This is a genomic window from Treponema saccharophilum DSM 2985 (genome assembly GCF_000255555.1).
Classification (GTDB): Bacteria; Spirochaetota; Spirochaetia; order Treponematales; family Treponemataceae; genus Treponema_D; species Treponema_D saccharophilum.
In genome coordinates this window covers 57,672-138,893 of record NZ_AGRW01000043.1, presented here as the reverse complement: position 1 = coordinate 138,893, position 81,222 = coordinate 57,672, and the positions used below count along the sequence as shown (strand labels likewise).

Below are 81,222 nucleotides of genomic sequence, written 5' to 3'. Positions count from 1 at the left end.
AAAAGGCAATCGTCGCGGCTATAGCGACGGCATTGCACGAGAAAAACTAAACGTTTCACTTTTATTTTCAGGAGTTTTTAGAAAATGGCTAAGAAAATCGGTATTTCTGAACTTGTCCTTCGCGATGCTACACAGTCACTGCACGCGACACGTATGACTTTGGCTGACATGCTGCCAATCGCCCCCAAACTCGACAAAATCGGCTACTGGGCGGCCGAGGCCGTGGGGCGGCGCGACATACGATTCATGTATCCGCTTCCTCAACGAAGACCCGTGGGAGCGCCTCAGAAAGCTCCACGCGGCTATGCCCAACACGAAAATCATGATGCTCCTCCGCGGACAGAACCTCCTCGGATACCGCCACTACGCTGACGACGTCGTCGACAAGTTCGTCGAGACCGCGGCGAACAACGGCGTCGACGTGTTCCGCATCTTCGACGCATGCAACGACCCGAGAAACCTCGACCGCGCGACGAAGGCCGCTAAGAAGACCGGAAAGCACGTCCAGATGGCAATTTCATACGCTACGACTCCGTACCACACGAAGGAAGTCTACGCCGACCTCGCCAAGACATACGCCGATTTCGGCGCCGACTCAATCTGTATCAAGGATATGTCCGGCTTGCTCAAGCCGTATGAGGCATATGACCTCGTGAAGGCAATCAAGGCGAAGTGCGACCTTCCCGTTGAAATCCACTCTCACGCGACGACTGGCCTTTCTGTCGCGACGCTCCTCAAGGCTGCTGAGGCTGGTGCCGACGTTCTCGACACGGCGATTTCGGCCATGGCTATGGGTACTTCTCACTCTCCGACGGAGACTGTCGTCGAGATGCTCAAGGGAACTGAATTCGACACCGAGCTCGACATCGGCGCGCTCCTTGAGATTGCGGCGTACTTCCGCGACATCCGCAAGCACTATTCATCGCTCGAGTCTAAATTCCTCGGAGCCGATACGCGCATCCTCAAGTCTCAGGTTCCGGGCGGAATGCTCTCCAACCTCGAAAGCCAGCTCAAGCAGCAGGGCGCAAGCGACAAGATGGACGACGTTCTCAAAGAGCTCGTCAACGTCCACAAGGATGTCGGATACGTTCCGCTCGTAACGCCGACGTCCCAGATTGTCGGAACGCAGGCTGTCTTCAACGTTCTCTTCGGACGCTACAACAACATGACGGGCGAGTTCTGCGACCTCCTCACCGGAAAATACGGAAAGCTCCCCGCTGCTCCCAACGCCGACCTCGTCAAGAAGGCTTTGGAGAAGAACAAGATGACCGAGCCGCTCACCTGCCGCCCCGCGGACAAGATTGAGCCGGAATGGGACAAGATGGTCGAAGAGGCGAAGAAGAACGGCGGAAACGGCTCCGTCGAGGATGTCCTTACATACGCTATGTTCCCGAAGGTTGCGACGAAGTTCTTCGAGACTCGCGCCAACGGTCCTGTCGATGCTGAGAAGTCATTCGCGAAGAAGGAAGAGGCTCCCAAGGCTGCTGCTTCCGCAAACGGCTCTTACACTGTCACGGTCAACGGAACGGCATACAACGTCACGTCGAACGGCTCTTCAATCACGGTCAACGGAACGGCATACGACGTCGCGTTCGGCGCGCCCTCTGCTGCGGCTCCCGCTGCCGTTGCGACGACTGTCGGTGGAGAGGACGTGAAGGCTCCGGTCGCCGGAACGTTGCTCAAGCACTGCTTCTCTAACGGCGCTAAAGTTACCAAGGGACAGACAATCATCATCGTCGAGTCTATGAAGATGGAGCTTGAGATTAAGGCCGGTGCCGCCGGAAAAATCCACTTCATCGCTCCGACCGGAAGCCAGGTTTCTAACGGACAGAAAGTCGCCGAGGTTCAGTAATCGAATCGGGAGAATGAATAACGTTATGATTGATTTGCAGAAGAATTTCAAAAGGCAGGTTCTTGGTGTCTCTCTCGCTGTGATGGGCGTCGCGTTCGTTCTCAGCGTGGGCAGCCAGGTTCTCGCCCAGACGTCGGAGACCGCTCCGGCGCAGGCTCAGGAAAAAGAGGCTCCGGCCCAGGATGCTTCGAAGCACGGGCTTTCCCGCGTCATAAAGGGAACGGAGACATGGGGCGACGAGCACAACATCGACCCGGGACGCTTCCTCAGCGGCATCTGGAATTCCACGGGAATCTCTAAGATGACGAAGGAGAAGGGCTCGTCGGCAAAAACTGACGAGAACGACGTCAACTTCCTCAAGCAGCCGACGACTCAGGAAGAGTACAACAAGCTCGTCGAGGCGGCTGATTCAATGTCCGCTTCCGACAACAACAAGCCCAAGACAATCGTCAACAAGCTCCGCTTCGTCCTTCAGGGCGACCCGAACGCGAACGACGAAATCCTCCACGATGTAATCGAGGAGGCTGAGAACCACACGACAGATTGGGGAACGGCTCCCGGATGGCAGTCGTTCATCATGATGGCAATCGGATTCCTCATCGTCTATCTCGGTGCGGGACGCGGTTTCGAGCCGCTCCTCCTCATCCCGATTGGATTCGGAACGATTCTCGTCAACGCTGTCGGCGCCGGAATGGGCAACCTTCCCGACGGAATGCTCGCCATCATCTACAAAGCGGGTGTCGGAAACGAGTTCTTCCCGATGCTCATCTTCATGGGTATCGGCGCGATGACGGATTTCGGTCCCCTTATCGCGAACCCGAAGACGGCGCTTCTCGGCGGTGCGGCCCAGTTCGGCGTGTTCTTCACGCTCTTCGGTGTAGCCGTCATGAACATCTTCGGATTGAACTACAACATCATGCAGGCGTGCGCTATCGCAATCATCGGTGGCGCTGACGGCCCGACTTCAATCTACGTTTCCGGAAAGCTCGCTCCAGAGCTTATGGCAGTCATCGCCGTCGCCGCGTACTCTTACATGGCGCTTGTCCCGATGATTCAGCCGCCGATTATGAAGCTCCTCACGACGAAGAAGCAGCGCATGATTCACATGCCAAACCCGAGGCAGGTTCCCAAGGCTGAGCGCATCCTCTTCCCGATGATGCTTCTCCTCCTTACGATTCTCCTCCTCCCGCCGGCAGCTCCGCTCATCGGAATGCTCGCGTTCGGAAACTTCGTGAAGGAATCTGGTGCGGCACAGCGCCTTTCAAAGACGATGGAGAACGAGCTTATGAACATCGTTTCCATCCTTCTTTCTCTCGGAGTCGGCTCTCAGATGACCCCGGAGAAAATCATCAAGGGCGAGTCAATCGGTATCATCGTTCTCGGTCTCGTGGCGTTCGGCGTCGCGACTGCCGGCGGTATCTGCATGGCTCACATCATGAACCTCTTCATGCCGAAGGGAAAGAAAATCAATCCGCTTATCGGTTCTGCCGGCGTCTCGGCAGTACCGATGGCTGCCCGCGTTGCCCACAAGGTCGCGCAGAGCGAGGATCCTTCAAACTTCCTTCTGATGAACGCGATGGGACCGAACGTCTCCGGCGTCATCGGAACGGCTATCGCCGCGGGCGTGTTCATCGCGACCTACGGAAACCTGTAGCCATAGCCTTCGCATGGCGACGTGATAACGGCGCCGTGCGTTCGTCCGGCTGACAAAAAAGGGTGCGCGTCCTGAAAAATGGATGCGCACCCTTTTTTCTTGCTCCGTTTTTTTGGCGGCGTTTTCTAGCCCCAGTTCTCGATACGTATCGTCGAGGAATTCATTTCGGAGGCCTTGTCCACGACTACGTGGGACTTTATCTCCATCTCCATTGCCTCCACGTGCGAAATCAGCCCGACCATGCGCTGACCCTGGATTTGCGTCAGCGTCTCGAGCGCCTTGTCGAGCGATTCCGGGTCGAGCGTGCCGAAACCTTCGTCGATAAAAATCGAATCGAGCCTGATTCCGCCCGAATGGTTGCAGACAACGTCCGTCAGCGCGAGCGCGAGGCTTATCGATGCCTGGAACGTCTCTCCGCCCGAAAGAGTGGACGGCGGGCGCGTCTTTCCGAGCGAATAGTCCTCAATCGCAATGTCCAGCCCCTGCTTTCCCTTCGAGCCGCCCGTCTCAATCCTGAACATGTACCGACCGCCGGAAAGCCTGAAAAAGCGCTCGTTCGCGAATTCGACGACTTCGGAGAAATACATCGCGAGAATCCACGACGAGAACTGCGTCTTCTTCGGGTTTTTTCCGGCAAGGTCGTTCGAAAGGCGGATTGCCGCGCCCTCTTCCTTCTCGATGCGCGCGCGGCGCTCGACGGCGGCGGAAAGAATGCCGCGCTTGTCAATCATCCTTTCCATCTCCAGCGTCTTCTCCGCTTTTTCGTTGTCCGCCGCCGCTTTTTCGTTCCGCGCCTTTTCCCGGCTGTCCCTCAAGTCCGAAAGCAGCCGTGCCAGCGATTCCTCGTCGTCGTCGGAGCCGACCGACGCGATGATTGCGTTCTGCGCGCTCAGCTCCGATTCCCATCTGCTGATGCGGTTCTGCGCCGCTTCCTTCTCGCCGTCGCCGAGCAGCCATTTCCGGGCATCGTCGGCCGATTCGAATTCAGTCTCCGCGATTTTCTCGTCGAGCGCCGACGTCGCTTCCGCTGCATCCGCTTTTGCTTGGGCGAGCCGTTCCCCGCAGTTTTCGAGGAGCGCTTCGTCCGTTTTTACCGTTCCGCGCGCCGCCGAAATCATGTCGTCGAACGATTCCACCTGCGCGCGCGCCTCCGCGATGCTCGCCATAATGGATTCGAGGCGGAGCTTGAGCGATTCCTTGTCCGTTCCGTGCGAGCCGTCAATCGTTTTTTTCGTTTCCTGAAGGATTGTCGCGGCTTTTTCGGCTTTTATGCTCAGCTCGCTTTCCGTTTTCGCAATTCCCGACACTTTTTCGGCAAGCTCGGAAATCTTCGCGGCAGAATCGGCCGCGCGGGAATAACGGCTCTCGGCGTCGTCGAGAAGCGCGATGGCATTGCCGAACGCGGATTCCGCCTCCTTTTCAGAAGGAATTGTCCCGTCGGCATCGCGCTCAATCTGAGAAAGCGCCGCCTTTTCTGCGTCAAGCGTGCTCTTCACGGAAATCAGCTTTGCGTTTGCCGCCGCTGCTTTTTCTTCCGCCGTCGCGACGTTCGCTTTTTGCGCGGCGATTTTATCCTCGAGGCTCGTTCCGCCTTCCTTCGCCGGGAACGGATGCTCCTTCGAGCCGCAGACGGGGCAGGGGATGCCCGGCCGCAATGCCCGCGCGAGGACCGATGCCGCGTTGTTGCGCTCGAACGCCGCCTGCTGCGCCTCAAGGCTTTCGAGGATTTCCTTCGTCGCGGCGAGGTTCCTGTCGGCCTGCTCTTTTTCCGCCGCCGAGTCAGCCTCGGCTTCCGTCAGAATTCCTATCTGCCTGCGCCGTTTTTCCGCCTCTCGCGCCGTCTTGAGCGATGTCTCGGAGCGATGCTTCTCGCCCTCAAGGTCGCGCACTTTTTCGAGAAGCTTCTGGGGGACGCTTTCGGGGGAAATGCCGCCGATGCCGGACTCCTCCGCAATCGCAAGGAGCGCTTCCCGCTCCGTTTCTAGCGCGCGCCTGTCCGCCGCCGCCGCGTCCCTGAAACGCGCGAGCTCGTTTTCCGCTCGCGTTTTCTCTTCCTCCGCTTTCGCGAGCGATTCTAGCTTTTCGATTGTCGCGCCCGTCGATTCCGCATCCCGCTCGTAATCGCGGATTTTCCCGCGCTTCTCCTCGTTCTCCTCCTCGCGTGCCGACAAATCCTGCTCTGCCGCTTTCGCATCGCGGAGGTTTGCTTCCGCGCGCGACACGTCATTTTTCGCGTCAACGAGCGCTTTTTCCGCGCGCCCGGCATTCGTGATGAGCGGCGCGATTTTCGACGCGCGCTCCGCTTTTCCGAGCATCTCCCGCGTGCGCTCGATATCCGCCCGCTCCGCCTCGAGGCGCGTGACGGCTTGCTGTGCCGCCGCCGCTTTCCGCGTGTTCGAAAGGCGCTCGTCCGCGCGCGCGATTTTTTCCGTGGATTCCTGGATTTTCGCGTCGAGTTTCCGGCTTTTTTCGGAAAGCACGCCTATCTCGGAAGACAATTTTCCGATTTCCTCCGAAAGCACGGGGATGTTCGCCGCGCCGCCGAGGTCTGCTATGGTGTCCTCCGCCTTCGACAGCTGCTGCTGCGCCTCGTCCGCGCGATTCTTGATTTTCTGTGCGAGGTCGTCGAGCTCTTTCTGTGGGAACAGCGTCTTGAGCGCTTCAGTCCGTTCGTTCGAGTTCATCCTTAGAAAATTCGCGAATTCCCCTTGCGGAAGGATGACGATTTTGCTGAAGTCGCTGAATTTCAGCCTGATAATTTCTTTCTCAATCTTGTCGGAGATTTCCTTCTGGTCGCAGTACGCCTGCCATTTTCCGCCGTTGAGGAACTGGAGCGAGGATTCGGACGGCTTTTTTGAAACCGTCCCCGATTTCGACGTGTGGTCGGTGGGGAGCGTTCGCCTGATTCTGAATTTTTTCGCGCTTCCGTCATGCCCCGTCACGGAGAACGTGAATTCCACGAACGCCTGCTCGCCGGGCGCCGCGAACGATGAGCGCATCTGCTCCTGGGTGAGCTTCGAGCGCGAGCCGGAGTATTTTCCGTAAAGCGCGAACGTCATCGCGTCGAAAATCATCGTCTTTCCGCTTCCCGTCTTTCCCGTGACGAGGAACATCGCGCTCACGCTCGTGAAATCGACTGTCTCGTCCATGAACGGTCCGAAATTCACCATCCTCAGTTTTTCTGGCTTCATTTTTCCGCGCCTCCGTTTCTCATCTCTCCTATCGCTTCCGCAAAAAGCGCGATTTCTTCCTCAAGCTGCTCCGCGCTTACCGTATGGTCGTCCTCCGGGTGCATGTCGCGCACGAATTTCCTGAACAGCCCGACTTCCGAGTCGCCTTGCTTCATCGCAAGCTTGCGCCGCTCCTCGAAATCGGAGCCTCCGCCCGATGCGCTCCGCTCCCTCACGAACGAGAGTATCCGCGGGAACGTCTCCAAAAGCGCCCGCTTCGGGTTCTCGGAAAGCGTGCTGTCCGTGCATTTTATCTCGACGTAGCAGTCCCGGTACTGCGCCCATTTTTTGTGCGCGTCCTCTCCGATGAAGTCGCTGAACTTGCCCGAAAGGCGGATGAGGGGATGGAGCGTCCTGACCGGAATCCGCTCGACCGAATCCGGCTTTTCCGTGTCCGTTCCGATTTCGACGGAGAGGAAGCATTTGTCGGTGTTGTCGTCGAACGAATAGGCGAGGGGGGAGCCGGAATAGAATATGTTTCCGTTTTCGCCGAGCTGCTGGTATTTGTGGATGTGCCCGAGCGCCGTGTACGTGAAGCCGCTGAACAGCTCCCTGTCTATCGAAGACGCCGTTCCGACCGACAGGAAATGCTCCCCGTCGCTTTTCCCGTAGACGGTCGCGTGGGCGCACACTATTGCGGGCATTCCGGGGTGTTTTTCGGCGTGGCTTTTCCTTATAATCTCCGTCGCGCGCTCGAAAAGACGCTGCTGCGTCCTTGTCTCCTCGTCCGGGAAGCTCGTCTGCAGGAGGAACGGTATCTGGTAGACCGCGACGCCCGAGACCATTACGGCGTCGCCCGTTTTTGCGGCGTCCGTCGCTATGTGTATGTTCGATTTTTCGAGGAATGACGAGGCGAATCCGAGCCGGGCCGGGCCGTCGTGGTTTCCCGAGAGGATGAATACGTGCGCTTCCGGAAAATCACGGCTCATTCTGCCGAGAAAGTCGTCGAGCAGGGAGACAGCCTTCGCCGGGGGCACGTTCCTGTCGTATATGTCTCCCGGGATTATGAGCGCGTCGTACGGTTTTCCCTCCCGTTTCGCGTCCCCGAAAATCTCGTGAACCTGCTCCATGAACTGTTTCTGGTCCTCCTCAAGGGAAACGTCGTAGAGCGTTTTCCCGAGGTGCCAGTCGCCTGAATGTAAGAATCTCATGATAGTGAGATTATGATTTTTCTCCCGTGCCGTCAAACGTTTTGGCCGACTTCGCTGGTGAAAATGTCGTCGCCCGGAATCTCGAACGTGCGGTTTCCTTTTTCCGTCGGAATCGTCAGCCTGAACGCGCGGAGCTGCAAACTTTTTATCCCGATTTTTCTCGCGAGCTTGTTCTTCTTGAAGTCGCCGTGCTTGTCGTCGCCCGCGATGGGGGCGGATGACGAGGCGAGGTGAATTCGTATCTGGTGCATCCTTCCCGTCCCGAGCGTGAGCCGTATCTTCGTGAGGATAATCGTATCGGTCCGCTCGTTCCCGTCCTTGTCCTTCGACGCGATTTCGAATTCCTTCTCCGCGACGACGCTGAACGATGTTTCAGCGCTGAGTTTCCGCCCGTCCTTGATTACGTCCGCCCGTATCGTTCCCTTCCGCGCTGGTTTTCCGCCAACTACGGGAATCCCGAAGCACACCGCCTCGTATTCCTTCCGCGCCGCCTTTCCCGCTATCACCGACGTCCATTTCGCGGCGGCCTTCGCCGATTTCGCGACTATCATTAGGCCGCTCGTCTCCTTGTCGAGCCGGTGCACGAGGTGGATTCTGTACCCGAGCTGCTTCGAAAGCTCCTCGTCCATCGGATGCCTGATTCCTTCCCCGCCCTGGACGGAAACGCCCGCCGGCTTGTCTATGACGATTATCTCGTCGTTCTCGTATAGTATTGGAATGTCCTTCATTTATATCCCCCAACTTGTCGAAAAAAAATATGGTTGCCTGCGGGAAACAGTAGCAGACTTTTGATACAGCCTCTACTGCCCGCTCGCCTTTGTCATGCACCGGAGGTTTTTCATGAAAAAAATCACGGCAGCCGTCTGCGCGCTGCTTTTCCTTTTTCCCGCCATGTCCCATGCCGCCCTCGTGAGCTCGGGAAAATACGGGTACACGGTCGATTTGCCGGAAGGGTTCTCGATGGCGGACGGAACGGAGGACGAGTCCCTGTTCCTCTTCGCGTCGGACCGTTCCCCCGTGTCCGTTCTGCTCGTCGCGGGAGAATGCTCTTCCGGCGCGCCCGAATTCCTCGCGTCGACCCTTTCCAAGCTCGGTTCGTCCTCCGTCCCGGAAAAAGTCGCGTGGCGGAGAAGGGAATGCGCCTTCTGCGAATTCGGGATGAGCAACGGCGCTCTTTCGTCGCGGAATCTAGGCGTTGCCGTCTGCGCGCCGCTTTCGAAGGAGGGAACGTTCGCCTGCGTGATTTCGTTCTGCCCGGAGGAATCGTTCGGCGCGTACAGGGATTTGTGCCTTTCCGCGGCGGATTCCCTGTGCGTCGACGAGGGAAGCTTCCGCGTTCCCGGAATCGTCGCGGAGCATTTCGTCCCGCGCGGAAAATCCGTCCCCCTGAACATGCGCGTCTCCGGCACGGAAATCGCGACGTCCGTCTGCGAGAACGACTCCGCGGCGAACAGAAGCGTAATCGACAGGGAATTCTCCGCCTTCAAGCGCACGCTCGGAGACGGGGTTTGCGGGAACCTCGCGCTTGCGGCGTGGCAGCGCTTCTACCGTGCCGTTGCCCGGGACGCGCTCGGCAGGCTTTCCCGCGTGGCGTTCGATGTGCAGGCGGCGCTCGAGGATGCTGCCGCGGAAAAGGACGCGGAAAAACCGGACGCCGCCGTGGCTCAGATGCTTCTCAGCTGGGCGCAGGATTTGAGGTACGAGCGCCGTTCCGCCGACGTCGACAAGGCGGATTTCAGCGATGTCGTCTCCGTTCTGAGAGATTGCGGGAGTGATTGCGACAGCAGGAGCCTCCTCCTTGCCGTGTTGCTCAAGAACATGGGAATGGATTCGTGCTTCTTCGTCAGTTCCGCGTATTCGCACGCGCTCCTCGGAGTCGTGCTGGACGGAAAGCTCGGGCAGGCGATTGAGATTGACGGGAAGCGATACCTTCTCGGCGACACGACCGTCCGCGGGCTTACGTTCGGGCGGATTGACGCGACGCAGGCCGACAGGTCGAAATGGCTCGAGGTCGAATTCCCGTTCTGAAAAAGCCACGTCCCCTCGCAAAAAAATGGACCTGTTCCGAATATGTTTTTCCGAACAGGTCTGATGAAAAACCGCGGCGCTGATTTCCGCATCTTGGGAACCGTTCCCGAAAATGCGTCCGCGCCGTGCCTTTGTTACTCGTTCGTGAGAATCTCGTATGCTTCTGTCGCGTCCGTGCTCTCGAGAAGCTTGTCGCGGATTTCCTTCTGCTTGAGCTTCGAGCTGAAGAAGCTGAGCGTCTGGAGGTAGTACGAATGCTGGTTCGATGCCGCCGCAATCATGATGAGGAGGCGCACCGGCGTGTCGTCTATCGTCTGGAAGTCGAGCAGCTCGTTGCGGCAGATTCCGACGCTCATCACGAGGTCGGTTATGGACGCGAGCCGCACGTGCGGGATCGCGATGCCGCGCCCGATAGCCGTCGACATAAGTTCCTCGCGCTTTATTATCTCGCGGACAAGCTCCTGCTCGTCCTTTATTTGCGGCGCCGTCCCGAGGTTTCCCGCAAGCTCGACGAGCGCGTCGTGTTTCGTCGCGTGGTCGATGAACACGATTCTGTCGGGCGAAAGGATGTTCCGCACGAGAATGCGCTGCGGTGCCTCCGCCGCTTTCGGCGCGTTCGAGAGTTTCTCGTCGACCCATTTCTGGATTTCCGATTTCTTGAACCGCCAGACAGTTCCGATTTTTCCCGCGGGAATCTCGCCTTTCTGTGCCCAGTCGTAAACGGTGCGCTCGGAAACCCTGAGCGCGGTGGCAACTTCCTCTATTGTCATGATTGAGAATGCATCTTCTTCCATAGTCAAAATTATCCTCGTGTTGTTTTCATTATGTTGATATTTGTTGCAATATTTTGCAAAGTTTGCGTTTTGTTGTCAAGTTGTGCGGGTTTTTGAAGGTTTTTGCGCTTTATCCGTGATTGCTGACATCTATTTGTATTTTTCCGAAATTTCGGTTCGTTTTTCTTTGAAGGGCTTTTCAGCCCGCTCTTTCTGCCGTTGCACTTTCCCGTCATTTCGTTTGCGGATTTCCTCCCGCGCTTTTCGTGCCGGCTTTTTCTTCGCGTTTGCTTTATCAATGTGCGGGATTTCTTTATAATTCTGTTCCGCTATCTTTATGGGGGCCGCGCATCTTTTCCGTCCGCCGCGCCTCCAGAATAAATCCAATCGAGGAATTGTTTCGCATTATGAGAGAAGAAGAGATGAACCCCGGGCTCGACAGCGCAAAAAAGAAGAAGCGCTTTGCCGTCATACTTATCGTTGTTTTGTGCGTCGTTTACGTTCTCTGCGCCGTCCGCCCCCTTTCGCGGGAGATTCATTTCATTCCGGTCTGGACGATAGACGCGTACAAGAACACGAAGAACGACAAGCTGTCCGAGCGGCTTTCCGAGGCGGATGCCTCCGCGTTCGAGGGCGCGATTGCGTACAAGATGGGGCAGACTGCGGGCTACTTCACGAGAAGCGGGATAATCCTTTCATCCGTGACTTTCCCGTACAAGGCGGTCATCTCGCAGAGCTGCTATTCGCTTTACGACACACATTCGTCGCGCATCCCCGTATATTCGCCGGACGGGGCGAAAATCGCCGAGATTAAGCAGACGGGCTTCCCTTATTTTGACGGCGGCCGGACGTTCCAGTTCCTTCCGGGAGGCTCGTCGTTCTCGCGCCTTTCGGAAGACTGCTCCGTCGAATGGACGTACGAGGGGTTTGCCCCGATAACCGCGTTCTCCTCGTCCGACAACGGCGTGCTCGTCGGTTTCGCGGACGGGAACCTGATTCTTTTCGGCCCCGACGGAAAGAAGGAATTCGATTTCGCGCCGGGCGGAAGCGACATTCCCGTCATTCTCGGCGCGGGGCTTTCCGCTTCCGGAAAATACATCGCGTCGGTCTCGGGGCAGGGCGGGCAGCGGTTCGTCCTCGCGGAGAAGCGGAACGGGATGGCGTCTGCCGTCTGCCACAAGACGCTCGAGAAAGAGACGACGAAGCAGGTCATCGTCAAATTCAGCAGGAACGAGGATTACGTCTATTACAGCTACGCCGGCGGACTCGGAATCGTCGACTGCGGCACGCACAAGCATTCGACGATTCCCATCGAGGGGAACATCCTCTCGATTCAGGAGGATTCCGACGGGACGATTTTCGTTCTGAGCCGCCTCGGGAAGAATTTCACTGTCTCCGTCGTGGAGCCGTTCGACGTTTATTCCGGCTCGTTCTCGTTCGATGCGGAAACCGCGTTCATGTCGGTGCGCGACGGCTCGCTTTTCGTCGGGCACGACTCGAAGATTTCAAGGATTGACATAAGGCACAAATAGGATTCGCTATGAAAAGGATTTTGAAAATTGGCGCGTTTTCCGCGCTTGCCGCGCTCGGTTTTTCCGTCGTCGCGTTCGACTGGCCGCAGAACGCGATTCTCTCCGATTCGTTCTACTCGTATTTCGGGCAGCTGCGCGGCGGGAGGATGAGCCAGTCGCTCGTCTTTTCCGACACGGAGAACGTCAGCATTGCCGATGACGGGAACGTCGTTGTCCTTTTTACGGAGCACGGCGACAGCGATATTTTCGAAAGCACGCTCGGGAACGCCGCAGTCATCGCGCACGATGACGGGATGCTCACGGTTTATGCGAACCTCGACAGCGTGGAGCAGATTGCCGACGCCACCGAGGTCAAGGCGGGAACGTCGCTAGGCGTCACCTCGAATTCGGGATGGCAGGAGGGATTCGCCTGCCTTGAATTCCAGGTCGTCGATACCGTGAACAAAAGCTTCATAAACCCGCGCGTCCTCATGCCCCGGACGGGCGACGAGATTCCGCTCGAATTGAGGAACGTGACCGCCGTCAACAAGGCGGGAATATCGTACGGACTTGGTTCCGTCAAGACGCTCAACGCAGGCTCGTATATGATTTACAACGAGCGGCAGGATGTCGCCATCCCGTACAAATCGACGATTTACATAAACGGCGTCGTCGTGGAGTCGCTCCAGTACAGCGTCCTCTACGAGGTCGACGGGAAGCTCTGCGTCAAGGGGAAGAACCTCCACCCGCTTTCGACCGTCTATCCGAGCAGCGACAGGCAGTTTCTGGGCGAGATTTCCGTCCCGCGCGGGCACAACGAGATTCAGGTCGTGATTTCCGACATTCTTGGAAAGGAATACGTCTCGACGTACATAGTCGATGCCCGCTGATGTTGGGGAACGAAAAAAAACGCGCCTTTTTGGGGCGCGTTTTTTTGTCTTTCCGTGTTTTTGCGGCAGGCGTTCCCGCCGTCAGCTCTTGAAGCCGACGGTCGCCTTTCCGCTCTGGATTTTTTCCGTCCTGCAGTATTCGAGGACGGTCTCGAACGGGGGAACTTTTCCGGTGAGGATTTCGTCCATCGTTATTTTCCTGACGATGTTGGCGATTTCTCCGCCCGCGAACGAGAAGTCCATCGCGAGCTTCCTTGCCTGCTCGTCCGTGAGCCAGCCGAGGTTGCTCTTCCATATCTTCGACTTCACGTCCGCGTTCGGCTTCGCGAATTTTACCTTGAACAAAAACCGCCGCTCGAACGCCGCGTCGAGGTTTCCCTCAAGGTTCGTCGTCGCGATGAGGATGCCGGGAAGTCGCTCCATCTCCTCGAGAAGGATGTTCTGTATGGTGTTGTCCACGCGCCCGCCTCCGTTCGACTGGATTTCGACCCGCTTGCCGAAAATCGCGTCCGCCTCGTTGAACAGAAGGATGGGGAACAGCCCGCTCCCTTTTTCCGCGCTCTCGCACATCTTCCTGTAGTCGGAGAACAGCTTGGAGAATTTCTGCTCGGTCTCGCCGTACCACTGCGAGCGCATGTTGCCGATGTCGACGTGGAAGACGGCGCGCCCGGTCTTTCTCGCCATCTGGTAGACGGTCTCCGTCTTTCCCGTGCCCGGCTCGCCGTAGAATATCGCGCAGATTCCTTTCGGGAGCTTCCGTTCTGCAAGGCGCTGCTGGAGCGCGGAGAGGTTGTCCTTCATCAGCGAGTTCGTGAGCTTCCCGACTTCCGCCTCGTTCTCCGGCATGTAGAAAAGCTCCTTCTCCTGAATTTTCTCCGGCGACTTGAGCTGCTTGTCGCCGACTTTTTTCTGGTAGAACTTTCCCTCGTCGCCGAGAATCAGCTCGAACGCCTTGTCCGTCAGCGAGACGGTCGAGTCCATCATCGACGCCTTGTTCTCGAACTGCACGAGCTCCTTCGCGAAAAGGACGTGCGTCTCGTCCATGAACGAGCTGAGGAGCGCCTGCCTTCCAGCGCTTTCGTCCGTGTTCCTGTTGACGAGCACCATGAGGTCCACTTCCGTGTTGATGTGGTTTATCATCCCCGCGGCGACATCGTAGAGGAGCGTCCTGTCCTGTATGTCCGGGAGGAGCTTCTTCACGTTCGCGAGAGTCTTTACGTTCTTGTGCGCGCGCTCCTTGCTTTTGACGGAATCGTAGAGCGTCTGGATTTTCGCCCCGGAATCCGCACGCTTGTCGCCGAGCTTCTCCACCTGATGGATGAACGTCTGTATCGTGAGGTTCTCCTGCGTCTCCCTCGGCGGGACGGGCTTGTTCGCGACGACGGCATCGACGACGTACGCGGGAATCTTGTAGAACGGGCGCGAATACACGTCGTCCGGCGGGTCGCATTCCTCGATGTACCCGCGCTCGACGAGCAGCTCGAGCTCCCCGTGCGACTGCATCACGATGAGCGGGTTGCACTGGTAGAAGTCCGCGAGCGTGTAGTAGGAGACCGGCCTTCCCGTGTTGTCGAAGTACATCGTGAACAGCGACGCGAAAATGACCGCCTGAATCTCGTTCACGTCGAGGTACGCCTTGAGCTTCTCCACCGAGTCGCCGAACACTTTCGTGTCCGGCGGCATGAAGTTGCTTTTCCTCAGCGATATCACGATTGTCGATATGCTGCTGAGGATTCCGCTCGTCCGTCCCGTGAAGTCCCCCTTCCGCGGACGCCCGCGCCTGTGGAAGGGGCGCACCGCTTCCGGCTCTCCGCCGTCGCTGCCGCCGTCCTCGGCCCCGTTCTTTTCGTCTGCCTTGTCGAGCTTTTCCGCAAGCTCGTTTATCATATTTTCGATTTCGTTTTTTCTTTCTTCTTCCATTTCCATCTGGTTCTTTCTCCGTCTAGTCTGTCGTTGAAGTTATGATTATATCTTCTATTTTGATTCTGTGCATACCCGCGATTTTTGTGCGGCGGGAAAAGCGAATTTTTTTTGCGCGTGATGCGGATTTCTGTTGAATCTCGCCCTGATTAGGTATATAGTTCACGCATCGTGTTTCTATACATAGAAACAAAGCGGAGGAGATTTGCATATGGCAAGAGATGACTCAATTTATTTTTCGGTTCCCTGCGACAGGTACACGCCTTTCTCGCTTGCCAGGAAGATAGGCGCCAGCGCTATATTGGAGAGCGCGAGCTTTGCGCGGGGCAGGGAGCGCTACTCGATTATAATGACGGAACCTGCGTTCCATATCGTGCAGGATGATGACGGGGTCGCGTTCCTCATAGACGGGAGGCGGCTGCCGTACAAGGCGCGGAACACGACGGGCGAGACGATTGCCCCGGGAAGCCGCGTCCTCCATACGCCCGACATACTCGACGCGCTCCTTTACGTCGCCTCGCAGAACGACATGAGCGTCGTGAACAACGAGGACGGGACGCGCTCGCCGAACAGCATTCCCGTTCCCGCGTCCGGGCTCGGCTATCTTTCCTACGAATTCGCGGCGCGGTGCGACACGATAGACATGGCTCCCCAGACGGACGAGCTTCACGTTCCCGAAAGCGAATTCATAGCGGGGCACATCTACATAATCTTCGATCATTTCACGGAAAAGCTCCACGTCTTCGCGCTCAACTACAACGAGCACCAGATTGACCTCGACAAGGCGGTTGCCGACCTCAAGGCGCGACTCGGCGACATGGATTTCACGTACCTTTCCCGCCCGGAGGAGCGGAAGCCGGTGCGCGTCATCACGAACCTCGAGCAGAGCGAGCGCGAGTACAAGGAGAAGGTCGTCGAGATAAAGAAGCGCATAATCGCGGGCGACCTCCTTCAGGCTGTCCCGAGCCGCCGCCTCCAGTTCGAATGCGCGTCGTCGGCGCTCGAGATATACCGCCGCCTCCGCAGCGTGAACCCGAGCCCGTACCTCCTCTACATCGATTTCGGCGACAGGCAGCTCGTCGGCTCAAGCCCCGAAAGCCTCGTGCGCGTCCGGGACGGCGTCGCGTCTATCCGCCCGATTGCGGGGACAAGGAGGCGCGGCGCGAATTCTAAGGAGGACGAGGCGCTAAAGGCTGAGCTTGTCGGCAACGAGAAGGAGCGCGCGGAGCACCTGATGCTCGTCGATTTGGCGAGGAACGACCTCGGGCGCGTCTGCGAGAACGGAAGCGTCGATGTGACGCGGTTCATGGACGTCGAGTATTTCAGCCACGTCATGCATATCGTCTCCGACGTGCAGGGGAAAGTCCGCGAGGGCGTCAAGCCGATTCAGGTTCTCCGCTGCGCGTTCCCTGCGGGCACCGTTTCCGGCGCCCCGAAGATAAACGCCATACAGATTCTGTCGCGCCTTGAGAAGACAAAGCGCCGGTTCTATGCGGGCGCCGTCGGCTACATACAGTCGAACGGCGACCTCGATTTCTGCATAGCGATACGGTGCGCGCTCCGGCAGGGGAATGTCTGGAGCCTTCAGGCGGGCGGCGGCATCGTCTATGATTCCGACCCGGACAGGGAATGGGAGGAGACGAACGAGAAGCTCGGCGCGCTGCGCTCCGTCCTTGAGGGCGGTTTCGATGCGTGAGGAAAATCAGGAGGAGTGAGATGATTGCTTTCATAGACAACAAGGATTCTTTTTCGTTCAATATCGTGCAGTCGCTTGAGCGCGTTTCCGGCGACGAGGTGCGGGTTTTCCGCTCGGAGGAATGTTCCGTCGCGGATATCGAGAATGCGCGCCCGACCCACATCGTCGTCGGCCCCGGCCCCGGAACGCCCGAGCAGGCGGGAATCTCGATCGAAGCGATACGGTATTTTGCGGGCAAGCTTCCCGTCCTCGGGATTTGCCTCGGGCATCAGGCGATAGGAGCCGCGTTCGGGGCGAAGATTGTCGGCGCGAAGTACATCCGCCACGGAATCGTCGAGACCATGGCGACGGACGGCTGCGGGCTTTTCAGGATTGTCGGAAAAAGCGGGACGTTCACGCGCTACCATTCGCTCGTCATCGACGAGTCAACGCTTCCCGCCGAATTCGAGGTGACGGCGCGCGCGAAGGACGGCGACATAATGGGAATCAGGCACAAGACGATGGTCGTCGAGGGCGTCCAGTTCCATCCCGAGTCCATCGCTTCGGAGTCCGGCGACTCGATATTCAAGGCGTTCCTCAACTACCGGCGCGAGAACCTTCCGCACGCGAAGATTCTCAACCAGCTTATCGCGGGCGAGAGCCTCACGGAGGAGCAGGCTTCGTCGTTCATGGATATCCTGACGTCGGGCATGATGGACGAGCGCGTCATGTCTGCGATTCTCGTCGCGATGGCGGCCAAGGGGCCCGTCGTCAGCGAGATGGTCGGCTGCGCGCGCGCGCTTCTCAACAAGAAGAAGTGCCTCCCGATAGATTCCGCCGGGCTTGCGGAGATTGTCGGAACAGGCGGCGACGGGAAAGGCTCGTTCAACATCTCGTCTCTTTCCGCGATTTGCGCGGCGTCCTGCGGCCAGGTGATGGCGAAGCACGGCAACAGGGCTGTCTCGTCGAAAAGCGGCGCCGCCGATTTCTTCGAGAATCTCGGCATAAAGATAATGGCGACGCCGGAGCAGACCGCCTCCCTTATCAAGAAGACGGGATTCGGCTTCCTCATGGCTCCGGTCTACCATTCGGCAATGCGCTTCGCCGCTCCCGTCAGGAAGGTGCTCGGGATAAAGACGATAATGAACATTCTCGGGCCGCTCCTCAATCCGGCGGGCGCGGAAATCGAGGTTCTCGGCGTCTACTCGAAGGATTTGCTTGAGGATTATGCCCATGCCGCGAAAGCGCTCGGGGCAAAGCGCGTGATGGTCGTGACGAGCGAGGACGGGTACGACGAGATTTCCCCGTGCGCGCCGACGCACGTCTACCAGATTGACGAGAAGGGGCGCGAGAACCGCTATGTAATAAACCCCGCCGATTTCGGAATCGATTACGCTGACGAGGACGAGCTTTCCGGCGGAAGCGGCGCGGAAAACGCCGCGCTTGCCATGGACGTGCTGAACGGGCGCGGGCGCAGGACGATACGCGCCGCCGTCGCGCTCAACACGGCCGCGGTCCTGTATCTCGGCGGCAAGGCGAAGACGCTCAAGGAAGGCTTCGCGATGGCTGCGGGGGCAATCGACAGCGGGAAGACGCTCGGGAAATTGCGCGAGATTCTGGAAGTGTCGGCTTCATTCTGAAATCCGAAAGCGGCAAATCTTCTGGATTGAAGCAGATTTGCCAAAAAAAAGGAAACGGGGCTTCGCGTTTTTTTTTGCGGGCCCCGTTTCCTTTCCTGTCGCATCGGGTGCGGATTATGCGTCGAGCTGCGGAATGTGGACGAGCCATTTTCCGTTTATCTTCTTGAAGAAGTAGTATATCAAATCCTGGTCCTCCTGCACCTCAACCGCCTTGACGTATGAGTCCGACTCGTACCTGATTTCCGTAATCTGGCTTTTCTGCCGTGCAGGGACGAATATGTACTTGAAGTAGTCCTGGAGCGTCTTTAGCTGTATTCCCTTCACGGGCATCCTGTTCTGCGCCTTTTTGAGGTTCCCGCTTTTCGACCAGTACGTCTTCGATTCCTGGTCTATGTAGCGCGTCCATGCGGCGTAGTTCTTCTCCTTCATTATGACGGAAAGCTCGGAAATCATCGCCATTATCGCTTTTTTGTCAGCCTCGAACGTGTCCACCGATATGTTGAGGTTTCCGACGGAGCGGGAATATTCGTCGGTCGCCGTTTTTTTCGGTTGCGGGGCTGCTTCCGGCTTTTTCGTTTCCGCTTTCGGGGTCTCCTGTTTCGTCTGCGCCGGCTGGACGGTTTTCTCTGGCTCTTTTTTCTCGGCCTTTTTCGGCTCCGTCTTCTTTTTGGGCGGCCTGTACGTGTCGGGGTTCTGCACCTCTCCCGGCCCCGCCCATGACGACATTCCCTGCGCCGCGAACGCGCTGTTTGTCAGGAAAATGATTCCCAGAATAGCTATTATCTTCCTTTTCATCGCAATCCTCTTGTTAAAATTGATTTGATTATAACTGATTTTCCGCTAGAATGAATAACCAGCGTCCGCCTCGGGTTTCGGTTGCCGAACAGACGGCGCATCTATTCTACTAAATTGACAAAAAGGAAAAAAGTTATGCCAAAAGATATCCTTAAAGAGATAATCGACCGGAGGAAGGCTGACATCGGCAGGCTCGGGTTCTGCTTCGGGTGCCGTATTCCGGAAAAAAGGCAGCGCGCCGTCCATCCGTTCATAGCCGAGCGCGGCGCCATCCTCGAGGTGAAGCGGGCGTCGCCGAGCAAAGGCGACATCGCGCCGTCGCTCGATGCGGGGGAGACTGCGCGGAAGTACGCAGAGGCGGGCGCGCGTGCGATTTCATGCCTTACGGAGACGAACTACTTCAAGGGAACGCTCGTCGATTTGATGGACGTCTGCGCCGCTGTCGATTCGTTCGCCGGAAGCACCGGGAAGGAGCCGCCTGCCGTCCTTCGCAAGGATTTCCTTCTGTTTCCCGAGGAAATCGACGTCGCCTACAGGGCGGGCGCCGACGCCGTCCTCCTCATAGCCAGGATTCTGTCCGCGGAGGAGCTTCTTTCCATGGCGGAGCGGTGCGCGTCACTCGGGATTTCGGCGCTCGTCGAGGTCAGGACGGAGGATGATGTCGAGAAGATGTCGTTCGTCATGAATCGCGTGGGGAACGGGAACTTCATTTGCGGGGTGAATTCGCGCGACCTTCGCGATTTTTCCGTCGACACGCTGATTCCTGCCGCCATGCTCGGGAAAATACGGCGTGCCGTTCCCGGCGCGCGCGTCGCCTTCGAAAGCGGAATCCTCTCTCCCCAGGCGGCTGCGTTTGCGGCTCGGATGGATTTCAGCGCGATTCTGATGGGGGAGGCCGCCGCGAAGAATCCCGACAATGTGCGCTCGTTCACGGATGCGTTCGGCTCGGCGCGTGCGGGAATCGGCGGCGCGAACTGGGTTCCGCTCGCGGAGGAGGCGCTTTCGGGGAATCGGAAGCGCCCGTTCGTCAAGGTATGCGGAATCACGAGGGAGTCCGATGCCGTCCTCGCCTCGTCTTTAGGCGCCGATTTTCTCGGCTTCGTCATGTGGTCCGGCTCGAAGAGGAACGTCCGCGGCGATGATGTGAGGCGGATAAAAGATGCGCTCGTCTCGTCCGGCGCGCGCGTTCCCCGTCTCGTCGGCGTCGTCGTCGATGTGGGCGGCGGCGAATGTGCGGATGCCGTCTCGCTCGTCGAGTCGGGCGTCCTCGATTTCCTTCAGGTGCATACGCTCGCTTCCGCGCGCGCCTTCGTCTCCGACCCGCGCCTTTGCTCGCTCCCGCACTACTGCGCGGTCAACGTCGCCTCCGCCGATGACGTGCGCGACGCCTTGTCGCTCTTCGCCCTCGGGGAGCCGCGCGTCCTGATAGATGCCTCGTCGCGCGACGGAATCGGGGGAACGGGCGTCCGCGTTGACGGGAGCCTCGTGCGCGATTTCTCCTCGTCCCATAAGCTTTGGCTTGCGGGCGGGATTTCCCCGTCTAACGTCCGCTCTGTCGTCGCCGAGTTCTTGCCCGAGCTTGTTGACGTGTCGTCCTCGCTTGAGAGCGCGCCCGGAATAAAGGACGAAGGGAAGATGCGCGAATTCTTTTCGAATTTGGGGTGAGCTATGACTGAGGAAGAATTCCTTCGCAGCTACAATATCGGCGACTATGAGCGCCCGAGCGTCACCGTCGACGTCGCGGCGTTCGGCGTCAGCGGCGAGAAATGCGAGTCGTACCGGAAGGACGGGAACAAGACTGTTTCGCTCCTCCTTGTCCGTCGCGGCTGCCATCCGTTCAAAGGATGCTGGGCGCTGCCCGGAGGGTTCCTCCGCCCCGGAGAGACCGTCGAGGAATCCGCATTCCGCGAGATAAAGGAGGAGACCGGATTCGTCCCGAGGAGCCTGATGCCGATAGGCGTTTTCAGTTCGTCGGGAAGGGATCCCCGCGGCTGGATATTATCGAACGCGTTCGTCTCGATTGTCGGGGAGGAGGGCGTCCGGGCGTCCGGGGGCGATGACGCCGATGAGGCGCGGTGGTTCCGGTGCTCGCTTGACGATGAGGGCGGCGGTTTTTTTGGGCTTTTCCTTTCCTCCGGCGACATTTCGCTTCGCGCGCGCCTTGAGCGGACCGCCGTCCTTTTCGGGCGCTCGCAGTTCAGGATTGCTGACGGCGGCGGGCTTGCGTTCGACCACGCGCTCATAATAGCGACGGCTTTCTCGATTCTCCGGGGCGTCGCTGAGAATTTCGACGTGCTGTTCGATTTTCTTCCCGAGAAATTCACCCTGTCGAGCCTTCAGAAAGTGCAGGAATCGATTCTCGGGGTCAGCCTCCAGCCCGCGAATTTCCGTCGCAAGGTCGAGCGGTTCGTGGACGAGACGGACGAGTTCCAGGGCGGCGCGGGGCACCGTCCTGCGAAGCTGTTCGTCAGGAAGGCGCGCCGATGAGGGGGATTTCCGCTCTCGCGCTCGCGTTTCTCCTCGCGGCGGCGGCTTTTTCGGAGGAGCTTGTCGTCTACCGTCCGCAGAACAGCGCGGACATAAACGCCGTCCGCTGTTGGATACGCGTCGAGGACATGGACGGGAACGACGTGACGTACAAGAACGCGCGGGCGGCGTTCGCCTACATGGATCGTCCGGACGTGCTGAGCTGGTACCGGCGCTCGTTCTATCTTGAGGGCGGTATGGCGTGCCATCTGTACCTCGACCCGGGAACGTACCGGATTTCCGTCTACACGCCGAAAAGCCACGTCGAGTGCTTCCCGCTTCCTGAGCGGCTGCGGACTGACTGGGATTCCGATTCGTTCGTGTACGATTCCGGCATAATAGAGAATTCCGTCGACAAAGACGACGCGAACCTTCTCCGCGTCATTTTCGTCTCTCCCGTCGCCGACGAGAACTGGTTCTACAAGCCGCGGTGGCACGTCGATTACCGCGCGCCGTCATATCTCAGAAACCGCGACCCGCAGTTCACCAAGCCGTATCGGTAGCCGCGATTTTTCTCCCGCAGCAGCTTTTCTTTTCGCTTCCCGTGTTGAACAATTCCCCCCATGTCGTTAGAATGTCGATGTTTCTATATATAGAAACAGAAATAAACGGAATTCACGGAGAGGTTGTGATGGCATGTTCTGAAAACGGTTTTTTCGACAAGTTCGGAGGCAAGTACGTGGCGGAGGTGCTCCGCCGCCCGCTCGACGAGCTTGAGGTGGCGTTCGGGGAGGCTATGGCTGACGAGTCGTTCCTGGCCGAGCTTTCTGAGATTCAGCGCGACTACATCGGGCGCGAGACCCCGCTTCTTTTCGCAAAAACCGCGACGGAGATTCTCGGCGGCGCGCAGATATACATAAAGCTTGAGGGGCTTGCCAACACCGGCGCGCACAAGATAAACAACGCGATAGGTCAGTGCCTTCTGGCGAAGCGGATGGGGAAGAAGCGCATCATCGCGGAGACGGGCGCCGGTCAGCATGGCGTGGCGACGGCGGCGGCATGCGCGAAGCTGGGGCTTGACTGCACGGTCTACATGGGCGAGGTCGACGTGCGCAGGCAGCAGCCGAACGTCGCAGCGATGGAGCTGTACGGCGCGAAGGTCCATTCCGTCACGTCGGGGAGCAGGACGCTGAAGGATGCCGTCAACGAGGCTATGCGCGACTGGGCTGCAAATCCGGACACCACCCATTACGTCCTCGGAAGCGCGCTCGGGCCGGCTCCTTTTCCGGATATCGTCCGCACGTTTCAGGGCGTCATCGGGCGCGAGGTGAAGCGGCAGTCGGAGGAGCGGAACCTTGACGTCGCGGCTCTCATCGCGTGCGTCGGCGGCGGCTCGAATTCTATCGGATTCTTCTCTCCGTTCATCGACAGCGACTCCCCGCGGCTTATCGGCGTCGAGGCCGGCGGAGTCGGGCCGGGCGTCGGTGAGAATGCGAGCCGCATGACGGGAAATGCGGGGCGCGACGGAATCATGCAGGGATACAAGAGCCGCTTCCTGCTCGACGACGACGGGCAGGCGCTTCCCACTCGCTCCATTTCTGCCGGCCTCGATTACTGCGGTATCGGCCCGCAGCTGGCGGCGCTGGGAATGAGCGGCAGGATTGAATTCACGAGCGCCCTCGACAGCGAGGCTCTTGATGCCGTCAAATTTTTCGCGAAGAACGAGGGCGTGCTTTTCGCGCTCGAAAGCGCGCACGCCGGCGCGGAGGCAATCAGGCTCGCGCCGACCCTTCCCAAAAACAAGGCGATAATCGTGAACATGAGCGGGCGGGGCGACAAGGATGTTTTCATCACGTCGCCGGTTTTCCGCCCTGCCGAGTGGCTTTCGTTCCTTCACGCGGAGATTGACCGCCTCGAGGGCAATAAGGACATCCACGACGCGGAGCGCATGGGCTGACGGCGCTTCGTCTTGTGCGGGGCGCTTTTTAGGGTTCCCTTTGAGGAACGGTGCTCAGCCACATGAAAAAAGGAGAAAAAATTATGGAAAAAATACGTTTGATGGCGCATCTCGTCGCGGGATTTCCCACTGACGAGCTTTGCATGCAGGCGGCACGCGCGCTTGTCGCAGGCGGCGCGGACATTCTCGAGGTTCAGCTTCCGTTCAGCGATCCGAGCGCGGACGGCCCGGCAATCCAGGGCGCCTGCACGGAAGTCCTGTCGCGCGGTTACCGGACGGCAGACGGGCTTGCGCTCATATCGCGCATCCACGGGGAATTCCCCGGGATTCCGATTTACATAATGAGCTACGGCTCGCTCGTCTACACGCCGGGAGTGGAGGAGTTCTGCAGGAAGGCGGCTCTTTCGGGCGTCACCGGCATGATAATACCCGACCTCCCGTTCGATTTTGACGAGGGGCTGACCGAGGCGTGCCGGAAGAACGGCATGGTGAACATTCCCGTCGCGGCACCGAGCATGAGCGCCGCGCGCCTGTCGAAGATGGCGGGGGCGGGGTTCCCGTTCATCTACGCCGCGCTCAGGACGGGAATAACGGGAACCGACACGAAAGTGGACGAGGGGACGCTCGATTTCATACGGAAAGTCGGCGCTGGCGGGAGCCGCATATACGGCGGTTTCGGCATATCGAACGGAACCCAGTCGCAGGCGTTGTCCGGCCATGTCGATGCGGTCGTCGCAGGAAGCGTGTTCGTCCGCATAATCGGCGCCAACAGGAACGACGGAGGCGCCCTTTTCGCCGCAGTCAGGGAAAAGGCAGCCGAAATCACGCATCTTCCGTGATTCCGTGAGGATTTTCGTTCGGGGCTTTCCTGAGGGAGGGCCCCGTTTTTTTGGGGGATGATGGCTTTCAGAGCGTGTCGACGGACCACGAGCGCGCGGAAAGCGTCTCCGCGATTTTCGGCATCGCCGCGGATATTTTCTCGTCAATCGTGTACGGGAAATTCACGATGAACATACCGCTTCCGTAAAGGGAGGCAAGCCCGGTCATCTCGGCGGGGCTTCTCATCTCGAGCTGCACGTCGAGGATGTCCGGCTCTCCCTTCTGCGAGGCGGCGCGGATGCGCTCCTTCATCATCGATATTTCCATAATCCTGTGCGCGACGAGCGGATACCACAGCGCGATTATTCCGGCGGGCCATCTTTTCCTGATTTTCACAATTGTCTCGGCGCATTTCTCGAAGTCGCCCGCGTCCTCGTAGCTCGGGTCGATGACGCAGATTCCGCGCTTCGTCTTCGGCGGCGTGAGCGCTATTGCCGTCTCGTAGCCGTCGCGGAAATGGATTCTCGGCTTGTGCGGGAACCGTTCCGCCGCCGCACGGAGCTCCTCAATCGCGCGCGGGTGGAGCTCGGAGAGAATCAGCTCGTCGCAGTCCCTCATCAGCTCGCTTTCGAGCGCGGGCGAGCCGGGATACTCTCCGCTTTCCGCGTATTTCCGTGCCGTGTCGGCGTAGCTTTTTATCTCGGGAATTCCTGCGTCCGCGATTGCTCCCGCGACGAATTCGTTCGTTTTCCGGAGCCGCTCGTCGTCAATCCGGTAGATTCCGCTTCCAGCGTGCGTGTCGATTATCGTGAACGGCTTGTCCTTCTTCTTGAGCGCCTCAATCACGAGCGAGAGCGCCGCGTGCTTTATGATGTCCGCGTGGTTTCCTGCGTGGTATGCGTGGATGTAGCTCAGCATTCTATTCCCTCGGCTTCCTTTATCCATACTGCGCCCGACGCGTCGCTCGGCATCCTCCAGTCGCCCCTTGGCGAGAGATTCACAGAGCCGACCTTCGCACCGTCCGGCATGCAGCTCCGCTTGAACTGCTGGGCGAAAAACCGCCTGTAGAACGAGACGAGCCACTTCTTTATCTCTTTCCCGTCCCTGTCGCTGAATGCGGCTCTCGCGAGGAAGAATATCTTCCGGGGGCTGAACCCGAAGCGGAGGACGTTGTAGAGGAAGAAGTCGTGAAGCTCGTAAGGACCAACGACCTCCTCCGTCTTCTGCGCGATTTCCGTCCCGTTCGGGGGAAGAAGCTCGGGCGAGACGGGCGTGTCGAGTATGTCGAGGAGAATCTCGGCCGTGTCCGTGTCCCCGCGCGCTTTCGCGTCGTCGGCGAACCATCCGACAAGGTAGCGCACGAGCGTTTTGGGAATCGAGCCGTTCACGCCGTACATCGACATGTGGTCGCCGTTGTACGTCGCCCAGCCGAGCGCCTGCTCGGAAAGGTCGCCCGTTCCGATGACAAGACCGCCGGTCTCGTTCGCGATGTCCATCAGGACCTGCGTCCGCTCTCGCGCCTGGCAGTTCTCGTAAGTCACGTCGTGCACGTTTATGTCGTGCCCTATGTCCTTGAAGTGCTGCGTCACGGAATCGGCGATGCGGACTTCCCGCAGTTCCGTCCCCGTTTTCGACGCGAGCGCGCACGCGTTTTTGTACGTCCTGTTCGTCGTGCCGAAGCAAGGCATCGTGACGGAAATTATCCGCCTGCGCTCCGCCCCGCACAAATCGAACGCGCGCGCCGTCACGAGAAGCGCGAGCGTCGAGTCGAGGCCGCCTGAAAGCCCGATGACGGCTGTCTTCGCGTTCGTGTGCCTGAGCCGTTTCGCGAGACCCTGCGCCTGAAGCTCGATGACCGCCCGGCATCGTTCCGCGCGCTCCTTTTCGCCCGACGGGACGAACGGCGTCCGCTCGATTTTTCTTTGCAGGATGAGACTGGCTGAATCATACCCGCCGTTCGTGAAGTCGGCAGGTATCTCGCGGAAAATTTCCGAATGGTCGGCGCAGTCGGAGAACGTCGTCGTTCGCGTCCGCTCGTGGACAATCCGCTCGATGTCCGTGTCCGCGAAAATCGTCTTGCCCGAGAACAGCTCGCTTTCGGCAAGGAGCGTCCCGTTCTCCGCGATGAGCGAATGCCCGCTGAAAACGACGTCCGTCGTGCTTTCCCCGTTCCCCGCGTTCGCGTAGAGGTACGCCGTCACCGTCTTCGCGCTTTGAGCCGAGACGAGCGTGCGCCGGTACGATGCTTTTCCGATTATTTCGTTCGACGCGCTGAGGTTCACGATGACGGTCGCGCCGGAAAGGGCCGCTTTCGTGGAGGGGGAGAGCGGAACCCACAGGTCCTCGCACAGCTCGATGGCGACTTTCACGTTCCTGTCGCGCGTGCTTGTTATGAGAATGTCCGTCCCGAACGGGACTTCGGGGTTTTTCTCCGAGAGGTAGAGCGTCCGCGCCGGATTTTTGCCCGCGTCGAACGGCTTGAAATGCCTCCGCTCGTAGAATTCGGCGTAGTTCGGCATGAACGATTTCGGCACGATTGCGAGGATTCTCCCTTTGTGGAGCGCCGCCGCCGCATTGTAGAGCGCGCGCCCGTCCGAGACCGGAAGCCCCACGATGATAAGCGAGCCTGTTTCCGCGGTGCGCTCGGCGATTTCCTCAAGCGCGCGCGCCGCCGCCGCCTGGAGCGGCTGCTGCAGGAAAAGGTCTGAGCAGGTGTATCCCGTTATGCACAGTTCCGGGAACGCGATTACCTCCGCGCCTTCCGCCGCCGCTTCCTTTGCGTTCTGTATTATCGATTCAGCGTTGGCGCTGCAATCCGCTACCGTGACGTGCGGTGTCGCGCACGCCGTCCGTAAAAATCCGTGTACCATGATGCGATTATAGCCGCGGAAAATGATATTTTCAACATGATAATATCTGTCCCGCGATTTTTTTGGTGCGGATTGTCCCGCGTTTGTGCGGTATAATCAAATCCTGTTTTCAAGGAGGATAAGATGAAGAGAATTTTCGCGGCTTTTTCCGTGGCGGTGTCGCTCGCGCTTTTTTCGTGCGGGACGACGCGGAATATCGAATCTCCCGCCGCCACCGATGGGGGAAAGACGCTTTTTGAGGGGAGGAAGAAGGCGCTCGGTGACTGGCACCTCGTCAGCATGAGCGCGGGCGGCGTTCCCGTGGCTGTCCTTCCCGTGTCGATGTCCGTTTTTGGGGACGGGGACGCGCTGAAACTTTCCGGAAGCACCGGCGCGAACACGTTTGACGGGCGTCTCCGCCTAAACTCGCGCGGCGAGGTGTGCGAGAATCCGTCTTTCGAGGCTACGCAGAAGGAAACGTCGGCGGAGATAGAGGCATTCGAGGATGAATTTTTGAGGATAATATCTTTTGCGACGCGCGTTGAGACGGGCGACTCCTTCGTGATAGTCGACCAGCAGAGCGAGTCACGGCTTGTTTTCCGCCGCGGCTCACGGTAGGGTATACAAAGAAGCGTTCTGTCTGGAAAAGCGTTTGGTTTGGATATTGTCATGATGGACGAGATTTCGCGGAAACTGGATTGGTATGTAGGTTCCGAATCAAGTCCGTGATGACGCTGGAAATCAGGACAGGACAAAAAAACGGCGGCTTTATGCCGCCGTTTCCCTTTTGCGGGTTTGTGGCTTCCGCCGCGCGCCCGCTTGCCATTACAGGGATTTAGAACTGGTACTTCGCGCTCAGCTGGACGAACGCCTTCCTGTGGTGCTTGGTGTTCTCTGCCGTGAAGTTGTAGAACTGTCCGTTCGCGTTGTCTGCGTAGATGTACGCGCCGCGCGCCGTGAACGTGAGCCCGTCGACGACGTTGTACGAGACTTTCGGCTGCACACACCATTCCTTGCACTCGATTCCGTAGATTGTGGTGCATTCGGTGGTGAGCTTCTCGTTGAGCCACTTGTCGCTGATGTTGATGACGAGCTGGTTGTTCGTGTACTTTCCGTCGCTGTTGTAGTCCGTGTCGCCGATTGCGCCGAGCTTGTCAACCTCGTCGTTCTTGAGGATGAGCTTTCCCGTCTCCTGGATGTTGATGTTCACGTTGTGGATGGGGAGGTCCATGTCGAATCCGCCGACCCACGCGATCGAGTTGTTCTTGATGTACGGGTTCGTTCCGTCGAAGTCGCGGGTGAGGTTGTATGCGAATTCCCATCTCGTGTTGAACTTCCAGACGAGGAACGCCGCCTCAAGACCGAACACCTGAAGCTCGTCGTAGTCGATGAATTTGTCGTCGTCAGAAACGCCTGTTCCGTTTATGACATTCTCGATATAAGAATCCACTTTTCCGTAATCCACCGTCGGCTGCTTGTAGTGGCCGTAGTAGTAGCTCGCGCCCAAGTCGAACGAGCCGACCGTTCCCGTGACGCGGAGACCAGCCTGGCCGTAGCGGATGTTGTGCGTGTCCGCATAGAGTGCTGTCGGGTCAGACGAGATGCCTGATGCGTTCATGAGGGCTTTTGTCTGTGCTGTAATAGAGTCTGATTTCGTTTTTGCGACGTAATTATGTATTGCACTCTCAAGTGTCTCCGTTGGATTTAGCGTATCAAGCCCATACGGAACAAGTGTTGTCTTATACTTGCTAAAAAAAGCGCCTGCTTTTGTTGAATCTGTGAAATCAGTGGCTTTTGCCTCTGCCATAACAGACTGTGCATGCAATTCTGCTGTAACGAATGGGGTTAGGTAGTTGCTCATTGCCGTTTCTACCTTTTTCGTTACGGAACCCGTCAGCGCGGTCTGCGTGTACGGGACGAGCTGCCCGCTTGTGGCGAAGCGGTCTGCCGTCATCATCGGGGTGTAGACGCCCTCGACCTTGATGTTCGACACGAGGTCGCCGGCGTATGAGGGAACCCACGCGATTTTCACCATCGGCTCGGCGATGCGCCTGTCGATGTATTCGGGGAAGATGAAGTCCGTGTAGTCGTTCGCGTTGAAGTTGTCGAGAACGTGGAGCTTGTCGCCCTTTCCCCAGACGGTCTTCATCTTGCCCGCCTCAATCTGCCAGTTGCCGAAGTAGCCGCGCGCCGTGAATTCGTCGATGACGTCCTCGGGGTTGTCCTTTATCGAAGCCGAGTCGAGCTTGATTTTCCCGTTGAGGTCGGTGTTCTCGCCCGAGTAGTTCATCTCGAGCTTGAGGTATGCGTCCGCCTCGGTCGCGGAATTCGCGACGTCGTTCGCTTTGTCGTAGCCGTTCTCCGTGTCGAGCCACATGCGCCCGTCAACGCCGGCTTCTCCGTTCCACGTGAGGGTGGGGGTCGAGGATTCCTCCTCGAACGTTCCGAAATCTCCGCCCTCGAATCCGCCGAAGTCTTCCTGAGCGAAAGCCGCTCCCGCGAGCATCGCGGTGATGCAGGCAGTGCCCGCAACTTTCTTAGAAATTTTCATTTGAATCTCCTTTTCCTTATGTGTTTTTGCCTGTTCTGTTTATTTCGCTTTTCCTGTCGTGAGCCACTGCTGCGTGAAGTATGACGGCGGAATCTTCTCGTCGAATTTGTAGTCCTTCACGACAAGATGCGTCTTGCGCCCTGTCTGCTCGTTGACGACGTTCACGGATTTCCTGAGCCAGTAGATGCCCTTGACTCCGTTCGTCTTCTCGATTTTCTCGATGACCGTCGTCTTGAGGAGCTTTCCTGTCTTGTCGAACGTCTGGATTTTGACGGGGAGGTACGTCGCCTTGTCAATCCAGAGGTGCCTGTGGTGGTACTCTACGGTGCGCGACTTAGCCTTTACGGGCGTCTCCTCGATTTTCCATGTCGAGTACGTGACGGTGCCGAAGCCGCTGCTCGTTACCGTGACCGACTCGTCCTCGGCGAGCATCTTGTGCGTGTCGTCGTCGATTTTGCGCTGTCCCATGTCGTTGTACGTCAGCTCCGAGCCGACGAACGATTTTGAGCGGTCGCCCGCGCCGAGGCGCCTGACGGTCCTGAGCGACGGAAGGTAGACCCATTTGTCGTCCTCCTTGTTCGTCTTCTCCGCCTGAAGGATTCTCGTGTCCTTCACCGATGCGGGCGAGAGGAACACGAAAACCGCGTTCTTCAGGCCGTTGTCGCCGCCGCCGTACTCCTTGAGCTCGCGGTGCTCCACCTTTCCGTCCGCCTCGATTACGTCCATCAGGAGCGTCGCGTAGCTGTATTCCGGGACGTTCAAGTCGAGCATCTTGCGTGCGATTTCATGCGCGTCCTCCGCGAATGAAAATGCCGCCAACGATGCGAATGCTGCAATGCCTGCGATTGTTCTTGAGATTTTTTTCATCTTTGCATCTCCTCTTTTTTCATGGGGAATGGCACCTTCCGTTTTTTCCGGGAGCTGCCCCTTCGTGACACTTCGTTTTGGGTGGAAGAAAAAAAGGATGCTCCTTTTCCGCTTCCGCTTTCAGATAATAGCCGAAACGAACCTTTTTGGGTAATCCCTTATTTCGCCTTTCCCGTCATGAGCCAGTTCTGCGTGAAGTATCCGTCGGAAAGCGGCTTGTCCCATGTGAAATCGCCGACGTATACGCGCGCCGAGCGTCCGGTAAGCTCGTTAATCATTATCGCGGAGCGGCGGAGCGGGTACTCGATTCCCGTTACGCCCTTTACGATTTCGATTTTTTCTATGAGCTGCGTCTTTATGAGCTTTGTCTTGTCCTTTTTGTCGTAGAATTCCGTGCGGACGGGAAGGTACGTGTTTTTGTCGATGTAGGAAATTCTGTGCGAGTACTCGACTGTCTTCTTTGCCTGCGGCGTTGCCGGGGTGGAGTCGATTTTCCAGCAGCTGTACGTCGTTTTTCCCCACTTTCCGCCGAACTGGTTCCCGTCGATTGTTACGCTTTCGTTCTCGCTGAGGAGCACGTGCGTGTCGAGGTCGACGTTCCTTATCGACATGTCGTTGTACGTGAACTCGCAGCCGACGAACGACTTGTAGCGGTCTGACGTCGGGATGCGCCTCGTCGTCTTGAGGGAGGGAAGGTAAATCCACCTGTCGTCGTCCTTGTTCGTTTTCTCCATCTGGAGGACGCGCGTTCCCTTGTTCGTCGAGGATACCTTGAAGTCGAACACCGTGTTTATAAGCCCGTTCGTGCGGTTCCCGTACTGCTGCATAATCTGGTGGTCGACAGAGCCATTTTTTTCGATGGAGTCGAGGTGCATTTCCGATATCGTGAAGTCCGGCGCCTTGAGTGTCGTTGATTTTTTCATGATGTCGTACGCTTCGTCCGCGAATAATGGCATTCCGAGTGCGAGAGCGGCCGCCGCCGCCATGATTTTCGTGATTTTCATTGAAATCTCCTTGTTTTTCGTTAAGTTGTGCTGAAAATATGAATTCGCATATTATTTTAACAAAAAGAATGCTTTTTTCCAATATTTAAGCCTGTTTGAATGGGACTTAAAAATTGATTTAATAAATGACTATAATTGAATGTTATGTTAATATATTTTTCGAATAAAATCGCACATCAGGCAAAAATAAGGGGAGTAACAGTGAAAAATAGTAGACTTGCGAAGAAAAGAGACGCGTCTTCGGAAGGAAGGGCGGGCTGGCGTTATTCGATAGCGACACGAGTTATCGTCGAAATCACGCTGATGACCAGCATCATGCTTGTCCTTCTTGGTGTTTCCATATATAAGCGCGTCAAAAAAGTAAATGAGGTGCAGTTTACCGAGCGCCTTTCGAGCACGATGCACCTTATGGACCAGACGGTGTTCGCCTATCTCGACGGCCTTTCGAAGACGGTCAACCTTCTGGCGAACGCGGGCAGCGAGTCTGCCGATTCCGTGTACGAGCTTGCTGAGAAAGTTATCGCGAGCAACGAAAACCTTGTTTCCGCGGGCGTTGTCTACGACGACGGCGAGATTGTGTCGTATCCGGAAGGAATGATTACGGAGGAGGATGCGAGCAACTGGTTCGACACGGGGCTTGACAGCGAGGGCATCTCGTACTTCTCTCCGCTCTACCAGAAGGAGGACGGGGGCGTCGTCATCGGCGGCGCGCAGGCGGTGTTCGACGAGGAGGGGAACACGCTCGGCGTCGCAATCGTCGAGATTTCCGCGGATTCGTTCATCTCCCTGTTCGGCGACCAGACGACGATGGGCAACATCTCGTTCATCATGATTGACTCGAACAGCAATATCGTCCTCAACCCGTTCGAGACGGAGCTTTCGTTCAAGAACGTCAACGACCTCGGCATAAAGACGCTTCAGGGGTATCTGCAGGGCGGATATGGAATATTCCGCGAGCGCATAACAATCGGTACGAAAGTCGGCGAGGATTCCGAGATTAGGATTCTTCCGTCGGAGAACGATATGTACGGGCTCGATTACGCGATAATCATACCGATTTCGATGATAGAGGCGTCCACGAACGAGGTGGAGAAGGTCGTCGCGATTGTCGTCATCCTCGGAATCGTTCTTTCCATAATCATGGCGTTCGTCATCGCGCACAGCATCACGCGCACGCTCGTCAGGGTCACCGGAATCCTCAAGAACATATCGCAGGGCGACGGCGACCTCACCGTGGAGATTCCCGTCTCGTCGAAGGACGAGCTGGGCCTGCTTTCCGGATACTTCAACCTCACTATCGGGAAGATAGCGAAGGCTATGACGACGATAATCGGGCAGACGAAGAACATGATAAGCCAGTCCGAGCAGCTTTCCGAGCGCATGGGGTCGAGCGCGACGGCAATCGAGCAGATAAACGCGAGCATCAACTCCATAACGACGCAGGTCGAGACGCAGAGCCGCGGCGTCGAGCATACGAGCCAAACCGTCGAGGATATCGTTAGCAACATCGAGAAGCTCAACGAGAACATCCAGATTCAGTCGGAGAGCGTCTCCCAGTCTTCTTCTTCCGTCCAGCAGATGGTCGAGAACATAAATTCCGTCACGCGGATTCTCGAGAACAACGCTGGCAACGTCATAAAGCTTTCCGAGTCCGCGGAGAACGGACGCGCCGTTGTCATGCGCGCCGTCGAGATGACGAACAAGATAGCCGAGGATTCCGCCGCCCTCATAGAGACGAGCTCCATAATCAGGAACATCGCTGGGCAGACGAACATGCTCGCGATGAACGCGGCAATCGAGGCCGCCCATGCGGGAAGCGCGGGAAGCGGTTTCGCGGTCGTCGCCGACGAAATAAGGAAGCTTGCTGAGGACTCGAACCTGCAGGGAAAGAAGATAAACGATGTCATGAAGCACCTGCGCGAGATGATTGTCGTGATGAGCGACGGCGCGCTTGAGACGCAGAAGCAGTTCGACATAATCTTCGAGAACACGCAGACGGTCGCCCGCCAGGAGAGCATCATCAAGAGCGCGATGGACGAGCAGAGCGCGGGAAGCAAGCAGGTAATCGAGGCAATGAACCAGATTAACGCGGTCACGGGCGATGTCCGGGAAAGCGCGTCGGTGATGGAGGCGGGGAGCAACAAGATTCTCGACGAGATGGGCAAGCTTTCCGAGGTTACCGGGCAGATAAACACGGCGATGAGCGAGATTTCGAACGGAATCGGAAACCTCAACGCGAACATGCAGCAGGTCAACGGCCTGACGCAGAATACAAGCGACAGCATCCACTACGTTGTCGGCGAGCTTGGCAAATTCAAGGTCTGATTTATTCGTAAGTCCATGCGGTGCGTTTCCATTCCGGGCGCGCCGCTTTTTTTTTGCGCTGCCCCATCACTTTCATTGATAACGGACACTTATCAACGCTAATAACGGTGTCCTATCAACATTAGTGACAGAGTCATTCCACATTCCACATTCCACATTCCACATTCCACATTCCACTTTCCACTTTCCACATTCCACATTCCACATTCCACTTTCCACTTTCCACTTTCCACTTCCCACTTCCCACTTTCCACTTTCCACTTTCCACTTTCCTCTTTCCACTTTCCTCTTTCCTCTTTCCTCTTTCCTCTTTCCTCTTTCCTCGCTGGGACAAAAAAAGGGAGCGCGTCCCTTCGTGAGGTTCGCGCTCCCCCGCACCGTTTTCGGCGGCTTATTTTCCTGTAGAGAGGAAGTTCTGCGTGAAGTAGTGGTCATCGAGCGGCTGGTCGACGACTATGTTGACCATTTTCATCGACGTCGCGTGTCCCGTCTGGACGTTCGTCATAACGTTCTCCATAGGGACGTTGTAGACGCGTCCGTTGGTTCCGGGCATCTTGTTGATTGCCTTGATTTCGTTGACCTTGAGGAGCTTTCCCTTGTTGTCGTACATCTCGATGTAGGTCGGGATGTAGGCATCCTTTGTGACGTAGGAAATCCTGTATGAGTACTGGCTTGACTTCGGGTCTTTCGGCGTCGACTTGACGACGTAGAGGTCCTTGAAGTTGCCCTTGTCGGCGCTTTCCTTGAGAAGCTCGTGCGTGTCGTCGGCGACTTCGCGCGTGCTCATGTCGTCGTAGGTGAAGTCCGTTCCGACGAACGGTTTCGAGCCGTCGGACGAGCCGACCCTGCGGACGTTCTTGAGCGACGGGAGATAAATCCATTTGTCGTCGTCCTTGCCGTTGTTCTCCTTCTGGAGAAAGCGCGTGTTTTTAACGGAAGCGGGCGAGAGGAATATCATAACGACGTCGGAAAGGCCGTCCTTGCACCTTCCGTACTCGCCGACGTTGCGGATTTCCTCCGTCTTGCCGTTCTTCGAGAGAGTGAGCTGTACTGCCGCCTTCGAGAAATCTGGCTTCTGCCTGTCGTAGGCGCGCGTCATGACTTCCGTACCGTCGATTGCGAACGCGCCGGCTCCGAGCGTGAGAGAGAGGAGCGCCGCCGTGAGAGTTTTGATTGATTTCTTCATAATTTTGCCTCCAAAATTGATTTTCAGGTGTATGGAATCCCCGTTTTTCCGGGGACTCCGTTTTTGGGAATGCGGGGAATGTTCCCGCGCGCCCTTATTTTTCTTCTTTCTCGCCCTCCGCGAGTTTCTTCGCGTAGGCTTCCTTCTGCTCGCGGCTCCACATGAATTTGGGGTCGAAAGCGTTGAGGCAGCCCGGTATGACCGTCATCGAGAGCGCCGAGCTGGTGAACATGACGACCGCGACGAGCGCGCCGATATAGCGCAGGATGATGAAGCGCGAGAAGAGCAGGACGCAGAACCCGAGCCCGACGGCAATCGCGTTCGTGAGGATTCCGCGGCCGCTCGTCTTGAACGTGCGCTTCGTGACCTCCTCAAGGTCGTCAGTGAGCGCGCGCTGCGTGCGGTACGTCTCCATGAAGTGGATGGTGTAGTCGATTCCGACGCCGATTGCGACCGACGCGATGATGCTCGTGCACAGGTCGAGCGCGATTCCCGAATATCCCATGACCATGAAGTTCAGGAGGATTGTCATTCCGAGCGGAATCGCTCCGATAAGCCCCGCCCATCCCGATTTGAACGAGAGGGAGATTATTATGAACACCATGATGAGCGAGAGCGCGATGCTGACAGTCTGGCTGTCGACGACCATCTCCGTCATCATAAGCTCCATCTCTCCGTTTCCTGTCGCCTCAAGCTTGTATCCGGCGGGGAAGTGCTTCTCCGCGTACGCCATCGCGTCGTCGATGATTTTCTTCGTGTCGTCCGTCGAGTGCGTTCTGAGCTGCACCTGCGTTCTTATCGAAGTCGGCATCGTCATGTTGTTTGCGAAGCGCTGAATCTGCTCGCTCGAAAGAAGGTACAGGTACTGCGTGACGAGGTTCCCGAGCTCGCTCCTCGTCGCGACGGGGTACTTCGCCACGTCGTACGGAATCTCGTAGTAGTCGATTCCGTTGAAGTTGAGCTGCTTCTCAAGCTCGCCGACAATCTGCTCCACGCTCGCCTTCGAGCCGCCCGCCGCCGAGTATGCCTTGTGAAGCATCTCGAGCCCCTGCTGGACGGTTACCGTCGAGGAGAGCGCCTCCGCGTACTGGTCGTTTCCGTCGAGCATCGGGACGTGCATGACCTGGTTGAGCCTCTTGATGAACGTCGTGAACGAGACCATCTTTCCGATTCCGTCGTGGCGCGCGAGGAGATACTCCTGCATGCCGTCGACCGCTTTCAGAATTTCCGGGTCGGTGAGCATGTGGTACTGCTTCTGCTCCCCGCCCTCGCTTTCCGTGTCTGCGTCGGGGCCGAACCCGAAGTCGTCCGTTCCCGTGCTGTCAGCACCTGAGAAGTCGAAGTCGGATGACGCGTCGGCGCCCGCAGTGTCAGCTCCTGAGAAATCGAAGTCGGAAGACGCGTCAGCGCCGGAGAAGTCGAAATCGGAAGATGTGTCGTCTGCCTGCTCTGCGACTGCCTTTGCCGCCGCGATTTCGTCCTCGGTCATCTCGTTTCCGCTGACGATAAGGTAGAGCGTGTTTGAGCCGGCGAGGTTATTGTCGACGTACGAGATGTCCTGCCTGAATTTGCTGTCCGGCGGGAAGTAGTTGACGAGCGCCGTGTCCACGACGAGCATCCTGAATCCGATCGCCGCCGCGACGAGAATGAGCGAGGTCGATACGATAAGGCGCGGCTTCGTTCCGGAGAAGAAGTGGTAAATCGAATAGAGCGTCGATGATGTCGCCTCCTCCGATGTCTTTCCGCCCTGCCTCTTGAGCTGCTTCTCGAGGCGCATCTTGATTTTCGTCGAGAGCCTGTTCTTGTTCTTCCAGTTCTTGCCGACGACCTTGACGGGCGTGACGTAGAGAAGGCTCGGGATGAGCGTGACCGAAAGAAGGAGCGAGAAGACGACGCCCGCCGCCGCGAAGACGGAGAACGATTTGAGCGGCATAATCGGGCTCGTGACGTTCGAGATGAATCCTGCGACGGTCGTTATTCCGGCGAGCAGGACCGCGACCCAGACGTCCTTGAGGCCGTATTCGATTGCCTCGGCGTGCTTCTCCTTCGTCATCTCGCCCTCGATTCTGTCAAGGCCGATGTAGTAGTGCGTGAGGACGTGGATTCCGTATGCGGAGCCGCATGCCACGAGACAGACCGGGATTACGCTTCCGATAATCGTGAACGTGATTCCGAGCATGCACATGATTCCGACGGACCAGACCGTGCTCATGAGAACCGTTATGAGCGGGAGTATTGTTCCGCTCCACGTGTGGAACGAGAAGTAGAGCGAGAGGAGCACGATGAGCGCAACGAACGGTATGAGGACGAAAAGGTCGGAAATCATGAAGTTGTATCCGTCGTCGCTCAGGACGGGGTCGCCGAAATAGCGCACCTCGAGGTCGGAGCCCTTGACGGCTTCCTCGCAGATTGCCTTTATGTCGTGGAGCGACTTCATCTGCCGCTTCGAGTTGAGCATGTTGCCGTTCTCGTCCTTCGGCTCGAGCGTTATCATGAGCTGCGTCGTCTTTCCGTCGTCGGTGATGATGACGCGGTTGTACATTTCCTGCCAGTCGATGAGCTTCTGCTTTATCGCCGCCATGTCGTCCGCGCTTCCGGCATAGTCCTCGCCGACAATCTTCTCTGCCTTGAGGCTTCCGTCCTCGCCGACGATGAAGTCCATGTTCGCTATCGAGTCGATGTTCTCGACGTAGGGGACGTCCTTGATTTGGTCCGTGATGTTCTGGACTATCTGAAGGTATTCGGGCGTTATGATTGAGTCTCCGCTCGTCTCAAGAGATATTCCGAGGACCATCATGCTTCCGAAGTCTTCCTCGGCTTTCAGCATGCGCTGGTATGATTCGGAACTCTGGGGCATGTACATACGCACGGTGTTCTCGATGCTTATCGTGCGGAGCTGCCACCCGAAAAATACTGTGATTGCGAGGCTCGCAATGATGATGAGCCATGAGCATTTCAGCATTTTCTTAATCATTTGCTTCTCCTTGTCTATGGAATGCGCCGGTATCCATTCGAACCTCTTGCAATTCGACCCCGAATTGTTTATATTTGGTTCAAATAATTAAACCGATGAACTGAATGTAGCAACAAAAAAATAAAGTGTCAATATTTTTTCGATTTTTTTAAGATTTCTGAAAAAGAAAAATTGTTCGCGGAAAATTCAGTTGCGAAAAAAGGATATATGTGAACGTTTATGGAGGAGTCAGTATGAGCAATAAGATAGACCCGGTAAAGCTTGAGCAGGCGCAGTACGAGTTCAAGGTGTGCGTGCCGATTTTTATCGCGCTGGGGGACACGACGCGGCAGAAGATATGCCTCGACCTTGCCGCGGCGGGAACGGAGGGGATAAACGTCGCCGACCTTTCCGGGAAGACGATTCTCTCGCGCCCCGCGATTTCCCATCATCTGAAAGTGCTGAAGGATTGCGGCATAGTCGAGCCGATAAAGAAAGGCACGCAGATTTTCTACAGGCTCCGCCTGAAGGATTCTCTTGTCCCGATGAAGAAGCTCATCGATACGGTCGAGGAGATTCTCTCGGAGGAGAATTCCGCGGAGGAGCCGTGACGGCATCGCGCGTGGCTATGCCTTCTTCCAGGCGGCGACTGCCTCGCCCATGAAAATCTTGACGGAGCCTTCCTCGACGACGCGCGCGAGCTTGAATTCGATTATCGCCCGCGACATTCCGGGGATGACCTTCGCGTCGATTTTCGTCGCGCGCTCGCCCTTTATCGAAAACAGCGCGAATTTGTCGGCGTCGGGTGAGGATACGCTTCCCGCCTGTGCGATGAGCGGGTCGTCCTCGTCTTTTGGGACGCAGACGGCGAATTCCTTCGTGCGCAGGACGTTCGCCGCGGCCTGGTGCGACGGGTCGGAGACGAAAAGCATTTTCGAGACGGGCTCGTAGTCGTATGTCGTGAACCAGCCGTACGGCGTCACGTTGTACTGCCCGTCCTTCGCGCCCTTCGTGCAGACCATTATTGTCTTCGCGCCGGAAAGGAGCTCGTATGCCTTTTCAAGCGCCACTTCCGTGAAATTTTCAGTAAAAGCCATTTTCAAAAACCTCCATATTTTTTCCCGATTCTACCATAAAATGCGCCTTCCGTGCCGTGTTCAGAAAAACACGGCTCTGTGCTATCATTTCCCCATGCTGAGGAAAATCTTTTTTTTGTGCGCCACGACGCTCGCGTTGTCTTCGGCGTACTGTGATGCCGGCGACAGGAAATACGTCTCCGTTCCCGGCGTGTCGATGCGCGCCTCCCGCTCGAATCTCTCCGGGAAAATCGCGCCGCTCTCGTATGGGGAGCAGGTCACCGTCGTGCGCGAGGAGCGGAAATGGACGTTCGTGTCGTCCGGCGGCGGGAAGTCGGGCTGGGTTCCCTCGTCCGTGCTGTCGAAGAAGAAAATCGTCTCCGGCGTTTTCGTCGATGTGGACGCGAAGGAGCTTGCGCTTGCCGGAAAGGGGTTCAGCGGCAGCGACGAGGGTGAATACAAGATGTCGGGGCGCGCGAACTACGATGCGGTCGACAATATGGAAAAAAATGTCGTGACGGATTCCGAGCTGAGGGAATTCCTTTCCGACGGGGGGCTGACAGTTGAGTAGTTTCGTTTCGGCATTCAGGCGCGCGCTCGCCGTGCTGCCCGCGCTTTTCGGCACGCTTGCCTTTCCTGCCGGCTGGTTCGACTCGTTCTCCTCCCGCGCGCAGGAATTCCGCTCTCTCGCCGAGTCGTACTCTTCCGGCGGGAATGCCGTCGGCGTCACGGTGGAGGAGGCGCGGGACTCCGTCGCGAAGGCGATGGACGAAATCAGCCCCGAGGAGGAGTATTACATCGGGCGCGCCTTCGCCGCAAAAATCCTCGTGATGTATCCCGTCTGCGACAACCCTGACGCGCAGAAGTACATGAACATGATTCTCCATTCGCTCGCGGTGTTCTCCGAGCGTCCCGTGCTGTTCAAGGATTACTCGATTGTGATACTCGATTCCGACGAGGTGAACGCGTTCGCGTCCTCGGGCGGGCATATCCTGGTGACGAAGGGGCTTGCCGCCTGTGCCCAGAGCGAGGACGCGCTCGCTGCCGTCATCGCCCACGAGGTCGCGCACATCCTCCTCAAGCACAGCGTCGGCGCGATAAAGTCGAGCAGGCTCGCGTCGTCCGCGATGAAGGCTGGCGCCGACGCGTACGTCGCTGCGGGCGGGGACGCCGGTGTCGCCGGCGATGTGTCCGGGCGCATAGACGAGGCTATCACGGAAATCATCAGGACGGGATATTCCCAGACGCAGGAGCTTTCCGCGGACGCGAAGGCGCTCGAGCTTCTGAACGATGCGGGATACGACCCCCATTCGATGGATTCTATGCTCCGCGCGCTCGAGTCGAGGTCGTCTCCGTCCGATTCCGCCGGCTTCGGGCGCACGCATCCGAGCCCGTCCGTGCGGCTGAAGAACGTGGGGCTCCGCTACCGCTTCTATCCGCCGTCCTCGTCGTTCAAGAAGAGCCCGTCGCGCGATGTGCGGTTCGCCGCGTTCAGGAAGTCGCTGTTCGGGGAGTAGGCGGGGCTGCCCGGGAACTGTTTCTGCATAAAGAAGCAACTTTTCGCGCTTGTCTATTGAGTCGTGATGTTTCTATTGATAGAATGATGCTCTCAAAATCAGGCGCCGTGCCCGCAGAATCCGGGGGCGGCCGGACAAAAAGTGAAAGCGAAATGAGAGATGAAATTCAGGAAAGCAGAAGCAATGGTGCTGTTCTCGGGCGTATACTCCGCTCTTTCGGCAGTTATTACGACGTGAGGACGGAAGGCGCTTTCCATCCGTTTGACGCCGAGGCGGAATTCCATTCTCATGACGAGCAGTTCGTTCTCGTGCGGTCGGCGCGCATCTCCGAGACGGAGTCGAACGAGTACGCGTTCTTCCGCTCCCTTCCGTCGCTCGACGAGCAGACGCTGAAATTCCTCTGCGAGAGCGCCTGGCGCGAGGGGCTTTCCCGCGTGCGCCCCCATTTTTCCCACAGAAATTCCGATGTCGCGCTCGTCGTCGTCGCCGACAAAGTTGAGGAGGGCGCGTTCGCGCTTGCAAGACGCATGAGCTTCTCAAAATCGTACTTTTTTCTTCTGAAAGGCTGGAGCGATTTCCGCCTTGCCGTAATAGAATCGTCGACCGGCCGCACATCGTCTAACAGGCGCGGGCGCGACCTTGCCGCGTCGATTTCAAAACAGTAAGCACGGGGACGCGGGCCGTTGAGCCGACTTCCCGCGCCCCCGCGAAATAAAAAGTTTCTCTATAAGGATAGGAGGAAAAAAAATGACAGCATTGTTGATAATCATTGCTGCTGTGGCTTTGCTGTTCTGCGGGTACGTCTTCTATGGCTCGTATCTCGCGAAGCAATGGGGTATCGACCCGTCAAAGAAGACGCCCGCCCATACAAGGACGGACGGCGTGGACTACGTTCCGGCGAAACCTGCGGTGCTTATGGGGCACCACTTTTCTTCAATCGCGGGCGCGGGACCTATAAACGGACCGATTCAGGCCGCCGTGTTCGGATGGGTTCCTGTCTTCCTGTGGTGCGTCATCGGAGGAATCTTCTTCGGTGGCCTCCAGGATTTCGGTTCGCTCTTCGCCTCGATTCGCAACGACGGAAAGAGCGTCGGCGAGATAATCAAGGACTCGATGGGAAAGACGTCGAAGCGCCTCTTCATCATTTTCGCGCTTCTCGTCCTGATTCTCGTCATCGCGTCTTTCGTCAACGTCGTCGCCGGAACATTCTTCACGGGCGATGCAGCGCGCGGTTTTGTCGGGAACCCGACGAACAACCAGACGACAGCCATGATTTCCTTCCTGTTCATTATCCTTGCCGTCGTCTACGGCTTCGTCACGAACCGCTGCGGTGTCAAGACTCTTCCCGCGACGATAGCCGGAATAATCGCGATTGTCGCGATTGTCGCGGTCGGGCTCAACTGCGGACTCGCGCTCAGCCGCAACACGTGGATTGTCCTTATCGGCGCATATATCGCGGTCGCATCGCTCATCCCCGTGTGGATAATGCTCCAGCCCCGCGATTACCTTTCGAGCTTCCTTCTCTATGCGATGATGCTCATCGCGCTCGTCGGAATCATCGTCTCGGCGTTTACCGGAAGCGCGGAATTCACGATTCCCGCCGTCAACTCATCAAAGCTCGGCTCGATGTTCCCGACGCTGTTCATCACCGTCGCGTGCGGCGCGTGCTCTGGCTTCCATTCGCTCATCGCGTCCGGAACCTCGTCAAAGCAGCTCGACAACGAGAAGAACGCGAAGGTCATCGGCTACGGCTCCATGCTCATCGAGAGCGCGCTCGGAATCATCTCGCTCATCGCGGTCGGCATGGTCTACGCGAAGTGGACAAGCGGAAAATTCGGCTCTCCTTCCGCCGCGTTCGGTGCGGGAATCGCCACGATGTTCGGCTCCGAGGGGACGCCCGTCTACAATACCGTCAGCGCGCTCCTCACGCTCGCCGTCTCTGTCTTCGCGCTCACGTCCCTTGACAGCGCGACGCGTTTGAGCCGCTTCATGTTCAGCGAGCTGTTCCTCCTCGAAGGCGAAGCGACATGGCGCGACGCCTCGTCCCCGCTGAGAAAATTCCTCGCGAACCCGTTCGTCGGCACGACGTTCATGGTCGTCGTCGGATGCATCCTCGGCGGTCTCAAGCTCGGCGCAATCTGGGCGCTTTTCGGCAGCGCGAACCAGCTTCTCGCGGGAATCGCGCTCCTCGCGGTCGCGGCGTGGCTCGGGAATGCCGGCAAGAACAACAAGATGTTCTTCATCCCGATGGCTTTCATGCTTGCCGCGACGCTCACGCAGCTCGTCGTCACCGTCATCAAGCAGGTCGGAATCATCGCCGCCGGCGAATTCAAGGCAGGAGACCCCGCCTGGGGACACTGGTTCCAGCTTCTCTTCGCCGCTGCGATGGCTATCCTTGCGGTGTTCCTCGTCATCGAGGGCGTGAAGACGTTCTCGAAGCAGTCGAAGAAATAGCATAATCCGCTGCCGACAGCAGCATTGTCTGAGGGAACCGTTTTTCGGTTCCCTTTTTTTTTGCGCTCGCGCTTGCAAGTCTTCGTGCGTTCTGAGCTCGCGCTTGCAAGTCTTTGTGCGTTCTAAGCTCGGCTTGGTTGTAGCAAGCGTGCTCGCTTGCTTGGGCGTTTTGTCGTTCCAAGTTCGGTCTGGTTGGAGTAAGCGTGCGCCGGTGCGCATTTGCGCACCTTCCGTGCCCGTGGGGCGGTTGCTTTCTGTTTCTCGTTCCAAGTTCGGTCTGGTTGGAGCAAGCGTGCTCGCTTGCTTGGGCGTTTTGTCGTTCCAAGTTCGGTCTGGTTGGAGCAAGCGTGCGCCGGTTCGCGGGGCGAACCTTCCGGGGTGGGGCGTTTTCGTGCGGGCGGGTTTGCGGTATGATTCTGGCATGGTCAAGGCTGTTATTTTCGATATGGACGGGGTTCTGCTGGATACGGAATCCGTCTGCAAGGTGTGCTGGAATCGTGCCGCGGAGGAATTCGGCATAGAGGGGATTGGGGAGGCGTATTCCGAGTGCGTTGGGCAGAACACTGCCGACACGCTCGTCGTCCTTGAGAAATACTGCGGGAACATTGTGTCGCCGAAGGTCTTCTACGACAGGACGGGCGAGCTTTTCCATGAAATCGAGCGGAGCGAGGGGCTTTCGCTGATGCCGCATGTCGTGGAGTGCCTGGGCGCGCTGTCGTCGAGGGGGATTCGGCTCGCGCTCGCTTCGTCGACGAGGAGGGAAAGCGTCGTGAGGCAGCTTGCTGCGGCGGGAATAATCGGGTATTTCGAGACGATAACGACGGGCGACACCGTGGCTCACTCGAAGCCCGCACCGGACATCTATCTTTCCTCGCTGTCATCCCTCTCCCTCGGCGCGGATGAGTGCATCGCGGTCGAGGACAGCCCGAACGGCGTGCGCTCCGCGACGGGTGCGGGCATCAGGTGCGTCATGGTTCCCGACCAGATTCAGCCGTCCGAGGAGATTTCGGCGCTCGCGTTTGCCGTCGTCACGTCTTTGAAGGAAGTCCCGAATCTGATAAAATGATGCGCGGAAAATCCGTTTCCATTCTGGAAAAAGGCAATTGAATTCCGCGAGGAGGATTCGTTATGAAGTCAGAAGTCAACGCATCGGTTGCGTGCATCGCGTTCAACGGAAAGAAAGTTCTGATAGCGCACAGAAACCCTACAGGTTGCATGGGAAACCGCTGGGAATTCCCCGGCGGAAAAGTTGAGGAGGGAGAGTCCGATGCCGATGCCGTTGTCCGCGAGTTCAGCGAGGAATTCGGCGAGACCGTTGCCGTCGGGCAGAAAATCGCCGAGACGACGTTCAAGCACAACGGAAAGGAGCGCGTCCTCAGGGCGTATGTCGTGACAGTTCCGCATGACGGCGTCGAGAAGAAATTCACGCTTTCTGAGCATACCGAATACCGGTGGGCGGAGGTTGCCGAGATTCCGACGCTCGATTTCGTCGATTCCGACCTGCTGATATATCCCCAGGTCGTGAAATTCCTTGCGGATTCGATTCCTGAATGACGGGGGCAGAGATGGTTCTTTCGAAGCTCGCGTTTGCATTCGCGCTGGCGGCCGTTCTCCTCCCGCTCCAGTCCTGCCGCGGGAAGGATGTGATTGAATTCAGCAGCGACGTCGATGCCGCCATCGACATAGAGCACAAATGGGCTGTCGTCTCCGAGCCGTACGTCGCCTGCCGCGAGTCACCGTCGTACGAGGCGAAGATTTCGCGCAACTTGCGCAAGGGCATGGTCGAGATGATTGTCGGCGAGCGCACCGTGAAAGTCGGCGACGCGTTCGAGAAGTGGCTCGCGTTCGAGGACGGGTGGGTTCCCGAATCGTCGGTCGGAGTCTACCTCAACCGTCTCCGCGCCGAGAAAGCCGCCGCCGAGAACTGAATAAACCGATTCCGCCATAAAAAACGCCTGAATCCGCATCTGTGGGTCCAGGCGTTTTTCGTTGTTGTCCGTCCTGTCAGTTCTTTTCGGAGAGAATTTTCTCCGCGGCCTGCTCGACGGTGAGCGACGGGAACTGCTCCCGCGTCTCGAGCTTTTTGAGCGTCACGACGTTGCCCGCAGCCTCGTCAGTTCCGATGATGATTCCCCATTTCACGCACTTCGCGTCAGTCACGGCGTACTGCTGCGCGATTTTCTTCTGCTCGGGGAAGACCTCGACGGCGATTCCCTTCGCGCGGAGGACGGCGGCGACTTTCTGATAGTGGACGACGAGCGATTTGTCCATGCAGAAAATCTCCGCGTCGAGATAGCTGCCTTTTTTCGTCGTCTTTCCGAGCTTCTCAAGTCCCGCGATGAGCCTGTCGAGCCCGATTGACGCGCCGACGCCGGGGAGCTTCGTCTTCGTGTACAGCCCCGCGAGGTTGTCGTACCGTCCGCCAGAGCAGACCGAGCCGATTTCGGGGCAGCCGTTGAGGAACGTCTCGTAGACGACGCCGGTGTAGTAGTCGAGGCCGCGCGTAATCGACGGGTCGAGCACATACGTCGCATCGATTCCCGCCGCCTTCATCATCTCCCTGATTTCGCGCATCCGCTTCGTGTCGTCTGCCTCTCCGCCCGCCATCCGCTCAAGCTTGTCGAGCGTCGCGTCGAAATCGTCCGCGCTTGCGATGTACTCGAGAATTTCGTCGGCGCAGCTTTCCGCGCCCGTCGTCTCCACCAGCTCCGCGCGCACCGCGTCCCTGCCGATTTTCGCAAGCTTGTCCACCGAGCGGAGTATGTCCTCGCTTTTTTCGCTCTGCCCGAGTTTTTCGAGGAAACGGTTGAAAATCCCGCGATGGTTGACGTGAATCGTGACGTCCGTCACCCCGATTTCCGCGAGCGCCGCCTTCATCACGGAAAGAATCTCGAAGTCCGCCGCCGCGCTGTCGCTTCCGACCGTGTCGATGTCGCACTGCATGAATTCGCGGTACCGTCCCGCCTGCGGCTTTTCCCCGCGCCAGACTTTCGCGATGTGGTAGCGCTTGAACGGGAAGTAGAGCTCGCTTTCATGCTCCGCCGTGAACCGGGCGAACGGGACGGTGAGGTCGAACCTCATCGCGACGTCCCGTTTTCCGTTGTCCTCGAACCGGAAGACCTGCTTCTCCGTCTCCCCGTTCGACTTCCTGAGGAGAATTTCCGAATATTCGAGGACGGGCGTGTCAATCGGCACGAACCCGAACGAGCGGTACACTTTCGTTATCTTCTCCTGCAAATCGGCGCGCTCAATTTCCGCCGCCGGAAGGATGTCCCTGAAACCTTTCAGGACCCTTGGTTGAATTCTGTCTGCCATAATGCGTGGATTGTATCAGAAAAAAACTATTGTTGCACTTGCGCTTGCGCTTGCGAACCTTTATGAGTTCTAAGTTCGGCTTTGCTGGAGCAAGCGTGCGCCGGTTCGCGGGGCGAACCTCCCGTGGCGGGAAGGGCGGTTCCGCCTTTGTCGTAACATTATTTTTCTTTGTACTCTCCTGCATATGTTATTACGCAGACGGAGCCGTATGTCCTGTGCTTTTTTGTGAAGCCGACTCCGGTTGATGAAAAATCTTTGTTCATGATGTTCTTGCGGTGTCCTCGGCTTGCAACTCCGTCGTCGACAAGAAGCTGAACGACGATATCCCGCCCGGATGTTGGTCCGTAGGAGATGTTTTCGCCTGCGGTTCTGTAGCTTCCGTACTTTTCGATTCTCGTGAACGGAGTGCTTCCGTCAACTCCCGTGTGCCCAGTCTGCGCAGTCTCTCCTTGCGTGCTTGAATGCCGCTGAGCTGCAAGGGAAAGTCCTTTTTGTGGCGCAAAAACGGGAAGCGGCTTCGCTCTTTTCATATAAGAAACGCATTCATTTACGACTGCGGCGCCTTCGTTCGTCCTGAGCGAGCCGTTGTAAATTTTCCCGTTGAATTTCTTTACCCTCGGCGCGATGTACAGTTCGGCATACAATGCAGGATTGGAGCGCGCTTTGTTCATCTCAAGAACCACGTCCTTTTCGACCGTCGAAAGATAATCGAGATTGCGCGCTGTATCGAGCGCGGCAATGTCCCATTTTTCCGTGTCCTGATTTTTGCTGGACGTTGAAGATTCAATCTTCCTGTTCATGCTCGCGGAAAACTCGCTGATTTTGTCCATCGTCGCGCAACCGGAAAAAAGCACCGTCGTGGCGAGAATTGTTATTGTCGGGAAGGTGAGTTTTTTCATTTTTGTAGGTCTCCTTTATTTTTTGTCAAAATTATTTCAGCCATTTCCACATAGATTTTATTCCTCCGATTTTCGTGCGCCTCTTGTTTTTCTCCTCACTTCGCGTCTGCCTTATTTTCGTCATTGTTCCTCATACCGCTTTTTCCGTTTGACGCCTTCTTCGTTGCCGGATAGTTCGGCTTGTTCCCGTTCCTCTTGAAGATTTCTGTTTTGCTTGAGTAGGAGCCGAGCTCGCTTGTTTTTACGGAAGCAAAAAAACTTCTCAGGGAATCTTGGTCGAAGAGGGAAGTTGGACCATAGTATGAATTGTTGACGTACTTGGAAAGCGCGTTCTTAACATCGGAAGAGTTTTCGTCATAAAGATTTTTTAGGGATTTTGACAGAACGGAAATCGCGGACTCGCCTTTCGGCAATTGAACGAGAAAATAGAAGACGAATGCCTGCCGTTTGTCTATGGTTTTTGCCGAGATAATCCGTTCGATGCTGTCCTCTATTTCGCAGAATTTTTTGAAAGAAGATTCGTCCATCAGGTTGTATGATTTTGCTTTTTGATAATCCGCATTCGTGGAAAATCCTTTAGCCTGGGCATCATAAAAATAAGACGCGTATGAGAACCCTTTTTTCTCTGCTTTTTTCCAATCTTCCTTCGTTTTGTAGCCGAGCTCGGTGTATTTCAGGTATTCGCTATAATCGCTGTATTTTGAAAATCCTTTTTCCTTCGCTGCATAGTATTGATTTGAAGACGGAAAACCGTTTTTGCGTGCGTCGGAGCAATCAGCGACGGTCGAGAAACGGTTGCTCGTGAAAAAATAGTACAACTCGGAAGATGTGATGCCGTGTTTTTCCGCATCGGAAAAATCCGAACCGTTCTTGAATCCGGCGGAAGTGCCTTTCTTGTAATCGTCAATCGTCCGATATCCGTTCAGGAAAATCGAGAAATACGTTCCGGACGCGGTGATAAGCAAATCGCCGGAAGATTTTTGAAAGAACGCCACCGAAATATTGTTCTTTCCGATGAGAAATTCCAAGTCTTCAAGCCTTTTCAGCCGCACAATCGCTGTGTTCGAGACAGACTCTATTTCGATGTATCGTATCTCAGCCCATGCGCGGAACGAGGCAAAGATAAAAGCGAGCGCAACAAAAAGTTTCTTCATAAATTTCCCGGCGAATATTTTCCTACAATTTCCACGAAACGCCCACTCTCGGCGTAATGTTCAGGCGCCAGGAAGTTGTTCCGCCGCCGCCGAACATTGCTGATTTGTAATTGTCTACAGCCGTTCCGTCCAGTTCGAAGGTTGTCGTTTTTGAGAAAAGCCCGGAAGAAAAATCGCATTCTGCAAATACGGTGATGCGCTCCGATACAATCCATCTGTTGCCGACAAAAAATCCCAGTTCGCCGGTTGTGTAGTTCTCGTTCCATTCAAGACCATCGACGGTGACTTTGCTTGTTTCCCGCGATTCCTGATAAAAATTCAGGGAGAACAAAATTCCGATATAGCTGGCAGCATTTTCCGTTTTTCTGAACATGAAATACGGTTTCACGCCTACAGTTTCTGCAAATCCTTTTTCTGCGTAGTTGTATTCAACGACGCCGTCCGCCATATTGCTGAGCAGGCTTTCTGAAAATGAGAATGCAAAAAACGGCTTTATCCCGAAGTTGTCCCCCGATAAATCAAAATGCAAGGCGAATGAATGGGCGTTATAAGGATTTCCGTCCTCCCAATGAATTTTCTCGCCAAAATCGATTCCGAGCGATGATTCAAAAGCAAAAGCGCTGTTGCCTAAGGCAATCAGGCATAACGCAAAAAAGCCGGAAAGAAGTCTTTTCAAAAAAGAATCCTTTCCGAAAGAAAATGCAGTGAAAATCAGTTTTGAAAAAGTTCGCATAAAATCCTCCTGAAAAGTAATATTTTAAGGTCATCTTTTCCAAAATTCAACTGTCTGTATAACCTAATAAGTATATTTATTACCCTGTTAAAAGTTTTTCAAAATGATGGCGCGTCTGATAATTTCCGGATGGACGAAAAAAAAAGAAGAGAAGGCGATGACTCTGCCGAGAAAGAAAAGATTCAGCAGATGTTCGGTCAAAACGTGAGGAAATACAGGAAGGCGCGGAATTTTACGCAGGAGCAGCTTTCCGAAAAAATAGGCGTATCCCAAAAGCATCTTTCGATTATAGAGACGGGAACGCAGTTCGCTTCGGCTTCGCTTATAGCGCGCATTTCTGATGAGCTTAATGTGTCGCCCGGGGATTTGTTCGGCGGGTCGAGCGACGAGCTGAAAAATGAAATCGCGCGGCGGCAGGATTCTGTCGCGTCCATGATAATGGAGGAGCTGAACCACAAATTTGCTGTTTTGAGTTCCGAAATCGGCGAGCTTCGGGAGATGATTGCGAAGCAGTCCTGATTCGCAATCTATGCGCGCAAAAGGTTCTGCGGAAATTACGTTTATTTCCATATGATTCCGTTCAGGTCATAATCGCTGAACGATGTAAGGAAATGGCAGTTTCGATTGCAGGTTTCAAATGCCTCTGCAAGTTTTTCTCTGCTCATTTCGTATTTGAACCAGGGATTTGCGCACGCGCAATATGATTTGATTGTTTGCGTTGCGGGGCAATTTTTGTCGAGAGCCTGCAGTTTTGTCACCGCTTCTTCGTAGGAATCAGAGAGAACCGCATCAAAGGCAGCCTTTTCGTATGCCTGCGATTTTTGTTTATGGTTTTTAACCAGAAAATCATCGGGTTCTTTCCTTGAATCATCGAGAACGATGATTTTTTCGATTTCCTTTGCATTTTCTTCTCCGACAAAATGCGGCAATTCTGCAAAAAGATTTTCCAGAAAATATGCGGAAATCATTCTCGTCTGGAATATCTCGTATGCCTTCAAGTCCTCGTCGTCTTTGAGATAGTCCATCAGCTTTTCGTCTTTAAGCTCATTTTTGAAAAGCTTTTCGAATGTTTTCCAGTTCCGCTTTCCCGGCTCGTATTTCAGCTTTTCGAATGTCGTCGTGAAGCTTCCGTCGTTTTCTCCGAAAATGTATTTGATTATATAATCCGCTTTTTTCGCTTCATCAAAAAATGAATCGATTGCCCATTTGAAGAACGTTTTGTTTTCTTTTTTGTGCGATCTTACATCATTGACGGCTGGGCCGTATTCGTGGCGATAGCACCGTATGTTCCGTCTTTTTATTAAATCGAATTCTTTTTTTATTTCATCAATCGTGTAGGTTTTTCCATAAAGTTCAGCTTTTCCATAACGTTCTGCGCTAGCCAATATTTCTTTGCATCCTAGTAGGGAATCGAGATTGCCGTCCGCAAGAGTTTCTACGCATCTTTCCGGTGAAAAATCATTATTAAAACTGCTCGTGAGCAGATATGAAAGTGCGTTCTCGAAGGATTCGTAGAAAAAATACTCGTGTGTGTAAGCCGCGCTTGAAAAAACAGAGACAAAACGCGCGAAGCTGAAATAATACTTATCGGACAAATCTTTTTCGCAGAAGGTGTCATCATCCTCTGCTGAGCGGCACATCTTCGGCTCTGTGAAGAGATTCTGCAAATTGCCCAATGTACTTGTGATTTCTTGATAGATATTTTTGTCCCCCGAATTCATTTTCTTGAATTTCTGCTTGAAATTGTTTTTCGTTATTTCGCCTGTGGAATAGTATTTGCAGATTACCTCAGAAAACCCGCTTCCCATCGATTTTATGAAAAGCGAGAGAAACGCAGTTTTGAGATTATACGTTTTGAACATTTCCATTTCTTATCTCCTTGCCGATTTGCTTGAGCGAGTATGAAACCAAACCGGAATTAGGTTAAGTCCGGCTTCGGTTAATTTTGGCAATGGTAAAACTGGTGCGAAAATTAACCGGGAAGGGTGAAATGAAAAGCATAAGATGGCTGTCGGGAAGTTTCAATTCTGTCTCTGCTTCCGGAAATGCTCCCTGACGAGCCTGCCGGATTCCGTGAGGTCGGATTCCGACCAGCCGGATGTCTTCTGGCACCAGCTTTGGATTGCGGAGGCGGTCTCGCCCTTGTTCGAGATGCTCCAGTTTATGTGGCTCAGCCCGAGTTTCCCGCAGAGGTCGAACCATTTCCGGCTCTCTTCCGCATTGAATCCGCCGTTGCCGCTTGCGTCGCAGGTGCCGAATTCCGTGATGAAGACGGGGAGGCCTGCGCGCACGCAATTCTCCACGCGGGCGCGGAACGAGTCGCGGTGCGTGTTCGCGTAGAAGTGGAACGTGTACATCACGTTCCTGAACGGGAGCGGGTTGTTGAGCGGCCCCTCGATGTCCTGGCTCCACGTGTTCGTCCCGACGATGATGACCGAGTTCGGCGCGTTTTTCCGTATCGCGGGGATTATCTCCTCGGCGTACGGCTTCAGCGACGAGTCCCAGTCGGCGCCGGTCGGCTCGTTGCAGATTTCGTAGAGGACGTTCCCGCTTTTCGCGTATTCGCGCGAAATCTCGGAGAGAAACGATTTTGCGTCCGCCTTCCACCTGTCGTTCGGGTTGAAGTTGTGCACGTGCCAGTCGACGACGACGTACAGCCCGAGCTTCGCCGCCGCGTCGATTCCTCGCCTGACGATGCTCTTGAGCGCGCTTTTGTCTCCGCCGTTGCAGTACCCGTTGTAGTCGCCGGGGTAGAGCGCGAGCCGCACGCAGTTCGCGCCGAAGTCGTCACGCAGCGTCCTGAACGTATCCTCGCCGACGTACCTGCTGAATTCGTTCCCGAAATTGATTCCGTGCGTGCTGAATCCCACGAGGACGATTTTCTTCCCGTCCTTGTCGAGGAGGCTCGCGCCGGAGACGCGGAGGTTCCCGTGCAATGCGAACGGCGTCCCCGACGGCGATTTCGATTCCGGCTTCGCGGCGGCCGCGTTTTCCTGCTCGGCATCGTTTTTCCCGATTTCCGCACGCGCTCCGGTTGATGGCGCCGCAGAAGATGAGAGGGACACCGATTCCACCGTCACGCCGTAGCCGTTCAGCGAAAGCCCGTGCGCCCGGATTTTTTCCGCGTCGCTTTCCGTCATCGTGTATGCGATTTCCGCTGTGCCGCCCGAAAAATCCGGGACGATTGCGCCCTCCCGCTTTCCCCCGCTGAGTTTTCCGCCCGTAAGCTCCTGCCAGCCCGACGGGGCCGACGCGTAGAGCTTCACGTTCCTGTATTCGTATTTCCTTTTCGGAGCCGAGAGCCGGAGCGTTATCGTTCCGCCCGCCCGCGCTCCCGCACATTCGCTTTTTGGGACGGAGATTGACTCCGCCCCCGACGAGAGCTCCTTCTTCCCGACGAAGACGCCGTTCCCGCCGGGGGAATCGTTCTCCCGCGCGTTTTTCGGGGACGAGAGCGAGATTTCGGTCAGCGCCGCGCCGTGGCCGTGGATGACGATTCCGAACGCCCGCGCGTTTTCCGCGTCGCTTTTTGTCAGCGCGTACGAGACTCGCGCCGTTTTTCCGCTGAACGACGGGACGAGCGCGCCCGAATACGACGCGCCCTCCGTTTTTCCCGCGGAGAATTCCTTCCAGCCGCCGTTCGTCGGGGCGTATATTTTGAGATTCTGGTAGTCGTCTGCCGTCTTCTGCAGGGCGAGATTCATCACGGTGCCGTTTTCCGCGCTTTTGAATTTCTCCGCGCCGACTTGTATGGTCGATTCCCACGTCAGCGCCGATTTTCCCGACCATATCGTCTCCGCGTGCAGCGACGATGCCGATGATGCGCACAGAAGGACCGCGCCCATCTTTCTGAGAATAGCTCTTATGTTCATTTTTTTCCCGTTTCCTAAGGCAGCTTTCCCTGCGTATTGCGGGCTATTCACCCTTTTTCATGAAATCCTCGAATTCCACGCCCTTTCCGGAAGGCACGTCCCGCGTGAGTATTGCCCCGGCGACCGTTCCGAGGAATTCGGGCGTGATTCCGGGAAGAAGCTCCTTTTCCGTCCGGAGCACGCCGATGTCGCTCTCGGCGACGCGCTCGCCGCTCTTCATGTCGCGGAGAAAGTGGAGCGAGCGGTTCGTCCGCCCGTAGTTCGCGCTTTCCGCCGCCGCAAGCCGCTTCGTTCCGCTTCCGAGCACCTTCTCGATTCTTCCGCCGTATTCCTCGCGGAGCTGCTTTTTTATGTAGTCGCCCGCGTTCTCTCCGTACTGCCTGATGACAGCCTCGCACTGCCTGACGCAATGGTTCATCAGCGCAAACTGCTCGCCTGTAAGCGCCACGGGGTCGTCAAGCCCGTCCGTCTCCTTGCTCAGCGTTATGTGCTTCTCAATCATCGTCGCGCCGACAGCCGCCGCGAGGCTCGGGACCAGCACGGGGTCGAGCGAATGGTCGCTCACGCCGCACGGAATGCCGAAAATGCGCGACAAGTTCGGGATGACGGAAAGGTTGTATTCGTCTTCCGGGGCGGGGTAGAACGTGATGCAGTGCAGGAGCGTCGCGTTTTCCGTTCCCGTGATTTCGATTGCCTTCTCGATGTCGCGGAGCTTCGACACGCCGCTCGACATGACGACCTGGATTTTTTCCGATTTCCTGAATTCCGCGAGCGATTCGAGCAGGGGAATGTGGTTCAGCTCGGGCGAGGCAATTTTCACCGCGTCTGGCTTTATCTCCATGAGCTCGCAGAGGCTCCGCATCCCGAACGGCGTGCACATGAACTTGGCGCCGAGCGAGTGCGTGAATTCGAGGCACTCTCGGAAGAATTTCTGTCCGACCTCAAGTTCCCGGAACCGGTCGAACAGCCGTATCCTTCCCGTCGGCAGGCTCACGTATCCCGTCTGCGGGTGGAGAATTTCCTCCGCGTATACCCATTGGAATTTAACCCAGTCGGCTCCCGCGCCGACAGCCGTCTCTATAAGTTCTTTCGCCTTCGATATGTCTCCGCCGTGCGAAGTTCCTATTTCCGCTATTATTTCCATGATTTGATTTTCGGTAACAAAAGTCGCCGAATGAACGGCGTGCATACATTCATCTGCCCGCCGCCGGGGTCGCCGTCGAGTGGATGTGCGTTATCGCGGCGGCAATCGCGTCTGCCGCGTGGTCGGGGCGGGGAGTCTCCTTCAGGTTGAGGAGAATCCTGACGCAGCGCTCGACGGTCTCCTTCCCGGCGGATTGCGTGCCGGTCACCGATGCTTTTATCTTGTTCGGCTTGTACTGCGCCGGGGAAATCCCGTTTTTCGCGAGCGCCATCGTCACGACGCCCTTCGCCTCCGCGACCATCATCGCGCTCGATGAATTCCGCCCGAAGAACAGCTCCTCCATCGCGGATTCGTCCGGAGCGTATTTGCTGACGACCTCCTCGATTCCGCGGAATATCTCAAGGAGCCGCGACGGATGGGCGTCCTCCGGCGATGTCTCGATGACTCCGTAGCCGACGAGGCTCATCCTCCCGCCGAAATCGTCGATTATGCCGAATCCCGTGTTCGCAAGCCCCGGGTCTATGCCGAGAACGCGCCGTATGCGCTTCATCAAAAAACCTCCGTCAAAAACTGCCCGGGCAAAAAAAAGCACAGACCGTCAACAGCCTGTGCCTTCCGTATCGTGTCCGGTTTTCCCGCGTCACCCGCGGTTCCCGAAATTCAGCCTATCTCAGCCCTCGAAGTCTTCGGGGAAGTTTGCCGTGTGCCAGACGTTCTGGACATCGTCGTCTTCCTCGAGCTTGTCGATGAGCTTCTGGACTTTCGCCGCCGTCTCAAGGTCGACGTCCGTGTAAGCCTGCGGAACCATTGAAACCTCAGCTGAGAGCGACTCCCATCCCTTCGGCTCGAGAGCCTCGACGACGGTCGTGAAGTCGTTCGGTGCGGTCGTAACGGTGATGACTCCGTCCTCGTTCACGATGTCCTCGGCGCCTGCCTCAAGAGCAGCCTCCATGACCTCGTCCTCGCTGACCTTCTCCGCGTCGTACTCGATGACGCCCTTGCGGTCGAACATGCGGGATACTGAGCCTGAAGTTCCGAGGTTTCCGCCGTGCTTGTTGAAGATGTTGCGTACGTTTGCCGCCGCGCGGTTATGGTTGTCTGTCAAAACCTCGACGAGAACAGCGACGCCGCCTGCAGCATATCCCTCGTAGACAAGTTCCTCGAATGTTCCGCCAGCAAGCTCACCGGTTCCCTTCTTGATTGCGCGCTCGATGTTGTCCTTCGGCATTGATGCTGCGCGCGCCTTGACGATGGCTGCGCGAAGGCGCGGGTTTGCGTTCTGGTCTCCGCCGCCCATGCTTGCCGCGATGGAGATTTCCTTGATGAGTTTCGTGAAGAGAGCGCCCCTCTTCGCGTCGGCTGCACCCTTTGCGTGTTTAATGGTTGACCATTTATTGTGTCCAGACATTTGGAACTCCTATAAAAAAGATTCGGATAATAATTTGTTCGATGATACCCGATTCCGCGCCTAAAAATCAAGGGTTCGGCAGAATGGCGGGCGGGGTAGTCCGGCGGAACCACTTCTCGCGGAGAGAGCGGACAACGGCGCCCGTGTCGGAAAAGCCGCCGAGGGGAACAGTTTCCTTGAGAACCGTTTTTTTCCCGTGCAGCTCGATGAAAACGCATTTTTCCTTTTCGGTTATTATTGCGCACATCTTGGGATTCCATCCCGCCGCATCTTTCTCCGCGGAAATCGCACGCTCGAGCGCCCGAATCTTTTCCGAGAACGCCTCGTCCGCCGCAGAAAGCGCATTCGGCTCCGCCTGTTCGCCATCCGTGAGGTTCTCCGACATGCAACCGATTATCGCGTCCGTTTTTCCGCCGGTGATGATGAAAATGGTGTCCGTTCCGTCCGAAAGAGCATCTGTTCTCTCCGCCGCGCAGTCAAGCCCTGTCCTTTCCGCGAGGGAGCGGGAAATCGTATTCATCTTTTCGAACCTGTTCAGCATATCCTCCGTCTTCGTGCGTATCTTTTCCGCGAGCGCGGGGAAGTCGTCCGCCTCGTCCGCGGTTGTCTCTGTCGTCGTTCTCCAGATTTCGTGCCGGTCGTGGGCGTCTTCGTTTTCCGTTTTCGGCATCGTGGCGATTTCGATTTCTCCGTTTTCTATTGAGATGGTCTGGAACTGATACTTGCACGACAGTTCCGCGACGAGGGACGACATGTTGTCCGAAAGCCTTCTGATTTTTCCGTAGAACGAGTCCGCGCGCGCGCGCGCATCTTTGACTTTCGCGATGATGTCTGCGGAGGTGTCGTCGGGAGCGATTCTTGCCGTCGCCTTGATTCCGAACCCGCGCTTTATCGTGACGCAGCTTTCCGGCGTTCCGACCCAAGTCTCGACCTCGACGCAATCGCTCATGCCAGCCGTTTCAAGCAGCGCCCGTACCGAAGCATCTCGCACCGAGGCGATTTTTGCCTCCTTCGAGGCTTCCTTCGCCGCTTTTTCGGAAATCGCTTTCAGGCGCAATGCGATTTTCTCCGCGTTTTCCGCGATTTCCCCCGATTCCGCTTCCTCTGGGATGAGAACGGAAAACGTATTGTTCGTGGGTGTGTTCGCGACAATCGTGTTCTCGTCCCGTTTCGGACGCCGGATTTTCACGGTTATTCCGGAACCCTGTCCGCTTTTGTCCGCTGTTATGGAAAGCGATGCTACGGCGCATTCGCAATGCTCCGCGCTCGGCTTTTCCGTCCTGCATTTTCCGCGCTTTTCGATTTCCTTTCGGATTTCCTCCGCAACCGCGAGCGCCTCCGCCTCGTCGCCGGACATATGCTCGCTGCCATCATCGAAATCGAAATCGAAATTGAAATAGTCGCCACCTTCGATTGCGGCGATGGCGATGTCGTCGTTCAGCCCGCGGTAGGGCCAGCCGGTCTCGTCCGCGACGAATTGCCTGAAAAGATGTTCCTCCCTCATGTCCTTCCCGTAGGGTTTTCCGTATTCCGCCTTGAATTTCGCCGACATGTCCGCAATTTCCCCCTTCGTCAGCTCGGGGGTGTTCATTTCTGTTTCGCACATTGTCCCGAGAAGCTGGTCAATCTCGCTTTGGGTGAGAATCTTGTTATAATGGGGCTCTTCCGCTTCGTCGTTCCGGTAAGATTTGAGAATCGCGACGAGATGTTCGATGTCGCTGGCGGAAAGGGCTTCGGTCGTTTTTGAATCCATTTTTTGTGTCTCTCCTTGCGCCCGGAAAAAAAGAGCGGAATCGCGCTTCTGTTTCCGCGATTCCGCTCGTCCTGCGTTATTTCTTGAAAAGCTTGTTGAGGGCTTTCTTGCCTTCCGCCTCGGCTTTTTTCGTCGCGTCGGCTTTCGCCTTTTCGACCGTCGCCTTTGCGGCTCCTTTTATCTGCTCCTCGAGTTCCGCCTTCTTTTTTTCGAGCGATGCGCGCACCGCGTCGAGGCTTGCGTTCTGCGCGTCGATTTCTCCCTCGATTCCGAGGAATTCCTTGACTTTCGCGACCGCCTCGTTCGACGAGCCGTTTATCTGCTCGTTTATCTTCCTGAACGCCGCCTCCTTCGCGTCGCTTGCCATGCCCTTTACGGCTGTCTCCATCGCCTTGGCGAACTGCTCCGCGAAATTCCCCGAAAGGTCGAGGTTCACGCCGCTGCTTTCCCGCCACGAGAATCCGTAGCCGACGTTGAGGTTCGTGATTGAGTCGAGCGCCTGCCGGTAGTATTTCGTCACGGTCTCGTTCGAAAATCCGTCCGTCGTCAGTTTGACCGGGTTGAGCGAGACGGAGCCGCCCGCGCTGAACCCGTCCGCGCCGCCCGCGCCGTGGAGCGAGACTGTCGCCGTTCCGTTTATCGACGGGATTCCCGATGCCGAAGCGATTTTCGCGCCGTCCACGTTCGCGGAGAAGCCGCTTCCCGTGTAGTCGAGCGCGAGCAAATCAGCCGCCGATTTCCGCACGTCGAGGGTTATCTTCCCCGAATGGTTAACGTCCTTCACGTCGAATTTCGCCTCGGCGGTAGTCGGCTTTCCGATTATGTCCTGGTCGCTCGTCACGTTCTGTATCGCCCCGGAAAATCCTTTTGAGCCGTCGTTTTCCGTGTAGCCGGACGCGGAGACGTTCTTTATCCAGAGCTTCGGGAGCTCCTTCGAGTACCATATCGTCCTGCCCTTCATTCGCCCGGTCTTTCCCTTGTCGGCCTTCTTCTCCTTTTTGGGCTCCGCGTCCGATTTCGCCTTCATCTGCATTCCGTAGTCGATACCCTTCTTCACGTAGGGATAGTATTTCCCGAGCATGTCGTAGGCGACCGTGTTGAGCGCGTTCGTCAGAAGCGTCTTCGCGTTCTTTATCGTGTCCGTCACGGAGCCGATTATCCCCTTCGCAAGCTCCGTGTCCGACTGGACGGCATCCGCCACGTTCTTGAGCGTCGCCTCCGCCGCCCGCGCGTCCTTCTTCACGTCGCCCGTCACGGTCTCGAACGACGATTTCATGCTGTTTCCCGTGGTGATTGCGGAATTTATCTTCTCGAGGTATTCCTTGAGCTTCGTCGGGTCGCTTTTGAGCTTCTGGACGCTAAGCGACTGGAGCTCCTTCACGCTCGCGGAGAAATCCTCGACCTGTCCTTTGAGCTCCGCGGGTTTCGCCTGCCACTTCGCGACGAGCGCCTGCGCGTCATCCTGCGCTTTTTTCGCGGCATCCGGCGTCCTGAGCTTCGACTGGATGTTCGCCACGATTTCCTCCGCGCTCTCCCCGCCGAGCATTCCCGTCGCCTGCGATTTGAGGTCGGAAATCGCCTGCTCCGTCCGCGCCTTGACCGCCTTCGCGAACGCGCTTTCCTCGGCCGGCTTCTCCGCCTTTTTCTTCTTTTTCGGAAGCTCGCAGCTCGTCTTCCTGTCGGTGCCGAATTTCATTCCGGAGACGGAGACGTCGTTGATTATCGCCTTGCCGCGCAGCGCCTGCGTGAAGTTCATGTCGAGCGTGATGTTCTCCGCTTCGAACAGGTTCTTCATGAAATTTTCTGAATCCTTGTCGCCGATTGCGAGCGAGTCAACCCTGACGGATATGCCGAGCAGCCTCACGCGCACCGAGCCGACGTCCGTTTTCGCGCCGAACACCGCCTCGCAGCCGGATTTTATCGCCTTCCTCGCGATTACGTTCTTGAACGCGCCGACGGTAATCGTGACTGCGGCGACGAGCGAGGCGCACGCGACGAGCGGGACGAGCTTCACGCGCATCTTGTTCTTCTTTATGTCCTTCGCAATCGACTTGAGCCGCTCGAATTCCGCCTTCCTGAATTCCGTCTCGGGCGGAATCCGCAGAAGCTCCTTCTTTCCCTTCGCGACCGTGTCCGTGAAAAACGCCTCGACGAATTTCCTGTCGTCTTCGATGTATACCTTCCCGAGCAGCTTGCCGAGCGATTTCCGCGCGTATTTCTTCCTCATCAGCGACGGCAGCTTCTTGAGCGGGAACGTCTTCTCTTTTTTTCCTGATTCTTTTTTCTCTTCGCTCATATCCTTTCTCCGATTATCTTCGCGACTTTTGAGAGGACGGGAATTTTCCCGATGATTTTGATTGCCCGCGAGTTCCTGAGCGCCATCACGGCGTACTTCCGCCAGAGATGCACGGCAAGGCGCGCGAGCGCGTACACCGGGACGTATGCGGCAAGCCCCGCGACGAGCGAGCCCATCACGACGGTGTTGTTGAATTTCGTGAACGCGACGAAGGGAATCTCAAGGAGAGTCGCGAACAGCCCGCTCATCTTCTGCGACGTCAGTATTGCGTATCCGACCGAATCGAAGAGCGGGTCGCCGGCAGTGGCGACTGCGGAGCCGACGACAATCATGATGAGGTACGTCGGCTTGTTTATCCTCACGAACAGGATGAACACGAATGCGAGGTACCACAGCAGGTTGTCCTTCGGTACCAGCCCGAGCAGGAACCCGCATGCGGCTGCGTGCGCAATCTCGCCGGGGTTCACGTTGGCGTTCAAAGCCTTCAGCATATTTGAAATGTTTGCAATCATTCCTCGATTGTAACACAAAAAGCGCGCGAAAAAACGCGTGGCGCCGAAACTGTTTCGGCCCGCCTTCCTTCCATAATCCGCGCCGTGCAAATTGACCAACGCGCCCGTTTGACGTACAGTATTCCCCATGTTTGAAGCAAAAAATACGGACATTCTCGACCTTGAGGAAGATGATTTCGACACGATTCTTGAGAACGACATAAAATTCCGCGGAAGAATCAAGTTCTCCAAGCCTTTCATGATACGCGGCTCGGTGACCGGAGTCATAGAGGCGACGAGCGACCTCGTCGTCGATTCCGAGGCGGTCGTCTGCGCCGACATTTCGGCGTCGCGCGTCCTCGTGAAGGGGAAGGTCGAGGGGAATGTCGTCGCGGGAAAAATCGTCCACGTCACATCGTCCGGCTCTGTTACCGGAGACATAACGAGCGAGCAGCTCGTCCTTGACCCCGGCTCCCGTTTTACGGGCCGGTGCACGATGGTCGCCAACTGATGAGGGCGGAAGCCCGTTTTTTCGAAGTTGCCCCATGGCTTGGGGCTCCCGATATTTTTTTTGGATGGGGAATCAAAAATGTTTTTTTTCAGAAGAATTGCAGTTGCAGCCGCGCTCGGGATATCGCTTTCCGTTCCCGCCGTGGCGCAGAAAATCGACGCGCTTGAGCTGTACCGGAACGGGAAATACGCGGAGGCGATAGCCGTATGCAAGCAGGAGATTCAGCAGAACCCGAAGAACGTGAATTCGTATGTCGTCCTCTGCTGGAGCCTCGTGTCGAACAAGCAGTATGCGGAGGCGGAGGCGCGCGCGATAGAGGCGAGGAACATCAGCAGCACCGACACCCGCCTGATTGAGATTCTCGCGGAGGCAAAATACTATCAGGGGAAAAACGACGGCGCGCTCGAGTATTTCCAGCTTTATCTTGCGAACGCCTCGCAGAATTCGAAGGACATCGGGTACGCCTACCTCTACATGGGCGAAATCTACATACGGCAGGCAAAATACCAGCATGCCGACATAGCGCTCTCCATGGCTGTCCACATCAAACCCGTGGAATATGCGACATGGTGGGCTCGGTGCGGGTACGCCCGAGAGATGGCTGGCGCGTATGCGTCCGCTCTCGTCGCCTACAACAAGGCGCTTGAGCTTGACAAGTCGCTCGCCGACGCGATCCGCGGGAAGGACAGGGTGACGGCGAAACTCCAGTGAGCGCGGGTACGATGGAAAAAAAGAAGGTTCATTTCGAGACGCTCGGATGCAAGCTCAACCAGGTCGAGAGCGAGGGCGCGGCGCGCGCGTTTACCGACGCGGGTTTTTCCGTGTCGATGGAGCCGATGACGGCGTCCTCCCCGGCTGATGGCGATGTCGTCGCCTGCGTCGTGAACACGTGCACCGTCACGGCGAAGGCCGAGCAGAAAGCCCGCCGCATAATACGTCTTCTCCTCGCGAAATGCCCGCGCGCCGTCGTCATAGTGACGGGATGCTACGCGCAGCTTGACGGGAACGACATACGGGCAATCGACCCGCGTGTCGCCGTTCTCGGCGGGCAGACGAAGAGCGCCCTCGCGGATGTCCCTTCGCTCATCGGCGGGACGGCTCTTTCCGGGGCGGAGCTCCGCTCGTCGCTCCAGGCGTTTTTCGACAAAAAGCAGGGCGCTTCCGGCGAGATTGTCGAGCCGTTCAGGCTTTCGACGGACACGTTCATAAACCACTCGCGCTCGTCCCTGAAAATCCAGGACGGGTGCAACTGCGTCTGCACGTACTGCCGGATTCGCCTTGCGCGGGGAAAATCGGTCTCGCTCGACGCGAACACCGTCATCGACAGAATTCGCGCGCTTGAGGAAGCGGGGCAGGGCGAGGTCGTCGTGACGACGGTGAACATCTCGCAGTATCGGGGAAGGTATGCCGACAAGGACGGGAACGAGACGTTCGTCGGTTTCGCGGGACTTTTGCGCCTCATGCTGGAGAATACGAGCCGGATAGGAATCCGCATATCGAGCCTCTATCCCGAAATCGTCGACGAGGAGCTTTCGTCGCTCGTCGCGCATCCCCGCGTCAGGCCGCATTTCCACATCTCCGTTCAGTCCGGAAGCGATTCGGTCCTCGCCCGCATGAAAAGGCCGTATCGGATTGACGCGGTTTACCGCGCCGTCAGGCTGCTGCGCGAGGCGAAGGGAAACCCGTTCCTCGCGTGCGACATCATCGGAGGCTTTCCGGGCGAGAGCGACGAGGATTTCGCTCTTACGATGAAAATGCTCCGGGAATGCGGCTTCACGTTCGTCCATGCGTTCCCGTTCAGCGCGCGTCCGGGGACGGAGGCGTTCTCTATGAGGCCGATGGTCCCGAACTACGTCACGGACGGGCGGATAAAGCAGCTGGAGGAATTCTCCCGCGAGTCGAAGGGAAAATATATAGAAGGTTTTGTCGGCGCGGTTCTTCCGGCAGTCTGCGAGACTGTCCACCGCAGGCGGATAATGATGGAGAAAGTCGTCGTCCATGCCGTCACGGAAAATTTCCTCCATTGCCAGCTCGTGTTCTCGCCCGGTGATGACGGCATTCCGTCTCCGGGAAAGCAGGTCATGGTGCGCGTCGTCCGCCCGCTCGGCGAGCATGAGCGCACCGGCGAGAGCGACACGCTCGCGGTTCTCGCGGAGGCGGGCGTATGATGGGGGCGGGGGATGCGTTCGGCTTTTTCGTGGCAAAACTTGGCGCGAAAGTCTCCGCGTTCTTCTCCGCCGTTCCGTATATTCTCGGCTACATCGGGAGGACGTTCCTCTCGTCGTTCGCGTTCGTGAAAAGGGAGAAGGCTGCGCGGAAGATTCTGATAATGCAGCTTCTTTTCACTTTTATAGAGGCGCTCCCGATTGTCGTGATTCTTTCCGTCTCGCTCGGCTCCGCCATATTCCTCGTCGGCTACGAGCTTCTCCTTTCGCTCGGGCAAAGCAGCATGATTTATCAGATTCTGCTTGTCGTCGTCGTGCGCGAGCTTGGGCCCCTTCTCGTGGCGTTCGTCGTCACGGCTCGCTCGGCGACGGCAATCGCCACGGAGCTTGGCGGCATGGTCACGTCGCATCAGGTCGAGAGCTACATTTCCGTCGGCGTCGACCCAATCGATTATCTCGTCGCGCCGCGCTTTCTGGGCGTGACGCTTTCCGTCTTTTTTTTGGGGCTGTATTTCTCTCTTTGCGGAATCGTCGGACCCGCGGTCGTCGCTAAATTCGTGAACCCGACAATCGCGAACGGGTATTTCACGGGGCTTCTCAAGCACCTCTCGCTCATGATGATTGCGACCTCGGTAATAAAAAGCATCGTTTTCGGCATGGTGATTTCGATAACGGCGACGTATTACGGGTTCAACGTCGAGCGCGCGTCGACGGAGATTCCCGTCGCGGGAATCCAGGCCGTGAGCAAGTCGTTCGTCGGGATAATCGTGGCGGATGTCATCATAACGATAATTCCGTCGCTGCTTTGATTTTTTTGGGGGCTTTTGTGGCACTTTTTTCTGTTGAGAGCGTGAAATTCTCGTCGCGCACGCAGGACATCATAAAAGGGGTGAGCATGGAGATTGAGATGGGCTCCGTCACGGGGCTTTTGGGGCGTTCCGGAAGCGGGAAGTCGACGCTCCTCAAGCTCGTCGCGGGAATCCTCGTCCCGACCGGCGGCCGCGTCCTCTTCGACGGGAAGGACATCCAGCTCATGTCGAACGTGGAGAACAAAACGTTCAGGCGCCGGTGCTCCTACGTCTTCCAGGATTCCGCGCTTTGGGCGAACCAGACTATCGAGCAGAACCTGAACCTTCCCCTGCAGACGCACAACCAGAGCATGTCGCGCGACGAGCGCTCGTCGCGGATTCGGCGTATGTGCGAGATTGTCCGGTTCAACAGACCCCTTTCGCTGCGGCCCGTCGACCTTTCGATGGGCGAGCAGAAGCGGGTGGCGTTCGCGCGCGCGCTCATCAACGACCCCGAGGTGCTGTTCCTCGACGAATGCACGGAATCGCTTGACCAGGACGGTTCCGACCACATACTTTCCCTGCTCGTCGATTTCATAAACAGCGGGAAGACCGTCATTTACGTGAGCCATCGTTCCGAATTCATCGATATAATGAACAGGTCGAGGAATTCGCGCGTTTACGATATCGACGCTGGATTTTTGAGAGGTGCTGACGACTATGAAATTTAAGATAAAGTATGCCGACCAGATTGTCGGCTTGTTCTCGCTTGCCGCAATCGCATGCCTGATAATCCTCATATTCGCAATCGGCGCGAAGCAGAGCTGGTTCACGAAGAAGAACTACTATTATACGGTTCTCGATTCCGGCTCGGGGATTTTCGTCGGCATGGATTTGACGTACAAGGGGTTTTCCATCGGGAAGGTGAAGTCCGTCTCGCTTGAGGGGGAATTCGTCCGCGTCGATTATTACGTCCTTGAGGATTACTTCAATTACGTCAGGGAGCATTCGATTGTCGAATTCAGCTCAAGCCCGATTGGCCTCGGCTCGTCGTTCGTCCTCTATCCGGGCACGGGGCGCACCATCGTCCCGTCGGGAAGCGAGCTTTTCAGGAAGGATTCCGTCCCCGCGCAGGAGCTTATCGCGGACGGGCTTGTCGTCGTCGGTGAGTCTTCCGACTCGATTTCCGTCCTCCTCGCGAAGGTTTCGACGCTCCTCGACAACGTGAACGTCCTCGTCGGTGCCGTCGACGATGCGCTTCTCGGCGTGGGCGACAGCCCGTTCACGGAGATAATCGCGAACATAAATTCCCTCACCGCGATGCTTTCCGACAAGGACAGCGGAGTCGTTCCGGGGGCGCTCGGGCCGCAGCTCACGCTGGAGCTTGTCGGGCTTCTCGAAAACGTGAACACGCTCCTCTCCGGCTCGAACGGCGGCGCAGTGCCGAACCTTCTGGGAAAGGACATTTCCCGCCAGGTGACCTCGATTCTCACGAGCCTCGCGCCGATAGCGAAGAACGCCGACAAGCTCGTGGACAACGCCGTTCCCGAAGTCAGCGAGATGCTCGTGCAGGTCAACGCGCTCCTCCTTCAGGTACAGGACCTCGTGAAGGGCGTGAGCAACAACCCGCTCATTCGCGGGGGAATTCCGGACAGGAAGAACGCCGGGGCGTCGAGCGTCCAGTCGCGCGGGACCGATTTCTGATTGTGTGGGGAGGATTTTATGTGCAGGACTTTCCGTTTCTTTGCCGTGGCTGCCGCTTCCGCTTGTTTCGCGCTCCTTTCTGGATGCGCGTCGAAACGGGCGATGGTCATAACGGCCGTGGGCGATGCCGCCGACACGAAATTCGAGCTTGCGAACGATGCGCTCGTCGCTGGCAAATTCGAGCAGGCGGGGCAGCTTCTTTGCGATGTCTATACGATGGCGTTCTCCATCGATGACGCGGATTTGCTTTGCAGGACGGCCCTTTCCGGCGTCTCCTACAAAATCGCGACGGGAAACCTCGGCGCGGTGAAGGGCGGAGAGCCGTCGTTCATCTCCTCCTCCGCGGACCTGATACTTTCCGACGCGCGCCGTTTCGCCTCCGCGTCTGCCCGTCCCGAAGCGCTCTCCGCCGTCTGCGATATTTTCGGCGTGCGGCTTTCCCTCGCTTCGGGCAAAAAATCGTACCGCGCGTATGCGGATACGCTCCGTTCGCTTGAGAAGAAACTCCAGAAGGAGCCTTTCTACCTTGCCGTCCTCCACCGCACGCTCGGGGACGTCCTCGTTTCCGCAAAGGACTACGACTCCGCGGCATCCTCGTTTGTCGAGGCGGCAAAAATCCACACGAAGAACAGGTACCTCGTCGAAATCGGGACGGACTGGTACGGGGCGGCGCGCGCGTATTCCCTCGGCGGGAAGAAGGACGAGGCGGTGTCGGCGATACGGAGCGCGCTCAAATACGACCGCGATGCCGAGAACACATCCGCGATTGCCTCCGACTATTTCGCGTGGGCAAAAATCCTCGTGAAGGGAAAGCCGACCCCCGCGGAGCGCAAGGAGGCGAGGGCGCTTGCCGAATGGGCGTCGTCGGTTTTCCGTTCGGGCGGTTTTGTCCCGGATGCCGAGGCGTGCGAGAAATTCGCCGCATCGCTCGGCTGAGACGGCTGCTGGGGCAGTTCGTTTTTGTTCAATTTTTTTTGATTCCATTTGCACTTTTTATGGATTATCCTTTTCTTCGTACGAGGAACTTGTTCGGGATTGTGCGGTTTTTTCCGTGCGCTCCGGCAGGGGCTGATGTCTTTTGAAAAGGGGGATTTTTCATGAGGATTGTTTTCGCGGGGGAGCGCATGGAGGTAATAGAGGCTCTTTCACGGAAGGTGTGCGGCAGCTCGGATGAATGCCTCTTCTATGCGTTCAGGCTGACGGAATCGGGCGGTTTTGCCGAAGGGCTTGAGCGCGACATCGTGGAGAAGCGCGAGCTGATTCTTTCCGTCGAGGTTTTCGTGTTCGATTACAGGATGTTCGAATTCTGCGACACGTTCTTGTACAAAAGGCTCGGCGCCATCGGTCAGAAATCTCCGGTCGTCTTCTACAACGACCCGTTCGCGTTCAGCGAGAACCGCGTCTCGCGCTGGATAAGCAAGAACAATTTCCGCATCGGCGCGTTCGACTACAACAAGATAATCCCGTTCCTCGTCGATTTGAGTTCCGCGGTCGACTCTCCCGAGCTGAGCATGAACATAGAGATTTTCCAGTCGCTCGCCTCAATCCACAGCATGATGGGCTCGCGCGAGGAGCGGATTATCGACGACCTCAAGCGTAGCTGCTCCCTTCCGCCGTCTCTCGCGAAGCTTTTGTCGATTCTCTGCTGCAGCCGGAACAAATGCCTTTCCGTCGATGAGATTTCCTCTCGCATGAACCTGTCCGCGGGCGAGAACGGAAAGCGCTCCGTCTATTCGTACATCTCGCGCCTGAAGCGTTTTTCCGCGAAGTCGAAGCGCTTCGAGCTCGTCCGCACGGGGAAAGGACGCTACAAAGTTTTCCTTCATGAGAACATCCCGTGAGCGCTGATGGACGGCATCATTCCTATCCGGTATCATCTTCGTTGCTTTTTTGGGGGATTTTTATGAGAAGAATCGCATATATGCTCGTTGCCGCCGCGCTGCCGGCGTTCCTGTCATGCGCGTCGTCGTCGGTCTCGATTGAGGAATGCACGCCGGTCGCCGTCGTTACGGTCGTGGGGAACACTTCCGTCCCGTGGGCTGATGATATCGCGGAGAGCAGGGGGCTGATTTCATCCGCGCTGAACAAGGCGATTGACGGCACCAACCCGGAGCGGCTGACCTCGCAGGACCGCGTCGACCATCTCGAGGAAAGCCTGCGCGAGTCCCTTTCCGACATAGCGGGCGTCGAGGTTGCCGAAAAGGAGCACGTGCTGTCGGCTCCCGCATACAAGAAAATGAGGCAGAGCATCTACAATTCGACGGTCTCCACTGTCAGCGCGAGCGGATACCGCGATTTTTCTAGGCTCGGGGCGAAAAGCGCGCGCCTTCTCGAACGCGAGCTCGGCGTCGGCGCGCTTGTCCTTGCCGAATGCGTTTTCTCGAAGCGCGTGTGCGAGGGAACGCAGTCTAGCGGTGCCGTCTGCGGCGTCGTTGCGCTGAGCTGCGTCGTTCTCGGCCCGGACGGACGCGAGGCAATCAGCGGCGAGGTTTCCGCCGAGACCGAGGCGATTCCCGTGTCGCGCTATTCGTACGACAAGGACGCCCTCGTGTCGATGTTCCCCGCCGCAATCGAAGCCGCCGCGCGCAAATTCGTCGTGGCGAACATGGGCATGTGAGCGCTCAGGAGTGGCGGTACGGGCGCTTGTTGTGGAGGAACGTGTACCGCGCGCCCGCATACCGCCCGATGAAGCGGCTCATGAAAGCCGTGAGCTTCCATTTCGGCGCCCAAAGCGCCGTGATTTTCCCTTTTTCCATTGCTTTTATGCAGTGCCTGACGACTTTTTCCGGCGATTTCCCGTGGAGGACTTCCTTCCTCGCGCCGTTCGACGCGACGTTCGCGAAGTTCGTGCTTACCGAGCCGGGGCAGAGGGCGGTGACCGTGATTCCCTTGTCCTTCAGCTCCGCGGCGATGGCGACGGAGAAGCTCAGCACGAACGATTTCGTCGCCGCGTAGACCGCGAAATTCCCGAGCGGGAGGAATGCCGCGAGCGACGACACGTTCAGGATTCGGGAGCCGCGCTCCATGAGCGGAATGCAAAGCCCGCATATCCCGGTGAGCGAGGTGCAGTTCAGCTCTATCATGTCGAGCTCGCGCCCGAGCGGCGTTTCCGCAAACTCGCCGTATGTCCCGAACCCCGCGTTGTTTACGAGCGTCGCAATCGTGAACGCTCCCGATGATTTCTCCGCGTCAAGCAGCGCCCTGAACCGCTCCACGCCGTCCTTTCCCGAAATGTCGAGGGGAAAAATCCGCACCGGCGCTTTTCCGTTTCCGTCCTCCCCGACGGCGCGCTTCGCCTCCTCAAGCCGCGCTTCGTCGCGCGCGACGAGCCAGAATTCGTCGTCCGAAATCCGGTGGAGCTGCTTTGCGAATTCGAGTCCGATTCCCGAATTCGCGCCCGTTATTATCGTTATTCTTCTCATGCGCTCTAGTCTAGCAGAAATGCCGCGCTTCAACATCACCGGGGATTCGTTTATACTGTCGAGCTATGTCTTTACTATCATCAAGGTTCGCGCCGCTCGCGGCTTTTGCAGTCGTCTCGGTGCTTTTTTCGTGCAGGGAGAAGGATTCAGCTCCCGCCGCATCATCGTCTCCGGTTCAGCCGGAGGCATCCGTCGAAATCCGCGACGAGGAGGCGCTCAGGGCTGCTGCCGTTTCCCGATATATCGAGTCGTTCTCCGACGAGGAGCGCGTCTCGCAGCTTTTTCTCGTCAACATCGAGGGGAATTCGTCGTTCGCCCCGGTCGAGAATCTTCCCGGCGGGAATGCGCTCGTTCCCGGCGGCTGCCTCCTCTTTTCGTTCAACATCGCGGATTCTGCTGAGAAAGTCGCGTCGTTCACTTCCTCGATACGCTCGTTCTATGAGTCGAACGGGAGCATACCGCCGTACATCGCGATAGACCAGGAGGGCGGCGACGTGAACCGCCTGCGCGGGCTGACGAGCGTCCTGTGGTCGCAGATGAAAGTGTCCCAGCGCTTCACCGTCGAGAACGCGCGGAAACTGTACGCGGAGCAGGCGAAGCAGATGAAGATGCTCGGAATCGACATGAACCTCGCTCCTGTCGTCGAGGTCGATGACGGGACGAACACGGAATTCCTCGGAACGCGGACGTTCGGCACGCTCGGCTCGACGCTCTCGTACGGCCGCGCGGAGATTGGGGGATACGAGGACAACGGCGTCGCGACCGTGCTGAAGCATTTTCCCGGAAATTCCGGCGTCGACCCGCATTCCGGGCTTCCGTTCATCGCGGTTCCGCGCGATTCGCTCGGCTCGTTCGTCCGTCCGTTCTCGGAGCTGCTCCCGCTTTCGTCGGCCGTCCTGATGAGCCACGCCGTCGTCAGCGCGGGCGATGAGGGCGGCATGGAAAAACCCGCGTGCCTTTCCCCGTTTTGGTGCGGCTACATCCGCAAGGAGCTCGGGTTCGGCGGGCTGATTCTTTCCGACGACATATTCATGGGCGCCCTCGCCGACAACGGGTTCCCGCCCGAGGTCGCTGCCGTCGAGGCTGTCAAGGCGGGAGTTGACGTTATAATGCTTTCCGAGAAGAAATTCGGTTCCGTCGCCCTGATGCTGCTCGGGAAGATGAAGGACGACGGCGAGCTTTCCGCCCGGATTTCGGAGTCGGTTCGCCGCGTGGTCGAGTTCAAGATTAAGATAGGCGCGCTTTCTTTCTCGGAGAACGGCGGGGAATTTTCCGTCGTCCCGTCGCCCGCGCGCGCGTTTGACGGGGATGCGTTCGGCGCTGCGAAGACTGCGGGAATGCATCTCTACAATTAGGAGGATTCGATGAAGCAGAAGGACCGCATCAAAAAGCTTTCCGGCGCGGACGGGTTCGATTCGTATTACAGGGAGATTTATGGGGAACGGTGGGACGGGCTGAAAAACGCTCTTTCCGGCGAGGCCGACCACATGGAATTCAATGCCGGCGGGGCTTCGCCGTATTTCCTCGACTCGGGGAGCATACGGTGCGCGGTCTCGCTTCCGCTTTCGGGCGCGGAGCGAATCCTCGACATGTGCGCGGCTCCCGGCGGGAAGACAATCGTCATAGCCTCGTGCATGGATGTCGGCGCGACCCTCCTGTCGAACGAGCGCTCGCCCGAGCGGAAGGCGCGCCTCGTGCGCTCGTGCGATTCGTGCCTTCCCGGCGACGTCCGAAGCCGCGTCGAAATCTGCTGCAAGGACGGCGCGAAGATGTGCCTCTCGAAGGAGAACGAGGGCGCGTTCGACAGGATTCTCCTGGACGCGCCCTGCTCAAGCGAGCGGCATGTCCTCGCCGACCCGAAATATCTCGGGGAATGGTCGCCGTCGCGGATAAAGACGCTTGCCGTCGCGCAGTGGTCGCTTCTTTCCTCCGCGTACCGGATGCTCGCGCCCGGCGGATACCTCCTCTATTCGACATGCGCGCTTGCGGCGGAGGAGAACGACGGCGTTGTCTCGCGCCTCGTGAGGAAATTTCCTGACGCGCGGATTGTTCCGCCGGCCGTGTCGTCCGACGTGTCGGGATTCTGCTCGGGCGCCCTTCCCGATGCAGAGAAGACCGAATTCGGCTTCCACGTCCTTCCCGACGCGCAGGGCGGGGCAGGGCCGCTCTTTTTCAGTTTGATTTATAAAAACGAAATGGACTAATTGGAGATTTTGCTTTATATTTTTTTTAAGCGAGTTTGCATATGGAAATGAGTAGCCGTGAGATGAAACTTCAGTCTGTTCTTGAGAGTGGCAGAAGAATTAACGAGATAAAAGATACTGACATGCTCCTGAAGCAGATTCTCACCGAGGCGCGGCATATTGTGAATGCGGATGCCGGCTCTATTTACGTCGTCGGTGACAAGGAGCAGCCTCGCTCCTCATCGGCGACGCGCGACGGCGCCTTTTTCCTCAAAATCGACTCGTCTGTCTATTCCCTTCCCATCGAGGAGCGCAAGGAGTATTTCCGGAGCAAGCTCCTCAGCATAAAGTACGCGCAGAACGATACGACGCAGCAGGACGGGTACAAAAATTTCTCCTTCAACATTTCCGACACGTCCATTTCGGGGTATTCGATTCTTTCCGGCGAGATTCTCAACATCGAGGACGCGTATGACATTCCTTCCGACGCGCCGTACTCGTTCGACAAGAAGACTGACATACAGATGAACTACGTCACCCGCTCAATGCTGACAATCCCGCTCATAAATTCGAACGACCGCCCGCTTGGCGTCCTGCAGATAATAAACGCGCAGGATTCGGACGGGAACGTCATATCGTTCGATGACGATGCGATTCTCTTCATAAAATATTTCGCCGACAGCGCGACGCAGGCGCTCGAGCATTCCTACCTCACGAACAGCATGATAATGCGGATGCAGAAGATGGCGGAATACCGCGACCCGAAGGAGACGTTCCACCACGTCCAGCGCGTCGCGGAATTCTCCGATGTCATATACGTCAACTGGGCGAAGCGGAACGGCGTGCCTGTGGAGAAGATGGAGCGGTACCGCGACCTTCTCCGTATTGCCGCGAAATGTCACGACCTCGGCAAGGTCGGAGTTTCCGACATCATCCTCAAGAAACCGGGGCCGGGGCGCTTTACCGATGATGAGCGCAGCACGATGAAGGGGCATACCTGCATAGGCGCGCTCCTTTTCTCCGACATGGAGTCCGAAATCGATTCCTTGTCGCGCGACGTCGCCCTCCGCCATCACGAATGGTGGGACGGTAGCGAGAACGGATACCCGGGCGATTTCGATTTCCGCGGGTACGTTACGGGCGAGCCGATTCCGAAAAGCCGCCCGCTCAAAGGCGAGGAGATTCCCTTCGCGGCGAGGATTGTCGCGATTGCCGACGTGTTCGACGCGCTGAGCCACAGGCGCGTCTACAAGGAGGCGTGGTCCGTCGATGATGCGTTCATAGAGATTCAGCAGCTTTCCGGGGTGCAGTTCGACCCCGAGCTTGTCATGTGCTTCCTTTCCGAGCGGGAGAAGGTGTGCGCGATAAACAGGATGTGGGAAAGCACTGTCGACGACTAGAGCGTATAGCCGTATGTTTCCGCCGCGATATGCCTGAGCAGCTCCGCCTCGAATGTCGCGGCGAATTTTTTCAGCTCCTTTTCACCGTATGTGCTTTTCTTTTTCGAGCCGAGCCCGATTTCCGCGAGGTTCATGCTCATGCTCCGCTCAAGGAGCCTGTCCTGGATGTTGTCCTTCGTGAACACTGTCCCGCGGTCGTTCATTGCGGTTATGCCCTTTTCCACGAGGCGTTCGGCAAAAAGGATGTCGCGCGTTATCGCGATGTCGTTCTTCGACGCGTTCCGGATGATGTAGTTGTCCGCCTCGTCCTTTCCCTCGCCGCAGACGACCATCTCCGCCGCGTTTTCCGTCGGGATTTCCCTGTTCGCGACGAACACGACGGCGCATTTGTTCCTTGAGGAAATCTCCGCTGCGGAGCGCCTCATCAGGACGGGAGCCGAGTCGGCGTCAATCCATATTTTCAGTTTGTGCATCGCTTTTTCTGCTGCTCTTTTTTCCGAGCGCGTCGTCGAGCCTTGCGGAAATCCTGTCCAAGGTTTCCTCGATTTTCGCGAGCGTCTCGTCCTCTTTCTGCTTGGCCTTCGATTCGCTTGCTTTCTTCGATTTTTCCTTGTACAGCTCGTCGCACAGCATTATCCCCGCGAGGATTGATATCTGCGTGTTTGAGCTGAGGGAACCGTTTTTCTCTATCTGCTCGGTTATCTGCTTGTAGTATTTGAGGAGTTTTTTGAGGTAGGCTTCGTCTTCGCCCGTTTTTATCGTGAACGACGTGCCGAGAGCGTCTATTTTCAGAAGTCCCATTGCGTCCTAGAATATGTCGAACTGCGGTCTGCCTGAATCTTGTGAGGGAGGATTTGTTATGCTTGCAATCTCCCCGACGGTGCGCCCGAGAAAATCCGCAATCTCCTCGACGGTGCGCCCTTTCTGAGCGAGGCTCAGGACAAGGTTCCTGTCGTCTTCTGTGGGGAATGCGTCTTCCGTCTCAGCGTTTTCTTCGCCCTGCTGGCTCTCGTTCTCCCATTCGGAGGGGGAATCGGTCTCGTCGTCGGTCTCTTCATCGTCCTCGGCGATTCCGTCGCTGAACGGCTCTTCCGTGGACTCTTCGGCAGGCTGGCTTTCGCTTTCCTGCTCGCTCTCGTCCTGCGGCTCGTCTGCAGGTTTTTCCTCGTCTGCGGCAGGGCGGGTTTCGGGGGCAGGCGATGCCCCCGCGCTTGATTCAGTTATGTTTCTCAACTGCTCAAGCGCCTTGATGATTCCAAGCTCAATCTTGCTTTGGTCTGTCTGAAAAGCCGAGAGCTGCTCCGTTTTCGCAGAAAGTGCGTTTGTGAGCTCTGCGCATTTGCTACGCAAAGCATCATTCTCTGCTGAAAGCCGCGCTATTTCATCGGACATCTGCTCGATTTTAGCCACGGCGCTTTCGACTTTTTGTTCCAGATTGAAAACTTGATCGAGTGAAATCATCTTTTTTTGCCTTTACTTATGCGTTGAGCGCTTTCTTGGCAGCCTCGACGACAGCCTTGAATGCGTTCGGGTCTTCGATGGCGAGGTTTGAGAGAGCCTTGCGGTTCAATGAGATTCCTGCCTTCGTGACTCCGTTGATGAAGCGTGAGTAGGTGAGGCCCTCAGCGCGGACAGCCGCGTTGATACGCGCGATCCACAACTGGCGGAAGTCGCCCTTCTTGTTGCGGCGATCGTCGTATGAGTGAGAGAGTGCCTTCACGACAGCGTCTTTCGCTGCCTTGTAGTTTGTTCCGCGGCGTCCCGTAAACCCTTTTGCGAGTTTGAGAATCTTCGCGCGGCGATTGTTGCGTTTTGTTCCGTCTATTGCTCTTGACATAGTAATCTCCTAGTGTGTTTTTCAGTGAAAATCCGGTTCGCTGCAGAAATCAGCCGTACGGGAGCTGCTGCTTGCGGATTCTCGCCGCTGAATCCTCTGAAAGAATTCCAGCGCCGCGAAGGTGCATCTTCCTCTTCGCGGACTTTTTCGTGAGGATATGGCGGAGGTTCATCTTCTTGTACTTTACCTTGCCAGTTCCAGTGAGTGAAAAACGCTTCGCAGCGGCTTTCTTTGTCTTCATCTTGTTCTTGGACATTTGTTTTTCCTCTGGGCCGCGCGACCTTATCGCCGACCCATAAAATGATTTATTTGGCCTTCGCGTTGATTGTCATCGACATGAATCTGCCTTCCATTGCGGCGGGCTTCTCCACGACGAACGAACCTTCGGTCAGCCGTTTCAATACCTCGTTCAGGACGTCATAACCGAGTTCAGTGTGGGCAAGCTCGCGACCGCGGAAGCGTATCGTTACCTTGACCTTGTTGCCCTCGTTCAGGAATTCCTGGACGTGCTTAGCCTTTGTGTCGAGGTCACCGGGGCCGATTTTCGGCTGCATCCTGATTTCCTTGATTTTCAAGGCTTTCTGGTTCTTGCGGGAATCACGGAGCCTTTTTTCCTGCTCGAACTTGTATTTACCATAGTCAGATATTTTACAAACCGGTGGATTTGCATTCGGAGAGACCTCCACAAGGTCAAGATCCCGCTCTTTCGCGAGCTTGAGTGCTTCGATCGTGGGCATTATCCTGTTCTGCCCGCCTTCTTCGTCAATAAGTCTGACCTCTCTCACACGAATCTGTTCGTTGATTCGTAATCCTTTTGGATCTGCCAATGTTCCCCCTGATGCCTTCGCAGGCACATTTGTAAAATTATTCTCCCATCATATCAGAAATCGATTTTTGATGTCTAGTAACCAGCGTTTCTGTCGCGCGTCAATTCCGGGCGGGAAGGCGTGGCGGGCGCTTTTTTCCGGCAACCGGAAAAAAAGTGTTGACATATTTTTTCTTTTGTCGTAATATCCTTTACATCATTTTTTTTGGACGGTTAGCTCAGTTGGTAGAGCCCCTGGTTTACACCCAGGTTGTCGGGAGTTCGAGTCTCTCACCGTCCATTTTTTTATGCCCTCCCGGTTCCGCTGAATCCCGCCGTGCGTTCTATTCAAGAATGTTTCTGTTTTTGCTAGAATGTCCTCCTATGAAAATGAATAACAATGCGCTTTCAAAGATAGTCGTTTCGTGCTGCGCGCTTTCCGCGGCGTTCTCTGTTTCGGCTCTCTCGTTCCATGCGGACATCTCGCTCCTCGCGTTTCCCTTTGCGGCGGCATACACGCTGGTTCTGTCGTATTTCGCCGTCTCGAAGCTGTTCGGCATCAGGCCGGGTGCGGCGTCCTCGGGCGGCGACCCCGCGTTCATCCCTGCCGTGAGGACGATGATGCAGTACGAGCCGTTCGTCCTTCTCATCTCGTTCGTGCTCCGCCGTGCGGGGGACGAGGGAACGCCGTACGCGCTCGACTGCATCGAGGTGTTCCTGTGGTGCGCGGTCTCCGTGCTCGTGCTCGTCGTTCTCCATTTCATATCGCCGAAGAGCATCCGCGCGTGGAGTCCCGTCTGGCATCAGGTGCTCGTCGACAGAAAATACGAGGCGCGCAAGGGGAGGTTCGGGCGCAGGTGGCTTCTCGTGGAGGCGCTCGGCTGGGTCGATGCCCTCGTCCAGGCCGTTTTTATGGTGCTTCTCCTCAATATATTCCTCGTCCAGCTCTACGAGATTCCGTCCGAGTCGATGGTTCCCGAATTCCTCGTCAAGGACAGGGTCGTCGTCTTCAAAGTGCTCAACGGCCCGAAATTCCCGCTTTCCGACATCGGGCTTCCTCCCGTGAAGAAATACGGCCGCGGCGACATCGTCGTGTTCAGGAACCCGCATTATTCGGCTGACAGGAAATCGGAGGTGCGGACGTTCGTCAGCCAGCTCGTTTTCATGTGCACGCTCACCATGAAGAACATAAACGTGGACGAGAGCGGGATGCCGAAAGCGGACCCGCTCGTCAAGCGCGTCGTCGGCGTTCCCGGCGAGCAGCTCGTCATGGTCGACGGCAGGCTGTATTCGCGGACGAAGGATTCCCCGTCGTTCTCCGTCGTCGAGGACGACGCGTCGTGGGCGTGCTGGAATTTGAACGCCGTCAAGGAGCCCGTGAAGAAGGGCATTCGGGAATTCGTCCTGAGCGCGGATGACGTCGCCGCGATGGAGCGGGTGGAGCGTGCGAAAAGCGCGTTGTCGGTTGAGGAGGCGCGGGAAAAATGCGCCGCGATTGCGGATGAATTCGACTCTCTCGTGGAGGGCGGCTCCGTCTCCTCGCGGAAGTTCGGCGGCGGCGGGGAATTCTCGCTCTCGCCGAGGGAGCTGTTCTCCTTCGCCTATTTCGACGGCATCGACAGGAAGTCGGTCTCTCTCTTCAACGCGGCGAACCGCTCGGAGTGGTTCCGTGAATTCATGACGGGGTGGTGCGCGTCCGTTCCCGATTTCGGTGACGACATGTACGCGGAATCGAATTTCAAGCTGAACCTGCTGTTCAAGATGAAGTTCGGGAGCGTCGTCGTGAAAAACGTGGAGAACCTGCTCGCGGGCGTGCCGATGTCGCTGTGGGATGACGGCGGCAGCGAAAAGGACGACCTCGTCTCGTATGTCGAGCTTCTCGACAGAAGAAGCATGCCGGTGTTCCCCGCCTCCGCAAGCGACGGAACGCCCTCGTACATACCGGAAAACTGCTACTTCATGATGGGCGACAACCGCTTCAACTCTCTCGACATGCGCCATTCGTACGAGCCGCATCTGGCGTCGTTGGCGGAGAGCGACAAATTCGGCGTCCTCTATCCGTCGAACATCGCGCCGATGTACGTTCCCCGGAGCAAGATTCTCGGCGTCGCGTCGTACCGCTTCTGGCCCGTCTCCCGCAAAGGCGTCCCCGGCCATACGGGAATGTAGAAGTTGGCATAGTGAGATAGCCTTTCCGGCAATTCCTGTTTTGTGTATTCTGCTTTTCAAGGGGACGCTTTGCGATGTGCGGCGGCTTGCCTCCGAATTCTCATGGATGAAGGAGGCTGTCTGTATGAAGATTTACGACATCGTGGTGCTTGTCATCATGATAATCAGTCTGATAATACAGGTGCTCTCTTTCCTGCTCAAATAGGTTGGAAGCATAAAAAAGCCCGCCCCAAGCTGACTACTTCGGCGGGCTTGTAACATAAGTTCAACGGAGGCTGGTCGCTCATTTCGCGGGCGTCCCCGTTTGCGTTGTATATTACGCGAGAAGCCCCGCTTCGTCAACGTTTTGCGATTCGCCTTTCCGCTGGGGACTGCCTTGCCGGTAATTCCCGTTTTGTGTATTCTGCTTTCATAAGGGGACGCTTTGCGATGTGCGGCGGCTTGCCTCCGAATCCTCACGAATGAAGGAGGCGCACTGTGACGACTTACGAGATTGTGATGCTCATCATCGCAATTGCAGGTTTAGTTATACAGGTGCTCACCTTCCTGAAGAAATAAGGGAAAGAGCATAAAAAAGCCCGCCCCAAGCTGACAACTTTCGTGGGCGGGTTTTATACCAATAGCTACGGAGGCTGGTCGCTCATTTCGCGGGCGTCCCCGTTTGCGTTGTATATTACGCGAGAAGCCCCGCTTCGTCAACGTTTGGCGGTTCGGCTTTCCGCGGGGATAGCCTTGCCGGTAATTCCCGTTTTGTGTATTCTGCTTTCATAAGGGGACGCTTTGCGATGTGCGGCGGCTTGCCTCCGAATTCTCATGGATGAAGGAGGCTGTCTGTATGAAGATTTACGACATCGTGGTGCTTGTCATCATGATACTCAGTCTGATAATACAGGTGCTCTCTTTCCTGCTCAAATAGGTTGGAAGCATAAAAAAGCCCGCCTCGTAGCTACCAACTCTAGGCGGGTTTGATAATCTTGCTACGGAGGCGGTCGCTCATTTCGCGGGCGTCCCCGTTTGTGTTGTATATTACGCGAGAAGCCCCGCTTCGTCAACGTTCGGCGAAAAACTCGATAGTAGGGCTGTTTAAACCTCTCTCCGTGGACGGATTAGGTTGGAAGCATACAAAAAGCCCTAAGCTCCGCTAAATCGCGGTTGACTTGCCTTGGATTGCAAGATAGCTTAGGGCTTGTTATTTTCTCTAAAATCCTCCTATTTCGTTAACTTTTCATACATCTTGAACAGCTCCGAGACAATCTCGGCTTCTGTCCTATCCGCCTTAAATCCGTACGCCTTCATCACTGCCTTGTCGTTCTCGCGGTGGGCTTTGTCGGCTGATTTTTCCGACAATAAAAAACGGCGCAACCAACAGGAACTTTTGCGGGTGGTCCGCTGCCGCTACATTGCTTCGGCCGCTTGCTTCCTGCGCAACGGCTTCGCCGCCCCTGCAATCCCTAGCCCGTCGGCTTTATGAAAATCACATGGATTCGCTCCGTGTGATTTTTTTCTCCTATTGCTCCTTGTTTTCTCCTATTCTTCATACTAAAATAGGAGATAGCCTGATTCAGTAGGAGAAAGCGATGAGGTCGTTTGATTATTCAAAACTTCAAAACTGTACGATTGATACCGAAATTCTGGGGTTCGTTTCAAAAATCCGGGAATACAAAGGCCGTCAGGAACTTTATGTTCATCAGAAGAAAGACAAACTTGATAAGCTCGTAGAAATAGCAAAAATCCAGAGTACGGAAAGCTCAAATAAAATCGAAGGAATTGTAACTACAGACTCACGAATCAAGCAGCTTGTTGCCGACAAAACTGCCCCTCGGAATCGTGACGAAAAAGAAATCATGGGTTATCGCGATGTTCTGAACATCATCCATGAAAATTTTGAATATATTCCCCTTACTTCAAATTATATCCTTCAGCTTCATAAGCATTTGTATCAATATGCAAGCCCTGATTTTGGAGGAAAATTCAAGAATGTTCAAAACTACATTGTTGCCAGCCTGCCGGACGGAAGCAGCCGGACTCTCTTTACGCCGCTTTCACCAATCGAAACGCCTCAAGCCGTTCAAAATCTTTGCGAGACATTCAATCATGCGATGGACATGGGCGAAATTGAACCGCTTCTTTTGATTGCAAATTTCATCAAGGATTTTCTGTGCATACACCCTTTTAATGATGGTAACGGAAGAATGTCCAGGCTTCTGACGACGCTTCTTCTTTACCGTTCTGGTTTTGTAGTAGGGAAATATATAAGCCTTGAAAAGAAAATCGAAAAAACAAAGGACACTTATTATGATGTTCTGGAAGCTTCTTCTGAAAACTGGAACGACGGCACGAATGACAACACGCCTTTTGTAAAATATCTTTTGGGAATAATTCTTGCCGCATACAGGGAATTTGAGGAGCGTCTTAACCTGATTGATGATACTGTTTCTGCGGCAGAGGCTGTGGAAAATGTCATCAGAAAAAGATTGGGTAAATTTACAAAAAGCGACATCCAGGAAGAGTGCCCGGCTTTCGCCCGACAGACTATTGAAAAAGCCATCAAGGAACTGTGCGATAGGGGCATGATTGAAAAAAAAGGCAGCGGGCGAGCTACCTACTATGTATGCAGAAATTAGAAAAAAAGCCCGCCGTAAGTGAACCAGACTTTCGGCGGGCTTTTTGCAAAGTTCTGCGGAGGCGGTCGCTTATTTGCAAGCGTCCCCGCAGAACTTTGCTATACAAGGCTACTGTGCTTTCGTCAAATCCTCGTACATCTTGAAAAGTTCGCCCACAATGTCCGCTTCCGTCATGTCATTTTTGAAGCCATATGCCGCCATGACCGCCTTGTCGTTCTCGCGGTGGGCTTTGCGTAAGTCGGCGGGCATGAAAGTCTCATCATACAAATCTGCAAGTGTATCTGAGAAATGATTTGCTCTTGCATCCAGAATTGCCTGCGCTGATTTTTCGATTGCAAATCTTTGCTCGTCTGTCGGATTGCACCATGGAAAGTTATTGTAAACGATATTGCCAGAATACTGATAACGAGTTTCCAATCTCCCTGCGACTACACGCATCCAGTCGTTGTGCACATTACTCATAAGAACCCCGAATTCATAAAGGGTGGCATCAGGAACAATAAGAGTGCTTCCATTTAATATTATTTCAGGTGAGACAAAAGCAATAGGAATATACTCTCTGCGTTCTGAAGAAACTTTTGGAATTGCTAGCATTGGACTTTCAGGCTGCCGGATTTCACCAAAAAGCCATGGCGTGTCGGCAAGTTTCAATGTCTGTGGGCGAGATGACTTGCTTCGGAAATCTTTTGTCTCCTGAACACGAGCAGAAATCAGCTTTGATTGTCGAAGTTCCTTGACGGATGCATCTTTTAGCCAAAGACAGAACCGCTCACCATTGTTCAGAAGTTCATCACCACCAACATATTTTCTAATGAACTTTTCATTACTTGGATTTTCAGTAATGACGGCATCAGCTTCTTCTTTTGAAAGTATCAAGTGGTTGTCGTCAATCGGCATACTTCCGTAAACAATTTTTGGAACATTACACAATGCTTTTGCCCTGTTCTCAATGAAAACATCAGTTGCATCAATAAGGTAGCCGTTTATATGATTTGCCAGATTTTTGTTTCCACCTTCGTCAAAAATAATCTTGGCTTTTTTAGGAGAAGAAGAATTATGGCTAAAACCGATTATTACGCAATGAACATGAGCCTTTTCTGTGCTTTCTGAATCCCAGCGGAAAGTACGCCATGAATAATCTATTTCAAGACCCTGCTCAGAAAGATATTTCCACAAAGTTGGCACTTGTTCGCCTTGTGTGATTGAATTTGTCGATACGAAAGCACATTTTGTATTTGTGTTTTTAATCAGTTCAATCGCCTTTGCATACCACCCCGTAACATAATCAAGATTTCCAACGCCCTTTACAGTTTTTGGGAAAAGAGCGACAAGTTCTTCTTTCTGATTTTTTGATTGTTCTTTTTTTCCCACAAACGGCGGATTTCCCATGATGTAATTATATTCGT

Annotated in this window: 73 protein-coding genes, 1 tRNA gene and 1 pseudogene (1 of these 75 cut by a window edge); 40 read left to right on the top strand and 35 right to left on the bottom strand. The window is 56.3% G+C overall.

Annotated features, from left to right (window positions below; translation table 11 throughout):
• Positions 1-84: 84 nt before the first annotated feature.
• A pseudogene (gene oadA, locus TRESADRAFT_RS06130) lies at positions 85-1,852 on the top strand (sodium-extruding oxaloacetate decarboxylase subunit alpha).
• A 13-nt stretch (positions 1,853-1,865) separates the two neighbouring features.
• Entirely contained in the window at positions 1,866-3,506 is a 1,641-nt protein-coding gene (locus TRESADRAFT_RS06125; protein WP_002703862.1) for a sodium ion-translocating decarboxylase subunit beta, read from the top strand.
• 125 nt (positions 3,507-3,631) lie between these two features.
• Here TRESADRAFT_RS06125 and TRESADRAFT_RS06120 read toward each other — a convergent pair whose 3' ends face one another.
• The 3 genes from TRESADRAFT_RS06120 to TRESADRAFT_RS06110 are packed head-to-tail and all read right to left on the bottom strand — an operon-like array spanning position 3,632 to position 8,615.
• Positions 3,632-6,697, bottom strand: coding sequence for an AAA family ATPase (locus tag TRESADRAFT_RS06120; RefSeq protein WP_002703854.1), 3,066 nt, complete (start codon positions 6,695-6,697; stop codon positions 3,632-3,634).
• The gene (locus TRESADRAFT_RS06115; protein WP_002703852.1) at positions 6,694-7,887 is read right to left on the bottom strand and encodes an exonuclease SbcCD subunit D; all 1,194 of its coding nucleotides are present in this window, start codon (positions 7,885-7,887) and stop codon (positions 6,694-6,696) included. Before TRESADRAFT_RS06115 ends, TRESADRAFT_RS06120 begins: the two co-directional genes overlap by 4 nt.
• Positions 7,888-7,919: 32 nt before the next feature.
• On the bottom strand, positions 7,920-8,615 hold the full coding sequence (locus TRESADRAFT_RS06110) for an RluA family pseudouridine synthase (protein WP_002703848.1): 696 nt from the start codon (positions 8,613-8,615) through the stop codon (positions 7,920-7,922).
• A gap of 112 nt (positions 8,616-8,727) precedes the next feature.
• Here TRESADRAFT_RS06110 and TRESADRAFT_RS06105 point away from each other — a divergent pair, with 112 nt between their 5' ends.
• Complete coding sequence (locus tag TRESADRAFT_RS06105) at positions 8,728-9,915, top strand: hypothetical protein (RefSeq protein WP_002703847.1); 1,188 nt, start codon at positions 8,728-8,730, stop codon at positions 9,913-9,915.
• 134 nt (positions 9,916-10,049) lie between these two features.
• On the opposite strand, the gene TRESADRAFT_RS06100 is transcribed toward TRESADRAFT_RS06105, so the two are convergent.
• Positions 10,050-10,709 carry a PTS sugar transporter subunit IIA gene (locus TRESADRAFT_RS06100; protein ID WP_002703846.1) on the bottom strand — a complete coding sequence of 220 codons (660 nt, stop codon included), beginning with the start codon at positions 10,707-10,709 and terminating at the stop codon, positions 10,050-10,052.
• 386 nt (positions 10,710-11,095) lie between these two features.
• Here TRESADRAFT_RS06100 and TRESADRAFT_RS06090 point away from each other — a divergent pair, with 386 nt between their 5' ends.
• Together TRESADRAFT_RS06090 and TRESADRAFT_RS06085 are read left to right on the top strand one after the other, a co-directional pair.
• Positions 11,096-12,220 (top strand): hypothetical protein, encoded by a 1,125-nt coding sequence (locus tag TRESADRAFT_RS06090; protein WP_141607205.1) that lies wholly within the window; start codon positions 11,096-11,098, stop codon positions 12,218-12,220.
• Between the two features lie 8 nt (positions 12,221-12,228).
• Positions 12,229-13,089 (top strand): M23 family metallopeptidase, encoded by an 861-nt coding sequence (locus TRESADRAFT_RS06085; protein WP_002703844.1) that lies wholly within the window; start codon positions 12,229-12,231, stop codon positions 13,087-13,089.
• A gap of 81 nt (positions 13,090-13,170) precedes the next feature.
• Here TRESADRAFT_RS06085 and TRESADRAFT_RS15035 read toward each other — a convergent pair whose 3' ends face one another.
• A complete protein-coding gene (locus tag TRESADRAFT_RS15035; RefSeq protein WP_002703843.1) occupies positions 13,171-15,015 on the bottom strand; it encodes an ATP-binding protein in 1,845 nt (614 codons plus the stop codon).
• 205 nt (positions 15,016-15,220) lie between these two features.
• On the opposite strand from TRESADRAFT_RS15035, the gene TRESADRAFT_RS06075 reads away from it, so the two are divergent.
• A complete protein-coding gene (locus TRESADRAFT_RS06075; RefSeq protein WP_002703842.1) occupies positions 15,221-16,705 on the top strand; it encodes an anthranilate synthase component I in 1,485 nt (494 codons plus the stop codon).
• Positions 16,706-16,725: 20 nt separating this feature from the next.
• Entirely contained in the window at positions 16,726-18,324 is a 1,599-nt protein-coding gene (locus tag TRESADRAFT_RS06070) for a bifunctional anthranilate synthase component II/anthranilate phosphoribosyltransferase (protein ID WP_002703841.1), read from the top strand.
• Positions 18,325-18,438: 114 nt separating this feature from the next.
• On the opposite strand, the gene TRESADRAFT_RS06065 is transcribed toward TRESADRAFT_RS06070, so the two are convergent.
• Positions 18,439-19,119: a hypothetical protein gene (locus tag TRESADRAFT_RS06065; RefSeq protein WP_002703840.1), complete on the bottom strand. Its 681-nt coding sequence runs from the start codon at positions 19,117-19,119 to the stop codon at positions 18,439-18,441.
• A 135-nt stretch (positions 19,120-19,254) separates the two neighbouring features.
• On the opposite strand from TRESADRAFT_RS06065, the gene trpF reads away from it, so the two are divergent.
• The 5 genes from trpF (at position 19,255) to trpA (ending at position 24,381) form a co-directional block, all read left to right on the top strand.
• Entirely contained in the window at positions 19,255-20,784 is a 1,530-nt protein-coding gene (gene trpF, locus TRESADRAFT_RS06060) for a phosphoribosylanthranilate isomerase (RefSeq protein WP_002703838.1), read from the top strand.
• Positions 20,785-20,787: 3 nt separating this feature from the next.
• Positions 20,788-21,606: an NUDIX hydrolase gene (locus TRESADRAFT_RS06055; RefSeq protein WP_002703837.1), complete on the top strand. Its 819-nt coding sequence runs from the start codon at positions 20,788-20,790 to the stop codon at positions 21,604-21,606.
• Positions 21,603-22,148, top strand: a complete 546-nt coding sequence (locus TRESADRAFT_RS06050) for a hypothetical protein (protein WP_002703836.1) — start codon at positions 21,603-21,605, stop codon at positions 22,146-22,148. The genes TRESADRAFT_RS06055 and TRESADRAFT_RS06050 overlap by 4 nt, the downstream gene beginning before the upstream one ends.
• A gap of 128 nt (positions 22,149-22,276) precedes the next feature.
• Positions 22,277-23,542: a tryptophan synthase subunit beta gene (trpB, locus tag TRESADRAFT_RS06045; RefSeq protein ID WP_002703835.1), complete on the top strand. Its 1,266-nt coding sequence runs from the start codon at positions 22,277-22,279 to the stop codon at positions 23,540-23,542.
• An 83-nt stretch (positions 23,543-23,625) separates the two neighbouring features.
• Entirely contained in the window at positions 23,626-24,381 is a 756-nt protein-coding gene (trpA, locus tag TRESADRAFT_RS06040; RefSeq protein WP_002703834.1) for a tryptophan synthase subunit alpha, read from the top strand.
• Positions 24,382-24,448: 67 nt separating this feature from the next.
• Here trpA and TRESADRAFT_RS06035 read toward each other — a convergent pair whose 3' ends face one another.
• Both TRESADRAFT_RS06035 and TRESADRAFT_RS06030 read right to left on the bottom strand, forming a co-directional pair.
• Positions 24,449-25,279, bottom strand: coding sequence for a 23S rRNA (adenine(2030)-N(6))-methyltransferase RlmJ (locus TRESADRAFT_RS06035; protein ID WP_002703833.1), 831 nt, complete (start codon positions 25,277-25,279; stop codon positions 24,449-24,451).
• Positions 25,273-27,231: an NAD(+) synthase gene (locus TRESADRAFT_RS06030; protein ID WP_002703832.1), complete on the bottom strand. Its 1,959-nt coding sequence runs from the start codon at positions 27,229-27,231 to the stop codon at positions 25,273-25,275. The genes TRESADRAFT_RS06035 and TRESADRAFT_RS06030 overlap by 7 nt, the downstream gene beginning before the upstream one ends.
• A 123-nt stretch (positions 27,232-27,354) precedes the next feature.
• Here TRESADRAFT_RS06030 and TRESADRAFT_RS06025 point away from each other — a divergent pair, with 123 nt between their 5' ends.
• A complete protein-coding gene (locus TRESADRAFT_RS06025) occupies positions 27,355-27,828 on the top strand; it encodes an META domain-containing protein (RefSeq protein ID WP_002703830.1) in 474 nt (157 codons plus the stop codon).
• A 217-nt stretch (positions 27,829-28,045) separates the two neighbouring features.
• Here TRESADRAFT_RS06025 and TRESADRAFT_RS06020 read toward each other — a convergent pair whose 3' ends face one another.
• From TRESADRAFT_RS06020 to TRESADRAFT_RS06010, 3 genes are all read right to left on the bottom strand, one after another.
• Complete coding sequence (locus tag TRESADRAFT_RS06020) at positions 28,046-29,761, bottom strand: hypothetical protein (protein ID WP_002703828.1); 1,716 nt, start codon at positions 29,759-29,761, stop codon at positions 28,046-28,048.
• 39 nt (positions 29,762-29,800) lie between these two features.
• Positions 29,801-30,628, bottom strand: a complete 828-nt coding sequence (locus TRESADRAFT_RS06015) for an outer membrane lipoprotein-sorting protein (protein ID WP_002703826.1) — start codon at positions 30,626-30,628, stop codon at positions 29,801-29,803.
• A gap of 158 nt (positions 30,629-30,786) precedes the next feature.
• Entirely contained in the window at positions 30,787-31,632 is an 846-nt protein-coding gene (locus TRESADRAFT_RS06010) for an outer membrane lipoprotein-sorting protein (protein WP_002703824.1), read from the bottom strand.
• A 201-nt stretch (positions 31,633-31,833) separates the two neighbouring features.
• Between TRESADRAFT_RS06010 and TRESADRAFT_RS15030 the strand changes: the two genes are divergently transcribed.
• Positions 31,834-33,957: a methyl-accepting chemotaxis protein gene (locus TRESADRAFT_RS15030; RefSeq protein WP_159100037.1), complete on the top strand. Its 2,124-nt coding sequence runs from the start codon at positions 31,834-31,836 to the stop codon at positions 33,955-33,957.
• Between the two features lie 391 nt (positions 33,958-34,348).
• Here the strand turns inward: TRESADRAFT_RS15030 and TRESADRAFT_RS06000 are convergent, their stop codons facing one another.
• On the bottom strand, positions 34,349-35,143 hold the full coding sequence (locus TRESADRAFT_RS06000) for an outer membrane lipoprotein-sorting protein (protein WP_002703815.1): 795 nt from the start codon (positions 35,141-35,143) through the stop codon (positions 34,349-34,351).
• A gap of 94 nt (positions 35,144-35,237) precedes the next feature.
• A complete protein-coding gene (locus TRESADRAFT_RS05995; RefSeq protein ID WP_002703813.1) occupies positions 35,238-38,117 on the bottom strand; it encodes an efflux RND transporter permease subunit in 2,880 nt (959 codons plus the stop codon).
• A gap of 233 nt (positions 38,118-38,350) precedes the next feature.
• On the opposite strand from TRESADRAFT_RS05995, the gene TRESADRAFT_RS05990 reads away from it, so the two are divergent.
• Positions 38,351-38,707, top strand: a complete 357-nt coding sequence (locus tag TRESADRAFT_RS05990; RefSeq protein WP_002703811.1) for an ArsR/SmtB family transcription factor — start codon at positions 38,351-38,353, stop codon at positions 38,705-38,707.
• Between the two features lie 15 nt (positions 38,708-38,722).
• On the opposite strand, the gene TRESADRAFT_RS05985 is transcribed toward TRESADRAFT_RS05990, so the two are convergent.
• Positions 38,723-39,193, bottom strand: a complete 471-nt coding sequence (locus TRESADRAFT_RS05985) for a flavin reductase family protein (protein WP_002703809.1) — start codon at positions 39,191-39,193, stop codon at positions 38,723-38,725.
• Positions 39,194-39,287: 94 nt separating this feature from the next.
• On the opposite strand from TRESADRAFT_RS05985, the gene TRESADRAFT_RS15025 reads away from it, so the two are divergent.
• The 7 genes from TRESADRAFT_RS15025 to TRESADRAFT_RS05950 all read left to right on the top strand — a co-directional run bounded on the left by TRESADRAFT_RS15025 (position 39,288) and on the right by TRESADRAFT_RS05950 (position 45,071).
• The gene (locus TRESADRAFT_RS15025; protein ID WP_050985043.1) at positions 39,288-39,743 is read left to right on the top strand and encodes an SH3 domain-containing protein; all 456 of its coding nucleotides are present in this window, start codon (positions 39,288-39,290) and stop codon (positions 39,741-39,743) included.
• Complete coding sequence (locus TRESADRAFT_RS05975; protein ID WP_002703805.1) at positions 39,736-40,689, top strand: M48 family metallopeptidase; 954 nt, start codon at positions 39,736-39,738, stop codon at positions 40,687-40,689. The genes TRESADRAFT_RS15025 and TRESADRAFT_RS05975 overlap by 8 nt, the downstream gene beginning before the upstream one ends.
• A 152-nt stretch (positions 40,690-40,841) precedes the next feature.
• Positions 40,842-41,354 carry a DUF8052 family protein gene (locus TRESADRAFT_RS05970; RefSeq protein WP_141607200.1) on the top strand — a complete coding sequence of 171 codons (513 nt, stop codon included), beginning with the start codon at positions 40,842-40,844 and terminating at the stop codon, positions 41,352-41,354.
• An 82-nt stretch (positions 41,355-41,436) separates the two neighbouring features.
• A complete protein-coding gene (locus TRESADRAFT_RS05965) occupies positions 41,437-43,143 on the top strand; it encodes a carbon starvation CstA family protein (RefSeq protein ID WP_002703802.1) in 1,707 nt (568 codons plus the stop codon).
• Positions 43,144-43,564: 421 nt separating this feature from the next.
• Positions 43,565-44,209: an HAD family hydrolase gene (locus tag TRESADRAFT_RS05960; protein ID WP_040842354.1), complete on the top strand. Its 645-nt coding sequence runs from the start codon at positions 43,565-43,567 to the stop codon at positions 44,207-44,209.
• A gap of 62 nt (positions 44,210-44,271) precedes the next feature.
• Complete coding sequence (locus TRESADRAFT_RS05955) at positions 44,272-44,697, top strand: (deoxy)nucleoside triphosphate pyrophosphohydrolase (protein WP_002703800.1); 426 nt, start codon at positions 44,272-44,274, stop codon at positions 44,695-44,697.
• Positions 44,698-44,708: 11 nt separating this feature from the next.
• Complete coding sequence (locus tag TRESADRAFT_RS05950; RefSeq protein WP_002703799.1) at positions 44,709-45,071, top strand: hypothetical protein; 363 nt, start codon at positions 44,709-44,711, stop codon at positions 45,069-45,071.
• Between the two features lie 76 nt (positions 45,072-45,147).
• Here the strand turns inward: TRESADRAFT_RS05950 and hisS are convergent, their stop codons facing one another.
• The 4 genes from hisS to TRESADRAFT_RS05930 form a co-directional block, all read right to left on the bottom strand.
• Positions 45,148-46,458, bottom strand: coding sequence for a histidine--tRNA ligase (hisS, locus tag TRESADRAFT_RS05945; RefSeq protein WP_002703798.1), 1,311 nt, complete (start codon positions 46,456-46,458; stop codon positions 45,148-45,150).
• Positions 46,459-46,616: 158 nt separating this feature from the next.
• Entirely contained in the window at positions 46,617-47,357 is a 741-nt protein-coding gene (locus TRESADRAFT_RS05940) for a CAP domain-containing protein (RefSeq protein ID WP_002703797.1), read from the bottom strand.
• Between the two features lie 95 nt (positions 47,358-47,452).
• Complete coding sequence (locus TRESADRAFT_RS05935; protein ID WP_002703796.1) at positions 47,453-48,511, bottom strand: hypothetical protein; 1,059 nt, start codon at positions 48,509-48,511, stop codon at positions 47,453-47,455.
• A gap of 22 nt (positions 48,512-48,533) precedes the next feature.
• Entirely contained in the window at positions 48,534-49,187 is a 654-nt protein-coding gene (locus tag TRESADRAFT_RS05930) for a hypothetical protein (protein ID WP_141607198.1), read from the bottom strand.
• A gap of 186 nt (positions 49,188-49,373) precedes the next feature.
• On the opposite strand from TRESADRAFT_RS05930, the gene TRESADRAFT_RS05925 reads away from it, so the two are divergent.
• Positions 49,374-49,763, top strand: coding sequence for a helix-turn-helix domain-containing protein (locus tag TRESADRAFT_RS05925; RefSeq protein ID WP_002703794.1), 390 nt, complete (start codon positions 49,374-49,376; stop codon positions 49,761-49,763).
• Positions 49,764-49,804: 41 nt separating this feature from the next.
• On the opposite strand, the gene TRESADRAFT_RS05920 is transcribed toward TRESADRAFT_RS05925, so the two are convergent.
• The 8 genes from TRESADRAFT_RS05920 to TRESADRAFT_RS05885 form a co-directional block, all read right to left on the bottom strand.
• The gene (locus TRESADRAFT_RS05920; RefSeq protein WP_002703792.1) at positions 49,805-51,112 is read right to left on the bottom strand and encodes a hypothetical protein; all 1,308 of its coding nucleotides are present in this window, start codon (positions 51,110-51,112) and stop codon (positions 49,805-49,807) included.
• A 153-nt stretch (positions 51,113-51,265) separates the two neighbouring features.
• On the bottom strand, positions 51,266-53,116 hold the full coding sequence (locus TRESADRAFT_RS16605) for a glycoside hydrolase family 5 protein (protein WP_002703791.1): 1,851 nt from the start codon (positions 53,114-53,116) through the stop codon (positions 51,266-51,268).
• A gap of 43 nt (positions 53,117-53,159) precedes the next feature.
• Positions 53,160-54,260: an N-acetylneuraminate synthase family protein gene (locus tag TRESADRAFT_RS05910; RefSeq protein ID WP_002703790.1), complete on the bottom strand. Its 1,101-nt coding sequence runs from the start codon at positions 54,258-54,260 to the stop codon at positions 53,160-53,162.
• A 49-nt stretch (positions 54,261-54,309) separates the two neighbouring features.
• The gene (gene ruvC, locus TRESADRAFT_RS05905; RefSeq protein WP_002703789.1) at positions 54,310-54,810 is read right to left on the bottom strand and encodes a crossover junction endodeoxyribonuclease RuvC; all 501 of its coding nucleotides are present in this window, start codon (positions 54,808-54,810) and stop codon (positions 54,310-54,312) included.
• Positions 54,811-54,930: 120 nt separating this feature from the next.
• Positions 54,931-55,668, bottom strand: coding sequence for a YebC/PmpR family DNA-binding transcriptional regulator (locus TRESADRAFT_RS05900; RefSeq protein ID WP_002703788.1), 738 nt, complete (start codon positions 55,666-55,668; stop codon positions 54,931-54,933).
• A 67-nt stretch (positions 55,669-55,735) separates the two neighbouring features.
• A complete protein-coding gene (locus tag TRESADRAFT_RS05895) occupies positions 55,736-57,421 on the bottom strand; it encodes a hypothetical protein (RefSeq protein ID WP_002703787.1) in 1,686 nt (561 codons plus the stop codon).
• Between the two features lie 76 nt (positions 57,422-57,497).
• Complete coding sequence (locus TRESADRAFT_RS05890; RefSeq protein WP_002703785.1) at positions 57,498-59,717, bottom strand: TIGR03545 family protein; 2,220 nt, start codon at positions 59,715-59,717, stop codon at positions 57,498-57,500.
• A complete protein-coding gene (locus tag TRESADRAFT_RS05885) occupies positions 59,714-60,229 on the bottom strand; it encodes a TIGR03546 family protein (protein WP_040842352.1) in 516 nt (171 codons plus the stop codon). The genes TRESADRAFT_RS05890 and TRESADRAFT_RS05885 overlap by 4 nt, the downstream gene beginning before the upstream one ends.
• 127 nt (positions 60,230-60,356) lie before the next feature.
• Here TRESADRAFT_RS05885 and TRESADRAFT_RS05880 point away from each other — a divergent pair, with 127 nt between their 5' ends.
• The 9 genes from TRESADRAFT_RS05880 to TRESADRAFT_RS05840 all read left to right on the top strand — a co-directional run bounded on the left by TRESADRAFT_RS05880 (position 60,357) and on the right by TRESADRAFT_RS05840 (position 67,993).
• Positions 60,357-60,719 carry a bactofilin family protein gene (locus TRESADRAFT_RS05880; RefSeq protein ID WP_002703781.1) on the top strand — a complete coding sequence of 121 codons (363 nt, stop codon included), beginning with the start codon at positions 60,357-60,359 and terminating at the stop codon, positions 60,717-60,719.
• 78 nt (positions 60,720-60,797) lie between these two features.
• Positions 60,798-61,430, top strand: a complete 633-nt coding sequence (locus TRESADRAFT_RS05875) for a tetratricopeptide repeat protein (protein ID WP_002703780.1) — start codon at positions 60,798-60,800, stop codon at positions 61,428-61,430.
• An 11-nt stretch (positions 61,431-61,441) separates the two neighbouring features.
• Positions 61,442-62,887, top strand: coding sequence for a tRNA (N(6)-L-threonylcarbamoyladenosine(37)-C(2))-methylthiotransferase MtaB (gene mtaB / locus TRESADRAFT_RS05870; protein ID WP_002703779.1), 1,446 nt, complete (start codon positions 61,442-61,444; stop codon positions 62,885-62,887).
• Positions 62,884-63,693, top strand: a complete 810-nt coding sequence (locus tag TRESADRAFT_RS05865) for an ABC transporter permease (RefSeq protein ID WP_002703778.1) — start codon at positions 62,884-62,886, stop codon at positions 63,691-63,693. The genes mtaB and TRESADRAFT_RS05865 overlap by 4 nt, the downstream gene beginning before the upstream one ends.
• 17 nt (positions 63,694-63,710) lie before the next feature.
• The gene (locus TRESADRAFT_RS05860; protein WP_002703777.1) at positions 63,711-64,403 is read left to right on the top strand and encodes an ABC transporter ATP-binding protein; all 693 of its coding nucleotides are present in this window, start codon (positions 63,711-63,713) and stop codon (positions 64,401-64,403) included.
• Positions 64,393-65,376: an MlaD family protein gene (locus TRESADRAFT_RS05855; protein WP_002703776.1), complete on the top strand. Its 984-nt coding sequence runs from the start codon at positions 64,393-64,395 to the stop codon at positions 65,374-65,376. Before TRESADRAFT_RS05860 ends, TRESADRAFT_RS05855 begins: the two co-directional genes overlap by 11 nt.
• Before the next feature lie 18 nt (positions 65,377-65,394).
• The gene (locus tag TRESADRAFT_RS05850) at positions 65,395-66,312 is read left to right on the top strand and encodes a tetratricopeptide repeat protein (protein ID WP_002703775.1); all 918 of its coding nucleotides are present in this window, start codon (positions 65,395-65,397) and stop codon (positions 66,310-66,312) included.
• A gap of 161 nt (positions 66,313-66,473) precedes the next feature.
• Positions 66,474-67,217, top strand: coding sequence for a hypothetical protein (locus TRESADRAFT_RS05845; protein ID WP_002703773.1), 744 nt, complete (start codon positions 66,474-66,476; stop codon positions 67,215-67,217).
• Positions 67,218-67,279: 62 nt separating this feature from the next.
• A complete protein-coding gene (locus TRESADRAFT_RS05840) occupies positions 67,280-67,993 on the top strand; it encodes a hypothetical protein (RefSeq protein ID WP_002703771.1) in 714 nt (237 codons plus the stop codon).
• A 4-nt stretch (positions 67,994-67,997) separates the two neighbouring features.
• Here TRESADRAFT_RS05840 and TRESADRAFT_RS05835 read toward each other — a convergent pair whose 3' ends face one another.
• A complete protein-coding gene (locus tag TRESADRAFT_RS05835) occupies positions 67,998-68,798 on the bottom strand; it encodes an SDR family NAD(P)-dependent oxidoreductase (RefSeq protein WP_040842351.1) in 801 nt (266 codons plus the stop codon).
• Positions 68,799-68,863: 65 nt separating this feature from the next.
• Between TRESADRAFT_RS05835 and TRESADRAFT_RS05830 the strand changes: the two genes are divergently transcribed.
• The 3 genes from TRESADRAFT_RS05830 to TRESADRAFT_RS05820 all read left to right on the top strand — a co-directional run bounded on the left by TRESADRAFT_RS05830 (position 68,864) and on the right by TRESADRAFT_RS05820 (position 72,381).
• Positions 68,864-70,153: a glycoside hydrolase family 3 N-terminal domain-containing protein gene (locus TRESADRAFT_RS05830; protein WP_002703755.1), complete on the top strand. Its 1,290-nt coding sequence runs from the start codon at positions 68,864-68,866 to the stop codon at positions 70,151-70,153.
• 9 nt (positions 70,154-70,162) lie between these two features.
• The gene (locus TRESADRAFT_RS05825) at positions 70,163-71,002 is read left to right on the top strand and encodes an RsmB/NOP family class I SAM-dependent RNA methyltransferase (protein WP_002703753.1); all 840 of its coding nucleotides are present in this window, start codon (positions 70,163-70,165) and stop codon (positions 71,000-71,002) included.
• A gap of 62 nt (positions 71,003-71,064) precedes the next feature.
• Positions 71,065-72,381, top strand: a complete 1,317-nt coding sequence (locus tag TRESADRAFT_RS05820) for an HD domain-containing phosphohydrolase (protein ID WP_245534333.1) — start codon at positions 71,065-71,067, stop codon at positions 72,379-72,381.
• Here the strand turns inward: TRESADRAFT_RS05820 and TRESADRAFT_RS05815 are convergent.
• Genes TRESADRAFT_RS05815 through infC form a run of 6 tightly spaced genes read right to left on the bottom strand, consistent with a single transcriptional unit; the run spans position 72,378 to position 75,045 of the window.
• Complete coding sequence (locus TRESADRAFT_RS05815) at positions 72,378-72,854, bottom strand: DUF188 domain-containing protein (RefSeq protein WP_002703749.1); 477 nt, start codon at positions 72,852-72,854, stop codon at positions 72,378-72,380. The two genes, TRESADRAFT_RS05820 and TRESADRAFT_RS05815, sit on opposite strands and share 4 nt — an antisense overlap.
• Positions 72,829-73,182, bottom strand: a complete 354-nt coding sequence (zapA, locus tag TRESADRAFT_RS05810; RefSeq protein ID WP_002703747.1) for a cell division protein ZapA — start codon at positions 73,180-73,182, stop codon at positions 72,829-72,831. Before zapA ends, TRESADRAFT_RS05815 begins: the two co-directional genes overlap by 26 nt.
• 6 nt (positions 73,183-73,188) lie before the next feature.
• Positions 73,189-73,842 carry a cell division protein ZapB gene (locus tag TRESADRAFT_RS15015; RefSeq protein WP_002703745.1) on the bottom strand — a complete coding sequence of 218 codons (654 nt, stop codon included), beginning with the start codon at positions 73,840-73,842 and terminating at the stop codon, positions 73,189-73,191.
• 16 nt (positions 73,843-73,858) lie between these two features.
• Positions 73,859-74,218, bottom strand: a complete 360-nt coding sequence (rplT, locus tag TRESADRAFT_RS05800; protein ID WP_002703735.1) for a 50S ribosomal protein L20 — start codon at positions 74,216-74,218, stop codon at positions 73,859-73,861.
• 49 nt (positions 74,219-74,267) lie between these two features.
• Complete coding sequence (gene rpmI / locus TRESADRAFT_RS05795) at positions 74,268-74,474, bottom strand: 50S ribosomal protein L35 (protein ID WP_002703733.1); 207 nt, start codon at positions 74,472-74,474, stop codon at positions 74,268-74,270.
• Positions 74,475-74,523: 49 nt separating this feature from the next.
• Entirely contained in the window at positions 74,524-75,045 is a 522-nt protein-coding gene (gene infC / locus TRESADRAFT_RS05790; protein WP_002703732.1) for a translation initiation factor IF-3, read from the bottom strand.
• Between the two features lie 206 nt (positions 75,046-75,251).
• Between infC and TRESADRAFT_RS05785 the strand changes: the two genes are divergently transcribed.
• From TRESADRAFT_RS05785 to TRESADRAFT_RS16685, 4 genes are all read left to right on the top strand, one after another.
• Positions 75,252-75,324, top strand: a tRNA-Val gene (locus TRESADRAFT_RS05785).
• An 83-nt stretch (positions 75,325-75,407) separates the two neighbouring features.
• Complete coding sequence (gene lepB / locus TRESADRAFT_RS05780) at positions 75,408-77,192, top strand: signal peptidase I (RefSeq protein ID WP_002703731.1); 1,785 nt, start codon at positions 75,408-75,410, stop codon at positions 77,190-77,192.
• A 40-nt stretch (positions 77,193-77,232) separates the two neighbouring features.
• Positions 77,233-77,397 carry a hypothetical protein gene (locus TRESADRAFT_RS16225; RefSeq protein ID WP_159100036.1) on the top strand — a complete coding sequence of 55 codons (165 nt, stop codon included), beginning with the start codon at positions 77,233-77,235 and terminating at the stop codon, positions 77,395-77,397.
• Positions 77,398-77,979: 582 nt separating this feature from the next.
• Positions 77,980-78,108: a hypothetical protein gene (locus TRESADRAFT_RS16685; RefSeq protein WP_281054621.1), complete on the top strand. Its 129-nt coding sequence runs from the start codon at positions 77,980-77,982 to the stop codon at positions 78,106-78,108.
• Between the two features lie 293 nt (positions 78,109-78,401).
• Here TRESADRAFT_RS16685 and TRESADRAFT_RS16745 read toward each other — a convergent pair whose 3' ends face one another.
• Positions 78,402-78,539, bottom strand: coding sequence for a type IIL restriction-modification enzyme MmeI (locus TRESADRAFT_RS16745; protein ID WP_338321127.1), 138 nt, complete (start codon positions 78,537-78,539; stop codon positions 78,402-78,404).
• A gap of 230 nt (positions 78,540-78,769) precedes the next feature.
• Between TRESADRAFT_RS16745 and TRESADRAFT_RS05770 the strand changes: the two genes are divergently transcribed.
• Complete coding sequence (locus TRESADRAFT_RS05770; protein WP_002703729.1) at positions 78,770-79,816, top strand: Fic family protein; 1,047 nt, start codon at positions 78,770-78,772, stop codon at positions 79,814-79,816.
• Between the two features lie 108 nt (positions 79,817-79,924).
• On the opposite strand, the gene TRESADRAFT_RS16600 is transcribed toward TRESADRAFT_RS05770, so the two are convergent.
• On the bottom strand, positions 79,925-81,222 hold the 3' end of the coding sequence (locus tag TRESADRAFT_RS16600) for a DNA methyltransferase (RefSeq protein WP_002703727.1). 1,531 nt of this gene lie beyond the right edge of the window; the window shows 1,298 of its 2,829 coding nt (coding positions 1,532-2,829); the start codon falls outside the window, past its right edge; it ends in the stop codon at positions 79,925-79,927.

Excerpts from the sequence above, each read along its gene's own strand:
- TRESADRAFT_RS06125 (WP_002703862.1), top strand. The coding sequence starts at position 1,866 with ATGAATAACGTTATGATTGATTTGCAGAAGAATTTCAAAAGGCAGGTT.
- TRESADRAFT_RS06120 (WP_002703854.1), bottom strand. The coding sequence starts at position 6,697 with ATGAAGCCAGAAAAACTGAGGATGGTGAATTTCGGACCGTTCATGGAC.
- TRESADRAFT_RS06115 (WP_002703852.1), bottom strand. The coding sequence starts at position 7,887 with ATGAGATTCTTACATTCAGGCGACTGGCACCTCGGGAAAACGCTCTAC.
- TRESADRAFT_RS06110 (WP_002703848.1), bottom strand. The coding sequence starts at position 8,615 with ATGAAGGACATTCCAATACTATACGAGAACGACGAGATAATCGTCATA.
- TRESADRAFT_RS06105 (WP_002703847.1), top strand. The coding sequence starts at position 8,728 with ATGAAAAAAATCACGGCAGCCGTCTGCGCGCTGCTTTTCCTTTTTCCC.
- TRESADRAFT_RS06100 (WP_002703846.1), bottom strand. The coding sequence starts at position 10,709 with ATGGAAGAAGATGCATTCTCAATCATGACAATAGAGGAAGTTGCCACC.
- TRESADRAFT_RS06090 (WP_141607205.1), top strand. The coding sequence starts at position 11,096 with ATGAGAGAAGAAGAGATGAACCCCGGGCTCGACAGCGCAAAAAAGAAG.
- TRESADRAFT_RS06085 (WP_002703844.1), top strand. The coding sequence starts at position 12,229 with ATGAAAAGGATTTTGAAAATTGGCGCGTTTTCCGCGCTTGCCGCGCTC.
- TRESADRAFT_RS15035 (WP_002703843.1), bottom strand. The coding sequence starts at position 15,015 with ATGGAAATGGAAGAAGAAAGAAAAAACGAAATCGAAAATATGATAAAC.
- TRESADRAFT_RS06075 (WP_002703842.1), top strand. The coding sequence starts at position 15,221 with ATGGCAAGAGATGACTCAATTTATTTTTCGGTTCCCTGCGACAGGTAC.
- TRESADRAFT_RS06070 (WP_002703841.1), top strand. The coding sequence starts at position 16,726 with ATGATTGCTTTCATAGACAACAAGGATTCTTTTTCGTTCAATATCGTG.
- TRESADRAFT_RS06065 (WP_002703840.1), bottom strand. The coding sequence starts at position 19,119 with ATGAAAAGGAAGATAATAGCTATTCTGGGAATCATTTTCCTGACAAAC.
- trpF (WP_002703838.1), top strand. The coding sequence starts at position 19,255 with ATGCCAAAAGATATCCTTAAAGAGATAATCGACCGGAGGAAGGCTGAC.
- TRESADRAFT_RS06055 (WP_002703837.1), top strand. The coding sequence starts at position 20,788 with ATGACTGAGGAAGAATTCCTTCGCAGCTACAATATCGGCGACTATGAG.
- TRESADRAFT_RS06050 (WP_002703836.1), top strand. The coding sequence starts at position 21,603 with ATGAGGGGGATTTCCGCTCTCGCGCTCGCGTTTCTCCTCGCGGCGGCG.
- trpB (WP_002703835.1), top strand. The coding sequence starts at position 22,277 with ATGGCATGTTCTGAAAACGGTTTTTTCGACAAGTTCGGAGGCAAGTAC.
- trpA (WP_002703834.1), top strand. The coding sequence starts at position 23,626 with ATGGAAAAAATACGTTTGATGGCGCATCTCGTCGCGGGATTTCCCACT.
- TRESADRAFT_RS06035 (WP_002703833.1), bottom strand. The coding sequence starts at position 25,279 with ATGCTGAGCTACATCCACGCATACCACGCAGGAAACCACGCGGACATC.
- TRESADRAFT_RS06030 (WP_002703832.1), bottom strand. The coding sequence starts at position 27,231 with ATGGTACACGGATTTTTACGGACGGCGTGCGCGACACCGCACGTCACG.
- TRESADRAFT_RS06025 (WP_002703830.1), top strand. The coding sequence starts at position 27,355 with ATGAAGAGAATTTTCGCGGCTTTTTCCGTGGCGGTGTCGCTCGCGCTT.
- TRESADRAFT_RS06020 (WP_002703828.1), bottom strand. The coding sequence starts at position 29,761 with ATGAAAATTTCTAAGAAAGTTGCGGGCACTGCCTGCATCACCGCGATG.
- TRESADRAFT_RS06015 (WP_002703826.1), bottom strand. The coding sequence starts at position 30,628 with ATGAAAAAAATCTCAAGAACAATCGCAGGCATTGCAGCATTCGCATCG.
- TRESADRAFT_RS06010 (WP_002703824.1), bottom strand. The coding sequence starts at position 31,632 with ATGAAAATCACGAAAATCATGGCGGCGGCGGCCGCTCTCGCACTCGGA.
- TRESADRAFT_RS06000 (WP_002703815.1), bottom strand. The coding sequence starts at position 35,143 with ATGAAGAAATCAATCAAAACTCTCACGGCGGCGCTCCTCTCTCTCACG.
- TRESADRAFT_RS05995 (WP_002703813.1), bottom strand. The coding sequence starts at position 38,117 with ATGATTAAGAAAATGCTGAAATGCTCATGGCTCATCATCATTGCGAGC.
- TRESADRAFT_RS05990 (WP_002703811.1), top strand. The coding sequence starts at position 38,351 with ATGAGCAATAAGATAGACCCGGTAAAGCTTGAGCAGGCGCAGTACGAG.
- TRESADRAFT_RS05985 (WP_002703809.1), bottom strand. The coding sequence starts at position 39,193 with ATGGCTTTTACTGAAAATTTCACGGAAGTGGCGCTTGAAAAGGCATAC.
- TRESADRAFT_RS15025 (WP_050985043.1), top strand. The coding sequence starts at position 39,288 with ATGCTGAGGAAAATCTTTTTTTTGTGCGCCACGACGCTCGCGTTGTCT.
- TRESADRAFT_RS05970 (WP_141607200.1), top strand. The coding sequence starts at position 40,842 with ATGAGAGATGAAATTCAGGAAAGCAGAAGCAATGGTGCTGTTCTCGGG.
- TRESADRAFT_RS05965 (WP_002703802.1), top strand. The coding sequence starts at position 41,437 with ATGACAGCATTGTTGATAATCATTGCTGCTGTGGCTTTGCTGTTCTGC.
- TRESADRAFT_RS05960 (WP_040842354.1), top strand. The coding sequence starts at position 43,565 with ATGGTCAAGGCTGTTATTTTCGATATGGACGGGGTTCTGCTGGATACG.
- TRESADRAFT_RS05955 (WP_002703800.1), top strand. The coding sequence starts at position 44,272 with ATGAAGTCAGAAGTCAACGCATCGGTTGCGTGCATCGCGTTCAACGGA.
- TRESADRAFT_RS05950 (WP_002703799.1), top strand. The coding sequence starts at position 44,709 with ATGGTTCTTTCGAAGCTCGCGTTTGCATTCGCGCTGGCGGCCGTTCTC.
- hisS (WP_002703798.1), bottom strand. The coding sequence starts at position 46,458 with ATGGCAGACAGAATTCAACCAAGGGTCCTGAAAGGTTTCAGGGACATC.
- TRESADRAFT_RS05940 (WP_002703797.1), bottom strand. The coding sequence starts at position 47,357 with ATGAAAAAACTCACCTTCCCGACAATAACAATTCTCGCCACGACGGTG.
- TRESADRAFT_RS05935 (WP_002703796.1), bottom strand. The coding sequence starts at position 48,511 with ATGAAGAAACTTTTTGTTGCGCTCGCTTTTATCTTTGCCTCGTTCCGC.
- TRESADRAFT_RS05925 (WP_002703794.1), top strand. The coding sequence starts at position 49,374 with ATGGACGAAAAAAAAAGAAGAGAAGGCGATGACTCTGCCGAGAAAGAA.
- TRESADRAFT_RS05920 (WP_002703792.1), bottom strand. The coding sequence starts at position 51,112 with ATGGAAATGTTCAAAACGTATAATCTCAAAACTGCGTTTCTCTCGCTT.
- TRESADRAFT_RS16605 (WP_002703791.1), bottom strand. The coding sequence starts at position 53,116 with ATGAACATAAGAGCTATTCTCAGAAAGATGGGCGCGGTCCTTCTGTGC.
- TRESADRAFT_RS05910 (WP_002703790.1), bottom strand. The coding sequence starts at position 54,260 with ATGGAAATAATAGCGGAAATAGGAACTTCGCACGGCGGAGACATATCG.
- ruvC (WP_002703789.1), bottom strand. The coding sequence starts at position 54,810 with ATGAAGCGCATACGGCGCGTTCTCGGCATAGACCCGGGGCTTGCGAAC.
- TRESADRAFT_RS05900 (WP_002703788.1), bottom strand. The coding sequence starts at position 55,668 with ATGTCTGGACACAATAAATGGTCAACCATTAAACACGCAAAGGGTGCA.
- TRESADRAFT_RS05895 (WP_002703787.1), bottom strand. The coding sequence starts at position 57,421 with ATGGATTCAAAAACGACCGAAGCCCTTTCCGCCAGCGACATCGAACAT.
- TRESADRAFT_RS05890 (WP_002703785.1), bottom strand. The coding sequence starts at position 59,717 with ATGAGCGAAGAGAAAAAAGAATCAGGAAAAAAAGAGAAGACGTTCCCG.
- TRESADRAFT_RS05885 (WP_040842352.1), bottom strand. The coding sequence starts at position 60,229 with ATGATTGCAAACATTTCAAATATGCTGAAGGCTTTGAACGCCAACGTG.
- TRESADRAFT_RS05880 (WP_002703781.1), top strand. The coding sequence starts at position 60,357 with ATGTTTGAAGCAAAAAATACGGACATTCTCGACCTTGAGGAAGATGAT.
- TRESADRAFT_RS05875 (WP_002703780.1), top strand. The coding sequence starts at position 60,798 with ATGTTTTTTTTCAGAAGAATTGCAGTTGCAGCCGCGCTCGGGATATCG.
- mtaB (WP_002703779.1), top strand. The coding sequence starts at position 61,442 with ATGGAAAAAAAGAAGGTTCATTTCGAGACGCTCGGATGCAAGCTCAAC.
- TRESADRAFT_RS05865 (WP_002703778.1), top strand. The coding sequence starts at position 62,884 with ATGATGGGGGCGGGGGATGCGTTCGGCTTTTTCGTGGCAAAACTTGGC.
- TRESADRAFT_RS05855 (WP_002703776.1), top strand. The coding sequence starts at position 64,393 with ATGAAATTTAAGATAAAGTATGCCGACCAGATTGTCGGCTTGTTCTCG.
- TRESADRAFT_RS05850 (WP_002703775.1), top strand. The coding sequence starts at position 65,395 with ATGTGCAGGACTTTCCGTTTCTTTGCCGTGGCTGCCGCTTCCGCTTGT.
- TRESADRAFT_RS05845 (WP_002703773.1), top strand. The coding sequence starts at position 66,474 with ATGAGGATTGTTTTCGCGGGGGAGCGCATGGAGGTAATAGAGGCTCTT.
- TRESADRAFT_RS05840 (WP_002703771.1), top strand. The coding sequence starts at position 67,280 with ATGAGAAGAATCGCATATATGCTCGTTGCCGCCGCGCTGCCGGCGTTC.
- TRESADRAFT_RS05835 (WP_040842351.1), bottom strand. The coding sequence starts at position 68,798 with ATGAGAAGAATAACGATAATAACGGGCGCGAATTCGGGAATCGGACTC.
- TRESADRAFT_RS05830 (WP_002703755.1), top strand. The coding sequence starts at position 68,864 with ATGTCTTTACTATCATCAAGGTTCGCGCCGCTCGCGGCTTTTGCAGTC.
- TRESADRAFT_RS05825 (WP_002703753.1), top strand. The coding sequence starts at position 70,163 with ATGAAGCAGAAGGACCGCATCAAAAAGCTTTCCGGCGCGGACGGGTTC.
- TRESADRAFT_RS05820 (WP_245534333.1), top strand. The coding sequence starts at position 71,065 with ATGAAACTTCAGTCTGTTCTTGAGAGTGGCAGAAGAATTAACGAGATA.
- TRESADRAFT_RS05815 (WP_002703749.1), bottom strand. The coding sequence starts at position 72,854 with ATGCACAAACTGAAAATATGGATTGACGCCGACTCGGCTCCCGTCCTG.
- zapA (WP_002703747.1), bottom strand. The coding sequence starts at position 73,182 with ATGGGACTTCTGAAAATAGACGCTCTCGGCACGTCGTTCACGATAAAA.
- TRESADRAFT_RS15015 (WP_002703745.1), bottom strand. The coding sequence starts at position 73,842 with ATGATTTCACTCGATCAAGTTTTCAATCTGGAACAAAAAGTCGAAAGC.
- rplT (WP_002703735.1), bottom strand. The coding sequence starts at position 74,218 with ATGTCAAGAGCAATAGACGGAACAAAACGCAACAATCGCCGCGCGAAG.
- rpmI (WP_002703733.1), bottom strand. The coding sequence starts at position 74,474 with ATGTCCAAGAACAAGATGAAGACAAAGAAAGCCGCTGCGAAGCGTTTT.
- lepB (WP_002703731.1), top strand. The coding sequence starts at position 75,408 with ATGAAAATGAATAACAATGCGCTTTCAAAGATAGTCGTTTCGTGCTGC.
- TRESADRAFT_RS05770 (WP_002703729.1), top strand. The coding sequence starts at position 78,770 with ATGAGGTCGTTTGATTATTCAAAACTTCAAAACTGTACGATTGATACC.